We start from the raw sequence: 113078 nt of genomic DNA, 5'->3' as shown, positions 1-113078 counted from the left end.
TAGCGCTCATCATGCGCCGACTGGTCGCGCGCCTCGTGCAGGAAACGCCAGCCATAGCCGCGCTTGCGCTCGACCATGTCGAGATCGGCGAGCCGCGCCATCAAGCGCTGCACCTCGGGGCGGCCAAGCTCGTAGCGCCGCATCAGTTCGAGCTCGGAGATCTCGTCGGGCAGGCGCCCGCCATGCCGGTCCTGCGCCACCTTGACCATGGCGAGCTCGGTCGCGTCGACGCTTGCACCGGGATCGGCAGGCGGCTCCGGCGCGCTCAGCAACTCGACGCCTTTGTTCGGATGCCGACGCACCAGACCCTGCCGCGCCAGATGGTCGATCGCGGCGCGAACCGGCGTGCGCGAGACGTTGAGGCGGCGCGCCGCACTGTTCTCGTTGAGCCAGGCGCCGGCCACAAGGCCGTCATCCCGGACCATCTGGAGGAGGCGTTCGGCGATCTCCTGCTGCAGCCGTGTCGGAGATGTCATCGAAAGGCTCTTGATTGTCTTAGTTTGAAATGAAATACATTATGGATCGAGATAGCGCCAGCGCGAACCGCGGAGATCCGGTCATGGTCGAGCCCTTTCCCTTCGTCGATGTCTCGGGCACGCCCTATGAACGCGGCCGCCAGCATGGTGCGGCGGTCCCCAGGCGCGTCAAGCGTTCGATCGAACTCTATGGCGGTCAGCTCGGTGATCTCGGCTATGACACTGCCGGCAAATCGCGCCTGATCGGCGAATTCGCCCGCGAGATCGAGACCTTTGGCGCGCATTACATCGAGGAGATGCGCGGCATCGCCGACGGCGCGGGCGTCACGCTCGAAGACGTCATCATGATCAATGCCCGCACCGAGGTGATCGCCAAGGCCAAGCTGGAGAAAAGCAAGCCGATCGCAGCCGAAGAGGAGCTCGACGATGGCTGCACCGGCGCGATCATCCTGCCCGAGCGCAGTGCCTCGGGCGAACTGATCCACGGCCAGAACTGGGACTGGAAGGCCGAATGCGCCGAGACGGCGATCGTGCTGCGCGTGCGCCGCGAGGACGGCCCTGATTTCCTGACCTTCGTCGAGGCCGGCGGCCTCGCCCGCTGCGGCATGAACGCGGCCGGCATCTCGATCACCGCCAATTATCTCGAAAGCGAGCGCGACTTCACGCAGGTCGGCGTGCCGCTGGCCCTGATCCGCCGCAAGGTGCTGGAGCAGGAGCATTTCGCCTTCGCGATCAAGGCGGTCGCGACCACGCCGAAGGCCTGCTCGAACAACATGATGCTCTCGACGGTCGCCGGCTTCGGCATCGACTTCGAGTGCGCGCCCGATGCCGCCTTCCCGCTCTATCCCGAGGATGGGCTGATCGTTCACGCCAACCACTGGGTCGGCCAGATCGCGCTGACCAAGATCACCGATACCGGCATTCCGCGCGTGCCCGAGAGCTTCTATCGCGACTGGCGCGTCAGGAAGCTGCTCAACGAGGCCGGCCGCAAGCTCACCGTCGACGACCTGAAGCAGGCCTTCTTCGACGATTTCCTCACTCCGCATTCGGTCTGCCGGCCGCCGCGGCCGAACGATACCGGCAATCTCTCGGCCACCGTCTCGATGGTGATCATGCAGCCGGCCAAGGGCACGATGGAGGTCGCGCCACTGCCCGCCCTCAACCGCATCTTCACCCGCTACAGCCTCACCGATGAACCAATGACGCTGGCCCAAGCCGCCGAATAAGGCGGCCAAGATAGCTTTCAAGCCAAAATCATAAGACAAGGGGAACCCGCCGATGCACAGCCGACGCCGCCTTTCCCTCGCCCTCGCCGGATTGGGCCTCGCGACCGCAGCCATAGTGCCAGCCGCGGCCGCCGCATTGCGGGTGCACCTCAATGCCGACATCCGCAGCATCAATCCGGGCGTCAACCGCGACGACAACACCGACTCGGTCGTCCTGCACATCGTCGAGGGCCTCGTCGCCTATGGCGAGGACTCCGAGGTCAAGCCGCTTCTGGCTGAGAAGGTCGCGGTCTCGCCGGATGGGCTGAGCTACACATTCACCCTGCGCAAGGGTGTGAAGTTCCACAACGGCGCCGAGCTCACCTCCGCCGACGTGGTCTGGAGCTGGAACCGCTATATCGACCCGAAGATCGACTGGCGCTGCCTGTCGGAGTTCGACGGCCGCGGCCGCGCCAAGGTCGAGGAGGTCACTGCGCCTGATCCGGCGACTGTCGTCTTCAAGCTCGACAAGCCGAGCTCGCTCTTCCTCGCCAACATCGCCCGCACCGACTGCGCGATGACCGCGATCCTGCATAAGGATTCGCTGAAAGCCGACGGCTCCTTCGACAAGCCGATCGGCACCGGCCCCTACAAGCTCACCGAATGGAAGCGCGGCGAGTTCGTCCGCCTGACGCGCAACGAGGCCTATGCCAGCCTGCCCGGCGCGCCGGACGGCTATACCGGCGGCAAGCGCCCACTCGTCGACGAAGTTCGCTTCATGGTCATCCCGGACGGCGCGACCGCCAAGGCGGCGCTGCTGCGCGGCGATATCGACATCGTCCCCGACGTCGCCAATGCCGAGGTCAAGGAGCTCAAGAAGGATAAGCGCGTCGAGCTTTCGATCACGCAGAACATGGGCCTCGTCGGCATTCTGCTGCAGACCCGCGATCCGCTCCTCGCCAACGTCAAGCTGCGCCAGGCGATCGCAGCGGCGATCGACACCGAGGAACTGGTCGCCCAGGTCACCGATGGGCTCGGCAAGCGCAACAATTCGATCGTGCCGGCGCTGTCGTCCTATTACGATGCGGTCCAGGCCAAGGGTTACAAACACGACCTCGCCGCCGCCAAGAAGCTACTCCAGGAAGCCGGCTACAAGGGCGAACCCCTGGTGATGCTGGCGAACAAGCGCTACCCGCAGAGCTTCGACGCCGCCGTGGTCTCGCAACAGATGCTGCAGGCCGCCGGCATCAACGTCCAGATCGAGGTGCTCGAATGGGCGACGCAGCTCGACCGCTACTCCAAGGGCAATTACCAGCTCCAGGCCTTCCCCTATTCGGCAAGGCTCGATCCGGCGCTCTCCTTCGAATCCGTGACCGGCCCGAAGGCGACCCAGCCCCGCAAGGTCTGGGATAATCCCGAAGCGCAGGCGCTGCTCGACAAGTCGATGGTCGTCTCGGACAAGGCCGAACGCCAAAAGCTGTTCGACGAGTTGCACCAGCGCTTCATCGCCGAGGTGCCGATGGTGATGCTCTATAACGGCATCGACGCTGGCGCCTATGGCAAGCGGATCAAGGGCTACAAATCCTCGATCCTGTCGAAGCCGCGGCTCTGGGAGGTCACCGTCGCGGATTAGAGCATTGCTTTATCGCATTTTCTTCACGCGAACCGGTGTCCACTTCGCTCGAAAATGCTCTAAACCGCGCCGTTGACCTCGATCAGGTCCTTGATGATGTGATGGCTGGTGAGTGCGGCGAGGCGCTCGCCATCTCCGGCGCGGATCGCAGCCACCATGGCATGGTGGTCGGCGTCACTGGCGAGCAGGGCCTGGTGCGAGGCCCAGACCGTGACCGCCGAACCGCGCGAGCGGTCGCGCAGGCTCCAGATCGTCTCCACCAGCACCGGATTGCCGCAATGGGCATAGATCAGGCTATGGAAGGCGCGGTTGATCTCGCTCTGGTCGACGCGCGTACCGTTCTGCACGGCGCGGCGGAACTCGTGGGCGAGCGCATCGAGCCTGGCGATCGTCTCGTCGTCCATCCTGCCGATCACGAGGCGAGAAGCGGCACTCTCGAGGATGATGCGGGTGTCGCGGATCGCGCGATAGGTATCGAGGTCGATCTCGGTAACGCGGTAGCCGCGATTGGGCACATGCTCGATCGTCTTGCGCACAGCGAGCTCGTCGAGCGCGGCGCGGACGTCGAAGCGCGTCGCCTGGAAGGCCTCTTCGAGATCGATCTGCCGCAACCATTCGCCCGGCCGATAGGCGCGGATATGGATCGTCCGGGCGATCTCGTTGGCGAGTTCACCCTTGGCGCGCTGGCGAGTTTTTGGACGGGTGGCCATGACGGGTCTCTAGAGCATTTCAGCAACGCTTGTGAACTGGTTCACCCGCGTCGCGCACAGCCGGCACAAGATCTGTCGAATCCGGCTTGCAGGGCCAATCATATCATGCAACAAAATTGGCGCCAATCTTATAACCAATCAGGAAACGCGCATGACCGCTCCCGTCGCAAGCCAGGCCAAGCAGGACGATGCGGCAGCGATCGGCCGCGCGCTCTACGATTTCGGCCCGACCCCTGTCATCGCCTGCAAGGCCGATCCACGCTTCAGCTACTGCCTTTATATGCCGAAGAACCTCGGCAAAGGCGGTCAGGCCCCTGAGCTGATTGTCACCATGCATGGCACCGGCCGCGGCTTCATCGGCTACCGCGACGCCTTCGAGGCTTTCGGCCGCTGGAACAATTGCGTCATCCTCGCCCCGCTCTTCCCGATCGGGGTGATGGGCGACGGCAACCGCAACGGCTTCAAGTACATGCAAGAGGGCGCGGTCCGCTACGATCACATCCTCCTTTCCATGGTCGAGGAAGTCGCCCAAGCCTATGGCTTGCGCTTCGACCGCTTCGCTTTGTTCGGCTATTCCGGTGGCGGCCATTTCACCCACCGCTTCCTGATGCTGCAGCCCAAAAAGCTCTGGGCCGCCTCGATCGGCGCGCCGGGCTCGGTGACGCTGCTCGATCCGATGCGCGACTGGTGGGTCGGCACCCGCAACATGGGCGAACTCTTCGGCGCAACGCCCGACATCGAGGCGATGCGCCGGGTGGCAGTGCAGATGATCGTCGGCGCCGCCGATCTCGAGACCTGGGAGATCACCCACCAGCCTGGCAACGCCAGCTGGATGCCGGACGCCAACCATGCCGGCGCCAATCGCCCGGAACGGCTCGATACCTTACGCCGAAATTTCGAGGAGCACGGCATCACGGTGCGTTTCGACCTGGTGCCGAACATGCCGCATGACGGGCTGAAAGCCGTCTCGCGTGTCGAGGACTTCTTCGCCGAGGTGCTCGCCAAACGCCGCGCCGGCGCGGCCAAGGCGGCCTGAGATCAGAAATCGCAAGCACAACGACAAAACAAAGAGGGGAATTGCCGATGAACCGCCTGCTTGTCTCCGCTTTCGCCTTGCTGGGGTTCGCCAGCCCCACCATGGCCCAATCCATCACGGTCGCGGTCGCCGCCGACATCCGCAGCAACAATCCCGGCGTCAACCGCGACGACAACACCGACGATTTCGCGCTGCAATTGGTCGAGGGCCTCGTCGGCTACAATGAGGGCGGCGTCGCGACGCCGCTGCTCGCCGAGAAGGTCGATCTCTCCGCCGACGGCAAGACCTACACGTTCACGCTGCGCCAGGGCGTCAGGTTCCACAACGGCGCAGAGCTCTCCTCGGCCGACGTGCTGTGGAACTGGACCCGCTACATGGACGCCAAGACCGACTGGCGCTGCACCTCGGAATTCGACGGCCGCTCCGGCCTGAAGGTCGAGTCCGTGACGGCGCCGGATGCCCGCACCGTGGTGATGCAGATCGACAAGCCGAACGCGCTCTTCCTTGATACACTCGCCCGCACCGACTGCGCGATGACCGCGATCCTGCACAAGGATTCGGTCAAGGCCGACGGGTCCTGGGACAAGCCGATCGGCACCGGCCCCTACCAGTTCGGCGAATGGAAGCGCGGCGAGTATTTCACCATGACCGCCTTCGAGGGCTACAAGTCGCCAGCGGGCGGGCAGCGTGACGGCTATGTCGGCTCCAAGCGGCCGCTGCTCAAGGACGTGAAGTTCCTGATCGTCAAGGATCCGGCGACGGTCAAGGCCGGCCTGGTCTCAGGCGCGCTGGACATGGCCGATATCCTGCCGAGTGACGCCGTCGAGTTGCGGAAGCACCCGAAACTCGCCGTCGCGGTCGAGCCGAACGCTGTCCGCCATGTCTTCCTGATCCAGACCAAGGATGCGGTGATGGGCAACCAGAAGGTCCGCCAGGCGATCGCCGCTTCGCTCGACATGGATGAGATCGTCGCGTCCTTCTACAACGACCTCGGCAAGCCCAACACCTCGCCGATCTATTCCGGCTCGAGCTATTTCGGCGAGGTCGAGAAGAAGGGCCACACCTACGATCCGGCCCGCGCCAAGAAGCTGCTGCAGGAGGCCGGCTACAAGGGCGAGAAGATCATCATCCTCGCCAACAAGCGCCCGGTCGTGCCGAGCTTCCCGGCTGCGGTGGTGGCGCAGCAGATGCTGCAGGCCGTCGGCGTCAACGCCGAGATCGAGGTGCTCGACTGGGCGACCCAGCTCGACCGCTTCAACAAGGGCAACTACCAGATGCAGTCCTTCTCCTTCTCGGCCCGCTTCGACCCGGCGATCGCCTTCGAGCAGTTCTCGGGACCGAAGGACAAGCAGCCGCGCAAGACCTGGGACAACCCGGAGGCGCAAAAGCAGATCGACAAGCTCTACGTCACCTCCGACCGGGCCGAGCGGCAGAAGCTCGTCGACGAGCTGCACAAGCGCGTCATCGACGAAGTCCCCATGATCTTCGCCTTCAACGGCCTCGACATCATCGCCCATGCCAAGCGCGTCCAGGGCTTCAAGCCGTGGCAGTCGAAGCTGCGCATGTGGGAAGTGACGCTGGCGAACTGATCCCGCCCGTACCGTCCGCACACCGGGAGGAAGCCGATGCTGCGCTTTGCGCTGACGCGCATTCTGATGTCCGTGCCGACACTGTTGATCGTGTCGGTCTCGGTCTTCGGGTTGATCCGTCTGATTCCGGGCGATCCAGCCTCGCTGATGCTAGGGGATCTGGCGACGCCGGCCTCGATCGCCGACCTGCAGGCGCGGCTCGGCCTCGACCAGAGCGTGCCGGTCCAGTTCGGCATCTGGTTCGGCAATCTGCTCAAGGGCGATCTCGGCCAGTCGATCAACTCGCAGCAGGCGGTGCTGCCGCTGATCCTGCAGCGCTTCTGGATCTCGGCGCAGATCGTTCTGGTCGCGGTGCTGCTGGCGAGCCTTGTCGCCGTGCCGGCCGGCGTACTCGCCGCCTGGAAGCAGGATACCTCGCTCGATCTGTCGCTGGTCGCGGTGGCGACACTCCTGCTCTCGATCCCGACCTTCTGGCTCGGCCTGCTGCTGCTGCTCTTCTTCGGGCTGAAGCTGGAATGGCTGCCGGTGGTCGGCTACGTCTCGATCGCCGAGAACCCGTTGGCTGGCATCCTCTATTTGGTCATGCCGATCATGACGCTGTTCCTGCACGAGATCGGCGTGATCCTGCGCATGGCGCGCGCCTCGACGCTGGAGGTGCTTCGGCTCGACTATATCACCCATGCCCGCGCCAAGGGTCTGACCGAGAGTGCGGTGCTCTGGAACCACGCCTTCAAGAACGCCTTCGGGCCGACCTGGACGCTGATCGGCCTCGTCCTCGGCAACCTCTTGGGCGGCATCGCCGTGGTCGAGACCGTCTTCACCATCCCCGGCCTCGGCCGCCTGCTGGTCGATTCGATCTTCGCCCGCGACTATCCGGTGATCCAGGGCTGCATGCTCTTCGTCGCCTTCACCTATGTGCTGGTCAATCTCGTGATCGACCTCTGCTATCCGATCTTCGATCCGAGGGTGACGGCGCAATGAAATTGCCAGCTCCCAACGCTCTGGTCGGCGGCGCGCTGATCGGCTTCCTCGCCATCGTCGCTTCGGTCAGCGCGGTCTGGACGCCCTATGACCCGTTGCGGCTCTCCTTCCGCGCCAAGCTCGCCGCGCCCTCCGCCATGCACTGGCTCGGCACCGACGAGTTCGGCCGCGACGTGCTCTCGCGGCTGATGGCGGGCGCCGCCACATCAGTCTGGATCAGCCTGCTGACGGTGGCGCTCGCCGTTTCGCTCGGCACGGTCATCGGCCTGTTCTCGGGCTATGTCCGCGGCTGGGTCGACCGCACCATCATGGCCTTCAACGACGCGCTGCTCGCCTTCCCGGGTATCCTCCTGGCGCTTGGCCTGCTCGCCGTGGTCGGCGCCAACAAATACGGCATCATCCTGGCGCTCGGCATCGCCTATGCGCCCTCGGTCGCCCGCATCGTGCGCGGCACCGTGCTCTCGCTGCGCGAGCGCGAGTTCATCTCGGCCTCGCGGGTGATGGGCAACTCGGAAGCCTTCACCATGCTGCGCCACATCCTGCCGAACTGCATCGCGCCGCTGACCGTGCTCGCGACCTCGATGTTCGGCTGGGTGCTGCTGGCCGAGAGCTCGCTCTCCTTCCTCGGGCTCGGTGTGCCGCCGCCGGCCCCGACTTGGGGCAACATGCTGGCGGGGTCGCGGCCCTATATCGGCCAGGCCGTCTGGCTCGGCGTCTTCCCGGGCCTGTGCATCTCATTGACGCTGCTCGGCATCAACCTGCTCGGCGATGCGCTCCGCGACAAGCTCGACCCGCGCATGCGAGGTGCACGATGACCTCCACCAAGCCATTGCTCGAGGTCGACGGCCTCACGCTCAGGATCGGTGCGAGCGGCCGCACCGTCGTCAACGATGTCAGCTTCTCCGTCTCGCCCGGCGAGATCGTCGGCATCGTCGGCGAATCCGGCTCGGGCAAGACGCTCGCCGCCCGCGCCGTGATGGGCTTCATCCCGCCGGCGGTTCGCCTGATCTCGGGCTCGATCCGCTTCGACGGCGAGGAGGTCACGACCATGGCCCCCAAGCGCCTGCGGGCGATCCGCGGCGCCAGGGTCGGCATGGTCTTCCAGGAGCCGATGACCTCGCTCAACCCCTCCATGCTGATCGGCCGACAGCTCGAGGAGGGCCTCGCGCTGCATCGCAAGCTCGATGCCAACGGCAGGCGCGAGCTGATCCTCGACATGCTCCGGCGCGTCGGCATCCGCGATCCCGAAGGCGCCTTCAACGCCTATCCGCACCAGTATTCCGGCGGCATGCGCCAGCGCATCATGCTGGCCTCGGTGATGTTGCTGAAGCCGGCGCTGCTGCTCGCCGACGAGCCGACCACAGCGCTAGACGCCGTCGTCCAGCGCGACGTCATGGAGCTGATGGTCGACCTGACCAAGGAGAACGGCACCGCCGTGCTCTTGATCTCGCACGATCTCGGCATGGTTGCACGCTATTGCAGCCGCATCGTCGTGATGTGCCAGGGCGACGTCGTCGAACATGGAAAAAGCGAGGATATCCTCGCCCGCCCGCAGCACCCCTATACCCGCAAGCTGCTGGCGGCGATGCCGCATCGCGAGCCGGCGCGCGAGGTGCCGGAGGCAGGAACGCCACTCGTCGCGGTCAACGACCTGGTCGTCGACTATGGCGGCCGCCAGGGCTTCTTCCGCAAGGAGCAGCCCAAGCGCGCTTTGCATGGCATCAGCCTCTCGGTGAAGCCCGGCGAGGTCGTCTCGGTGGTCGGCGGCTCGGGCTCGGGCAAGACCACGCTCGGCCACGCCATCGCCGGCCTCATCAAGCCGAGCGAAGGCGCGATCCTGTTCAACGGCAAGCCGATCGACAAGAGTGAGACGGCCTACTGGGACTACCGGCTGAACTGCCAGATGGTCTTCCAGGACCCGTATTCCTCGCTCGATCCGCGCATGACCATCGGCGAGCTCGTCGGCGAACCCTTGCGGCTGGTGAAGGGCATGAGCGCCGCCGACAGGAAGGCGCGCCTGGCCGAAGTTCTGGGCGAGGTCGGGCTCGGCGACGGTTTTGCCGAGCGCTATCCGCACGAGCTCTCCGGCGGCCAGCGCCAGCGCGTCGCCATCGCCCGCGCCATCATCCGCCGGCCGAGCTTCGTCATCGCCGACGAGCCCGTCTCGGCGCTCGACGTCACCGTGCGGGCTCAAGTGCTGGAGCTCTTCGCCGAACTGCAGAAGAAGCACGGCTTCTCCTGCTTGTTCATCAGCCATGACCTCGGCGTCGTCGAGCAGGTCTCGGATCGCGTCATCGTCATGCATGAAGGCCGCATCGTCGAGGAAGGCACCCGCGACCAGATCTTCGACGCCCCCCAGCACGACTACACCCGCAGGCTGCTCTCGGCGGTTCCCGGGCTGGAGAGCATGGCGGATGGCGGTGTCCGCCTGTTCTGGCGGCTCGGCGAGCCGGTGTGATCTTCAGACAACTTTGCCCGGAACCACACCGTCATCCCGGACGCAGCGAAGCGGAGCTCCGGGATCCATCGTAGAGCGCGACGCCCTTCGATGGATCCCGGAGCGGCGCGGCTACGCCGCTTGTCCGGGATGACGGCGCGGTTCTGGACCATGCCTTGAGAGGAAGGCCCTTGCCCATGAAGAACGGAATGATCGTCGCCCCGCAGCCGGAAGCGGTGGAAGCCGGCGCGGTCGTGCTGGAGCGCGGCGGCAATGCGATCGACGCGGCGATCGCCTGCGCCTTCATGCAAGGGGTGGTCGATCCGCTGATGTCGGGCATCGGCGGCTTCGGCTCGATGCAGCTCTACATGCCCGGCAAGGGCGTCCATGAGATCGTCGAGTTCTACGCCCGCGCCTCCTATTCGGCGAAGCCGGACATGTGGCAGGACAAGCTGCGTGGCCAATCGCGCGACGGCTTCGCCTTCCTGCTCGAGGGCGGCATTAACGAGTTCGGCCATCTCGCCGTCTGCACGCCCGGCAGCGTCAAGGGCTATGACTATGTGCTCTCGCGCTTCGGCACGATGGATTGGGCCGACGTCATGGCGCCGGCGATCAGACAGGCGCGCGAAGGTGTGCTGGTGCGCCCGCACATGCACTGGTTCTGGTCGCAGGATCAGAGCGGCTCCGGCCAGGTCAACACCTCAGACAAATTGCGCTACAGCGAGACCGGCAAGCGCCTCTATTTCCGCCCCGACGGCAGCGCAAAGCGCCCGGGCGACCTGATCGTCAACACCGACATGGCCAACACGCTGGAGCGGCTCGCCAAAGGCGGCGCCGACCTGTTCTATCATGGCGAGCTCGCCGAAGAGATCGCCGCCGACTTCGCAGGACATGGCGGGCTGATCTCGCGCGAGGACCTTGCCCGCTATCAGCTCTCCGTCGCCGAGCCGATCTGGGGCTCCTATCGCGGCCATCGCATCTCGACCTCGCCGCCGCCGGCGAGCGGCATGTCGATGCTGCAGATCCTCAACATGCTCGAGCCCTTCGACATCGGCGCTCTGCCCCATGGCAGCGCCGAGCATATCCGCCTGCTCGCCGAGGCGATGAAGCGCATGACCATCGACAAGGACGAGTTCATGGGCGACCCCGCCTATGTCGATGTGCCGGTCGAACGCCTGATCTCGAAGGCACATGCCGCGACACAGGCCGACAGCATCCGCCGCGGCGAGCGCGCCGACGTCAAGCGGCTGGAGCGTTCCTCCTCGCGTGAGACCACCCATGTCACCGTAGTCGACCGCCATGGGAACGCGGTCGCGCTGACCCATACGCTCGGCAGCCCTTCGGGCGCGATCACCGAAGGGCTCGGCTTCATCTACAACGGCACGATGAGCCGCTTCGATCCGCGCCCCGGCCGCGCCGGCTCGATCGCGCCCGGCAAGCGCCGCTCCTCCTCGGCGGCGCCGACCATCGTCTTCAAGGACGACAAGCCCTTCATCGTCATGGGCGCACCGGGCGGCAGCTACATCGCCCCGGCGATGGCGCAAGGCATCATGAACGTCATCGACTTCGAGATGTCGATGCTGGAGGCGGTCGCGGCGCCGCGCGTCATGGGCGTCTCGAACTCGATCGATATCAGCAACCGCATCCGCCGCAGCGTGGAGGCGCAGCTCAAGGCCGAGGGCTACGACGTCAAGCGCTCGGCCCAGAGCTATCCCTTCGCCGCGCTCCACGGCGTCAAGATCGAGGACGGGCTCGCCACCGGCGGCGCCGACCCGCAGCGCGACGGCATGGCGATCTCGGTGCCGGCGTGAATCTGCTCACACCGGCGCGATCTGCAGCGGGTCGACCGAGATCGCCCGCTTCAGCGCGCGCAGGCCGAACGTCGTGCGCGACTGCCGCATCCCCGGCAGGCGGTAGATCTTCTCGCGCAGGAAGCGCTCATAGTGCTCGGTGCCGCTGACCACGGCCTTGACCAGGTAGTCGTAGTCGCCGGTGACCAGATAGGCCTCGACTACCTCCGGAATCCGCGCCAGCGCCTCGCCGAAGCGGTCGAGCAGCTTGTCGTCATGCTTGTCGAGCGTGATCTCGATGAAGACGACATTATCGAGCCCGAGCGCCCGGTGGTTCAGCACCGCGACGTATTTCTCGATCGCGCCGCTCTCCTCCAGCCGCTTCACCCGCGTCCAGCATGGCGAGGGCGAGAGTCCGACCTTCTCGGCCAGCGCATTGATCGTCAGCCGGCCATCCTCGTTCAGCGCCGAGAGGATGCGCCGATCGATCTGGTCCAGCTCCTCGCTACGCCGCGCCTTGATCGCCATCGGGTGAATTTTCCGCACTCTGCCAGGATGCCAGAATAATCATCTGATCAGAGGCGAATCTCAAGGCCATTTCGGCAAGAAATCGATGTGCCACCACCCTAACATGCCCGAATAATCAGGGCGTCTCGACCGACGTCCCGCAGACACGCCTTGCAGACGCCTTCGCATGGCGAAATGCTGGGTCGGACTAGAGCCTAGGGAGCGTGGACATGACAGACCCCTCACCGCTGCGGTTCCATGTTCCAGTCCCCGCAAGTCGCCCCGGCGAAAAGCCCGACTTCTCGCATGTCGTGATCCCCAAGGCCGGCTCGGTTCAACGCCCGCCGATCGATGTCGACCCCCGCGAGATCCGCGACCTCGCCTATTCGATCATCCGCGTGCTCGACCGTGAGGGCGAGGCGGTCGGCCCCTGGGTGCCCGATCTTTCCAAGGACGACCTGATCCGGGGTCTGCGCCACATGCTGACCCTGCGCGCCTTCGATGCGCGCATGCAGATGGCGCAGCGCCAGGGCAAGACCTCGTTCTACATGCAGCACACCGGCGAGGAGGCGGTGAGCTGCGCCTTCCGCATCGCGCTCGGCAAGGGCGACATGAACTTCCCGACCTATCGCCAGGCCGGGCTGCTGATCGCGCATGACTACCCGCTCGTCGAGATGATGTGCCAGATCTACTCGAACGAGCGCGACCCGATGAAGGGCCGGCAGCTGCCGGTGATGTACTCTTCGAAGGAGAACGGCTTCTTCTCGATCTCGGGCAACCTCACCACCCAATACATCCAGGCCGTCGGCTGGGCGATGGCCTCGGCGATCAAGGGCGACAACAAGATCGCCGCCGCCTGGGTCGGCGACGGCTCGACGGCGGAATCCGATTTCCACGCCGCGCTCGTCTTCGCCTCGACCTACAAGGCCCCCGTCGTCCTCAACGTCGTCAACAACCAGTGGGCGATCTCGACCTTCCAGGGCATTGCGCGGGGCGGCTCGGGCACCTTCGCCGCCCGCGGCCTCGGTTTCGGCATCCCGGCCCTGCGCGTCGACGGCAACGACTACCTCGCGACCTATGCCGTGGCGCAATGGGCGATCGAGCGCGCCCGCCGCAATCTCGGACCGACGCTGGTCGAATACGTCACCTACCGCGCCGGCGCGCATTCGACCTCGGATGACCCTTCCGCCTATCGGCCCAAGCACGAATCCGACGATTGGCCGCTCGGCGACCCTATCGTCCGGCTGAAGCAGCACCTGATCGCGATCGGCGCCTGGACCGAGGAGCGCCACAAACAGGCCGAGGCCGAGATCCTGGCGACCGTGATTGCCGCGCAGAAGGAAGCCGAGAGCTTCGGCACACTGCATGCCGGCGGCAAGCCCTCCTCGCGCGACATGTTCGAGGACGTCTATGCCGAGCTGCCGCCGCATCTGCGCCGCCAGCGCCAGCAGATCGGAGTCTGAAGCATGGCCCGCATGACCATGATCGAGGCGATCCGCTCGGCCCTCGACGTCTCGATGGGCCGCGACGACAATGTCGTCGTCTACGGCGAGGATGTCGGCTTCTTCGGGGGCGTCTTCCGCTGCACCCACGGCCTCCAGCAGAAATACGGCGTCAACCGCTGCTTCGATGCCCCGATCAGCGAGCTCGGCATCGTCGGCACAGCGGTCGGCATGGCGGCTTACGGCCTTCGCCCCTGCGTCGAGATCCAGTTCGCCGACTACATGTACCCGGCCTATGACCAGATCGTCTCCGAAGCGGCGCGCCTGCGTTACCGCTCAGCCGGGGACTTCACCTGCCCGCTGGTGATCCGCATGCCGACCGGCGGCGGCATCTTCGGCGGCCAGACCCATAGCCAGAGCCCTGAGGCGCTTTTCACCCATGTGGCGGGCCTGAAGACCGTGGTGCCGTCCAATCCGCGCGACGCCAAAGGCCTGCTGATCGCTGCGATCGAGGATCCCGATCCGGTGATCTTCCTCGAGCCGAAGCGGCTCTATAACGGGCCCTTCGACGGCCATCACGACCGCCCGGTCACGCCTTGGTCGAAGCACGAGCTCGGCGAGGTCGACGAGGGACATTACACCATCCCGCTCGGCAAGGCCGCGATCCGCCGCGAGGGCTCGGCCGTCACCATCGTCACCTACGGCACCATGGTCCATGTCGCGCAGGCGGCCACCGAGGAGACCGGGATCGACGCCGAGATCATCGACCTGCGCACCCTGGTGCCGCTCGATCTCGACGCGATCATTGCCTCGGTCTCGAAGACCGGGCGCTGCATCGTCCTGCACGAGGCGACGCTGACCTCAGGGTTCGGTGCGGAGCTGGCGGCGCTCGTGCAGGAGCACTGTTTCTATCATCTGGAGGCGCCGGTCGTGCGCGTCACCGGCTGGGACACGCCTTATCCGCACGCCCAGGAATGGGCCTATTTCCCCGGCCCCGGCCGCGTCGGCGCCGCGCTGCGCGAGATCATGGAGAGCCGCTGATGGCCGAGCGCATCATCAAGCTGCCCGATGTCGGCGAGGGCATCGCCGAGGCGGAGCTGGTCGAGTGGCACGTCAAGGTCGGCGACATCGTCCGCGAGGATGATCTCATCGCTGCCGTGATGACCGACAAGGCGACCGTCGAGATCCCCTCACCGGTCGAAGGCGAGGTCACTTGGGTCGGCGCCGAGATCGGCGACACCGTCGCGATCGGCTCGGCGCTGGTCAAGCTCAAGGTTGCCGGTAGCAGCGCTGCCGCCGAGGAACCGGCGGAGATCGAGACACCGGCCGAAGCACCGAAGGCAAAGCCGGCTGTTGCGGCAACGCCAGAGCTCGCGCCCATATCGGAGCCTGCTCCCAAGGCCATGCCGACGCCGAAGCCGGCTGCGGCTCCCGCTCGCCCGGCACTGATCGTGACCACGCCCGGCCCGCGCCGCCCCGTGGGCGAGAAGCCGCTGGCATCGCCCGCCGTCCGCCTGAAGGCGCGCGAGGCCGGCATCGACTTGCGCCAGGTCCAGGGCTCAGGCCCAGCCGGCCGCGTCAGCCATGAGGACATCGACGCCTTCATCCAGCGCGGGCCGGAAGCCCCGGTCGCGGGCAGGCTCGCGCCGAAGACCGCGGTGACCGACGTCAAGGTCGTCGGCCTGCGCCGACGCATCGCCGAGAAGATGGCGCTGTCGAAGTCGCGCATCCCGCATATCACCATCGTCGAGGAGGTCGACGTCTCGGCGCTGGAAGATCTGCGCGCCGCGCTCAACAAGAAGCCGACGGCCGAGCGGCCGAAGCTGACGCTGCTGCCCTTCCTGATGCGGGCCATGGTCAAGGCGCTCGGCGAGCAGCCCAGCCTCAACGCGCTCTATGACGACGAGGCCGGTATCGTCCACCAGCATGCCGGCATCCATATCGGCATCGCGACGCAGGCTCCCTCCGGCCTGATGGTCCCGGTCGTCAAGCATGCCGAGGCGCGCGACCTTTGGGGCTGCGCCATCGAACTTTCGCGCCTCGCCGAACGCGCCCGCGACGGCAGTGCGACCCGCGACGAGCTCACCGGCTCGACCATCACCATCACTTCGCTCGGCGCACTCGGCGGCATCGCCACCACCCCGGTGATCAACCACCCCGAGGTTGCGATCGTCGGCGTCAACAAGATGGCGGTCAGACCCGTCTGGGACGGCACCACCTTCGTACCGCGCAAGATGATGAACCTCTCCTCCAGCTTCGACCACCGCGTCATCGACGGCTGGGACGCCGCCGTCTTCGTGCAGCGGCTCAAAAAGCTGCTGGAGACGCCGGCGACGCTGTTCGTGGATATGTGAGCGGCGGGAGAAAGCCATGACCGAGATCACCTGCAAGCTGCTCGTCATCGGCGCCGGCCCCGGCGGCTATGTCTGCGCCATCCGCGCCGGCCAGCTCGGCATCGACACCGTCATCGTCGAGAGCGGCAAGCTCGGCGGCAGCTGCCTCAATGTCGGCTGCATCCCCTCCAAGGCGATGATCCATGTCGCCGAGGAGTTCGAGAAGGCCGCCCACGCCGCCGCCGGCAAGACGCCCTTCGGCCTGACCGCCGCCGAGCCGAAGCTCGACCTGAAGCAGGCCGTCGCCTGGAAGGACGGCATCGTCCAGCGCCTCAACAACGGCGTCGCCGGCCTGCTGCGCAAGGCCAAGGTCAAGATCGTCCACGGCCAGGCCCGCTTCCGCGACGGCAAGACCGTCGCGGTCGAAACCGAAACCGGCCCGAAGATCATCAAGGCCGAGACGATCGTGATCGCGACGGGCTCTCATCCCGTCGAGCTGTCCTTCCTGCCCTTCGGTGGCAACGTCATCTCCTCGACCGGCGCGCTGGCGCTGACCGAATTGCCGAAGCGCCTCGTCGTGGTCGGCGGCGGCTATATCGGGCTCGAGCTCGGCACCGCCTTCGCCAAGCTCGGTAGCAAAGTCACCGTGGTCGAGGCGCAGGACAAGATCCTGCCGCTCTATGATGCCGAATTGACCGCGCCCGTCGCCAAGAGCCTGTCGGCGCTCGGCGTCGAGGTCCTGCTCGGTGCGAAGGCGCTCGGACCAACGGCCAAGGGCGATGGCCTGCGCATCGAGACTGCCGACGGCAAGGAGCGCGAACTGCTGGCGGACAGGGTCCTGGTCACGGTCGGCCGCGCGCCTGCAACGAGCAAGCTCGGCCTCGACGAGCTCGTGCTCGACATGGACGGCCGCTTCATCCGCATCGGCGAGCGCTGCGAGACCTCGATGCGCGGCATCTACGCCATCGGCGACGTCACCGGCGAGCCGATGCTGGCCCATCGCGCCATGGCGCAGGGCGAAATGGTCGCCGAGATCGTCGCCGGCGAGCCGCGCCTCTGGGATAAGGCCGGGATCGCGGCGATCTGCTTCACCGATCCCGAGATCGTCTCGGCCGGCCTCTCCCCGGCGGAGGCCAAAAACGCCGGCTTCGAGACCAAGATCGGCCAGTTCCCTTTCCAAGCCAATGGCCGCGCCATGACCCGCCATGGCGAGGCCGGCTTCATACGCATCGTCGCCCGGGTCGATAATCATCTCGTCCTCGGCATCCAGGCCGTCGGGCAAGGCGTCTCGGAGCTCTCCGCCGCCTTCGGCCTCGCCATCGAGATGGGCGCAAGGCTGGAGGATGTCGCCGGCACGATCCACGCCCATCCGACGCTGGGCGAGGCTTTCCAGGAATCGGCGCTGAAGGCGCTCGGCCACGCGCTGCACATCTGAGGCGAACGCAGGCCGGGGTTCAACCCGGCGAGGGTTGACGCAGCGGCTGAGGCCGCTTCGACTGGCTGGACGGGTCACGACGAACCCGCCCTGACTGCCGGAGCCTTCAGCCGTGACCGAACCCTGCGACCTTAATGCCGTCACCGCCCGCCGCCTGATCGGCGAGAAGAAGCTCTCTGCGACGGAGCTGCTCGAAAGCTGCCTCGCCCGGATCGACGCGGTCGATCCCGCCGTCAACGCCATGGTCGCGCGCGATGATGAACGCGCCCATGCCGCGGCGAAGGCGGCAGATGCGGCCACCGTGCGCGGCGACACGCTGCAGGCGCTGCACGGCCTGCCGATCGGCATCAAGGATCTCGAGGACGTCGCGGGCCTGCGCACCACCTATGGCAGCCCGCTCTTCGCCGACCATGTGCCGACAAAGGACCAGGGCATCGTCGCCTCGGTGCGCAAGGCCGGCGCCGTCATCGTCGGCAAGACCAACACGCCGGAATGGGGCGCCGGCGCCAACACCCGCAATGCTGTCTACGGCGTCACCGGCAACCCGTTCGATCCCTCGCGCTCCGCCGCTGGCTCATCCGGCGGCTCCGGGGTCGCGCTGGCGACCAATATGGTACCGATCGCCACCGGCTCGGACACCGGCGGCTCGCTGCGCAATCCCGCCGCCTTCAACGGCATCGTCGGATTCCGGCCGTCGCCGGGGCTGGTGCCCAGCGACAAGCGCGCGCTCGGCTGGAATCCGCTGTCGGTGCTCGGCCCGATGGCGCGCACAGTGCCCGATCTCTGTCTGCTGCTCGGGGCCATGGTGAGCGACGACGCCTGCGACCCGCTGGCGACCACGATCCATGGCAAGCAGGTCAGGCGGCCCGAGGACCTCGCCCGGCCGGACTACTGCGATCTCGCTTCGCTCAAGGTGGCGCTCACCCCGGATTTCGGCTTCGCCCCGACTGAGAAGCACATTCGCGAGGTCTTTGCCGACAAGGTCGGCCGCTTCAGCACGGTCTTCGGTCGGGCGGATGAGGCGACACCCGATTGCAGCGGGACCGATGAGAGCTTCGAGGTCCTGCGCGCCGTCAACTTCCTCGCCGGGCAATATGAGCGGGTGCGCGACACGCCGGACCAGGTCGGCCCCAATGTCCGCGCCAATGTCGAGGAGGGTCTGCGCTATGGCGCCCTCGACATCACCCGGGCGCTGAAGCAGCAGACGGTGCTTTATCATGAGTGGCAGCGCTTCTTCGACCGCTACGACGTCATCCTGAGCCCGGCGATGACGCTGAGCCCGCGGCCCTGGTCGGAGCTCTATCCCGCCGAGATCGACGGCAAGCCGACGCGGACCTATTTCCACTGGCTCGCCATGGCCTACGCGGTGACGATCGTCGGCCATCCCGCGATCTCGCTGCCGGTCGGGCTCGACCGAAACGGCCTGCCCTTCGGCCTGCAGATCGTCGGCCCGCGCGGCGGCGACGCCAAGGTGCTTGCTGTTGCCGCCGCGCTCGAGTCACTCTTGGCGGGCGATCCACTGACGGCGCGCCCCGTGCCGGATATCGCCGGGCTCAAGAAAGCCCCGAAGCTCAAGGACAGCCCGAATTTCCTCGGCTTCGACTAGCCGGAACATGCAATTTTCCAAGCCACGACAGCAGGACGAGCAGAGTTTGTAGCCGCACGATCCAATCATAAAAGGGGAGAGACCATATGAAGCGTCGTCAGTTCCTGCAGGGCACGGCAGCCGTCGCCCTGTTCGCTCCAACGCTGGCCCGCGAGGCCTTGGCGCAAGCGCCGAGCCCAACCGTGCTCAGAATGGCGCCACAGGCGAATCTCACCTCGCTCGATCCGATCTGGACGACGGCGACCGTGACCAATAATCACGGCTATTACGTCTATGACACGCTCTATGGCGGCGATCTCGACCTGAAGCCGCAGCCGCAAATGGCTGAGGGCCACGAGATCTCGGCCGACGGCAAGACCTGGAAGATCAAGCTGCGCGAGGGCCTGGCCTTCCATGACGGCCAGCCGGTCCGCTCGGCCGATTGCATCGAGAGCCTGAAGCGCTGGTGCCAGCGCGACCCTTACGGCCAGCTCCTGATCAAGGCGGTCGAAGCCTGGGGCGCCCCGGATGAGCGCACCATCGAGATCAAGCTGACCCGGCCCTTCCCGATGATGCTCGACTGCATGGCCAAGGCCGACAATCCGCCCTTCATCATGCCGGAACGCCTGGCCAAGACCGATGCGACCAAGCAGGTGACGGAGATGGTCGGCTCCGGTCCGTACAAGTTCGTGGCCAGCGAATATGTCTCCGGCAGCCGCGTCGTCTATGAGAAGAACGAGACCTACAAGCCGCGCAGCGAACCGCCGAGCCGCAATGCCGGCGGCAAGGTCGCCCATTTCAAGCGCATCGAATGGCCGATCCTGCCCGATCCGGCGACCGCCGCCGCCGCGCTGACCAAGGGCGAGATCGACTGGTGGGAGCGCCCGCTCGCCGACCTCCAGCCCTTGCTCGCGAAGAGCCCCGACATCACCCGTGAGGTCATCGACAAGAACGGCCGCGGCTCGATCATGCGGCTGAACCACCTCCAGCCGCCCTTCAACAATCCGAAGGTGCGCGCCGCAGTCCGCCTCGCGGTCAACCAGGAAGACTATATGCGCGCCTCCCAGGGCGACGACACCACCACCTGGCAGATCTGCCGGAACCTGTGGTGGCGGGGCACGCCCTATTACACCGGCGAGCTCGAGGACCTGATGCCGCAGAGCGTCGACAAGGCCAAGGCGGCGCTGAAGGAGTCCGGCTACAAGGGCGAGAAGGTCGTCATCATCAACCCGACCGACTTCCCCGATATCGGCCCGCTCGGCGACGTCACCTACGAGTTGCTCAAATCAATCGGCATGAATGTCGAGATGATGGCGAGCGACTGGGGCACGGTGATCCAGCGCCGCAACAGCCGCGAGCCGGTCGAGAAGGGTGGCTGGAGCATCTTCCACACCACCGGCGCGGCGGTCGGCTGGGGCAACCCCGCTCTGTCCAATATCGTGCGCGGCCCGGGCGAGAAGGGCTGGTTCGGCTGGTGGACCAACGCCAAGGCGGAGGAGCTGGCGGAAGAGTGGCTCTATGCACCGGACGAGGCCAAACAGAAGCAGGCGGCGGTGACGCTCGGCCGGCTGGCGCTGGAGGAATGCGCCACGATCCCGCTCGGTCAGTTCGTGATCAAGACGGCCTATCGCAAGGGCCTGACCGGCATGCTGCCGGGCTCGGCGCCCTATCCCTGGGGGCTGAAGCGGGGGTGAGTCCCGGACTCGGACCGAAACGGAAGAACCGCGGGGAACCCTCTCCTGTAAGGAGAGGGCAGGGTGAGGTGTAGGCCCTCTGACCAGTTCCGCGAGGCCTGACAGCGCGGTCGGGTTCAGGCTGACGTTTGCAGTCCGAACACCTCACCCCTGCCCCTCTCCTTCCAGGAGAGGGGTTTCGCGTCGTGGTTCTCGCGCCTACGACGCCGCCACGGCCGCCGACCAGGGCGAGGCGGCGTCGCTGATGCCTTCCTGCCCGTCCTGCCCGGTCCGCACCATGTTGGGGCAGGCGAAATTGAGCGGCAGCACGCCATGCTCGACCACCGTCAGCGGCCCCGCAGCCGCCAGCGCATCGAGCGTGCCGTCGGGCAGGCGCGCATCGGCGCTGGTGCCATCCGGCCCGGAGACGTCGATGCGCGGCTGGTGCGCGGCATCCTCGAGGCTCATGCCGCTGTCGAGGGTGAAGGCCAGCATCTGGTAGACGCTGGCGAGGATGCGCCGCCCGCCCGAGGCGCCGGCGCCATAACGTGGGAAGCCGCCATCGGCCGGCGTCACCACCACCGGGCACATATTGCAGAGCGGGCGCGCTCCGGGCGCGATCGCATTGGCGCTGCCCGGGCGTGGGTCGAACCACATCATGCCGTTGTTCATCAGCACGCCGGTCTCAGGCAGGACGAGCCGGCTGCCCATCGAGGAGAGCAGCGTCGTCGTCAGCGAAACGATCGTGCCCTCGCCATCGACCACTGTCAGATGCGTGGTGCAGGTCTCGGCCGGCTCCTTTGCAGCTTGCGCCGCGCCCAGCCCTTCGAGGCGGCTGGCATAGGCCTCGCGCATCACCTGCGAGAGCCGCGCAAACCACGCCGAGTCCGGTCCTCCGTCCGGCGGCGGACTTGCAGCCATGCGCTCGACCACCGCCTGCAGGGTCGGCGCCGCCGTCAAACCACCCGCCGTGTGGATACGGTGCGTGCCGCGCCAGTCGATCACCGGCGCCTCGCGCACGGTCGCATGACAGCCGGCCAAATCTTGCGCATCGACCACGCCACCGGCAGCGGCAATGTCGGCAGCCAGCTGCTTGGCGAGATCGCCGCGATAGAAGTCGTCGAGTCCGGCCCTGGCGAGATGCTCCAGCGTCGCGCCAAGATTGCCGAGTTTCCTGAAACCCGGCACGCCCTGATAGGGCGGCACCGGCGGCAAACCGTCAGGCAGGTAGATCCGCGCACTCTCCTCATAGAGCCTGAGCACCGAGGCGGAGGAGGCGATCTTCAGCGTCGTGTACCAGTCCTGCGCCAGACCGCGCCGGGCCAATGCGATTGCAGGCGCGAGCAGTTCGGCGACCGGCATGCTGGTCCCGAATGCCTCTTTCAGCTTGGCATAACCGGCAACGGAGGATGGAACGCAGAAGGAGAGCGGACCGTGGATATTGCGATCGTCGACCACACCCGGCCAAGCGAACAGATCGAGCTTCATCTCGCCGGTCAGCGGATAATCGGCCGGGTCGGCCCGGCGCGGCGCGACCGGGCCGAAGTCGACGACCTCAGCCCGGCTCTCGCCGGCCTTGAGCACGACGCCGAAGCCGATGCCGCCAAGCCCGCTGTTCCAGGGCTCGACCGCAGCCAGCGCAAAGGCCACCGCGACCGCGGCATCGGCAGCGTTACCGCCGGCTTCGAGGATCGCCGCCCCGGCCGCCGCAGCCTCGTGGTTCTGCGAGACGACAACGCCATTGCGCCCCCGCGCCGATGGCTTGGCCAGGCTCCAGTTCTGGGTGCGGTAGGCGCGGTGCGACGCAGTCGTCATAGGCAGGATCCGTCTCGGCATGATCGGCCATCGTGGCACAGCGCAGCCGGGGCGTCATTGGCGCGTAGCTGGGGACAGCCCGCGACCAGCGCCGGTTCAATGCGCCTGGCGGTCCTCGCCCGGCAGGTGCACCACCGCCTTGATCGGCAGGTGGTCGGAGGCCAGCCGCGACAATGCGGTGTCGTGCAATTCCACCTGCGTGATGGTCTCGGCCGGGTAGGCGACGATGCGGTCGAGCGCCCAGATCGGGAAACGCGAGGGAAAGCTCGGGATCGCGGCCTGCAGCGGCCCGAATTTCGGCGCCAGCCCGTGCAGGCTCGACTTCTTGCCGATCCGCCACTCGTTCAGGTCGCCCATCAGGAAGATCGGCCGTCCATCCGTCGGCTTCGAGGCGGCGATCAGCGTCTCGACCTGGCGCGAGCGCGAATGGCGCAGCAGCCCGAGATGGGCGGCGACCACCCGGATCGGCGCGCGGGAGATGGTCAGATCGGCGATCAGCGCGCCGCGCGGCTCGACGCCGGGCAGGACGAGCTGCCGCGTCGCGGTGACCGCCCCGTCGCGGAAGAGCACGACATTGCCGTGCCAGCCATGGCCCTGCCAGGCGCTCTGCACCGGCACCGGCTTCAGGCCCGTGCGGCGTTCGAGGCGGGCAAGATCGAGCAGCCCGGAGCGCTCGCCGAAACGCTGGTCGGCCTCCTGCAGCGCCACCACATCGGCATCGATCTGCCGGAGCACCTCGATGATCCGGTCCGGATCGAAACGGCGATCCCGCCCCACCGCCTTGTGGATGTTGTAGGAGGCGATCCGCAATTCCGCAGCCGGTGGTGCGCTAGCAAGCGCCTGCTGTCCGACGGTCTCGCGCGTCCAGCTCGACATCTGCGGCGGGCGCAGCGCCCGGATCCGGCGCAGGCCGCGCCCTTCGAACTCTAGCATCGAGCCGGCATCTCCAATCGTTCGCCCTGGCTCGTTAGCAAGAGCCTTGCCAAGATCAATCCCCGAAAGGCGCGACGGTTCGATCGGTCCCGGGCAAACGACTCGCCTGACTGAGCGTTAGCGGAAAAACCAGGCCGACGCAGCCCGCGGCTCGTCACGTCTGTGACATCGCGGTCGCCGGTTATGACGCGGCGGCGCTATTTGGTGCGGCAGGCGGGGCCGGCTCGGCCATTGCGGCGTTCCGCACCAGCCGCGGAGCGATCGCATCGAGCAAGGGCAGCGCCGCAGCCCCGAGCGCCGCGGTGAGCTGACCGGTCGTGCCGCGTTGGAGGCGGGGCGTGGCGCGACCATCGCGACGGGCGACGGACAGTGGCAACGGCTCGACTGCCGCGATCAGGGCATCGATGACGCTGTCCGGCAGCCCACCCCCCAGGATAATCGTTTCCGGGTCGAACAGGTTCTCCAGCATGGCGAGCACCGGTGCGAGCAGTGGTCCGGCCTGAGCGATCCAGCCCAGCACGGCCGGATGCCGTTCGGCGTGGAGCCCGGCGATAGCAGTCGCATCGACCTGGGTGATACCCGCCTGGCGCAGCGTCTCCTGCAGGGCCGAGGGCGAGACATAGCTTTCAAGGCAGCCCTGCCGGCCGCAAATGCAGGGCAGCCCCTGCGGCACCACTGGAACGTGGCCGAGCTCGCCGGCATTGCCGAAGGCGCCGCGATAGGGCTCGCCGCCCAGCATCAGCCCGAGGCCGAGCCCGAGCCCGAAATAGACCAGGCAGAAATGCCGGAGGTTGCGGCCGATGCCATAGAGGTGCTCGCCGACGGCCGCTGCCGTCGCATCGTTCTCGACCGTCACGGAGGTCGCCAGCGCGGCACTCATCAGCGCCGTCACGTCGCGTCCCGTCCAGCCGGGCAGCGCCGTCGAACCGACGGTGATCGTCCCTTCGAAATCGAACGGGCCTGGCATCACCACGCCGCAGCCGAGCAGGCGTTCCGGCAGGCCTCTCGTCGCCCGCGCCCGCCTGAGCTCTGCCGCCGCCAGTGCCTGCACCGCCTCGACCGAAATATCCGGCAACGGCACGACGCGCTGCGCCCTGATCTCGCCGGTGAGGTCGACCAGCACGGTGGTGATGTGGTCGGCGGCGATTTCCATGCCGGCGCTCACGCCGCCATCGGCATTGAGTGCGAACTCGACCGGCGGCTGGCCGCGCGCCGTGCGCCGGCGCCCGAGCTCGATGAGAAAGCCCTCTTCCAGCAATTCGGCGACGATGTTCGAGACCGCCTGCGCCGTCAGCCGCGACAGATTGGCGATGTCGGAGCGGCCGAGCCGGCCATGCTGCCGCAGCGTCTCGAGTACGACGCGCCGGTTATGGTGGCGCGCCCGTTCGGGATTGGCCCCGAGGGCGACGCTCTGCGCGGCTGGAGGCTTGCGGTGCGGCATGGTGGGTCGGCCCGTCCTGTCTGCACAAGCTGCGACGGCCATTAATCAAACTCAAGTGAATTAATCTATTGACAGTCAAGAGGCGGCGGGAAAGCATATGGCCCGAACGTCCAGCAGCCGGGAGCGAGCATGCGGGCGGACGTCGCAACGAGATGGGGAGGGCAGATCATGCGCGGCTTTCGCGGACTGGTTCTGGGTGTGTTGATGTCGGTCGGCGCCATTGCCGGCGCCCGCGCCCAGGCGGTCGAGATCGAGTACTGGCAATATGTGTTCGACGCCCGCATCAAGGCGATGAACGAGCTGATCAAACGCTTCGAGGCCGCAAATCCCGGCATCAAGGTCAAGCACACGACCTTCCCCTATGCCGACTACCAGACCAAGATCGCCGCCGCCGTTCCCGCCGGCCAGGGGCCGGACATGGTCCAGCTCTATTATGGCTGGCTCGATAATTTCGTCGGCGCCAAGTTCATCCAGCCGCTACCGCGCGACGCCTTCCCGCACGACGTGATCGAGAAGGAATTCTACCCGATCGTCCAGACGATGAAGCGCGACGGCGAGTATTACGGCCTGCCGACCGCGGTGCGCACGCTCGCCCTGTTCTACAACAAGAAGCTGTTCCAGGAGGCCGGGCTCGACCCGAACAAGCCGCCGCAGACGCTCGACGAGTATCTCGAAGCCGCCAAGAAGACCGTGAAGCGCGATGCCGCCGGCAACATGCTCTCGGCCGGCGCCGTGATCGACATGCCGGGCCAGGACCTGCACTGGTGGCGCGAGGTGCTGCTGCGCCAGATGGGCGGCAAGCCCTATTCCGACGACAGCAAGTCCGTCGCCTATGACAGCGAAGCCGGCGCCAAGGCGCTGAACTGGTACGCCGACCTGCAGCGCGTCCACAAGGTCGGCCAGGCCGGCTTCATGGATGAGGGCCAGGCCGCCTTCCGCGCCGGCCGCGCCGCGATGACGGTCGACGGCTCCTTCCGCCTCGGCGCCTTCGGCGGCATCAAGAACTTCGAATGGGGTGTCACCGAACTGCCGGCGAGCGCCGACGGCAAGCGCTCGAACTTCGCCAGCTACTGGGTCAACGCCATCACCGGCAAGCCGACCGGCGCCAAGCTCGAAGCCGCCAAGAAGTTCATGGCCTTCACCACCTCGCCGGAAGCGATGCAGGTCTGGCTCGACATGGTCGGTGAGCTCCCCGCCCGCAAGGCCGCGGCCGAAACCGAGAAGAACCTCAGCCACCCGATCTACGGCCCGTTCCTAAAGGCGTTGAACTATTCGCAGGCGACGGTCTTCGTCGACGAACTGGCGCAGCGCCAGGTCGGGCTCGACATGGCCAACCGGGTGTTCATCCAGAACCAGGATGCCAAGGCCTCGCTGGCAGAAGCCGCCAAGGCCGAGCAGGCGATCCTCGACCGCTTCTATAAGAAGTGATCGCGACGGCCTGAAGCCCCAGCACGGCAGGACGCGCCATGACCGCCAATACCCAAGTCGCCCGCTCCGGCGGGCGCCTCTGGCAGGGCCTCACCTTGCAGCAGAAGCAGGTGGTCTGGGCCTGGGGCTTCCTTGCCGTGCCGATCCTGTTCTATGGGCTGATCCGCTTCTACCCGACGGTCGAGGCCTTCGTGATCTCGACCACGAACTGGAACCTGATGAATTCGCCGTCCTTCGTCGGGCTGGCGAACTTCAAGCGGCTGATGGCCGATCCGGTGTTCTGGCAGGTGTTCCGCAACACCTTCCTCTACCTGATCATCGGCACGCCGGTCAGCCTCGTCCTCGCCTTCACCATCGCCTACCATCTCGACCGCGTCCGCTTCATGCACGGCTTCATCCGGGCGCTGTATTTCCTGCCTTTCCTGACCACGGCGACGGCGATGGCCTGGGTCTGGCGCTGGTTCTACCAGCCGGTGCCGATCGGCCTGATCAACGACGTCATCTCCTCCCTCGGCTTTTCCCAGCAGCCCTTCCTGCGCTCGACCACGCAGGCGCTGCCGGCGGTGCTGGCGCCGGCGATCTGGGCCGGGCTCGGCTTCCAGGTGGTGATCTTCCTCGCCGGCCTGCGCGCCATTCCGACGACCTATTACGAGGCGGCGCGGATCGACGGCGTCTCCGACTTCGCCATCCTGCGCAAGATCACGCTGCCCTTGCTCAAGCCGACGATCATCTTCCTCGTCGTCTTCTCCTCGATCGGCTTCCTGCGCATCTTCGACCAGGTCTACAACATGACCAGCGGCGATCCCGGCGGCCCGCTCAACGCGACCAAGCCGCTGGTGCTGATGATCTATCAGACCGCGTTCTCCTCCTTCGACATGGGCTATGCGGCGGCACAAACCGTCGTGCTCTTCCTCGTCCTGCTCTGCGTCTCGCTGCTGCAATTGCGCCTGCTGAGGGATCGCTGATGACCGGCTCCTCGCTCATGCACAGCTTCGCGCCCGGCCGCGTCCTCGTCTGGCTGTTGCTGCTCGCCGGCGGCCTGCTCATGCTGACGCCGTTGCTCTTCATGTTCTCGACCTCGCTGAAGGATTCGGCCGATATCTACGATCTCAGGCTGATCCCGGCGGCACCGACGCTCGACAACTACAAGACCGTGCTCTCGGACGGGCGCTTCCTGCGCTGGTTCTGGAACTCGCTGGCGATCGCGACGATCGTCACCCTGTCGAACGTCTTCTTCGACAGCCTGGTCGGCTACACCCTGGCGAAGTTCCAGTTCCGCGGCCGCTATCTCGTCTTCCTGGCAATCCTCTCGACGCTGATGATCCCAACCGAGATGCTGGTCATCCCCTGGTACGTGATGGCCAAGAATTTCGGCTGGCTCGACAGCTATTGGGGCATCATGTTCCCGGGCATGATGACGGCCTTCGGCACCTTCCTGATGAAGCAGTTCTTCGAGACGGTGCCGAACGATTTCCTCGAGGCGGCGCGTGTCGACGGGCTCAACGAGTTCGCGATCTTCTGGCGCATCGCTTTGCCGCTGGTGACGCCGGCGCTGTCGGCACTGGCGATCTTCACCTTCCTCAGCAACTGGACGGCCTTCATCTGGCCGCTGATCGTCACCACCAGCAAGGAACTCTACACGCTCCCGGTCGGGCTCGCCTCCTTCGCGGTCGAATCGCAGATCCAGTGGGAGCTGATCATGACCGGCGCAGCCCTGGCGACGATCCCGACGCTCGCCGTCTTCCTGCTGCTCCAGCGCTACATCGTCCGCGGCGTCGTGCTCGCCGGGCTCAAGGGATAGTTGCGATGACCGCCCATACCGATCCGCGCACCAGCGACAGCTCCGTCTTCCCCGATCCGGTCTACAAGGAGACGGTGCTGCGCCCGCTCTTCGACGCGGTTAGGACCCATCATGTCGAGGGCTTCCGCGCGGTAGATCGCGCCCATCTCGTCATGCTGGCCGAGACCGGCATCCTGTCGCGCGAGACGGCGTCCGGCATTGCCCGCGCCCTGATCGAGATCGAGCGCGAGATCGATCCGGCAGCTCTGACCTATACCGGCGAGGTCGAGGATTATTTCTTCCTGGTCGAGGCCGAGCTGCGCAAGCGCCTGAAAGCCGACGACAATGGCCGCCTGCACACCGGCCGCTCGCGCAACGATATCGAGCACAGCCTGTTCAAGCTGGCGCTGAAGCCCCGGCTCGACAAGCTCGCAGCCCAGCTGCGCGCGCTGATCGCCGCCGCATTGACGCTGGCAGAGCGCGAGAAGGCGACATTGATCGTCGCCTATACCCATGGCCAGCCGGCCCAGCCTTCGACGCTCGGCCATTACCTCTCGGCCGCCATCGAGGTGATGCTGCGCGACCATCAGCGCCTGGTGCAGGCGCGCGAATTGCTCGATCTCTGTCCGTTGGGGGCCGCCGCGATCACCACCTCGGGCTTCCCGCTCGATCGCCACCGCACAGCGCATCTGCTCGGCTTCAAGGCGCCCTTGCAGAATTCCTATGGCTGCATCGCCGCGGTCGACTACGTCACCGGCGTCTTCAGCGCGGTCGAGCTGGTCTTCCTGCATCTCGGCCGACTAATCCAGGACCTGCAGTTCTGGACCGCCTTCGAGGTCGGCCAGATCTATGTGCCGAACGCCTTCGTGCAGATCTCCTCGATCATGCCGCAGAAGCGCAATCCGGTGCCGATCGAGCATCTGCGCCATCTCGCCTCGCAGACGGTGAGCCGCGCCCGCCTGGTTCGCGACGTCGTCCACAACACGCCCTTCACCGACATGAACGACTCAGAGGGCGAGACCCAGGAAGCCGGCTACCAGAGCTTCGAGAGCGGCGGGCGCGTGCTCGACCTGCTCGCGGCGCTGCTGCCGGCGCTGTCGGTCGACAGTCGCCGCGTCGCAGAGACCATCCGCCGCTCCTGCATCACCATCACCGAGCTCGCCGACACGCTGGTACGCAAGGAGAACCTCTCCTTCCGTGCCGCCCACGAAGTCGCCTCGGCCGTGGCGCGTGCCGTTGTCGCCAGGGATGGCGACCTGCCTCGCGACGGCTACGAGCCGTTCGCCGAAGCCTTCCGCCATGCCGCCGGCCGTGAACCAGGTCTCAGCCGCGAGGACTTCGCCACTGCGGTCTCGCCCGAGAATTTCGTCGCGTTGCGCGAGCGCTTCGGCGGACCGGGACCGAAGGTGTTGGGCGAAGCGCTCGCCGGCTACCGCACCGAGCTCGCCGCAGCCGAAGATGCCGCCACCGCAACGGCGAAGCGCGAGCAGGCCGCCCGCCGCGAGCTCGACGCCGCCTTCACCGCGCTTGCAGGAGCCGCCTGATGGCCGGAATCGCGATCGACAAGCTGGTCAAGCGCTATGGCGCGACGCAGGTCGTGCACGGCATCGACCTGACGATCGAGGACGGCGAGTTCGTCGTCTTCGTCGGCCCCTCCGGCTGCGGCAAGTCGACGACCTTGCGCATGATCGCCGGGCTCGAGGACATCAACGACGGCACGATCTCGATCGGCGGCCAGGTCGTCAACCGGCTCGAGCCGAAAGAGCGGAACATCGCCATGGTGTTCCAGAACTACGCGATCTACCCGCATATGAGCGTCGCCGAGAACATTGCGTTCGGCCTCTACACCTCCGGGCTCGACAAGGCCCAGAAGCGCAAGCGCGTCGAGGAGGTCGCCGAGGTGCTCGGCCTGACGAAGCTGCTGGAGCGCCGCCCGTCCGCGCTGTCGGGCGGACAGCGCCAGCGCGTCGCCATCGGCCGCGCCATGGTGCGCGACCCCGCCGTCTTCCTGTTCGACGAGCCGCTCTCCAATCTCGACGCGCAATTGCGCGCGCAGATGCGGCTCGAGATCAAGCGCCTGCACCAGCGGCTCGGCACCACCATCGTCTTCGTCACCCACGACCAGGTCGAGGCGATGACGCTGGCCGACCGGATCGTGGTGATGCGCGACGGCCATATCCTCCAGGTCGGTGCGCCGATGGAGCTCTACGAGAAGCCCGCGGATGTCTTCACCGCCCGCTTCATCGGCTCGCCGACGATGAACGTCGTGCCGGCGAAAGCGACCGCGGACGCTGGGCGCAGTACGCTGCAGCTCGGTGAAACCCCGCTCGCCTGGTCCGGCCTGCTCCCGCCAGAAGTTCTCGTCGGCGTCCGGCCGCAGGAGCTGCGCGTGCTGGAGCAGGGCGAGAGCGCCGACCTCGTCCTCTCCGGCACGGTCGTGGTCGTCGAACCCCTCGGCCCGGAGACCTTCGTGCATGTCGAGGCTGAAGGCGGGCTGCTGCTCGCCTCGGCCTCGGCCAAGCATCCGCCTATCGTCGGCAGCGCCGTCAGGCTCGGCGCCTCGGCCTCAGGCTTGCGCCTGTTCGACGCCAAGAGCGAGCGCGCCTTGTGACGTCCCGGCTACCTCGGCCGGACGGCCTCGTCCTGAGCACCGGCCGGCTCTATTGCGATCTCGTTTTCCGCGGGCTGGACGCGATGCCGCGCCTCGGCGAGGAGCGCTTCGCCGATGAGGTCGCGGTCGTGCCGGGTGGCGGCGGCTTCATCACGGCCGCACATCTTGTCGGGCTCGGCCGTGCTGCCGCTTTGCTGGCGCGCCTTGGCGAAGACCCGTTCTCGCAATCGCTCCTGCCGGCGCTCGAAGGCAGCGGCATCGATCTCGCCTTCCTGGAGCGCGCGGCCGATGCCGGCCCGCAGCTCACCGTCGCGATGGTACAGGATAGCGAACGTGCCTTTCTATCGCGGCGTGCCGGTGCGGCTCGACCGGCGACGCTTCCCGCCGCGCTCGGCGACGTCCGCGCCTGCCACCTCCATATCGCCGAATTCGCGACGCTGGCCGAGATCCCGCCTCTGGTGACCGATGCCAGGCATCATGGCCTCACCGTCTCGCTCGATCCGAGCTGGGACGACACGCTGATCCGCTCGCCCGATCTCGTCGCGCGCTGTACCGGCGTCGATGTCTTCCTGCCGAATGCCTCCGAAGCCCGCGCGATCGCGGCCTGTGACGATCTCGACGAAGCAGGACGGCGGCTCGCCCGACATTTTTCGCTCGTGGCGATCAAGGATGGCGGCGCCGGCGCCCGCCTCTATCAGGGCAATGAGCACCTTACGCTTCCCGCCGCGCCGTGCCAGGCCGTGCTCGACACCACCGGCGCGGGTGACGCCTTCAATGCCGGCTTCCTCGCCGCCTGGCTCGCCGGGAGGACGCCCGAGCGCGCGCTCGCCGAAGGCATCGCCTGTGGCACGCTCTCGGTCCAGAGCGTTGGTGGTGCCGGCCGCAAGCTGGACCCGCGCCAGGTCGCCCGCATCGCCGATCAATTGCTCGAAACCCCGTTGCGTCGCCATGGCTAAGACTCTGCTCACCAGCGAGGCGGCCGAGGCCGCCGCCGTCGCGCGCCGGCAGCTTGCCGAGAACACTGCGGTCATCGCCGACCTCGTCCAGCGCCTGCGCATCAAGCGGCCGGCCTTCGTCGCGACCTGCGCCCGGGGCTCCTCCGATCACGCCGCGACCTATGGCAAATACCTGATCGAGCGCGCGCTCGGCTTGCCCGTCGCGTCGTTGGGCCCGAGCCTCGCCTCGGTCTATGGCGGCGAGCTCGACCTCTCCCGCGCTCTGTTCATCGCCGTCTCGCAGTCCGGCCGCAGTCCCGATGCGCTGCTGCTGACCGAGGCGGCCAAGCGCGCCGGTGCACTCGTCATCGGCTTCGTCAACGACGAGACCTCACCCCTCGCCGGCATGGTCGACATGCTCGTGCCGCTGCGGGCGGGGCCCGAACGCAGCGTCGCCGCGACCAAGAGCTTCCTCGCCACCTGCCTCGCCTTCTTGCATCTCGCGGCGGAATGGGCACGGGATGAAACCCTGTCCGCTGCCCTGACGCAGGCACCCGAGGCTCTCGACGCCGCCGGGCGCTGCGACTGGACACCGGCCCTGCTGTCATGGCGCGAGGCCAGGAGCCTCTATGTGATCGGCCGTGGTCTCTCCTTCGGCATCGCCCAGGAGATCGCGCTCAAGTTCAAGGAGACCTGCCGCATCCATGCCGAGGCCTTCAGCGCCGCTGAGGTGCTGCACGGTCCGCTGGCGCTGGTCGGGCCCGGCTTTCCGGCGCTGGCGCTCGACCCGGGCGACGAAGGCAGCGAGAGCGTCTGCGCCGCAGCTACGGCCTTCACAGGCCTCGGAGCCGATCTGCGCTATGCCGGTGGCGGCACCGGCCCTGGAGAAAACCTGCCGCTACCGCCCGGACTACCCGCCGCCTTGCTGCCGTTGGCGCAGGTTCGCGCCTTCTACGGCGCGCTCGCAGCGCTGGCCGAAAGCCGCGGCCTCGACCCCGACCGTCCGCTCCACCTCTCCAAGGTGACGCGGACGATCTGAGGCAGGCTTACTTCCCAAGCACGAGGTTAGGCAGCCAAGTGGTCAACGGCGGCCATAGCGTGATTGCGGCCAGCACCGCGAGCAGCGGGATCAGCCAGGGCACGATCGCCCGCGACATCGCCTCGAACGAGATCTTGGCGATCTTCGCGGTGACGAAGAGCACGACCCCGACCGGCGGCGTGATCGTGCCGATCATCAGGTTGAGCACGAAGATCAGGCCGAACTGGATCGGGTCGATGCCGAACTGCGCCGCCGCCGGCGTCAGGATCGGGATCAGGATCAGCATCGCCGCCAGCGCTTCCATGAAGCAGCCGACGAAGAGCAGCAGCAGGTTGACGATCAAAAGGAACATCAGCGGATTGCCGGCGAGGTCGACCAGCATCGGCCCGACCGTCTGCGGGATGCGCGAGATCGACAGGCACCAGCCGAGCGCCGCCGCCGCCATCACCAGCGCCAGCACGACGCCGGTCGTCTCGACGGTCTGCACCACGAGTTCGGGCAGGTCGTCGAGCGAGAAGCTCCGGTAGACGAAGAGCCCGAGCACGATCGCATAGGCTGTCGCGACCGCCGCGGCTTCCGTCGGCGTGAAGATGCCGGCCATCATCCCGCCGAACAGGATCACCGGCGTCATCAGCGCCCAATGCGCTTCCTTGTAGGCGACCCAGAGCTGAGCGCCGCCCGGGAAAGGATGGCGCGGCAGGTCGCGCTTTTTGGCGATATAGACCACCATCGCCATCAACGCGCCGGCCATCAGCAGGCCCGGGATGACGCCAGCGAGAAAGAGCCCGCCGATCGAGACGTCGGCGCTGACGCCGTAGATCACCATTGGCAGCGAAGGCGGGATGATCGGCCCGATCGTCGCGGAGGCGGCCGTGATCGCGGCGGCCGTCTCGGCGTCATAGCCCTCGTCCTGCATCGCCTTGATCTCGAGCGTGCCGACGCCGCCGGCATCGGCCACGGCCGAGCCCGACATGCCGGCGAAGATCACGCTGGCGAGGATGTTGGCGTGGCAGAGCCCGCCGCGCAGCCAGCCGACGCAGGCCGTGGCGAAGGCGAAGATCCGGTCGGTGATCCCGGCCGAATTCATGATGTTGCCCATCAGGATGAAGAGCGGCGCCGCCAGCAGCGGGAAGGAATTGGCCGATTGCGCGATCTTCTGCGGCACGATCCCGAGCGGGAAGCCGCCGAAGAAGGCGAAGGCGACCGCCGCCAGGCCCATCGAGACGAAGAGCGGTACGCCCATCAGCAGCGCGATGAACCAGACCGGCAGAATCTGCAGCATCAGCGTCGTCATAGCGGTTGCGTCCCCGGCTCGGCGGTCTCGATCTTGCGGCCGGCGAGGACGTCGCCGATCTCGGCCAGCGCCTGCAGGATCAGTGCGAGGCCGGCGAGCGGCATCACCACATAGAGCGCCGCGCTGCTGACCGGCAGCGCGATCGATTCAACGTCCCAGGTCCGCTCGATCAGGCCGAAGGAGTAGCGGATCAGGATCGCGGCGAAGACGATGATCGCGACTTGCGTCACGATCTCGAGCAGGCGCCCCGCCAGCTTCGGCAGCAAGTCGGCGAAGACGGTGATCCGGATATGCGAGCGCCGCCGCGCCGCGATGATCCAGCCGACAAAACCAGTCCAGACGAGGAGGTATTGCGCGAGTTCGTCCGTCCAGGCGAGCGGAGCGTTGAGCTGGCGCGAGGCGACACCGAGCAGCACGGCGACGAGCAACGCCAGCAGCAGGGCGACTGCGGCGGCGCGCACTAGGCGATCGGAGAGAGCGACGAGGGATTTCACGGAACGGCGGTCCCTGATGTCAGATGATCGGAATTCCGGGTACTGTCGTCATGCTCGCCCTTGTGGCGAGCATCCACGTCTTGAACACCACGCTCGATCAGCGAGGCGAAGACGTGGATGGTCGGGACAAGCCCGACCATGACGGGCAGAATGGAAGCGCCTCACAGCGCCGCGAGCGCGTCCCAGGTGCCCTTGCCCCATTTGCTCTCGAACTGCTTCGGCAGAGTGGCGAGCACCGGCTTGCTGAAGCTTTCCAGGTCCGGTTCCGTGACGGTCATGCCGGCGGCCTTCAACGTTGCGACGAGGCTGCCCTCCTGGCTCGAAAGCTCGGCATCCTGCCAGGCGACGCCATTGGCGATGGCAGCCTCGACGATCGTCCGATCGGCGTCCTTCAGCCCCTTCCAGAAGTCCTGGTTGATGACGATCAGGCGCGGCGTGATGATGTGACCGGTCAGGATCAGGTGCTTCTGCACCTCCTGCAATTTGGCGCTGTGGATGGTCGGCAGCGGGTTTTCCTGGCCGTCGACCGCGCCCTGGCTCAGCGCCAGGTAGAGTTCGTTGAAGTTGACCGGCGTCGCCTTGGCGCCCCAGGCCTCGACCATGGCGCGGAAGGTGTCGACCGGCGGCACGCGCAGCTTTAGGCCAGCAACGTCGGCGGCGCTTTTCACCACTTTTGAGCCCGTGGTCAGGTGGCGCTTGCCGTAATAGGTCACCGCCGCCATGCGCATGCCACGCTTCTTGATGAGCTCCTCGTTCATCTGGGTGAAGACCGGTGCCTTGGCGACCTTGCTCATATGAGCCGGGTCGCGCCAGAGATAGGGCGCCTCGACCACCGAGAGCTGCGGCAGGAACGAGCCGAGCGCAGCCGCCCCGTCCGTCGTCATGGTCAGCGCACCCGAAGCGACCGATTCCATCATGTCCTTGCCGGAGCCGAGCTGGCCGGCCGGGAAGGATTGGATGTCGACGCGGCCCGAAGTCTTCTCCTTCACCTCCTTGGCGATGCGATCGACCATCTGCACCTGCGGATGGGTGATCGGCAGCATCTCGCCCCAGCGCATCACCGTCGCCTGGGCGCGTAGCACGGTCGGCATCGCGATCATGGCGCCGCCGGCGGCAGAGCCAGCAAGAAAGGCGCGTTTCGTCAATCTGGTCATCGTCGTTCTCCTCCCTGTGCGGCCGGTTTTTCCAGCTCGCTCTTCCAGCGCCTTTGTCTCGATCGGCGCCTGATCGCTAGTCAGTAGCTCATCGCCCTCGTCCGGGCGTTGTTGATGTGCTCGCTCATCGCGGCTGCGGCCGCCTCCGCATCGCGCGCTTCGATCGCAGCGATGATCTTGAGATGGTCCTGCATCACCGGGATCAGGATGTGGTTCTGGATGCGCGTCTCGTATTGCCGGATCAGCCTGATCTTCAGCCAGGTGACGCGGAAGGCCTGGCTGACGATATCGTTGTCGAGATGATCGATGATCATCTCGTGCATCAGCCGGTCGACATCCTCGGCGTCCTCGATCAGCGTCTCGTCGCCGCCGGCCTCGGCGCGGCGGATGATCGCCTCGTGCCGTTCGCGCTGCTCGGCGATCTCGGCATCGGTCGCGTTCTTGGTATAGGCGGCGGTCGCCTCCTTTTCGAGGAAGAGGCGGAACTGGAAGGCGTTGCGGATCAGGTTGAGGTCGACATGGGCGACCTGCATGCCCCGCTGCGGCACGGTCTTGATCAACCCCTCCGCCTCGAGCCGCGGGATCAGCTCGCGGATCGCGCCGAGCGGGAAGCCCGTCATGGCGACGAGCTCGCGCTGGGTGACGAACTGGCCCGGCCGGATCTCGCGTGCGAGCAGCCGCTCGGTGAAGCTGGCATAGGCCCGCTCCCTGAGCTTCAGCGGCTCGCCCTCGCGGTCCGGATCGGGCTGGCTCATCGCGTCCTCCTTAGGCAGCTTTCGCTCGGGTGATCCGGTCGAAGGCGGCGAACAGCGCCTTGCGCTGGCCCTCGTCGAGCGCGGTCAGCGGCGCCCGCATCGGGCCGTAGCCGCCATCGCCATGGAGATGGCCGACCAATGCCTTCACCGCCGGCAGCACCGGATAGGAGCAGATCTCGTCGACCAGCTCGTTCACCGTGGCGTTCTCGGCGCCTTCGTAGACGATCGGACGCAGAAGATGCGGCACGAGGTTGGCGACGCCGCAGATCGAGCCCTGGGCGCCGGCCCGCACCGCCCGGCCGAGCAGGCGCTCGTCGCCGACCAGGATGGCGAGCTCGCCATGCGCCTTCAGGAAGGCCTCGGTCGTCGGGTAGTCGCAGGAGGAATCCTTGACGCCGGTGACGACGCCCGGAAACGCCTTCTTCAGCCGCTCGACCAGGCCGACCGATATCTCGACCGCCGTGACCGAGGGGATGTGGTAGAGGATGGTGTTGCGGGCGGAAGACCCGAGCTTCTCGAAGAACTGCGAGAACCAGGCGTATAGCCCCTCGTCGCCGACGCCCTTGAAGTAGAAGGGCGGCGCGACCAGGAGACCCTTGGCACCGACATTGAGCGCCGTCTGCGCCTGGTCGACCGCCTCGTGCAGCGAGGCGGCGGCGACGCCGGCATAGATCTGCGTCGCCGGGTCGATGCCGGCGCCGACCAAAGCGCCGAGCATCGCCGTGCGGGCCGGGGCGCCTAGCGCTGCGCCCTCGCCGGTCGTGCCGAACAGCGTGACAGAGTCGCAGCCATTGGCGAGGACGTGGCGGGCATGATGGACGAGCCGCGGCAGGTCGACGGCGCCGCCTTCCCGCATCGGCGTGGTGATGGCGCAGGAGAGGCCGAAGCGGTTGGGGTTCAGAGCCATTGCGAAGCGTCTTTCCGTGAGATGTCCAGTTAAGGCGTTGGGAAGGTCAGGCGCGCAGCAAGATCAGCGCCAGCGATGTCAGCCATCCTTGAGCCCTCCGGCGGAGAGGCCAGCGACGATCTCGCGCTGGGCGAGGACGGTCAGCAGCAGGACGGGCAAGGTGACGAGCAGGGCGGCCGCGGCGAGCGGGCCCCAGGAGATCTGCTCGAAGGTCAGCGAATTGTAGACGGCGGACGGCAGCGTCCGGCTCGCCTTGCCGCCGAGCACCACCGAGAAGATGAAGTTGTTCCAGGAGAAGATGAAGGCGAGGATGCCGCCGACGACGATGCCGGGCCGTGCCAGCGGCAGCGCGACATGGCGGAAGGCCTGCCAGGTCGTGGCGCCGTCGATGCGCGCGGCGTCCTCGAGCTCCATCGGCACGTTCTCGAAATACCCGATCATGATCCAGACGATGATCGGGATGGTGATGACGAGATGGGTGATCACCAGCGCGGTCACCGTGCCGACCAGGCCGGTGATCTGGAACAGCAGGAAGAGCGGGATCAGATAGGACAGCGCCGGCGTCATGCGCGCGACCAGAATGAGGATCGCGAACTTATGCGCCTTGCCGCGCGCGATGCCGTAGCCCGCCGGCACGCCGACAGCGAGGCCGATCAGCACCGCCCCGCCCGTGACCAGGATCGAATTCCAGAGATAGAGCGCGAAATTGTTCTTGGCGAAGACGTCGACATAGTTCGCCAGCGTCGGCGGGCTCGGGATGAACACCGGCGGAAAGGCGGTGTTGTCGAGCTCGTTCTTGAACGAGAGCGAGATCATCCAGAGGAAGACCAGCACCGCCGGCGAGACCAGCACGAAGACGGAGGCGTAGAAGCCGAGCTTGGTGGCGAGGCGCTTCATCACGCGTTCCACTTCGACTTCTGGCGCGCATAGAGCAGCAGCAGCGACAGCATGATGATGATGACGAAGAAGATCACCACAACGGCGGAGGCGTAGCCGATCTTGTAGAACTGGAAGGCCTGCAGATAGAGGAAGATGTTGAGCGTCTCCGACGCCGTCCCCGGCCCGCCCTGGGTGATCACGAAGATCGTGTCGAAGGCCTTCAGCGCATCGATGGTGCGGATGACGATCGCGACCATGATGAACGGCCAGACCAGCGGCAGCGTGATGTGGCGGAACATGTGCCAGGCATTGGCGCCGTCGATCAGCGCGGATTCATAGGGTTCGCGCGGCAGGCCGGCGAGGCCGCCGAGCACGATCAGCATGACCAGGGGGGTCCAGTGCCAGACCTCGACCAGGATCAGCGTCGGGATCACGGTGTTGGGCGAATAGACCCAGGCCTGCGGGCCGATGCCGACCAGCGAGAGCAGGTAGTTCAGCACGCCGAGCTGGGGGTGGAACATCATCGTCCAGACCAGCGCGACCGCGACCGGCGTCGCCATCATCGGCATGACGAAGATCGTGCGCAGCAGGCCGCGGAACGGGAATTCGCGATGGAAGACCAAGGCCGCCGCGGTTCCGAACAGGATCGGCAGCACGACGGCGAGCACGGTGAAGTAGAAGGTGTGCCCCATCGATTCGATGAAGCGTGCGTCGCGGAAGAGCTCGGCGAAGTTCTGCAGGCCGACGAATTCCGGCCCGCCGCCGATCTTCCAGTCCTGGCTCGACATGTAGAGCGTGAACAGCCAGGGGAAGACGATCACGCCGGCGATGATCAGCACCGCCGGCAGGGAGAACAGCCAATAGCGCGGCGTGAAATCCGCCGAGCCCGCCGCAGGGATCTGCACGGGGCTCGCGAGGCTGGTGGCTGGCAGGGTGGTGCTGGTCATGGTGCCTGTTCGTTCAAAGCCCGCCGCATTCGATGCGGGCACTTTCCCTCCCCCTTGTGGGGAGGGGAGAGGGGTGGGGGTGGTGCCGCTTGGTGATCGCGAGCCCGACGAGGCGGAAGACCTGCTTTGCCGAACAGGCCCGTGAAACCCTGTCGAACTCCGGCTTTGCGACCCCCACCCCTGCCCCTCCCCACAAGGGGGAGGGGTTCTCCGCGCGTATCCCTCAGCCCTGCTCGCTCTTGACCAGCACCGGCGCGAAGGCCTCCGTCGCCTTCTTCAATTCGGCCGCGACGTCGGCACCACCGATCGCATTGGTCAGCGCCACGCCGAAGACATCGCGGAACTCGGTGACCGGGACGATCTGCGGCAGCGCGGCGCGGGCGATCTTGGCCGAGTTCAGCAGGCAGTCGAAATACTGCTTGCCGAACTTCGACGCCTCGATCGTCGCCTTGTCGAGATAAGCCGAGGAGCGCGCCGGCGCGCCGGCGCCCGCCTTCAGCATCGCGAGCTGCTGCGCCTTGTTGGTCATGAACTGGATGTAGAGCCAGGCCGCCTCCTTCTTCGAGGAGCCGCGCGAGATGCCGATGCCGTCGCCGAACATGCCGGCATGGTGCGCCTTCGGCCCGGGCGGGGTGACGCCGTAGCCGACCTTGCCGACGATGCGCGACTTGCTGGGGTCCTCGAGCGGGGTCGCAAAACCGATGCCGTCGAGCCACATCGCGGCGCGGCCCTGCATGAAGGTAGTCTGGCACTCGTTCCAGTTGAAGCCGACCTGCCCGACCGGGCCGGTATCCTTGTTGAGCTTCTTGTAGAGCTCGCCGGCCCAGACCGCCTCCGGCGTGTCGGTCAGGAGCTTGCCCTCGGCCGAAGTGGTTTCGATGCCCTGGCCGAGCACCAGGCAGGCCCAGACCGGGACGTTGGCGTTCTTCAGACCGCGCGAGACGAAGCCGGCGACACCCTTGGCGGGATCGTGCAGCTTGGCGGCAGCGACCGCCATCTCGTCCATGGTCTTCGGGAAGGCGACGCCCTTCGCGTCGAAGAGTTCCTTGTTGTAGTAGACCATCCAGTAATCGACGAAGAAGGGCAGCGTATCGAGCGCCCCGTCGCTCTGGCGGGCATAGGCCACGGCGCCGGCGCCGAAATCGTCGAAGTTGAAGTCCGGCGAGGTCAGCGAGGCATCCTTGATGAAGGGCGTCAGGTCCGCGAACCACTTACCCTTGGCAGCCATGCGCTTCTGCACATGCAGCGAGATGCCGCTAACGTCGAAGCTCGGCTTGCCCGAGGCGAATTCGATCACTGCCTTCTGGCGCTGCTGCTGCTCCGGCACCTGCTCGGCCGAGACCTTGATGCCGGTGAGCTCGGTGAACTCCTTCTCGGCCGCCTGCATCAGGTCGGAGCGCGGGTTCTTGACCAGGAGCACGTCGATCGACTGGCCGGAGAAGCGTTTCCAGTTGAAGGCGGCCTGGGCGCGCGCCTCGCGCAGCACCAGCGGCGAGGTGATCGCGCCGGTCGCGCCGAGCGCAGCGGCTCCGCGCAGCAGGCCACGCCGCGTCGGCTTGAGAATATCGGTCATGGACGTCCTCCCTGGACTGATGCGGCCATTGCCGGCCGTCTTGATCCCGTTCCGGCAAGCAGGCTCTCCATTGCCAAGCCGCGGGAATAGAGCGCACGCTAGTGCGGATCGAAGACGGTTGCAAGCTGACATGTTGGCGTGCACATAGTGATGCAACACGACCGAGTACCCAGCCCCGATGACGACTTCCACGCTCGCTTCCCGCCCCCTCGGCCGCTCCGGTCTCAAGGTCACCACGCTCGGCTTCGGTGGTGCACCGCTCGGCGATCTCTTCGCCCGTCTCGACGAGACGACTGCGATCGCCACCGTCGAGGCAGCGCTTGCGGCCGGCATCAACCTCATCGACACCTCGCCGCTCTATGGTCACGGCCTCTCTGAACACCGCATCGGAGCGGCATTGCGCCGCTCGGGGCGCAAGGACGTGGTTATCTCGACCAAAGTCGGCCGGGTCGCCGAACCATTCGCCGGCCGCGGCGACGGCTCGGGCTATCTCGGCGGCCTGCCGCACGGGCTTCGCTTCGATTATTCCTATGATGGCACCATGCGCTCGCTGGAGCAGTCGGCGCTGCGCCTCGGCGTCGACCATATCGACGTCGTCCTGATCCACGACGTCGACATCTGGACCCACGGGCCCGACCAGATCGAGAAGCGCTTCGTCGAGGCCATGGACGGCGCCTATCGCGCCCTCGACGAACTGCGCGCCGCCGGCACGGTCAAGGCGATCGGCGTCGGCGTCAACGAAGCCGAGATGTGCGAGCGCTTCGCGCATGCCGGCGATTTCGACACCATGCTGCTCGCCGGACGCTATTCCCTGCTGGAACAGCCCGGTCTCGCCTGCTTCATGCCGCTAGCGCAGGAGAAGGGCATCGGCCTGATGCTCGGCGGCGTCTTCAACTCCGGCATCCTCGCCACCGGGCCGGTCGCCGGCGCCAGGTACAACTACCAGCCGGCGCCGCCCGATATCCTCGCCCGCGTCGCGGCGATCGAGGCGGTTTGCACCCGCAATGGCGTGCCGCTGCGCCGTGCGGCCCTTCAGTTCCCGCTCGGCCACCCGTCCGTGGCAAGCCTGGTGATGGGCGCCGTCAAGCCCGAAGAGGTCGAGGATCAGGCTGCCGAGCTCGCGGCCAAGGTTCCGGCCGCGCTCTGGACGGAACTGAGAAGCGAGGGTCTCCTGGGCGCCGATGTCCCGGTCCCGGAATGACGCCATGCGCATTGACGCCCATCAGCATTTCTGGAGCCTCGCGCGCGCCGATTATGGCTGGCTGACGCCGGCACTGGGCGTAATCCATCACGATTTCGGCCCTGCCGATCTCGCGCCGCTCCTTGCCGAGCATGGCATAGAGCGCACCATCCTGGTCCAGGCGGCGCCGACCGAGGCCGAGACAACTTTCCTGCTCGAGATCGCCGCAAGCACCCCCTTCGTCGCCGGCGTCGTCGGCTGGACCGATTTCGACGCACCCGATGCGGCGGAACGGATCGCAGATCTGGCCGGTAATCCGCGGCTCCTTGGGCTGCGGCCGATGGTGCAGGACATCGTGGACGACGACTGGCTGGCCCGACCTGAGCTGGGCTCGGCCTTCACCGCGATGGCGGCGCACCACCTCGTCTTCGATGCGCTGCTGAAGCCGCGCCACATCGCGCCGATGCTGACGGTGCTGGAGCGCCACTCGGACCTCGCCTGTGTGATCGACCATGGCGCCAAGCCTGATCTCATCGCCGACGATCTCGCCGGCTGGCGGGCCGGCATCGCGGCGCTCGCCGCCCATCCGACCCTGTTCTGCAAGCTCTCCGGCCTCGTCACCGAAGCAGGCCCGGACTGGACGCCGGAGACGCTTCGGCCGGTCGTCGAGCACCTCCTAGCCACCTTCGGTCCCGATCGGTTGATCTTCGGCAGCGACTGGCCTGTGGTGACGCTGCGCGCCTCCTATGCACAATGGCTCAAGGCTGCCGAAATTCTCCTCGCCGGCCTCACAGAGGCGCAGCGCGCTGCCATCTTCGGCGGCAATGCCGCAAAACTCTACCTCTCGCAGCGCGGACGCGGCTGATGCTGACCGTCATTGCGAGTAGCGAAGCGACGAAGCAATCCAGGGGCAGCAGAGCTCTACGTCCCCCTGGATTGCTTCGCTGCGCTCGCAATGACGGCGGGGCACATCAATGGTGACATCGACATGCTGAAAGACATCGACCCCGTCCTGTCCGCCGACCTGCTCTGGGTGCTCGCCGCCATGGGCCATGGCGACGACCTCGCATTGGTCGACGCCAACCACCCGGCCGAGAAGATCGCGCGCGCCACCACGAGCGGCCGGCTGGTGCGCCTGCCGGGCCTAAGCATGCCACGTGCAGCCCGAGCCATCCTCTCCGTGCTGCCGATCGACGAATTCGAGCTTCAGCCAGCCCGGCGCATGCTGGTGGTCGGCGATGCCGCCGCGATCCCGGATGTCCAGCGCCAGGTTCAGACCGAACTCGACCGCGCGCTCGGCCGCATCGAGCCGCTCGCCGGCATCGAGCGCTTTGCCTTCTACGAGGCCGCAAAGCAGGCCTTCGCGGTGGTACAGGTCGGCGATCCCCGCCCCTATGGCTGCTTCCTGTTCCGCAAGGGCGTGATCGCGGGCGAGCCGGACTGAATCGCTCAGCCCTGACCGATCAGGGCCAGGAACCCGCCGGCGATCGCAAGATTGGCGACGAAGCCGTTGATGCGGTTGGCCCGGTCCAGCCCCTGATGGTCCCAGAAATTGTTGAACATCGGCGTCGCCGCCAAGAGGAAGGCGAGCAGCGTGCCGGCCGCCAGCGCTATCTGAATGCCGCACAGGATCATGGTGCCGGCGACGAGTTGCCAGGCAATCCCCAGCCACAATGTCGCGGCCGGCAGCGGCACGCCGCGCGCCTGGATAAGGCTCGTCAGCAAATTCCTGTTGATGATGTTGCGCAGGCCGGCGAAGGCAAAGCTCCCGCCCAGGAGCAGCCGCCCGGCGACACCCGCAGCATCAGCCAAAAAGTTCTCCGGTCCCATAATTCACCCTCGTCTGGCGGCACGCGCTCTCCAGGGCGACATTGCCGCTGAAGCACTTTCCACAAGGACGAGGCAGCTGGGCTTGTTGTGACATGCCAGCAGAACTTTTTGTGAAATGGACCGGACCCGCGATAGCCGACACCGGCAAGCGCTACGGCTTCGCAGCAGCCCCCGGCATCGAGATCACCTTGCCGTCGGGCAGGATGATGTCACCCGGCTTCTGACCAGGCCCGCAATCGCCGACCCGCTTGGCCTCGACCACGAGCTTGCGCTCGACCGGCCCCGGCTGTCCGGGCATGCCGGTGAGCTTGGTGGTGCCTTCGGTACGCACGGTCGCCTGGAAATCGCCGGTGACGACGCTGCTGCCGACCGCGGTGATCTGGCCTATCGTGCACTCTGTGGCGACGGCATAGCCGGTCGCGGTCTTCTTGACCTCGATCTTCGCACAGGCGCCGCCGGTCATGCCGCCCAGCATGGCGCGGTCGGTTCCAGGACCGACACATTGCTTGGCGACGGTCTCGCCCTCGGCACCCTTCGATCTGGTCTCCCACAGTCCGGCTTTGCGTTGCGGAAGCTCTTCGGCGAATGCCGGAACGGATCCGAGAATGCCGGCCGCGATGATGACGGCGTGTGCCCTCATGTTTTGTCTCCTCACTGCCGGAAAGGACCGACTCATGAGGCAAGACAGAGCGAGGGCGGACGGCGATTTTAGGGCGGCCGACCAGCAACGTTGAAGGAGCGTCCCGGCACCTTGGCGGCCACGCAAAGGCGACGATGCCTCACGCCCCCTGTTGACGCTTTTTGTGGCACATGTCTTGCTGCCGCCCCTGACGAAGAAAAAAGAGGCGAAGGCCTCGTTCGGATCAGACTGATCGATATCAGCAGAGGGGATCACCGATGGATGAACACAAGTTGCGTGAGCTGGTTGCGGGCGTGAAGGATGGTGCTGTTTCGCGGCGCGCCTTCATTCAGCGATTGGCTGCCGTCGGCATCACCGCGCCGATCGCATCGCAGATTCTGGCCTGGAACGACGTCGCGATGGCGCAGGCCTCGCTCGCCTACAAGCCGACCAAGGCCGGCGGCGGCGGGCCGCTCAAGATCCTGCTCTGGCAGGCGCCGACGTTGCTCAACCCGCATTTCGCCAGCGGCACGAAGGACCAGATCGCCGGCCGCATCTTCTTCGAGCCGCTCGCCGGCTGGGACAAGGACGGCAACCTCACGCCTCAGCTCGCAGCCGAGGTTCCGACCCGGGCCAATGGCGGGCTCTCCGAGGACGGCAAGGTGGTGACCTGGAAGCTGAAGCAGGGCGTCAAATGGCATGACGGCAAGCCCTTCACCGCCGACGACGTCGTCTTCACCTGGGAATACGCCGCCGACCCGGCGACCGCCGCCTACACCACCGGCTCCTACACCAACATCAAGGTCGAGAAAGTCGACGACCACACCGTCAAGGTCATCTTCAAGGAAGCGACACCGTTCTGGGCCGATCCCTTCGTCGGCGTCGTCGGCCAGATCATCCCCAAGCATCATTTCGGCGAGTACAAGGGCGCCAAGTCGCGCGAGGCGCCGGCCAACCTCAAGCCGGTCGGCACCGGCCCGTACAAGTTCGCCGACTTCAAGCCGGGCGACATCCTCACCGGCACGCGCAACGAGGACTATCACGTCAAGAACCAGCCGCATTTCGACACGATCGAGGTCAAGGGCGGTGGCGACGCGGTCTCGGCGGCCCGTGCCGTGTTGCAGACCGGCGAATTCGACTATGCCTGGAACCTCCAGGTCGAGGACGAGGTCTTGAAGCGCATGGAGACCGGCGGCCGCGGCAAGGTCAGCGCGGTCGCCTCGGGCGACATCGAGTTCATCATCCTCAACACCACCGACCCGTGGACCGAGGTCGACGGCGAGCGTTCCAGCATCAAGACCAAGCATCCGACCCTGTCGGATCCCAAGGTGCGCGAGGCGATCAACCTCCTGATCGACCGCGACTCGATCCAGAAGTTCATCTACGGCCGCGGCGGCACCGCGACGGCGAGCTTCGTCAACGAGCCCAAGCAGTTCAAGTCGCAGAAGCTCAAATACGAGTTCAACGTCGACAAGGCCAACAAGATCCTCGACGACGCCGGCTACAAGAAGGGCTCGGACGGCATCCGCGAGAAGGACGGCAAGAAGCTCAAATACGTCTACCAGACCTCGATCAACGCTCCGCGCCAGAAGACGCAGGCGATCATCAAGCAGGCCTGCCAGAAGGTCGGTATCGACCTTGAGCTGAAGTCGGTCACGGCGTCGGTGTTCTTCTCCTCCGACGTGGCGAACCCCGACACCTACACCAAGCTCTATGTCGACATGGAGATGTACACCACCACGCAGCCGCAGCCCGATCCGGAGCGCTTCCTCAACCAGTTCGTCTCATGGGAGATCGCCACCAAGGAGAACAAATGGCTGGGCCGGAACGTCTCGCGCTATTCCGACCCGGCGGCCGATGAGGCCTACAAAGCTGCGCAGAAGGAACTCGACCCGGTCAAGCGCGCCGCGCTGCTGATCAAGGTCAACGAGATCTTCTGCGAGGCCAATGTGATCCTGCCGCTGCTCTCGCGCACCCGCGTCGCCGCCTCGGTGACCAACCTGATGCACGATCACAGCGGCTGGGACGTCGACACCTGGAACGTGGCCGCCTGGTATCGCAGCTGACGCCGGCTAAACCGCTCGCGGACGATCGATACCGTCCGCGAGCGGCCCTCTGCCGCTTCCGCTCGAGCCGACCGGCCCGGTGGTGTCTCATCGCCATCGGCCCGCGTGGCTTGCTCCAGCGACACCCCGCTTCACGGGAATCCTAGATGGCGACCTATCTTCTGCGGCGATTGCTGATCGCCATTCCGAGCCTGCTCGGCATCAGCCTGATCCTGTTCACTGTCCTGGCGCTGGCCCCGGGCGATCCGTTCTCGGAGATGGCGACGAACCCCAACGTCCCGCCCGAGGTGCGCGAGGCTCTGCGCGCCAGCTTCGGCCTCAACGACCCGGTCATGGTGCGCTATCTGCGCTGGCTGTCGGCGATGGCGCAGGGCGATTGGGGCTTCTCCTTCGCCAGCCGCATCAATGTCGACGACCTCATTCTGCAGCGTGTGCCGACCACCCTCTTCGTCGTCGGCACCTCGCAGATCCTGGCGCTGTGCATAGCGCTGCCGGTCGGGATCTACGCGGCGACGCGGCCTTATTCGGTCTTCGACCAGATCGCCAACACGCTCGCCTTCGTCGGCTTCTCGCTGCCGACCTTCTTCACCGGCCTGCTGCTGATCCTGCTGTTCTCGATCAAGCTCGACTGGTTCCCCTTCGTCTACCGCTCCGACCTCGCCGCCACCGGCTGGCGCTGGTATTGGGAGATGTTCCGCCAGGCGATCATGCCGATCACCGTGCTCGGCCTGTTCCAGGCAGCGTCCTATACCCGCTACGTTCGCTCGGCCGTGCTCGACGTGATCCGGCTCGATTACGTCACCACGGCGCGCGCCAAGGGACTCGGCGAGAAGACCGTCACACTGCGGCACATCACCCGTAATGCGCTGATCCCGGTGGTGACCCTGGTCGCCCTGCAGATGCCGGCGGTATTCGGCGGCGCCATCGTCACCGAGCAGATCTTCCGGATTCCTGGCATCGGCTCGCTGCTGATCGATGCGATCCTCGCCAACGACACGCCCGTGATCATGGCCGTCACCTTCGTCTTCGCCTGCCTGGTCGTCCTCTTCAACCTCATTGCGGATTTGCTCTATGGCTGGCTCGACCCTCGCATCTCCTTCCGTTGATCCGGCTGCGGCCGTGATCGCGGCAAGCGTATCGGTCTCGCCCGGCCGCGAAACCTGGCGGCGCTTCCGCCGCCATCGACTCGCCATGGCCAGCGCGGTCATCCTCGCTATGCTGATCTTCGGCGTCGTCGTCGGCCCCTGGCTGTGGCCGGTGCCGATCAACGACATCGACTTCTCGGCGCAGCTGCAGGGCCCGTCCTGGGCGCACCCCCTGGGCACCGACGATCTCGGTCAGGATATCCTGGCGCGGATGATGTATGGCGGGCGCATCTCGCTCGCCGTCGGCCTCGCCGCGATGGTGGTCGCGACCATTGTCGGCGTCGTGATCGGCGCCTCGGCCGGCATGTCACGCAAGTTCGCCGACCCGGCGCTGATGTGGGTGACGGACCTGTTCCTGTCGCTGCCGCAACTGCCGCTCCTGCTGCTGATCATCTACCTGTTCCGCGAGCAGCTGAAGGCGGTCTTCGGCGTCGAGGGCGGCGTCTTCATCCTGATCGTCGTCGTCATCGGCGGCCTGCGCTGGATGCCGGTCGCCCGGCTGGTGCGGGCGCAGTTCCTGTCGTTGCGCGAGAAGGAATTCGTCGAGGCCGCCAAGGCCCAGGGTGCCACCAAACTCCGCCAGATGACGCGCCATATCCTACCCAACGCGGTCGGCCCGGTCATCGTCGCCTCGACGATCGAGGTCTCCTCGGCAATCATCGCGGAATCGACACTGTCCTTCCTCGGCCTCGGCTTCCCGCCGGATATCCCGACCTGGGGGCGCCTGCTCTTCGACGCCAAGGACCATCTCGATACCGCGCCGCACTGGGCGCTCTTCCCGGGCGCTGCGATCTTCCTGACCGTGCTGTCGATCAACTTCATCGGCGACGGCCTGCGCGATGCGCTCGACCCGCGTCGCGTGATCTGAAGGGGCGGGACAGCGATTATGCCGGGCCCACGGCCCGGCATTGCACAGCTCTGCTGCGTCGGAATCTGCCTTGAGACCGGCAGCACTTGCCGCGCATCGATGAAAAGGGGTTCTGGAAGGTCGAATACCCAAATGGGACCGGGCGTGGGCGGCTTGGCCGCCAGCCGCATGAGGTGCCCGTGGCCGGAATCGAAAATAATGAGTGAACAGCTGCGGCTAACGCCTCTCGCTTCGCTTGTGGCGGCCAGTCGGGCGTAATGGCACGCCCGTTGCTAGCTCCCCATCGATCCGCGCGAACCAACGCCGGGCCTCGAGGGGAGCACCGTCATGTCGTCCAAATCCATCACGCGCGCCGTCATGCTGGCGCTCGCCTTCTCAACCACGCTCGCGGGCGCCTCTCTCGCACAGGAGAAAGTACTGCGCATCGGCATGACGGCCGCGGATATCCCGCGCACCCATGGCCAGCCCGACCAAGGCTTCGAGGGCAATCGCTTCACCGGCATCCCGATGTATGACGGGCTGACGAACTGGGATCTGTCCTCCGCCGAGAAGGCGAGCGTGGTCATTCCCGGGCTGGCCACCGAATGGGCGGTCGACGCCGCCGACAAGACGAAATGGGTGTTCAAGCTGCGGCCCGGCGTGAAATTCCAGGATGGCTCGGCCTTCGATGCCGCCGCCGTCGTCTGGAATGTCGACAAGGTGCTCAATAAAGAGGCAGTTCAGTTCGCGCCCGACCAGATCGGCGTCACCGTCTCGCGCATGCCGACCCTCAGGGCGGCCAAGGCCGTCGATCCGTTGACGGTCGAGCTGACGACCTCCGAGCCGGACGCCTTCCTGCCGATCAACCTGACCAACCTGTTCATGGCGTCGCCGGCGCATTGGGCCGCCAAGCTGGCGGCGGTGCCGGCCTCGGTCACCGAACCGGCCGAGCGCGCCAAGCAGGCCTGGGCCGCTTTCGCCGGCGATCCCTCCGGCACGGGGCCGTTCAAGGGCGTCAAGCTCTCGCCGCGCGAGCGCTTCGAGATGGTCGCCAACAAGAGTTACTGGGACCCCAAGCGGGTGCCGAAGATCGACCGCGTCGTGCTTTTGCCGCTGCCGGAGGCGAATGCCCGCACCGCCGCACTGCTCTCCGGCCAGGTCGACTGGATCGAATCGCCGGCGCCCGACGCCGTGCCGCAGATCAAGAGCCGGGGCTTTTCCGTCTACACCAACGCCCAGCCGCATGTCTGGCCCTGGCAACTCTCCTTCGCCGAAGGCTCGGTCTGGCTCGACAAGAAGGTGCGCCACGCCGCCAATCTCTGCGTCAACCGCGAGGAGCTGAAGACCCTGCTCGGCGGGCTGATGGAGGTGCCGAAGGGCACGGTGCCGCCCGGCCATCCCTGGTGGGGCAATCCCAAGTTCGAAATCAAATACGACCTCGACGCCGCCAAGAAGCTGATGAGCGAAGCCGGCTTCTCGGCGTCCAAGCCGGCGAAGGTCAAGGTGCTGACCTCGGCCTCGGGCTCGGGCCAGATGCAGCCGCTGCCGATGAACGAGTTCATGCAGCAGGCGCTGAAGGACTGCTATTTCGACGTCGCGCTCGAGGTCGGCGAATGGAACGCGGTCTTCACCAACTGGCGCGAGGGCGCCAAGCACGCCAATGCCCGCGGCGCGAACGCGACCAACGTTACCTATGCGGCGATGGACCCGTTCTTCGCCATGGTCCGCTTCGTCTCGACCAAGACCTTCCCGCCGGTCTCCAACAACTGGGGCTATTTCGGCAATGACGAGTTCGACAAGCTGATCGCCGACGCCCGCACCTCCTTCGACGGCACCGCCCGCGACGCGGCGCTGGCCAAGCTCCATGCGCGCATCGTCGAGGAGGCACCCTTCGTCTGGGTGGCGCATGATGTCGGGCCGCGCGCGCTCTCGGCCAAGGTCAAGGGCGTGGTCCAGCCGAAGAGCTGGTTCATCGACCTCGCGCCGATGTCGATGGAGTGACGACAGCGGTCTCCGCGCCGAACCGAGCCATTGTCGTCATGGTCGGGCTCGTCCCGACCATCCACGTCCGTCCTGCTCAAGGGCGGCGTTCAAGACGTGGATGCTCGCCACGAGGGCGAGCATGACGGCGCGGCTCCGGCGCCCTCAACCATATGGCACGGCGCTTGCTCAGCCGATTTCAGAACACGTCCAGATCAAAGGTCGCCGATGATCCGCTCCGCTCTCGCTTTGTCGCTCGCCGCCAGCGTCGCGCTGTTTTCGCAGCAGGTTTTTGCCCAGGGCATCTTGCGCATCGGCATGACGGCGTCAGACATCCCGCTGACCACCGGCCAGACCGACCAGGGCGGCGAGGGCATGCGCTTCATGGGCTATACGGTCTATGACGCGCTGATCAACTGGGACTTGAGCAAGGCCGACAAGGCTTCCGACCTGATGCCAGGCCTTGCCACCAGCTGGGCGGTCGACGCTGCCGACAAGACGAAATGGACGTTTGTCCTGCGCGAGGGCGTGAAGTTCCATGACGGTTCGGAATTCACCGCCGAGGCCGTGGTCTGGAACCTCGACAAGCTGCTCAAGACCGAGGCGGCCCAGTTCGACCAGCGTCAGGCGGCGCAAGGCCGCTCGCGCATTCCGGCCGTCGCCGGCTACAAGGTGATCGACAAATACAAGGTCGAGATCACCACGAAGGCGCCCGACGCGACGCTGCCTTACCAGCTCGCCTGGGTGATGATGTCGTCGCCGGCGCAATGGGAGAAGCTCGGCAAGAGCTGGGAGGCCTTCGCCAAGACTCCGTCCGGCACCGGGCCCTGGCAGCTCACCGCCTTCCAGCCGCGCGAGCGGGCCGAGCTCTCGCCGTTCAAGGATTACTGGGACAAGGCGCGCGTGCCGAAGCTCGACAAGCTCGTGCTGCTGCCGCTGCCGGAGGCCAACGCCCGCGCCGCGGCGCTGCGGGGCGGACAGGTCGACTGGATCGAGGCACCGTCACCGGACCTGATCCCCTCGTTGAAGGGCGCCGGCTTCAAGATCATCACCAACGCCTACCCACATAACTGGACCTGGCATCTGTCGCGGGCCGAAGGCTCGCCCTGGAACGACATCCGCGTGCGCAAGGCGGCCAATCTCGCCGTCGACCGCGAGGGGCTGAAGGAGCTGCTCGGCGGCATGATGATCCCGGCCGAGGGCTTCTATCCGCCCGGTCATCAATGGTTCGGCAACCCGAAATTCAAGCTCAAGCTCGACCAGGCCGAGGCCAAGAAGCTGCTCGCCGAGGCCGGCTACTCACCGGCAAAGCCGCTGCAAACCCGCATCCTGATCGCACCCTCGGGCTCGGGCCAGATGCAGCCGCTGCCGATGAACGAGTTCGTGCAGCAGAACCTCGCCGAGGTCGGCATCAAGGTCGATTTCGAAGTGGTCGAGTGGAACACGCTGATCAATATCTGGCGCGCCGGCGCCAACCATGAATCCTCGCGCAAGGCGACGGGGATGAACTACACCTACTTCATCCAGGACCCCTTCACCGGGCTGATCCGGCACCTGCAATGCGATCTGAAGCCGCCGGCGGGCACCAATTGGGGCCTGTATTGCGATCCGGAGATGGACGCGCTCTTCACGCAGATCCGCACCACCTTCGACTCGGCCGAGCAGCTGAAGATCCTGCAGAAGACGCATGAGAAATACGTCGACGACGCGCTCTTCCTGATGGTGACGCACGACGTCAACCCGCGGGCGCTCTCGCCCAAGGTCAAGGGCTTCGTCCAGGCGCAGAACTGGTTCCAGGACTTCTCGCCGATCTCGATGGACAAGTGAGGGCTGGCATGGCTGCGCCCGAAACCGCCGTCATTCTCGGGCGAAGCGCAGCGCAGACCCGAGAATCTCTTTCAGGAGATGCTCGGGTCAAGCCCGAGCATGACGTGGAGCGCGTCAGGGTACCGCAATGCTGATCTATCTCGCCAAGCGCATCCTCTATGTGCTCCCGGTCGCGCTCGGCGTCAGCGTGTTCTGCTTCCTGCTCGTCCATATCGCGCCGGGCGACCCGCTGACCTCGGTGCTGCCGCCCGACGCGTCGCAGCAGATGCAGGATGAGCTGCGCAAGATCTACGGTTTCGACCGGCCGCTGCCGGTGCAGTTCGGGCTCTGGCTGTGGAAGGCGGTGCAGGGCGATCTCGGGACCTCGATCGCGACCGGGCGGCCGGTCGCCGCCGAGGTCTGGCGCGCCGTCGGCAACACCTTGCTGATCGCCTGCCTCGCCACCGTGATCGGCTTCGTGCTCGGCTGCTTCTTCGGCTTCGTCGCCGGCTATTTCCGCGGCTCCTTCCTCGACAAGTTCGCCTCGATGCTGGCGGTGCTCGGCGTCAGCGTGCCGCATTATTGGCTCGGCATGGTGCTGGTCATCGTCTTCTCGGTGCAGCTCGGCTGGCTGCCGCCGGGTGGCGCCGGGCCCGGCGGCTCGGCCGCCTGGAAATGGGATTGGGAGCATGTCAGCCACATGATCCTGCCGGCGGTCACCATGTCGGTGATCCCGATGGGCATCATCTCGCGCACCGTGCGCGCCCTCGTCGCCGACATTTTGAACCAGGAATTCGTCCCGGCGCTACGCGCCAAGGGGCTGATGGATTTCGGCGTGTTCAGGCATGTCGTCAAGAACGCGGCGCCGACCGCGCTCGCCGTGATGGGCCTGCAGCTCGGCTATCTGCTTGGCGGCTCGATCCTGATCGAGACGGTGTTCTCGTGGCCGGGTACCGGCTTCCTGCTCGGCAACGCCATCTTCCAGCGCGACCTGCCCTTGCTGCAAGGCACGATCCTGGTGCTGGCGATGTTCTTCGTCGGGCTCAACGTGCTGGTCGACATCGTCCAGGGGTTGCTCGATCCCCGTGTCCGGAGGCGCTGAGATGAGCGCGGTCACCACCGATGCGGTCCCGGTTGCGATCACGCAGCCGCTGCGCTCGCCGGGCTACTGGGCCGGCGTCTTCAAACGCTTCAAGCGCGACAAGGTCGCGGTCGGCGCCGGCCTCGTCGTGCTGGCGATCATCCTGATGGCGGTCTTCGCCGACTATATCGCCCCGGCCGATCCGACCCGTTCCTCGATGCTCCGGCGCCTGCGGCCGATCGGCACGCCCGGCTATCCGCTCGGCGCCGACGAGCTCGGCCGCGACATGCTCTCGCGCCTGATCCACGGCGCCCGGCTGTCGCTGTTCATGGGCGTGGTGCCGGTGTTCATCGCCTTTGCCGTCGGCTCGGTGATCGGCGTCTCGGCCGGCTTCTTCGGCGGCAAGTACAACACCATCACGATGCGCACGGTCGACATCTTCTACGCCTTCCCCTCGGTGCTGCTGGCGATCGCCCTGTCGGGCGCGCTCGGCGCCGGCGTCTTCAACTCGCTGCTGTCGCTCACCATCGTCTTCATCCCGCCGATCGCGCGCATCGCCGAGAGCGTGACGACGCAGGTGCGCTCGATGGACTATGTCGAGGCCGCGCGGGCCAGCGGCGCGGGGCCGGGCACGATCATCCGCGTCCATGTCCTCGGCAATGTGCTGGGGCCGATCTTCGTTTACGCCACCAGCCTGATCTCGGTCTCGATGATCCTGGCCTCTGGCCTGTCCTTCCTCGGCCTCGGCACCAAGCCGCCGACGCCGGAATGGGGGCTGATGCTGAACACGCTGCGCACCGCGATCTATGTCCAGCCCTGGGTCGCGGCGCTGCCCGGCGTTGCGATCTTCATCACCTCGATCTCGTTCAACCTGCTCTCGGACGGGCTGCGCTCGGCCATGGATGTGAAGGGCTGACCGGCATGTCGCTTGAAACCTCGCAGGAAATGCCGACTCATGAGCGCGACCGCGGCGGGGCCGGCACGCCGCTGCTCGAGGCGCGCACGCTGACCAAGCATTTCCCGCTCGGGCGCGGCGCGGTGGTGCGCGCCGTCGATGGCGTCGACTTCCAGGTGCTGAAGGGCGAGACGCTCGGCGTCGTCGGCGAATCCGGCTGCGGCAAGTCGACGACGGCGCGCGTCGTCATGCAGCTCATCCTGCAGGACAAGGGCGAGATGCTGTTCGACGGCGAGGCGGTCGGCAGCGCGGCGCTGTCGCTGAAGGAATACCGCCGCCAGGCGCAGATGGTTTTCCAGGACAGCTATGCTTCGCTCAATCCGCGGCTGACCATCGAGGATTCGATCGCCTTCGGTCCCACCGTGCACGGTGTCCCGAAATCCGGGGCGATCCTGCGCGCCCGCGACCTGCTTGCCCGCGTCGGGCTCGATCCGGCCCGTTTCGCGGCGCGCTATCCGCACGAGCTTTCGGGCGGACAGCGCCAGCGCGTCAATATCGCCCGCGCGCTCGCGCTCGGCCCGCGGCTGGTGATCCTCGACGAAGCTGTCTCGGCGCTCGACAAATCGGTCGAGGCGCAGGTGCTCAACCTGCTGATGGACCTGCGCGAGGAATTCGGGCTGACCTACATCTTCATCTCGCACGACCTCAACGTCGTCCGCTTCATCAGCGACCGCGTCATGGTGATGTATCTCGGCGAGGTCGTGGAGATCGGCCCGGTCGACGAGCTCTATGACGATCCGCGCCATCCCTATACGCGGGCGCTACTCTCGGCGATGCCGTCGATGGATCCGGACAACCGGACGATGGAAGCCCCGCTCGCCGGCGATCCGCCGAACCCGATCAACCCGCCCGAGGGCTGCCGCTTCCACCCGCGCTGCCCGCAGGCGCAGACCGTCTGCGCCAAGGTCAAGCCGGCGCTGACCCGGACCGGTGCCGGAGCGCGGCTCGCCGCCTGCCATATGGAAATCGCCGGCTCGGGCCATAGCCGGGCACTGGGCCTGGAGGACGCCGCATGAATCCGGCATCGACCAGCCCGCCGCTCGTCGCGATGGAGAACGTCACCGTGCGCTTCCGCGGCGCGCAGAATGTTCATGCCGTCAACGGCGTCTCGCTGGCGCTGGAGCATGGCAAGGTGCTCGGCATCCTCGGCGAGTCCGGCTCCGGCAAGAGCGTGACGCTGAAGACGCTGCTCAGGCTGCTGCCCGAGAGCCGCACCGATATCGGCGGCACGGTCATGGTCGACGGCCGGGACGTGCTGGCGCTCGGGCCGCAGGAGCTCGCCGATTATCGCGGCCGCGTCACCTCGATGATCTTCCAGGACCCGATGCTGGCGCTCGATCCGGTCTACACCGTCGGCGAGCAGATCGCCGAGGCGATCGTGCGGCACGAGAAGACCAGCCGGAAGGCTGCGATGCAGCGCGCGCTCGAACTGCTCCAGCTCGTGCGCATCCCGTCGCCGGAGCGGCGGCTGAAGGCCTATCCGCACGAAATGTCGGGCGGCATGCGCCAGCGCGCCATGATCGCGCTGGCGCTGGCGGCGCGGCCCAAGCTCCTGCTCGCCGACGAGCCGACGACCGCGCTCGACGCCACCGTGCAGATCCAGATCCTGCTGCTGCTGCGCCAGCTCCAGCGCGATCTCGGCATGGGCGTGATCTTCGTCACCCACGACATCGGCGTCGCCGTCGAGGTCTCGGATCGGCTGGCGGTGATGTATGCCGGCCAGATCGTCGAGACCGGCACCGTGCGCGAGCTGATCAGCGATCCGCAGCATCCCTACACGAAGGGGTTGCTCGCGGCGAACCTGCACGGCGCCAAAAAGGGCGAGCGGCTCGAGGCCATCCCCGGCGCGCCGCCGGCGCTGAACGAGCCGCCATCCTCCTGCTCCTTCGCGCCGCGCTGCAAGCATGTCGAGGACCGCTGCCGCATGGGCTTGCCGCCGGCGATCGTGCTGGGCGAAGGCCGGATCGTGCGTTGCACCCGGGCGGAAGCCGCGCTCGCTCCGGCCTGACATCGGAAACTCCGCACGCCCTCGAGGTCAAGCTCGCGTATGCTCATCCGTGGCCCGAGCACAGGAAGGCGCGATGTTTCTTTTTGACGGTCCCGACCAGGCCAGAATGACCATCCTGCTGGCTCACGGAGCCGGAGCCCCAATGGACTCGCCGTCCATGACCGCGGCCGCCAAGGCTCTGGGCGAAACCGGCTTTCGCGTCGCACGGTTCGAATTCGGCTATATGGCGGGCAGGCGGACGGGCGCGAGCCGCGTGCCGCCGCCACGCGCCGAAAAGCTGAATCCGGAATACCTCGCCGCCATTGATGCGCTCGACACCAGGGGACCCCTCATCATCGGCGGCAAGTCGATGGGCGGCCGCGTTGCGAGCATGGTAGCCGACGAACTCCTCGCTGCTGGTCGGATCCGTGGTCTTCTATGCCTCGGCTATCCCTTCCATCCGCCTGCCAAACCAGAGCAGCCGCGAACACAGCATCTTGCCGACCTGAAGACGCCAACCCTCATTGTGCAGGGGACACGGGACGAGTTCGGCACCCGGGATGACGTAGCAACCTACAAGCTTTCACCGCTCATCGAGCTTTTATGGCTCGAGGACGGCGATCACGATTTGAAGCCCCGAAAAAGCATCTCCGGCTTTTCGACGGCCGACCATCTCAGGACCATGGCTGAGGGAATTTCGAGCTGGGCTGAGCGCGTGACGGGCGAGGTCGGCTGACGGCAAATTGAAGCAGCTGTGCATCACTTGCCTACGTTCGCCCGAAGCGAACGGCTCAAGACCTCAGCAAAGATTGACGGCCGCGGGCAGGTCACCCTTGTTTCTGGGATTGATGGGACTGCAGCACGGCAGGCTAAACCCATCCGCCATCGACGATGTAATGCTGAGCCGTGCAGGCCGAAGCCTCGTCCGACGCCAGGAAAACGGTAAAGCGCGCGACCTCGTCGGGGTCCAGACGGCGCTTCAGGCATTGCCGCCGCATCAGTTCCTCTTCGCCCTCGGGCGTTAGCCATTTCTCGATCTGCCGTTCCGTCATGATCCAGCCGGGCGCGATCGCGTTGACGCGGATGTTGTCGGCGCCGTAATCGCGCGCCAACGACCGCGTCAAGCCGATCACGCCCGATTTGCTGGCGGTGTAGGCCGCCATGCCCCCTTGGCCAGCCAACCATGACGTGGAGCCGAAATTGATGATGACACCGGCCTTGGCGGCCCTCATGCCGGGCAGCACCGCCTGCGCCGCAAAGAACTGGTGCTTCAGATTGACCGCGATCCGCTGATCCCAATACTCGGGGGTCACCGTCTCGGTCTGATGGCGCTCGTCATGTGCGGCATTGCTGACGAGGACATCGATCCGGCCGTGGGTAGAGCACGCGTGCTCGATCCCGGCTCGCAATGCCGGGATGTCTGTCAGGTCGACATGCTGAAAATGGGCCGAGAGGCCAGCCTTGGTCAGCTCCTGTGCCAGCGCCTCGCCGGTATCGCGCAGTAGATCGAACAGGATCACGGTGGAGCCCTGGCGGGCGAAATGGCGTGAAATCGCCGCCCCGATCCCCGACGCGCCGCCAGTGACCAGAACGACCTTTCCGGCAAGGTCGGAATAGATGGCAGCCATGATCGACTCCAGAGAGGCCAAAACGACGCCGCGCTCCGACGTGACGCTCGCCGCCAAACATATAACTCAGATTTTGAGTTGCGCACCTCAGATTTTGAGCTACGCTACCCTCAACTCGATAAAAATTCGAGATTGGGAGGACGAGAGATGAGTTTCCTGAGGACGCTTGCATTCGCCGCCGCCGTTTCGACCCTCGCCGCAGGCGCCGCCGCGGCCCAGACGACAGTCAAATGGCTCCATCTCGAGCAGAATCCGGCCCAGGTGAAGATCTGGGACGAGGTCGTTCGCCGCTTCGAGGCGAAGAATCCCGGCGTCAAGGTCGAGATGCAATTCCTCGAGAACGAGGCCTACAAGGCCAAGCTGCCGACCATCCTGCAGTCGAAAGACCGGCCGCATATCCTCTATTCCTGGGCCGGCGGCGTGCTCAAGGCGCAGGTCGAGGCCGGAGTGCTCGAGGACATCACCGCCGCCGTCGCCGGCTACAAGGACAATCTTTCCGCCGGCGCGGTCGAGGCCTTCACGATCGACGGCAAGATCTACGGCCTGCCGCACAATGTTTCGCAGGTCGGGTTCATGTACAACCGGGACCTGTTCGCCAAGGCCGGCGTCGACGGCGGCACGATCAAGACCTGGGACGAGTTTCTCGACGCGGTGAAGAAGCTGAAGGCGGCCGGCATCACGCCGATCTCGGTCGGCGGACAGGACAAGTGGCCGCTGCACTTCTACTGGACGCACCTCGCCGTGCGCCTCGGCGGCAAGCCGGCTTTCGAGGCCGCGTTCAAGGGCCAGAACGGCGGTTTCGAGGGCGAGACGTTCCAGAAAGCCGGCGAGCTGATGAAGCAGCTCGTCGACCTCGAGCCGTTCCAGACCGGCTTCCTCGGCTTCAAGAACCCGCAGGCGCTCGGCTTCTTCGCCGACGGCAAGGCGGCGATGAATCTCGCCATCTCGCATCATTCGGCGACGCAGCGCGCGCTCGCCGCCGACAAGAAGGGCATTCCCGAGGACAAGCTCGGCTGGGTCAACTTCCCGATGCCGGCCGGTGCCAAGGGCCAGCCCTCGGACACGCTCGGCGGGGTCAATGGCTGGCTGTTTACCAAGGGCTCTCCGAAGCAGGCGCTCGAATTCGTCAAGTTCTTCATCTCTGACGAGGTCCAGCGCGAACTCGCCAAGAACAACTTCATCATCCCGACCTTCAAAGGATCGGAAGCGGCGCTCGGCGCCGTCTTCATGCAGAACGTCGCGAAGAACATCGCCGCTTCGAATTACCATCAGAACTTCTACGATCAGGATCTCGGCCCCTCGGTCGGCCGGGTGGTGAACGACGCGGTCGCCGAGATTGCCGGCGGCTCGATGACGCCCAAACAGGCCGCCAAGGCGATCCAGGACGCCTTCAAGCAGGGCAACTGAAGCGACGGGCAGCAAGGCCGGAACCGGGATCGACGGATGAGCCAACGCAGCGACGCAATCGCGATGCGGCAGGAGGCGCACGCGCCTGTGGCCAGGGCCAGGCGCAGCACGATCGATACGCGCCTCGCCACGCTCCTGCTGTTCCTGCCGCCGGCGCTGATGCTGTTCACGCTGTTCGTCGTGCTGCCGATCGGCGAAGCCGCCTGGTATTCCGGCTTCAACTGGAACGGCTTCGGCAAGCCGACGCGCTGGATCGGGCTCGACAATTACCGCTTCGTCTTCGATTCGCGCGGCTTCGGCACGGCGTTCAAGAACAACCTCTTGATCATCGTCGTGTCCTTGACGATCCAGCTGCCGCTGGCGATGGCGCTGGCGCTGATCCTGGCAGAACGATTTCGCGGCGCGGTGGCACTCCGGATGCTGTTCTTCCTGCCCTATGTGCTCGCCGAGATCGCGACCGGCCTGATCTTCAGCTTCATCTATGACGGGAATTACGGGCTGCTCGCCTCGATCTACCGTGCCTTCGGAGCCGAGGCGCCGCACCTCCTCGCCAGCACGCAGACCTCGATGCTGGCGATCCTGATCGTCGTCGTATGGAAGTATTTCGGCTTCCACATGATGCTGTTCATCGCGGCCCTGCAGGGCATGGACCGCAACCTGGTCGAGGCGGCCCGCATCGACGGCGCCTCGCGCTGGCAGGTGCTGCGCCATGTCGTGATCCCGCTGCTCTATCCGACAATCAAGCTCTCGATTTTCTTCGCCGTCGTCGGCTCGCTGCAGCTCTTCGACCTGGTGATGCCGCTGACGCGCGGGGGGCCGGCGGATTCCTCCAACACCATGGTGAGCTTTCTCTACAATCACGGCGTCTCGCGCATGCGCGTCGGCTATGGCAGCGCCATCGGCGTCATCCTGTTCGTGATCTGCGTCACCTTCGCCTTCAGCTACAAGCGCTGGTTCATGCGCAATGAGTGACGCCCTCGCCCCGCGCCGGCCGCTCGATCTGGTGCCGCTCTACAAGGCTGTTTTCCTCGGCTTGGTTGCCCTGGTGGTGATCGTGCCGCTGCTGGCGACGGTGCTCGGCGGCTTCAAGTCGCTCGGCGAGCTGCGCACCAACCCGTTCGGGTTGCCGGAAACCTGGGAGTGGGAGAACTACACCGGGATCCTGCTCTCGCAGCGCTACTGGCAGCTCCTCTGGAACTCGCTGGTGATCGCGGCCCTGACGGTCGTGCTGACGCTGATCGTCGCCTCGATGGCAGCTTTCGTCTTCGCCCATATCCACTTCTTCGGCAGTTCGATGCTGCTGAGCTATCTGACCATGGGGCTGCTGTTCCCGGCCGCGACCGCAATCCTGCCGCTGTTCATCAAGGTGCGCGATCTCGGCCTGCTCGACAGCTATCTCGGCGTCGCGCTGCCGCAGGTCGCCTTCAGCCTCGCCATGAGCATCCTGCTCCTGCGCCGCTTCTTCAGGGATCTGCCGCACGAACTGCTCGAGGCGGCGCTGGTCGACGGCTGCAGTTACATCGATTTCTTCCGCCATGTGACGCTGCCCTTGTCGCGGCCGATCCTCGCCACTGTGGGCACGATCACCTTCGTGCATAGCTGGAACAGCTACCTGCTGCCGCTGGTGATGCTGAACTCGGATTCCATGTACCCGTGGCCGCTCGGCATCATGATCTATCAAGGCGAATTCTCGGCGGAATGGCACCTGATCCTGGCGTTCATCACGCTGACGATCCTGCCGACCTTCCTGCTCTTCACCCTCGCGCAAAAGCACATCGTCGCCGGGCTCACCGCCGGCGCGGTCAAGGGCTAGGCCGCGGGCGCTGCTCAAGTCGAAACTGGAGAACGGGAATGCGGAAGGTCGGAATCGGTGTCGTCGGCTGCGGCAACATCAGCACGAAATATCTCGAGGCGATGCGCCGCTTCCCGATGCTGGAGTTGAAGGCCGTGGCCGATATGCGCAGCGCCGCAGCCGAAAAGCGCGGCGCCGAGTTCGGCGTGCCGGGCCTGCGCGTCGGGGAACTCCTGAAGCGCGACGATGTCGAGATCGTCGTCAATCTGACCGTGCCGCTGGCCCATACCGATGTCAGCCTGGCGGTGCTCAATGCCGGCAAGCATGTCCATTCCGAAAAACCGCTCGGCATCAACACGCAGGAAGCTCGCAAGGTCATGGATCTGGCGGCCCAGAAGAACCTGCGCGTCGGTTGTGCGCCCGACACCTTCCTCGGCGGCGGCCACCAGACGGCGCGAAAGCTGATCGACGACGGGGCGATCGGCAAGCCGGTCGGCGGCAGTGCCTTCTTCGGCTGCCCGGGCCATGAAAGCTGGCACCCGGCGCCCGGCTTCTACTATCTGCGCGGCGGCGGCCCGATGCTCGACATGGGCCCCTATTACCTCACCGATCTCGTGCAATTGCTCGGACCGGTCGCCAGCGTGATGGGCTCGACCGCGCGGCCCTACCTGGAGCGGCTCGTCACCAGCCAGCCCATGAATGGCGCGCTGATCCCGGTCGAGGTTTCGACCCATGTCGCGGGCACGGTCGAGTTCGAGAACGGCGCTATCGTCTCGATCACGATGAGCTTCGACGTGCCCCAGCACGCTCATGCGCCGATCGAGATCTATGGCGACAAGGCCAGTCTTCTGGTGCCGGACCCCAACAAGTTCGGCGGCGAGGTCAAGTTGGCGAAGCCCCGCGGCGCCTGGGAGGCGGTCGCACTCACGCATGGCCATGCCGACGGCGAATTTCGCTCGATCGGCGTCGCCGACATGGCGGCCGCGATCCTCGCCGATCGCCCCCACCGCGCCAGCGGCGCGCTCGCCTTCCATGTGCTGGAGGTGATGGAGGCGTTCCAGAAATCGGCGGACGAGGGGCGCAGGATAACCATCGAAAGCCGCGTCGAGAGGCCGGCGGCGCTGCCCGCTGGACGCGATGTCGGGCAGATCGATTGAGCGAGGGAATAGCGACGATGCGCAAGGCGATGATCGTATGGGGCGGCTGGGCTGGGCATGACCCCGACCTGTGCGCCTCGATGATGCGGGGCTGGCTCAGGGCGGAGGGCTTCGATGTCCGGATCGAGACCTCGACCTCGGTTTTCTCCGATCCGGCGATCCGCGATCTCTCCCTGATCGTGCCGATCTACACCATGTCGAAGATCGAGAAGGAGGATGCGCTGGCGCTCTGCGCGGCCGTGCGCGGCGGGGTCGGCCTCGCTGGCCATCACGGTGGCATGTGCGATGCTTTCCGGGAGTCTGTGGACTACCAGTTCATGTGCGGCGGGCAATGGGTTGCCCACCCCGGCAACATCATCGACTACAAGGTCGACATCACCCGGCCTGACGACCCGATCATGGCCGGGATCGACAGTTTCGAACACCGATCGGAGCAGTACTACATGCATGTCGACCCGGCCATCGAAGTGCTCGCGACCACGACCTTCGGTGGCGAGCACTCGCCATGGATCGAGGGCACGGTGATGCCTGTCACCTGGAAGAAGCGATATGGCGACGGGCGCGTGTTCTATTGCTCGCTCGGCCACCGCGCCTATGAACTCGACGTGCCGGAAATCAGGACGATGCTGACGCGCGGGATGCTCTGGGCGGCGCGCTGATGGCGGATACGGGCACAGCAGCGGGGGGCGGCAGGGCGACGCTCGAGGATGTCGCACGCGCCGCCGGCGTCTCGGTCGCAACCGTCGACCGGGTCGTCAACCGCCGCGACGGCGTTCGCGACAAGACGATAGCGCGGGTCGAGGCCGCCGTCTCGCGGCTAGGCTATCGGCCGGACCCGGCGGCGGCCCGCCTCGCCCGAAACCAGAGCTTCCGCTTCCTGTTCATTCTGCCGTCCGGGGCCAACAGCTTCATGACCCTGCTCGCCGAGCAGGTCGCCCGTACCGCCGACTGGCTCGCCAGCCAGCGCGCCGTCATAGACGTGCAGCATGTCGACGTGTTCGAGCCGGACGCGCTGGCAAAGGCGCTGGAGACGGTCCTTCCCGGCTATGCCGGCGTCGCCACCATCGCACTGGACCACCCGCGGGTGCGCGCCGCCATCGACGATCTGGCCGAACGCGGCGTTCCGGTCGTCACACTTGTGTCGGACGTGCCGAGCGCCAGGCGCCTGCACTATGTTGGCATCGACAATCCCGCCGCCGGGCGCACGGCCGCGACGCTGATGGGGCGTTTCCTACACGGCAGGTCCGGGGCTGTCGGCGTGATTGCCGGATCGTTGGCACTGCGCGACCATGCCGAGCGCCAATTCGGCTTCAATCAGGTTCTGACGGTCGAGTATCCGCAACTCACCGTGTTCCCAGCGGTCGAGGGCCAGGACGACAACGAGCTCACTTACCGCGCCACCGTATCGCTACTGCGCGAGAAGCCCGACCTCATCGGAATCTACAATGTCGGCGCCGGCAATCGCGGTATCGCCGCAGCGCTGGACGAAGCGGGCCGCAGCAGCGCCATCGTCTGGATCGCCCATGAACTCACCGCACACACCCGTCGCTTCCTGGTGCGCGGCGAGGTCGACGCGATCATCAGCCAGAACCCCGGGCACGAGGCGCGTTCGGCCGCACGCGTGCTCCTCGCCTATTGCTCCGGTGATCCGCTGTTTCCGGATCAGGAGCGCATCGGCATCGATATTTTCCTGCGGGACAATCTCCCCTGATCAACAGGCTTTGGAATACCCGTTTGCCGAAACAGGGCATCAAGAAAAAGCAATAAAAATCAGTGCGATAAGCACTTCATATCTAACCTTCTGATATGGATCACATCCGTCGTTGCCCCGATTTTGGGCGACGCCTAAGCTCCCGATCATGAAGGGCGAGAAACGCCCCGTTCAGGGAGGTGACGATGACGCGTTTACGCGCCTGGCTGCTTGCCGCTGCGCTCTTGGCCGCGACAATGCCGCTCTCGTCCGCGCCGGCCGCGGCACAGGGCATTCCACAGAATATTCCCCGCAATGAGCTCCTGATCCTCGAAAATCCAGAAGGGACGATCAAGAACGCCGGCTGGTTCAACATCTGGGCGATCAACGCCGGCAGCCAGTCGAACGGGCTGCAGCAGGCTGCACTCGACACCCTCTGGTACATCGACCCCGAGAAAGGCCTCGACGGCCCCTGGTATAATTCGCTCGCCACCGACAAGCCGGTCTACAATGCCGACTTCACCGAGATGCAGGTCAAGCTCCGGCGCGGCCTCTTCTGGAGCGACGGCGTGGAGTTCAGCTCCGCCGACGTCAAAGCCACCGTCGACATCCAGGTCAAGAACGCGAACATGCGCTTCTCCGCGGTGCTGGCGAACAACGTCGCCTCCGTCGAGGCGCCCGATGCGGAAACGGTGATCTTCAAGCTGAAGAAGCCGAATTCCCGCTTCCACACCAATTTCACGGTGCGCTGGGGCGCGATCTGGATCCTGCCGAAGCACGTCTTCGACAAGGTCGAGGATCCCCTGAAGTTCGACTTCAACAAGCCGGTCACGCTCGGTGCCTATACGCTGCAATCCTTCGACCCCGACGGAAAGTGGTACATCTGGCAGCTGCGTGAGGACTGGCAGCGCACCTCGCTCGGCAGCCTCGGCAAACCCGGGCCGAAATACCTCGCCTATGTCGATCCCGGCCCACCCGACAAGCGCGTCATCGCCCAGCTCAACCATGAGCTCGACGTGATCCATGACATCGCGCCCGAGGGCATGTTCACGCTGGCAAAGCAGGACAAGGGCACGCGCGCCTGGTTCAAGGGCTTTCCCTATGGCCATCCGGACCCGACCCTGCCGGCGGTCATCTTCAACACCCAGAACGAGAACCTCAAGAACCGAGACGTGCGCTGGGCGCTGGCGCTGATGATCGACGTCAAGGCGGTGTCGATGGCGGCCTATCGCGGCGCCGCGACCATCTCGGCGATCGCCGTGCCGCCGACCGGCATCCATCCGGAGGCCTACCACAAGCCGATGGAGGCCTGGCTCAAGGATTTCGAGATCGACACCGGTACAAGCAAGATCAAGCCTTACGACCCGACGGTCGGAAAGCAGATCGCCGACATGCTGCGTCCGTCCATGGGCGACCAGATCCCCGCCGATCCGACGGTGATAGGCAAATCCTTCGGCCTCGGCTGGTGGAAGACCAATGTCGCTGCCGCCGGTGAATTGCTGACGCGAGCCGGTTTCCGCAAGCAGGGCAACCAGTGGCTGACGCCCGATGGCAAACCGTTCGTGGTCAGGCTCATGGTCGAGGGCGATCTGCGACCGGTCATGACGCGTGCCGGCACGATGATCGTACAGCAATGGAAGCAGGCCGGCATCGACGCGCGCATCGACGTCGCTCAGGGCACGCTGCTGACGCGGCGCGCGGCCGGCGACTTCGACAGCTTCATCGGCTGGAGCGTCGAAACCTGGGGCGGGCACCAGGATCTGTCCTACTTCATGGACAGCTGGCACTCGCAGTTCGTCGCCCAGCCCGGCCAGCCGCAGCCCTTGCGCAACTGGCAGCGCTGGACGCATCCCGAACTCGACAAGATCATCGAGGACATCCGCAGGATCGGCTTCGACGATCCCAAAGGTGTCGAGCTCGGGCGCGACTACGTCAAGCTGATGACGCGCGAAATGCCGATCATCCCGTTGATGGCCTACAACGTCTTCACCGCGATGGATCAGACCTACTGGACCGGCTACCCGACCTCCGACGACCCTTATGCCAACCCGGTCACGAATTGGGGTAACTCCCGCTACATGTTCGTGCGGCTGAAGCCGACCAAGTGATCCGACAGGGGCCGCGCCTCGAGGGGCGGCCCCACCTCCTTCCCAGGACAATCGCCAGCCGGCGCGCGGCCCTTCGCCGCCGGCCAGGTGGAGCTTTCGGGATCGCATGAACGCCTACATCGCCTATCTCGCGAAACGCTTGGTCCAGTTCGTCGTGGTCGTCTTCATCGGCGTCAACCTGGCCTTCGTGATCACCCATGCCTCCCCGATCGACCCGGTCGAGCAGTCGATCTCGGCCGTGACCTCCTTCGGCAGCACCTCGCCCGATGCGATCGCGGCGATGCGGGCCTCGCTTCAGGAGCTCTATGGCCTGAAGGGAACGCTGGCCGAGCAATACGTCACGTTCTGGAGCCGGGTGCTGCGCGGCGATTTCGGTCCCTCGCTCTCCGCTTTTCCGACCCCGGTCTCGACCCTGATCGCCCGGGCCCTGCCGTGGACGGCGGGCCTACTGATCGTCTCGACGCTGATCACCTGGGTGCTCGGCAACCTGCTCGGCGGGCTCGCCGGCTACTATCAGCGCAACCGCACGCTGAAGCTGATGGGCGTGGTGGCAATGGGGGTGCATCCGATCCCCTACTACATCGTCGCGCTGCTCCTGCTCATCATCTTCGGCTTCCTCTGGCCGGTGCTGCCGATCACCGGCGGGTCGGCGATGAACCTGCAGCAGGGCTGGAACTGGCCTTTCATCTCGAGTGTCGCCCGGCATTCGATCCTGCCGGCGCTCTCGCTGATCCTGATAGGTCTCGGCAGCTGGTTCCTCGGCATGCGCTCGCTGGTCTCGAACATCGTGACCGAGGACTATGTCGTCTATGCCGAGATCGCCGGGCTCGACAGTCGCCGGGTGCTCGGCTCCTACGTCATGCGCAATGCGCTGGCGCCGCAGGTGACCGGGCTCGCCATGTCGCTCGGCGGCATCTTCAACGGCGCCGTGATCACCGAGAAGGTCTTCGGCTACCCCGGGGTCGGCACGCTCCTCGTCGACGCGGTCTATGCCGGGGATTACGGGCTCGTTCTTGGCGTCACGACCGTCTCGATCATCGCCGTTTCCATCGGCGTGCTCATCATCGACCTGCTTTATCCGCTGATCGATCCGCGTGTGGAGCTGCGTTGATGCTGACCATCCTGCGCGACCTCCTCCGCTACAACATCGAATTCCGGATCGGCCTCGTGCTCGTGTCGGTCGTGCTGGTGATGGCGGCGCTGTCCTTCGTCGCGCCCTATCCGCCGGGCGAGGTCTATCTCGTGCCGCCCGATCTGCCGCCCTCGTCCGTGCACTGGCTCGGCACGACCTCGCGCGGACAGGACGTGTTCTGGCACCTGACCTTCGCGATCCGCAACACGCTGAGCTTCGGCATCATGGTGGCGCTACTGTCGCGGGTCATCGCCCTCGTGGTCGGGCTGCTCGCCGGCTACAGCGGCGGCTGGATCGACCGGGTGCTGATGTCGATCAACGACACCTTCATCATCATCCCGCTCTTCCCGATCCTGATCCTGTTCTACTTCGTGCTGCGCGACACGATGTCGACGCCGCTGCTCGCCACCATCATGGCCTGCCTCGGCTGGGCCTATGACGCCCGCCTGATCCGCTCGGTCGCGCTCAGCCTGAAAACCCGCGAATTCACCCAGACGAGCATCTTCTCGGGCATGAAGACGCACGAGATCCTGGCGCGCGAGCATCTGCCCTATGTGATGCCGATCGTGTTCTCGACCACGATGAACAACATGAACTGGTCGATCGGCATCGAGGTCACCCTCGCTGTTCTCGGTTTCACGGACATCAACACCCCGACCATCGGCGGCATGATCTACTGGGCGAACCAGCACACAGCGCTGGTCGCCGGCATCTGGTGGTGGATCGCCTTCCCGGTCGGGCTGGTGGTGATGACCTTCGTTGGCCTTTTTCTGCTCGCGGTCTCGATGAACGAATACATCGACCCGCGCAGCCGCCTGGCCAGGATGGGGGGCAGCCGATGAGCGGCGCGGCCGATCAGGCGCCGGTGCTGGAGGTCCGCGACCTCCAGGCGCATTTCCGCACCCGCTATTTCGGCGTCAATCGCGAGGTTAGGGCGGTCGATGGCGTCAGCTTCGATGTTCGCCGCAACGAGATCTACGGGCTCGCCGGCGAATCCAGCTCCGGCAAGACGACGCTGGTCAAGACGATCGCAGGGCTGCTGAAGCCGCCGCTCGAAATGGTTGGCGGGTCGGCCCGCTTCTCTTTCCTGCCGGAATGGGATGCGATCGGCCGGGCCCCGCAGGAGGTCGTGCGTCGTATCCGCTGGCGGCACCTGTCCTACATCATGCAGGGCTCGATGAACGTGCTGAATCCGCTCAGGCGGATCAGATACAGCTTCCGCGATTTCGCCTGGCGCCATCTCGGCGGCGGCAAGGCCGAGTTCGACGCCAGGGCGGCGGCGCATCTCGAGCGCGTCAAGCTCGACCCTTCCGTGCTCGCCGCCTATCCGCACGAGCTCTCCGGCGGCATGCGCCAGCGGGTCACAATCGCGCTCGCGACGATCTGCAAGCCGGAGTTCATCATCGCCGACGAGCCCACGACAGCGCTCGACGTCGTCGTGCAGAAAGACGTGCTGGGGATGATCCGTACGATCCAGCGCGAGATGGGTTCGAGCATGCTGTTCATCACGCACGATATGGGCGTGCATGCGGCGCTGACCGACCGGCTCGGCATCATGTATGCGGGGCGGCTGGTCGAGGATGGCGAGACGGCCGAGATATTCGCTGAGCCGCTGCACCCCTATACGCGGCATCTGATCGCGAGCCTGCCGCGCATCGGCGACATCAAGCAGCGCGAGGGGCTCGAGGGCACCCCGCCCAGCCTCGCTGCCCCACCACCGGGCTGCCGCTTCCACCCGCGCTGTCCGCTCGCCATGCCCGTCTGCGCGACGACCGTGCCGGCGATGATCGCGACCATGCCTGGCCATCGCGTCGCCTGCCATGCGGTCAATCCGGGGATCGCGGCATGAGTGCGCTGCTCGAACTCGACAGGATCAGCAAGAGCTTCTCGCGCGGGGGGCTGCTGTCGACGCAGCGCATCGACGCCGTGAAGGAGGTCAGCTTCGCGCTGCAGGTCGACAAGCCCGAGATATTCACCGTGATAGGCGAGTCCGGCTCGGGAAAATCGACGCTGGCCCGCATGATCCTCGGCATCCATGCGCCGAGTTCCGGCCAGATCAGGCTCGCAGGGCGCGATGTCGCAGCCTATGAGCGCCAAGCCTTCATGGCCGAGGTGCAGCCGATCTTCCAGAACCCGTTCGAGGCGTTCAACCCGCTGAAGCAGCTCGACCGCTATCTGTTCATGACGGCGGAGCGCTTCGGCGGCGCTTCCGGCCGGCAAGCCGCCGAGACGCAGACGGACGAGGCGCTCAGGCAGGTCGGGCTGTCCCTGGCCGAGATCGCGGGGCGCTTCCCGCACGAACTGTCCGGCGGCCAGCTCCAGCGCGTCGCGATCGCCCGCGCGCTCGTCGCCAAGCCCCGGCTGATCGTCGCCGACGAGCCGGTCTCGATGGTCGACGCCTCGCTGCGCATGTCGATCGTCAACCTGTTCGGCCGGCTGCGCGACGATCTCGGCCTGTCGATCGTCTACATCACCCACGACCTCGCCACCGCCTACTACATCAGCGACCGACTGGTCATCATGCAGAAGGGCGTCGTGGTCGAGGAAGGACCGGCCCGCGCCGTGCTCTCCACCCCCACCCATCCCTATTCCCGCCAGCTCCGCGACGCCGTGCTCACGCCCGACAGCGCGGGAGCCTTCCGTGTCACCCATTCCGCGAAAGCCATTGCAACACCCGGAGCCAGCTCATGAGACAAGCCAGCATCACCTTCGACCGCGCCTTCGCCATCGGCGAGACCGATCCCCGGTTGTTCGGCGCCTTCATCGAGCATCTCGGCCGCTGCGTGTACGGCGGCATCTACGAGCCCGGTCATCCCACCGCCGACAAACGCGGCTTCCGCAAGGACGTGCTCGACCTCGTCAAGGAGCTCGGGCCGACGATCATGCGCTATCCCGGTGGCAACTTCGTCTCGGGCTATAATTGGGAGGACGGCGTCGGCCCGATCAAGGACCGGCCCGCCCGGCTCGATCTCGCCTGGTTCACCACCGAGCCGAACAGCTTCGGCACCAACGAATTCGTGGACTGGTGCCGGGCGGCGAAGATCGAGCCCATGCTCGCGGTCAATCTCGGCACGCGCGACGGCGACGCTGCCCGCAATCTCGTCGAGTACTGCAACCATCCCGGCGGGACCGCCTGGTCGGATCTTCGCATCAAGCACGGCTGGAAGAAGCCGCACAACGTGAAGTTCTGGTGCCTCGGCAACGAGGTCGACGGCCCCTGGCAGATGGAGCACAAGACGGCGACCGAATATGGCCGTGTCGCACATGAAGCGGCGAAGATGATGCGCTGGATCGACCCGTCGATCGAACTCGCCGCCTGCGGCTCGTCGGGTCGCAACATGCCGACCTATGGCCGCTGGGAGGACGAGGTGTTGGAGCACACCTTCGACCAGGTCGAGTTCATCTCACTGCACACCTACTTCAACAACTATGCCGGCGACACCAAGGCGTTCCTGGCCAGTCCTGACCTGATGGACAACTTCATCGAGGAGGTAGTCGCGATCTCGGACGCGGTCGCGGCACGGCGGCGCTCGGACAAGCGCATCATGCTGAGCTTCGACGAATGGAACGTCTGGTACCGCACACGCCGCGTCCGGGCCGATCGCGTCAAGGAGGGCTGGCCGGTGGCCCCGCCCATTCTCGAGGAGATCTATTCCATGGAGGACGCCCTGGTCTTCGGCGGCGCCTGCATCTCGCTCCTCAACCATGCTGACCGGGTCAAGGCCGCCTGCCTGGCGCAACTCGTCAACGTCATCGCGCCGATCATGACCGAAACCGGCGGCCCGGCCTGGCGTCAGACGATCTTCTGGCCCTTCGCGCAGATGAGCCGTCTCGGGCGCGGCACTGTGCTCAAGGCCATCGTCAAATCCGAGAACTACCAGGCCAACTACTTCGACCCGCGCGGCAAGCAGGACCTCTTCTATCCGATCGACGCGCCCTATCTGAAAGCATCGGTGGTGAGCGACGACAAGGGCGTCTCGCTCTTCCTGCTGAACCGCGACCTGGAACAGAGCATCGACGTCGCGATCGATGCACGGGGTTTCGGCAAGCTCAAGGTCACGGAAGCGACGGAGCTGCGCCACAGCGATCTGAAGGCAGTCAACAGCAAGAAGGAGCCGCTCAAGGTCAAACCGGCGACGCTCAAGGGGGTATCCACGAAGTCGGACAGGATCACTTTGGAATTGCAGCCGGCCTCGTGGAATGTGATCAGGCTCGAGAGCTGACAGAACGGCGCCCGCAAAGATGGACCAGAGCCCGACAGCCTCAACTCGCGGCGGCCGCCGCCGCAACGGCGGCGGCGCTACATCACGGGCCGAGGGTCGGCAGGGCCAGGGCTTCCTCGTGGTCGATGCGGGGCGGCAGTATCAGGTGCTGCACGGTCTGGCCTCCCCGGTCAGGCTCCGCATCCTGAAGCTGCTCAACCGGCACGGTCCCAAGAACATCAACCAGATCGCCGAGGCGCTGGGCCTGCCGCAGTCGACGATCGCGACCAATGTCCAGGTTCTGGAAGAGGCCGAGTTGATCTCAACCTCGCTCGGCAAGGCGGCCAAGGGCCAGCAGAAGATCTGTGCCGCGCGCTATTCCGAGATCGTCGTCAATCTCGATCCGGACGACCCGAGCCGCGAGAACAACATCGTCGAGGTCGAAATGCCGCTCGGGCTCTATACGAGCTCGAACGTCTCGGCGCCTTGCGGCCTCTGCTCGACCCAGCGGATCCTCGGCGTGCTCGACGTTCCCGAGCTCTTCCTCGATCCGCGGCGGGTGCAGGCGGCGCTGATCTGGTTTGGCCGCGGCTATGTCGAATACAAATTTCCGAACAACGCGAAGGTGCTGAACCGGGCGATCGCCGCGCTCGAATTCGATATGGAGATGTCGTCGGAGGTGCCGGGTACCAATGCCGACTGGCCGTCAGACATCAGCCTTTGGGTCAACGGACACAAGGTCGGCACGTGGACTTGCCCTGGCGATTATGGCGATCGGCGCGGGACCTACACCCCGCCCTGGTGGAAGCTCGAAGGCTCCCAATACGGCATTCTGACGACCTGGCGCATCACGTCCGAGGGCACCTTCCTCGGCGAGCGTCGGCTGGGCGACGTCGTCCTGGCAGATCTCGATCTCGATCGCCATCACTCGATCCGACTCCGTATCGGCATCGATGAAAAGGAAGGTCGGCCGGGAGGTATCAATATTTTCGGCCGCGGCTTTGGAAACCACAACCAAGACATCAAGATGCGGCTGCATCTGAATGGGGTGAACGCCTTGCCTCATGTTGCAACTTAGCACTTCTCAACACAAGACCTCTGCCGAACTCCGGAGCAGCCAAGTGCGATGGTTCTAATTTTGGGTAAATCAATTGAACGGCGCTGCGTAGCTCCCGTGCGAGCTACTCTAGACTAACTCCGGTGACAATAGTTACAAAGCTGAGCTTTATCATCGCGGAGCAGGGTTTTATCTTCCTCCCGCCTTGCACGCGCAGTACGCAGGGCGATTGCAGGATAGGGGGCCGATCGCGAGCTTTTCTATTTGCCGTCGGATCAGCAGGCAAGCCGCCAGAGCTTGGCGCCTTTAGGCTCTACCCCAATTGCAAGCCGCCGCCGTCGGAGAACTACACGGTACGCTCTCTGGGCTTGGCGTTCCTGATGGCGACATCCGCGAGCTGGGCTGCACCCAATGACCTGTTGGCCCATGGATGGCGGAAGGCCAACAAATTCCGCGGCTATCAACAAAGACCGATGAAAGCCAGTGAAACGAAAAGCCGCTGAAACCCGGATTTTGCGGGACTTTTCGGTTGCCTGGGATTGCCGGCGAAATCCATTTTGGTGCCCCTGGCCGGAATCGAACCAGCACTCCTTGCGGAACTCGATTTTGAGTCGAGCGCGTCTACCAATTCCGCCACAGGGGCCCAAGAGCCGGATGCTTCATTATGAAGGTGCTTTGCACTTCATAATGAAACTGAATCCGTCTCCCACTTTAGACAGAGCAGGATTGGCGCGAAAAACCGGTATCCACTTTTTCGCATCCTGCTCTGGCGGGCGCGGCGGACTATAGCGATCGGCGAGGGCCGGTCAATCTCGCGTGAACACTCGTTGATGTAACGTCCGCCCCATGGACGGGCGCACGCGCGCCCGCTAAGGGGCGGCGATGTTCGAACGACTTTATCTCTGGACGCTCTCGCTCGCCGCGCGCCGCAGTGCGCAGGCCTGGCTCGCCGTCGTCGCTTTCATCGAGAGCTCCTTCTTCCTGATTCCAGCCGATGTGCTGTTCGTGCCGATGGCGCTGGCCAAGCCCGAGCGAGCCTACCGCCTTGCCTTGATCGCGACCGCCTTCTCGACCCTCGGCGGCATTGCCGGCTACGCGCTCGGCTATTATGCCTTCGATGCACTGGCGCGGCCGGTGCTCGCCTTCTACGGCAAGCTCGACGCTTTCGAGCAATTGCGCGCCTGTGCCGGCCCCGACACGACGCTGATCCTGTTGACCACCTCCGGCCTGGCGCATCTGCCGCCGATCAAGGTGGTGACCATCCTGGCCGGCGCCGTCCATATTGGGCTCGGCTTCTTCGTGCTCTCCTGCGTGCTCGCGCGCGGCGCCCGTTTCTTCGCGCTCGCCTTCCTACTGCGCCGCTATGGCGAGACGATCCGGCATTTCATCGAGAAGCGGCTGAAGCTGATCGCGCTCGGCGGCGCGGCCCTCCTGATCCTGCTCTATTTCGGCCTCAAGCTGCTGACAGGCTCGGGCCAGCTCCTCTCCTGCTGAGTACCGCCATGACCGGCTTTGTCCCGCGCCTCCTCGCCGATCCCCGCCGCCTGATCGGGCTGATCGGGCTCGCAAGCCTCGCTCTGATCGCCGGCGCCTGGTTCTTCGAGCTGGTTCTGCACCTGCGGCCCTGCAAGCTCTGCCTCGAGCAGCGAGCGCCGCACTACGCCGCGATCGGACTTGCCGCGTTCGCTCTGGTCTTCGCCCGCTCGCACCGGCTGCAGATCGCCGCGCTGATCGGCCTGGCGCTGCTGATGGCCTGGAGCACCGGGCTCGGTGTCTATCACTCCGGCGTCGAATGGGGCGTCTTCGCCGGTCCCAATGATTGCGGCGGAACGCCGGCTCCGGCGGCAGCCGGCGTCCAGGATTTGATGAAGCAGCTCCAGACGACCCGGATCGTTTCCTGCACGGAAGCCGCCTGGCGCTTCCTCGGCCTCTCCCTCGCCGGCTGGAACGCCCTGGCCTCGCTGGGCCTGCTGCTGGCGGCGCTGTTTGGACTTAAGAGCGCGCTGAGAGTGACTGGCGGTTCGCCAGCGTGAGTCGATTGGCGTGATCGCCGAGAACCGGCGCGCAGCGGACTAATGTCCGTGAGCACCGGAAGCGCAGGCGGTCGCGTCAAGCGGCCGCGCTGGTAGAACCGAGAGCCGCTCTCAGGGCTCGAGCTCGGAATCCCAGTAGAGATAATCGAGCCAGCTCTCGTGCAGATAGTTCGGCGGGAACAGCTTGCCGTTGCGATGCAGGTCGTTGATCGACGGCGCGAACGGCTTTTGCGTCGGGATCATCCCGACCGCGGCCGGCATCTTGTCACCCTTCATCAGATTGCAGGGCGAGCAGGCCGCGACGACGTTTTCCCAGGTGGTGAGCCCGCCCTTGGAGCGCGGCACGACATGGTCGAAGGTCAGTTCCTCGCGCGTGCCGCAATACTGGCAGGCGAATCGGTCGCGCAGGAAGACGTTGAAGCGGGTGAAGGCCGGGGTGCGCGACGGCTTGATGTAGGTCTTGAGCGAGACGACCGAGGGCAGCTTCATGTTGAAGCTCGGGCTGTGCACTACGGTGTCGTATTCGGAGACGATGTTGACGCGGTCCATGAAGACCGCCTTGATCGCGTCCTGCCAGCTCCACAGCGAAAGCGGATAGTAGCTCAGCGGCCTGAAATCGGCGTTGAGCACCAGCGCCGGACAACCGTCCGGCGAGGCCATCGGATGCATAACATGCGCCGTCACCCGTATCGCGCCTCCGCCTGCTGGGCCGCACGAATCCCGTAACGCATCAATGTAAGCGCGAGACGACAGGAATGTGAAGCCGCGATGATGCGGACGATGAGTGGGCGTCAGCCGTCATTCCCGGGCGCAGCGAAGCGCAGCCCCAGGAATCTCGTGCAGAAAAAGGAACTGGATTCCGGGATGCTCGGCTCAAAGCCGAGCATGACGTGCGGATATCAACGCGTCGGAACGGGCTTCTCGCCGCGATAATCGTAGAAGCCGCGCCCGGCCTTGCGGCCGAGCCAACCGGCCTCGACATATTTCACCAGCAGCGGGCAGGGCCGGTATTTCGAATCGGCCAGCCCGTCATGCAGCACCTGCATCACCGACAGGCAGGTGTCGAGACCGATGAAATCGGCGAGCTGGAGCGGACCCATCGGGTGATTCGCGCCGAGCTTCATCGCCGTGTCGATCGCCTCGACCGAGCCGACGCCCTCATAGAGCGTGTAGACGGCCTCGTTGATCATCGGCAGCAGGATGCGGTTGACGATGAAGGCCGGAAAGTCCTCCGAAACCGACGCCGTCTTGTGCAGCTTGGCGACGAAGTCCTTGGCGAGCTCGAAGGTGTGGTCGTCGGTGGCGATGCCGCGGATCAGCTCGACGAGCTGCATCAGCGGCACCGGGTTCATGAAATGGATACCGATGAAGCGCTCGGGCCGGTCAGTCGCCGCGGCGAGCCGCGTGATCGAGATCGAGGAGGTGTTCGAAGCGAGGAGGGCGTCGGGCCGCAGATAGGGGCAGACGGCGGTGAAGATCTTGCGCTTGACCTCCTCGCTCTCGGTCGCGGCCTCGATCACGAGGTCGCAAGCGCCCAATCCCTCCAAAGTCGGCGCCGCAGTGATCCGGCTCATCGCCGCGCGACGCTCCTCGTCGGCGATCGCGCCCTTCGACACCTGGCGGGCCATGTTGCCGTCGATCGTCGCCAGCGCCGCATTGATGCGCTCCTCGGCAACGTCGTGCAGCTTGATGTTGAAGCCCGCGACCGACGCGACATGGGCGATGCCGTTGCCCATCTGCCCGGCGCCGATGATGCCGACGGTCCTGATCTGTTGGTCCATGTGACGCTTCTGTTCCCGAGGGGAGCTGGCTCGGGCGGCCTCATGGCCGCCCGCAGCGCGACTTGCCTACTTGCCGGCCTTTTCGAGCTCTTTCTCGAGCTCGGGCATGATGGTGAAGAGGTCGCCGACGAGGCCGTAATCGGCGATCTGGAAGATCGGCGCCTCCTCGTCCTTGTTGATGGCGACGATGACCTTGGAGTCCTTCATGCCGGCAAGGTGCTGGATCGCGCCGGAAATGCCAACCGCGACATAGAGGTCCGGCGCCACGACCTTGCCGGTCTGGCCGACCTGCCAGTCGTTCGGGGCGTAGCCGGCGTCGACCGCGGCGCGCGAGGCGCCCATAGCCGCGCCCAACCGGTCCGCCACCGGCTCGATCACCTTGGCGAAGTTCTCGGAAGACGCGAGCGCGCGCCCGCCCGAGACGATGATCTTGGCCGAGGCCAGCTCAGGCCGGTCGGACTTGGCGACCTCCTCGCCCTTGAAGGACGAGCTGCCGGGGTTCTCTGCCGCAGCGATCGTCTCGATCGAGGCAGATGCCGCCCCGTCGCCGGTCGCCTGGAAGGAAGCGCCGCGCACGGTGATGACCTTCTTGGCATCGCCCGACTGCACCGTCTGGATGGCGTTGCCGGCATAGATCGGCCGCTCGAAGGTGTCGGCCGAGATGATCTTGGTGACTTCCGAGACCTGCATCACGTCGAGCAGCGCGGCGACGCGCGGCATCACGTTCTTGCCGGTGGTGGTGCCGGGCGCGACCAGCGCGTCATAGCCGGGCGCGAGCGAGACGATCAGCGCCGCCAGCGGCTCGGCCAGACGATGCTCATAGGCGCCGTCATCGGCGAGCAGCACCTTCTCGACACCGTCGAGCTTGGCGGCCGCTTCGGCGACCGCCTTGGCACCATGGCCGGCGACCAGCACATGCACGGGCGCGCCGAGCTGCTTGGCCGCGGTCAGAGCCTTGCGGGTGGCCTCGTTGAGGCTCTTGTTGTCGTGCTTGGCGAGCAGCAGCGTGGCCATCAGATCACCCCGGCGGTCTTGAGCTTGGAGACGAGTTCGGCGGCGCTTGCGACCTTGACACCGGCCGAGCGGCCAGCCGGCTCGGTGGTCTTCAACACCTTGAGGCGCGGCGCGATATCGACGCCGAGCGTCTCGGGCGTGGTCTCGTCGAGCGGCTTCTTCTTCGCCTTCATGATGTTGGGCAGCGAGGCATAGCGCGGCTCGTTGAGGCGCAGATCCGTGGTCACGATCGCCGGCAGCTTCAACGACACAGTCTGCAGGCCGCCATCGACCTCTCGGGTGACGTCAGCCGAACCGTCGCCGATCACGACCTTCGAGGCGAAGGTGCCCTGCGGCCAGCCGAGCAACGCCGCCAGCATCTGGCCGGTCTGGTTGCTGTCGTCGTCGATCGCCTGCTTGCCGAGGATGACGAGCTCCGGCGTCTCCTGCTCGACGATCTTCTTGAGCAGCTTGGCCACCGCCAGCGGCTCGACGGGAGCGTCGGTCTTCACCAGGATGCCGCGATCGGCGCCCATGGCGAGGCCGGTCCGGATCGTCTCGGCCGCCTGCTGGGGGCCGACCGACACGACGATCACCTCGGTCGCCTTGCCCGCTTCCTTGAGCCGCAGTGCCTCTTCGACCGCGATCTCGTCGAACGGGTTCATCGACATCTTCACATTGGCCAGCTCGACGCCTGACCCGTCACCCTTCACGCGGATCTTCACATTGAAATCGACTACCCGCTTGACGGGGACAAGAATCTTCATGGGCGCTTCACCGGTTACGGAGAGATGGATGCCGGGCCGCCCGAGACGGCGATGGTCGGCATCGCGGCTCTCGGCTGAAATGCGGACGGACCGTAGCGATGGGGATTTGGGCTTGTCAACGCCATGAAAGTCACGGCTTGCCCCGCACGACGCGGCCAAACAGACGCAGCTCGCGCCGGATCAGCAGCGGCGTCAGTGCCGCTCCGGCGCCGAGCCCGCCGAGATGTGCCCACCAGCCGACAGCGCCTTGCTGGTCGAACAGTGCCGAGAGCAGCTGGAACAGGATCCAGGCGCCGAGCGCATACATCGCCGGGATATGCAGCGGGATCCATTTGAAGGCGAGACCCCAGATCCGCACACGCGGATAGAGCATCAGATAGGAGGCGATCACGCCGGAGATCGCGCCGGATGCGCCGATCAGCGGCTGCTCCGATTCGGGGTTCATCAGCGCGTGCAACAATGCCCCGGCCATGCCGCAGAGCAGAAAGAAGACGAGGAAGCGCAGATGCCCCATCGCATCCTCGACATTGTCGCCGAAGACCCAGAGAAACAGCATGTTGCCGATCAGATGGGCGAAACTGGCGTGCAGCATGATGCCGGTCATGAGTGTCAGCCAGGGCGGCGCCCTGAGCAGCTCCGGCGGCAGTTGCGCCTCGCCGAACAGCACCGCGGGAATCGTGCCGAAGCCGGCCATGACCGCGATCTCGCTCGCCTCGCTGGTCCAGTGCATCAACATGAGCCGCAGCACGATGCAGATCGCGATCAGCGCATAGGTGACATAGGCGACGCGGATGAAGCGCATCGGCACGCCGTCATGCAGAGGCACGAACATCGGATCAGCGGTTCTGGCCGGGCGTCCAGAGCACGTCACCCCCTGCCCTGGCATTGAGGTGGCGCGAGGCGACGAAAAGGAAATCCGAGAGTCGGTTGATGAACTTCAGCGCCGGCTGGGCGACATTCTCGCCCTCGCCCTGCGACAATTCGACCATCAGCCGCTCCGCCCGGCGGCTGACCGTGCGGGCGAGATGCAAATGCGCCGCGCCGGGCGTGCCGCCCGGCAGCACGAAGGAGCGCAGCGTCCCGAGCGGCCGGTTGAGCTGGTCGATCTCGGCCTCCAGCCGGTCGACCTGCGCCTGCACGATCCTGAGCGGCTCGAAGGCAGGCTTCTCGCCGGTATCGGGCGAGGCGAGCTCGGCGCCGAGATCGAAGAGATCGTTCTGGATGCGCCCGAGCATCGCATCGAGCTCCGGGTCCTCGCTGGCACAATGCAGTCGCGCCAGGCCGATGCAGGCATTGGTCTCGTCGACCGTGCCATAGGCGGAGACGCGCAGGTCGAACTTGGCCCGGCGCGCGCCAGAAGCGAGCGCCGTGGTGCCGTCGTCGCCGGTGCGGGTGTAGATGCGATTGAGAACGACCATGCGGCAGTTATAACGTGCCGCCGCGCCGGCGGAAGGGGCATCCTCACACCATCGCCAAGGGCAAGAGTCCCGGCTCCTTCAGCGTCTCCAGCGCGATCTCCGAGCGCACCCGCGCGACGCTCTCATGTGGCAGCAGCACCTCGTTGACGAGGCGCGCCAGCTCCTTGAGGTCGCCGACCGCGACTTTCAGCATGTAGTCGGCCTCGCCGGTCAGGGCATGCGCCTCGAGCACGGCCGGCGTCAGCTTCACCAGATCGCGAAAGCGCCGGGCGTTGTCGCGCGAATGGGTGTTGAGCGCGACATGGATGAAGACGGTGACGGAGAGCCCGATCGCTTCCGGATCGATCAGCGCGCGATAGCCGCGGATGGTGCCGACGCTTTCCAGCGCCTGCCGCCGTCGCGAGACCTGGCTGGCGGAGAGGCCGACGCGCTCGGCGAGGGCGCCATTGGTCAGCGAGGCATCCTGCTGCAGGGCTTCGAGCAGGCGCCAGTCGAAAGCGTCGAGCTGCGGCATTCCGTGAGCTTTCCTGCGCTTGTGTGCACGATCTGTGCAAATTCAATCCGAGAGCACAAGATTTTGCAAACCTTTCGCCTTGCCGATGCGCGAGGATCGGTCAACCAGGCATTCTCAGGAGGACACCGCATGGGACCGTTCCCGCATGATTCAGCCCCGCCGGCCATTTCCGACGCCAACCCGATGGGCACCGACGGCTTCGAATTCGTCGAATACGCCCATCCCGAGCCCGAGAAGCTCGGCGAGCTGTTCGAGACGATGGGCTTCACCAAGGTCGCCAGGCACCGCTCCAAGAAGGTGACGCTCTATCGCCAGGGCGACGTCAATTTCATCGTCAATGCCGAGCCGGCTTCCTTCGCGCAGGGTTTCGCCGCCGAGCATGGCCCCTGCGCCTGCGCCATGGCGTTCCGCGTCGTTGATGCCAAGCACGCCTTCGAGCGCGCCGTCTCGCTCGGCGCCGAGCCCTATGAGAGCAAAGTCGGCCCCGGCGAATTGCAGATCCCGGCGGTCAAGGGCATCGGCGGCTCGCTGCTCTATTTTGTCGATCGCTATGGCGAGAAGGGCTCGATCTACGACGTCGATTTCGAATGGCTCGGCGAAACGGACCCGCACCCCGAGCAGGCCGGGATGTATTATCTCGACCACCTCACCCATAACGTCCAGCGCGGTCGCATGGACCATTGGGCCGGCTGGTATGGCGAGCTCTTCAACTTCCGCGAGATCCGCTTCTTCAACATCGAGGGCAAGCTCACCGGCTTGATCTCGCGGGCGCTGACCTCGCCCTGCGGCAAAATCCGCATCCCGATCAACGAATCCCTCGACGACAAGAGCCAGATCGAGGAGTACCTGCGCCAGTACAAGGGCGAGGGCATCCAGCATGTCGCGCTCGGCGCCCGCGACATCTACTCAAGCGTCGAGCAGCTCCGGCACAACGGCCTGCCCTTCATGCCCTCGCCGCCCGAGACCTATTACGAGAAGGTCGACGGCCGCGTGCCGAACCACGGCGAGCCGGTGCCGCGCCTGAAGGCCAATGGCATCCTGATCGACGGCGAGGGCGCGGTCGCGCTCGGCGAGAAGGCCGGGCGGATGAGCAAGGTTCTCCTCCAGATTTTCTCCGCCACCGTGGTCGGGCCGATCTTCTTCGAGTTCATTCAGCGCAAGGGTGATGACGGCTTCGGCGAGGGCAATTTCCGCGCTCTGTTCGAGTCGATCGAGGAAGATCAGATCCGCCGCGGCGTGCTGAAGCCGCAGGCGGCGGAGTAGGGTTGTTCGTCATTCCGGGGCAGCGCGAAGCGCTGAGCCCGGAATCCGTGAACACGACGGCAGCCAGGAAAGCGCCCGTCGTCGTGGCTCGTTCGGCAGCAAGAGCGGATATGGATTCCGGGCGCGCCGCTGCGCGGCGTCCCGGAAAGACGGCGGGCCCTCAAGCCGCCAGCCGCGGCCCCGCCATCGCCTCGCGCAGAGCCTGCGCGAAATGACGCGCCGCGACGCCGGCCTGCGGCGCGATCACCAGTGCGACCGAGAGCTCGAACAGCGAGGGCAGATTCTCGGACGGCTCGAGCCGGCGCAGGGACGCCGGCGCGGCGCTCTCGGTGATCGCGGTGACACACAGGCCCGCCTCCACGGCCGAGAGCAAGCCCGCCATGTGCGATGACGAGAACACCAGCCGGTGCGCTCGCTCCGCCGCCTGCAACGCATTCAGGATGCGCGGACGGGCCCGGCAACCCTCGTTGAACAGGCCGAGCGGCAGCACTTCGCTGAGCTCGGGTCGGTGGCCACGGGCCGCAACCCAGACCAGCGGCTCGCGCCTGAGGCGCTCGCCCTTCGGCCGGCCGGGGTCCTGCGTGATCACAGCAAGGTCGAGCTCGCCTGCCGCCACCGCCGGCTCGATCCGTTTCGAGAGCTCGCAATGCACCTCGATCTCGACGCGCGGATGCTCCTCGGCGAAGCGCACGATCAGCGGGCGCAGATAAGCATCGACATAGTCGTCCGGCAGGCCGATCCGCAGGCGGCCAACGGCCTTGTCGCCCTCGAGCTCGGCCCGCGCCTCGCGTTCGATCGCAAGCAGGCGGCGGGCCTGGGCGAGCAATCGCTCGCCCGCCTCGGTCGGCGTGACACCGCGGCGCGAGCGTTCCAGCAGCTGCTTGCCGAGCGTGGCCTCCAGATCCTGGATGCGGCCCGACACCGCCGACTGCGTGCGTCCGAGCTTTTGGCCAGCCGCCGTGAAGCCGCCGGTCTCGGCGACGGCAACGAGCATGGCGAGTGCATCCAGATCGAGATGGGTCGACATCACCGCTCCAACGGAAATAGTGATAGATAAATCAAAATAATCCGTTTTTCCGATTACCGGAAGGGCTCTATGCTCAAGGCAATCGAACAGCCCTCATCCTGAGGAGCGATCGCAGATCGCGCCTCCTCAGGATGAGGGCTGTGGAATTCACGCCCGAAAGCCCAATCCATGTCCGCCTCGAGCCTTGCCGTGCCAGATCGTCCCACCACGCCAGCGCTCGCCATGTTCCTGGCGCTGCTGCTCGGCGCAACCTGCATCGGCTTCTCCGGCATCTTCGTGCGCTTCGCCGATGTCGGCCCGGCCGCGGCCGGCTTCTGGCGCATGGCCTTCGCCCTGCCGGTGCTCGCTGCCTGGATGGCGCTGGAGGATCGCGGCGGCAACGCGGATGGCGTCCGGTCCGGCGCCATGCTGCCGATCGCGCTTGCCGGCCTCGCCTTCGGCGTCGATGTCGTTCTCTACAATGCCTCGATCGGCTTCACCTCGATTGCCAATGCCTCGCTGCTCGGCAACCTCTCGCCGGTCGGCGTCATCCTCGGCGGCTGGCTGCTGTTCCGCGAAAAGCCGACGCGGCGCATCCTCGGCGCGCTGCTGCTCGCCGTCGGCGGCGCCGGCCTGCTGGTGCTGCCGAAACTGTCGGGAAGCGCAGTGACGCCGCTCTCGGGCGGCGGCCTGTTCGGGGACGGTCTCGCCATCGGCGCCGCCTTCTCCTACGCGGCCTACATCCTCGCCGTGCGCCGTGCCCGCAACCGCGCTGCCGCCGGCCGCATCAGCCTGATTTCCAGCGCGATCTGCGCCGTGTTCTGCCTCGTTGCCGCGCTCGGCCTTGGCGAAACCATCCTGCCGCAGAGCCTGACCGGCTGGCTCGCCGTCGCCGCGCTCGGGCTGGTCTCGCATGCCATGGGCCAGGGCCTGATCACGCTGGCGCTCGGCCACTACGGGGCGAACGCCGCCTCGCTGGTCATGGTCTGGCCGGCGCTGGTCTCGGTGCTGGCCGCCTGGGCGATCTTCGCCGAGCAGCCCTCGCCCGCCCAGGCGTTCGGCGGTGTCGCGATCCTGGCGGCAGTGCTGATGGTGCGGAAGGGGTAACCAAGAGCGCTATTCCATTAACTTATACCAATCTCTTATCGCGAGCTTAAGGCGAATAGCCTCTTCCTCCGGTAAGAGATTGCAATGAGCGATAGGACCGCGAACAAGATTCAGTCTATTGATAAGACGTAAAACACGATTCCTCGTCGCATTCGAAAACATACCTGAAAAAATTTCCCAATTTTCTTTAACTATTTCTCCTAATTCTCCAAAAGTTGAATAATCAATCATTCGATCAGATCTCGGTGGAAGACCCTCAGCGGCCTCTCGATCATAATTCTTTTGAACGTTGTCACGAACGAATTGAGGAACAGCGACTCCCCACCAATCATCTCCAAAACTTTCTATCAGCGTCGACTCAATAAGGTCACGAATATCGTTCTCAAGGGCGTAGAAGAGCATATAGAATTCACTCATCCGCTTCGCATTTACTAAAACCTTAAAATCGACCTGCTTGAGATAATCAGAGACAAGGGAATCGGCCTGCGCTTCAAGCGCACCTCTAGAATTTCCAATATTCTCTGCGTTGAATATCTGCCGTAAGCTGCGTGTCATCGCAGCGTTTTTCAGAACGAAAAGTTCTATATCTCGCTCTTCCGTCATCGCAAGAGATTTTCCCGAAGGCTTTTAAAAATCGCATTAAAAACAGAAATATTATCTGTTTCTGGTAGAACAATATTTATCTGATAGGACAGACCTATACTCTTAAATGAACTAGATTCTATTTTCTGATCCACCTGCCCCACATCAACTTGATCATCTGACTCGGTCCTAAGATTGTTAGGCGCGGTCGCAGAGACATCGCCAGATACAAACCCGCGAACGGCCTCAAAAGTTGCATACATCAATCGAACGATATTATCATTCTTTTTGAGGCCCGTTATTTCAACGATTACATCCTTTACTGCAGCTTCTTCTGCTTTATAAATATATTCATTTCGCCGAAACAATTCACCAAAAGAGTTCTTTAAGCCCTCATACGCGGCTTGAGAACGGCCTCCATCAGTCTTAAATTTTGAATACAGAAGAGTCGGAGCTGCATCCGATCCGATAAATTGCATTTTCTTAAGAAAAGGAGGAACCTCTCTCGCAGATCCTCCTGTTAGTTTTAAGACAGTTGCCATATAGTTAGCACTAAATTTATCTGGCCGCTCAGCTTGAACAATGATTTCGAGCGCTTTCTTCAGAACTCCAGGAGATGTTACGTATGGTATACCTCCCTTGATCTCGCGACGGCCAGGTTTATCTTTTATTTCTTTCGTCGACGGAGCAATCTCTCCGCTGCTCACTCCCGCAGCTTTGCCAGCTTCCTCAACCATGAAGCGTCCTCCCCCAACCTAAAGTAGCTGATACCTCTGGAGACACAAGTAGGCAGCACGTTTTTGGAAGGCACAGAGACGCAGCGTGATCCCAAAATATTATTCAGATGATAGTTTTCGAGTATGTATAGAACCAAATAATCGGGCAATTGATTTTCGAAGAAATCTTATCTGTGAGAGTCGATCAGAGCTCATAGCGGTTATCAACTCCTCATATTGTAGCGCAGGATCACCGTTCCGTTCTTGAGCGGGCGGCTCTCCAGCAGATCGAGCCTCTGGCGCTCGCCATCGGCCTTGAAGAACGGCGTGCCCGCGCCGAGCCGAACCGGCACCACCGCGAGCATCAACTCGTCGATCTGCCTCTCCCTCAGCAGCGTATCGATCAGCTCGGCGCTGCCGAAGACCAGGACGTCCTTGCCCGGAGCAGCCCGCAGCCTGGCGATCTCGGCTGTGATGTCGGCGGTGACGCGGGTGTTGTTCCAGTCCGAGCTCTGAACGCTGCGCGAGGCGACCAGCTTGGGCAGCGCGTTCATGTAGCGCGTGACCTCGCCGTCCTCGGCGGTGGCGCCGGTCCAGTACGCCTTCATCCCGTCATGAGTGACACGGCCGAAGACAAGGCATTGGGCGCGCTGGCCGAACTCCTTGCTGAGCGCGTCGAGCTCGTCGCCCCAGGCTTCGTTGTGGAACGAGAGATCCCACTTCTCCGTGCCCTCGAAGTAGCCGTCGAGAGTCACGAGGTTCCAGGCGATCACCTTGGCCATCACATCCTCCATGCAGCGCCACTTCGACGCCGTCAAAACCGCTTGCGATTTGCAAGCAGTTGGCTTCTAGCGAAACCGATTGTAGAATGCAAGCGGTTTTGGAGATGCACATGCGAGAGACCGGCCGCTCGGGCTGCCCGATCAATCTGACCCTGGAAATCCTCGGGGATCGCTGGAGCCTGATCGTCCTGCGCGACATGATGTTCGGCAATCGCCGACATTTTCGCGAATTACTGGCAAAATCGGACGAGGGCATCGCCTCGAACATCCTCGCCGACCGACTGAAGCGACTGCTCGAGAACGGCCTGATCTCGCGCCGTGACGACGCCAGCCATAAGCAGAAGGGCATCTACAGCCTGACCGAGATGGGGATCTCGCTGGTGCCGGTCTTCGCGGCCATGGCCGACTGGGGCCGGCGTTTCCTGCCGGTGACGCCGGAGATGTCGATCCGCGCCGAGATCCTCGCCGAGGGCGGGCCAGTGCTCTGGCAGAAGTTCATGTCGGAGCTGCGCTTTCTCCATCTCGACGCGCCGCGGCCGGTGCACTCCGTGCTCGACGAGCTGACTGCGGCCTATCGCGATGCCGTGGAGCGCAAGCACGCGGCCGAAAGCGAGCCGGCCGGCGTGTGAAGGCTCCAGCCCCGGCGAAGCCATCCTTATTTTCTGCCGCGATCGATCAAAACCGCTCCTGAGACGTTTAGCCGGCAGGAGGGACGATCATGACAGGACATCACCTGGCGAAGGCGCTCGCCGCGGCGGCGCTCCTGATCCTGGCGCAGCCGGGAGCCGCCGAGCAGGAGGCCGATAGCGGCGAAGCGGGCTTCCTCAGCTCGCTGGAAGGCCGCTTCAGCGGCAATGGCACGCTCCAGAACGCCGGCGGCAGCAGCCGTTCGCTGAAGTGTGAGTTCAATGGCGACCAGGAAGGCTCGCGCCTGAGCCTCGACGGCAGCTGCACCACCGCGGCCATCCTCAGCGCCACCATCAAGATCGAGCTGCGCCACGATCCGAAGACCGGCCGCTATGCCGGCACCTTCAAGGAGAGCACCGGCACAGTCGCGAACCTCGCCGGCACGCGGCAGGGCCAGCGGCTGACGCTCGCCTTCAACGAGACGGCAGAAAGCGTCCGCCCAAATCCGCCCGCGACCCTGACGATCTCCCGCCAGCAGGATGGTGTGGCGCTGACCCTGCGTGGCAGCCAGCCAGGCCAGGGACAGAACCTCGATCTGTCACTGCGGGAGAATTGACCGCCAATTAAAAAGGGCCTGCCCTGAGGCAGACCCTTGGTTCTCACTCCGCCGCCAGTCTCGGCGGCGGCAGCTTGCCGGCCATCGCCTTGGCGGCGGCCTCGCCCGGCGTCTCCTCCTCGCGGATCGCTTCCCACTGGCTCTCATCCTCGGCCTTGCCGAGGAAGCGGCCAAAAATCCAGCCAGTGAGCCGGCCGAGATCGTCCATCACCACATAGAAGGACGGTACGAAGACGAGGGAGAGCACGGTCGAGACGAGCAGCCCGCCGATCACCGCGATCGCCATCGGCGCGCGGAACTCGCCGCCATCGCCGACGCCATAGGCGGACGGGAGCATGCCGGCGGCCATGGCGATCGTGGTCATCACGATCGGCCGCGCCCGCTTGTGCCCTGCCTCCAGCAGCGCCGTCAGCCGGTCCTTCCCGCGCGCGACCTCCTCGACCGCGAAGTCGACGAGCATGATCGCGTTCTTGGTGACGATGCCCATCAGCATCAGCAGGCCGATATAGACCGGCATCGAGACCGGGTTGTGCGTGGCGAGCAGCGCGATGACCACGCCGCCAAAGGAGAGCGGCAGCGAGAGCAGGATGGTGATCGGCTGGAAGACCGAGCCGAACAGCAGGATCAGCACGGCGAGCACCAGCATCAGGCCGGTGGTCATCGCGGTGATGAAGCCCTCGACCACCTCGCCCTGGATCTCGGCGTCGCCGGTGGCGGCGATGCGCACGCCCTCGGGCAGGCCGACCTCCTTGACGATCTCCTGGAATTTCTCCTGCGCCGTGCCAAGCTCGAAGCCGCGCTTCAGGTCGGCGCCGATGGCGGCGCGGCGGACGCGGTCATAGCGGTCGATCGAGGACGGGCCCTCGCCGAAGCCGATCTCGGCGACGGCGGTAAGCGGGATCGAGACGCCAGCGGTATTGGTCACGCGCAACGCCGCGATGTTGCGGATATCGGTGCGGGCCTGCTCGTCGAGCTGGACGCGGATCGGCACCAGCCGGTCGCCGGCGTTGAACTTGGCGAGGTTGGGGCCGATGTCACCGATGGTGGCAACCCGCAGCGCCTCCGAGATCGCCTCGGGCGTGACGCCGAGATTGGCGGCCTGCTCCAGCTTCGGCGTGACGCGCATCTCCGGCCGGCTCAGCGAACCGGCGGTTGCGACGTTGAGATAGCCGTCGACCTGGCGCATGCGCGCCTCGATCTTCGCCACGGTCTCGTCGAGCGCATCGCCGTCCTTGGACAGGATCGAGAACGCCATCTCGCGCTCGCCGCGCTCGTTGACGTACCAGGCGCGGACATCGGGCACACCAGCCAGCTTCTCGGCGATGGTGACCTTGAGCTCCTTCTGCGGGATGTCGCGCTCGGCCTTCGGCGTCAGCAGGATGAAGACGGAGGCGCGGCGGACCTCGCGCTGGCCGGTCGGCGAGGCGCCACCGAGCACGAAGACGTTCGTCACCTGCGGGATCTCGCGCAGCTTGTCGACGATCTTGTCGGTGGCGACGGTGGTGTCCTCCAGCGTCGCGCCGGGCGGCAATTCGACCGAGGCGACGATGCGGGCGGTATCCTCCTCCGGGAAGAAGCCGGTCGGCAGCAGTGCCGTCGCCTGGATCGAGATGAACAGGAAGCCGAAGCCGGCAATCAGCGTGAGATAGGCCGTATTGAACGGCAGCCTCCGCCATGTCCGCGAGCCGTCGAAGCGCGGCAAGACCGGGATACGGCGCTTCCTGAGCGAGGCTTCAAGCAGCCAGCTGTAGGCGCGCATCACGAAGCCGTCTTTGGCATCCTGGTGCTTCACCGGCTTGAACAGATAGGCCGCCATCATCGGCGTGATCAGGCGCGCCACAAGCAGGGAGAACAGCACCGCGATCGCGACCGTCAGGCCGAACTGGCGGAAATACTGGCCGGCGATGCCGCCCATGAACGAGACCGGCGCGAAGATCGCGACGATGGTCAGCGTGATCGCGATGACCGCGAGGCCAATCTCGTCGGCCGCCTCCATCGCGGCGCGATAGGGCGATTTGCCCATCTTCATGTGCCGGACGATGTTCTCGATCTCGACGATCGCGTCGTCGACGAGGATGCCGGTCACCAGGGTGATGCCGAGCAGGCTGACGAGGTTGAGCGAGAAGCCGAGGAGCTCCATCGCCCAGAAGGTCGGGATCGCCGAGAGCGGCAGCGCGATCGCGGTGATCAGCGTCGCGCGCCAGTTGCGCAGGAAGATGAAGACGACGAGCACGGCGAGCGCCGCGCCCTCCAGCAGCGTCTCCATCGCCGCCTTGTAGTTGCCATGGGTGTAGGCGACGGCGTCGTCGATCGATTTGATCGCGATCGTCGGATAGCGCTTGTTGAGATCGTCGAGCTTGGCCGCGACGACGTCCTTGACCGAGAGCTCGCTCGAGCCCTTCGAGCGGAACACGGCGAAGGAAACGACCGGCTGCTTGTTCAGCCGGCCGAAGGCACGCGGCTCGGAACTGGAATCCTCGACCCGGCCGAGCTCCTTCAGGCGCACCTCGCGTCCGCCGGTGAGCTGGATCTTGCTGTCGGCGAGCTCCGCGACAGTCTTCGCGCTGGCAAGCGTGCGGATCGCCTGCTCCTGGCCACCAACCTCGCCGCGCCCGCCGGCAAGGTCGACATTGGTGGCGCGGATCTGGCGATTGACCTCGCCGGCCGTGGTGCCAAGCGCGAGCAGCCGGTCGGGATCGAGCGAGATTCGGATCTCGCGGTCGACGCCGCCATAGCGTTCGACCCGGCCGACGCCTTTCAGCCCCTGCAATTCGCGCGAGACGACATCGTCGACATGCCAGGAAATCTGCTCCAGCGTCATGCCGGGCGAGGAGGCGCCGTAGGTCAGGATCGACTGGCCCTCGACGTCGATGCGCTGGATCACCGGTTCGTCGATGGTGCGGGGCAGCTCAGCCCTGATCTTGGCGATCGCGTCCTTGACGTCATTGACGGCACGGTCGGTGTTGGTTTCGAGCCTGAACTCGACCAGCGTCACCGAGGAGCCGTCGGTCAGCGTCGACATCACATGCTTAACGCCGGTGATGTTGGCGACCGCATCCTCGACGCGCTTCGAAACCTGGCTCTCGAGCTCCGCCGGGGCAGCGCCGGACTGGGTCACCGTCACCGAGACGAAGGGCACGTCGATGTTCGGGAAGCGCGTTACCGGCAGCTTCGAGAACGAGAGCAGCCCGAGCACGCAGAGCACGACGAAGAGCAGGATCGCCGGAACCGGCTTCCGGATCGACCAGGCGGAGAAATTGACGTTCACGCGAGGCTCCGTCAGTTCGTCGCGATCGGCGTGATCATGTCGCCGTCACGCACGAAGGTGCCGGCGCGCGCCACCACGCTTTCGCCCTCGGCGAGGCCGGACGCGATCTCGGCGCGCCCGCCGCCAATCAGGCCGAGCGTCACCTTCTTCGTCGTCACCCGGCCGTCCTTGACGGACTGCACCATCGCGCCGCCGCGTGAATAGGTGATCGCCGAAAGCGGCAGGAGGATGCTGGTCTTGCGGCCGGTCTCGATCACGCCGCGCGCGAAGGAGCCGATGGCGACCGGCGGGTTGTCGATGAGCGAGATACGCAGCCGCCCAAGCCGCGAGGCCTTGTCGACCTCGGGCGAGATCAGCCGGATCTGGCCGGTCAGCGGCTTGTCAGCGCCTGCCGGCGTGACCGCGACCGCCTGCCCGATCTTGAGATTGGGCAGCTCGACCTCGGCGACATCAGCCTCGAGCTCTATCGCGCCGTCGGCGATGATCCTGAACAGCGGCTCAGTGGCCGCCATCGTCGCCATCGCGCCGAGCCGGGCATTGCGGCGGCTGACGATGCCGGCCTTCGGCGCCTTGATCTCGGTTCGCGCCAGCTTGACCTCGATGTCGCGCCCTTGCGCCTGGGCCAGCGCCAGATCGGCCGTGGTGATCGCAAGCGCCTGCTTCATCGAGTTCAATCGCGCTTGCCCGCCCCGGGCTGCGGCGGCGCGCTGATCGAAGGTCTCGAGACTCGCATTGCCATTGTCACGCAAAGCCTTGGTCCGGTCGAAGGCATTGTTGGCCTGAACGAGATTGGCCTCGGCCTCGACGATTTGCGCCTTGGCCTGGTCGACTGCTGCCTCCGCACGCTTGATCTGCGCCTCGTTCTGGGAGCGCTGCACTTCGAGCGTGGTGCGCGACAGCCGCGCCAACACCTGGCCGGCGGCGACACGGTCGCCCTCCTCGGCGAGCAGCTCGGTGATGACGACGCCGTCGATCTCGGGCGCAACCATGATCTCGTCGCGCGCGATCATCGAGCCGGAGACGACGACGCTCTGCACGATCTCGTCGCGCTTGGCCGATGTCACCGTGATTGCAGGTCCGGCGGACGGCTGCTGGGTTGTGGCGGCGGAGGCCGGCGCCTGGGCGAAGGTCGCGCCGGGCGCGCATGCGAGCGCGATGAGCGGCAGCAGGATCAGGTTTTTGGTCGAGATGGGCATGGTCGGCCTTCTTACGAGGTCTGGCCGTCGGCGGGCGGCAGCAGCATGGTCTGCGCCAATCCCCGCATCGCGGCGAACAGGGCTTCGGCGCCGGCAGCGGCGTCGAAATCGGGATCGACGGCGCGCCGGCAGAAGAAGCCGTCCGCCATCATGAACAACGCCAGCAGGAAACGCGCTTGATCGAGATTGCTCGGCAATTCGCCGCTCGCCTTGGCAGCCTCGACGGCGGCGCCGAGCCCCTGCTCGACCGTTTCGTCGAAGCCGGCACAGATCTTCGCCATCTCGGGGGTGCGCGAGGCTTCCGCCCAGATTTGCAGCGCGATGATCGCCTTCTCGCGCGGCTTGCGCACCATGTGCTGACGGCCGAGCTCATCGAGCTGGTCGAGCAACCGGCCCTTGCTTGGATCGAGCCCGGCGAAATCGGCCGCGATCTCCATGCGGTCGCGTTCGCTCATACCGGCGATGATCGCGTCCTTCGAGGAGAAATAGCGGTAGAGATTGCCCGGGCTCATCCCGGCCTCTGCGGCGATGTCATTCATCGTCGCCGCATGGAAGCCGGCGCGCGCGAAGACGCGTTCGGCCGCATCGAGGATGCGGACATGGCGTTCCGAAAGGCCGCGCTCGGCCGGGAATGAGTCGACAACCTGCGACATGCTTCTTCTGAGTGATGAGAATGAACGTTCATTCTCATGCCCAAACCTAGCTCGAAAGTCAACCGGCATCGTCACTGGAGGTTGCATTGCCAGAAGACTATTGACGGAAGATTGCACGAAGCATGCACGGCGCTGGCCTCCGTCATGCCTGCCATGGCGCATAATTTGCTTGCCGCGAGGGTCGGCAAACCGCATTTTAAGGCGATCCGGCGCGGAGAATCCGGTCTCGGGAGCGCAATCGAACGTCGCGATGAACGATCAGTCCTATCGCTTCGAAGCCCGTCGCCGGCTCCGCACCCGCCTCGACGCCCTGCCACCGCGCAAACCGGTGCTGATCGTGCTCCATCAGGAGCATTCGACGCCCGGCCGTGTCGGCCGCCTCATCGCCGAGCGTGGCCATGCCCTTGATATCCGCAGGCCCCGTTTCGGCGATCCGCTGCCGCAGACCATGCAGGGCCATGCCGGCGCGGTGATCTTCGGCGGGCCGATGAGCGCCAACGACCCCGATGATTTCGTCAAGGCGGAGATCGACTGGATCGGCGTCTGCCTGAAAGAGGACGCGCCCTTCCTCGGCCTTTGCCTCGGCGCACAGATGCTGGCCCGCCATCTCGGCGCGGCCGTCTACACCCATGCAGAGGGACGGGCCGAGATCGGCTACTACCCACTAAGCCTGACGGAAGCCGGCCATGCCGACGCTGCCACGACCAGCAGCATCTGGCCTGGAACGGTCTATCAATGGCATCGCGAGGGCTTCGACTGCCCGACCGGCGCTGAATGCCTGGCGACCGGCGGCGATTTCCCGGTCCAGGCGGTCCGCGTCGGCCGCAAGGCCTATGGCCTGCAGTTCCACCCCGAGGTGACGCTGGCGATGATGTGCCGCTGGTCGGTGCGCGCACATGAGCGCACGCTGATGCCGGGCGCACAATTGCGCCACCAGCACCTCGCCGGCTGGTACCAGTACGATCCGGCGGTGCGTGCCTGGCTCGACGGCTTCCTCGATCACTGGCTCGCCGAGCCCGCCCTCTCCCCGGACCTGTCCAAGTGAACCGCAGCGTCATTGTTATCGGCGCCGGCATGGTCGGCGTCTCCTGTGCGCTCGCCCTGCAGAAGCGCGGCCTCAAGGTGACGCTGATCGATCGCCGCGAACCCGGCCGCGAGACCTCCTACGGCAATGCCGGCGTGATCAGCCGCTCCTCGATCATGCCGCTCAACAATCCCGGCCTGTGGAAGAATCTGCCGAAATACCTCGGCAACCGGCACGCAGCTGTGCGCTATCGGCTCGGCCATCTCCTGGCCAATCCCGGCTGGATCCTCGGCTTCCTCGCCGAGGCCAAGCCGAACCGGCTTAGCCACCGCGTCGCCGCGCTGGAAAGCCTGGTCACGCCCTCCCTGCCCCTGCACAAGCGCCTGATGACCGAAGCCGGCATCGCCTGGCGCCTGCGCGATACCGGTTTCCTCGAGCTCTGGCGCAGCGAGGCCGGCCAGGCTGCCGCCGAAGCACGCCGGGCCTTCCTCGAGGATCATGGCGTGCGCGTCGAGGCGCTCGACCGCCAGGCGCTCTCGGCGCTGGAGCCGAGCCTCAACCCGATCTTCTCGGCCGCCCTGCATCACAAGGACAGCGCCTCGGTCGATTGGCCGGGCGCGGTGGTCGAGGCCTATGCGGCTCTGTTCGCCGCCCGCGGCGGCACTATCCTGCGCGACGAGGTAACCACGCTGTCGAAGCAGGGCGAAGGCTGGCGCGCGATCGGCAAGGGTGCACATCACGACGCCGATCTTGCGGTCGTCGCACTCGGTCCCTGGAGCGGCGATCTGCTGCGGCCGCTCGGGCTCAAAGTCCCGCTCAATGTCGAGCGCGGCTATCACCGCCACTACAAGCCGGCACAGGGGCGTTTCCTGAACCGCCCGATCTACGATGTCGAGGCCGCCTATATGCTGGCGCCGATGGAACTCGGCCTGCGCCTGACCAGCGGCGTCGAGCTCGCCCATCGCGACGCACCCGACAACCATGCCCAGATCGACCAGGTGCTGCCGCGAGCCCGCGAGGCCTTCCCGCTGACCGAACCGGCGGAGGAGACGACATGGCGCGGCTCGCGCCCGACCCTGCCGGATTCGCTGCCGATGATCGGAGAGGCGCCGCGCAATCCCGGCCTCTGGCTCGCCTTCGGCAACCAGCATATCGGCTTCTCGACCGGACCCGTGACGGGGGAGATCCTCGCCGCGCTGGTCTGCGGCGAGCAGGCTCCCGCCGACCCGGCGCCTTTCGCGCCGGGTCGTTACCTGTCCTAGGCGTCATACCGGCGCAGTCGGCCGCGCCGGATCGCTGGTGACACTCTTGGCCACGCTGTCACCGAGGCCGGACCAGTTGACCCTGGCCGTCGCCAGCATCAGCGTCGCCAGCGCGACGAAGGCGCCGATCGCCCCGGCGAGCAGGGCGAAATCCTCGGATTTCAGCAGTGCGTAGACCAGCCCGTAGCCGATGGCGAGGATCAGTCCCAGCACGGCGCCGCGCGCGAAACTGCGCAGGACGAGGCCGATATAGAGTGCGATCAGCGCCGTCGTCGCAGCTGCCGCTGTGAGATAGGCGGTCAGGAAGCCGAGATGCTCGGCCAGCGACAGCAAGAGCACATAGAACAGCACCAGCGCGAAGCCGACGAGCGTGTACTGGACGGCGTGGAGGTTGCCACGCGCCACCAGTTCCAGCCCGAACACAGCGAGAAAGACCGCCCCGACGAACAGGATCGCGTATTTGATGGCGCGATCGACCAGCTGGTAGAGATCGACCGGCTGGTAGAAGCGGGCACCGACGCCGCCGGAGAGAAAGGTCGCATCGGTGCGCCGGTTGTCATGGTTGAAGGCGAGCGGAAGGTTGCGCGCCAGATGCGAGACGCGCCAGGAGGCCGAGAAGCCGTTCGCATCGATCACCCGATCATCCGGCAGATGCGCGCCGGAGAAGCTCGGATGCTCCCAGTTCGAGCTCATCCGGATCGCGCTGTTCTTGGCCAGCGGCACGATCGACAGGCTGCGCGAGCCGTTGAGATCGAGCGCCACCTGGACCGAGAGTGGCCTGGTCAGGTCGACATCGCGCAAGATGGCATGGATGCCGTTGCCCTCGCGGATGCCGGCGCCAAATGTCGGCTCGAACTCGATCGCCGCGCCGTCGCGGATCTGAGCTGTGGCGCGGTTCTTCAGGCCGCGGACATCGGCGACGCCGACGGCGAGCACCGCTTCGTTCCAGAGCGGCTGTACCGTATCCGAGGTGATCGCCTTGAAGTCCGGCGGCAGGAAGCGTGCGTTCAACGCAACCTTGCTGCGATAGACCGGCACGTCGAAGATCGAGCGCCGCCGAATCTCGGTCTGCGCCTCCGAGCTCGCCTGGAGATCATCCGGCAGGAAGACCGCCACCTCGCGCGTCGGCGCGGCATTGGCGATCTTGGGCGGCACCAGATAGGGCACCATCAGCACCGGCCCGCCGACGACCTGCTCGCGGCCCCAGGCCTCGCCGATCTCGCGCGACGCCTGACTGGCGGTTGCCGAGCGCTCGCTGCGCAGCCCGGAGACGAACATCAACGGGATCAGCAGCAGCAGTGCCAGAAAGCCGATGACGAAGAATTTCAGGCCGGGACTGCGCCCGAACCGCCTTGGGTTGATGCCGGCGGGAAAGGCCGGAGGTTCAGGCTTGCTCTCGTTCTGGTGCTCTTGCTCTTGCGACATGATTCGCCCTCATGCAGTGACTTAGCGTCACCAGGAGAGCGCGGCGTCTTGTCGCGGGCATGATCGATTGAGGGCCGAAAACGGCGGAATCGGCGGCGGAATTAGGGTGAAGCTTCAAGCCTCACCGAGGTTCGTGCGTCATTCTCGGGCGAAGCGTAGCGCAGACCCGAGAATCTCATGACGAGAAGGCGCTATGGAGTCTCCTCCGGCCTGAGATGCTCGGGTCAAGCCCGAGCATGACGCGCTAGCATTCCAGCGCGCTGGCGGAGCCGCCTCAGACCTGGCGGGTCACCATCATCTTCTTCACTTCCGCAATCGCCTTGGCCGGGTTGAGGCCCTTCGGGCAGGCGTTGGCGCAGTTCATGATGGTGTGGCAGCGATAGAGCCGGAACGGGTCTTCAAGATCATCAAGGCGCTCGCCGGTGGCTTCGTCGCGGCTGTCGATCAGCCAGCGATAGGCCTGCAGCAGCGCGGCCGGACCGAGATAGCGGTCACCGTTCCACCAATAGCTCGGGCACGAGGTCGAGCAGCAGGCGCACAGGATGCACTCATAGAGCCCGTCGAGCTTCTCGCGGTCGTCCTTGGCCTGCTTCCATTCCTTTTCGGGCGCTGGCGTCGTCGTCTTGAGCCAGGGCTCGATCGAGGCATGCTGGGCGTAGAAGCGGGTCAGGTCCGGAACCAGGTCCTTGACCACCGGCATATGCGGCAGCGGGTAGATCGCGACCCTGCCCTTGGCGCCGCACTCGTCGATGCCGGTGGTGCAGGCGAGCCCGTTCTTGCCATCCATGTTCATGGCGCAGGAGCCGCAAATGCCCTCGCGGCAGGAGCGCCGGAAGGTCAGCGTCGGGTCGACCTTGTTCTTGATCCAGATCAGCGCGTCGAGCACCATCGGCCCGCAATCCTCGCGGTCGACATAATAGGTGTCGGTGCGCGGATTAGCGGTGTCGTCAGGATTCCAGCGATAGATCTTGAACTCTGTGACCTTCTTGGCAGCGGCCGGCTTCGGCCAGGCCTTGCCTTCGGTCAGGCGGGAGTTCTGCGGGAGAGTGAATTCGGCCATCTGTCAGATCGTCCTCAGTACACCCGCGCCTTAGGCTTGATGTATTCGATGTCGTTCGAGAGCGTGTAGGTGTGCACCGGACGGTCATCGAGCGTGACCGTGCGCTTCTCGTCATCGATCCAGGCGAGCGTGTGCTTCATCCAGTCCTTGTCGTCGCGGTCCGGATAATCCTCGCGGGCATGGGCGCCGCGGCTCTCCGGGCGCTGCAGCGCCGAATCCATGGTGACGACCGCCTGGGTGATCAGGTTCTCGAACTCCAGCGTCTCGATCAGGTCCGAGTTCCAGATCAGCGAGCGATCCGTCGTGCCGATGTCGGTGATGCCACCCCAAACCTCGTGGATGAGCTTGTGGCCCTCCTCCAGCGTCTCGCCGGTGCGGTAGACGGCGCAGTTGGCTTGCATGATCCGCTGCATCTTGTCGCGCAGCACCGCCGTCGGCGTGCCGCCCTTGGCGTTGCGGTACTTGTCGAGGCGGGTGAGCGAGAGATCGGCCGAGTTCGCCGGCAGCTCCGGCTGCTTCTCGCCGGCCCTGACGGTCTCGGCGCAGCGCAGGCCCGCTGCCCGGCCGAAGACGACGAGGTCGATCAGCGAGTTCGAGCCGAGGCGGTTGGCGCCGTGGACCGAGACGCAGGCCGCTTCGCCGATCGCCATCAGGCCCGGCACGACCCGGTCGGGATCACCGTCGACCTTGGTCAGCACCTCGCCGTGGAAGTTCGTCGGGATGCCGCCCATGTTGTAGTGCACAGTCGGGATCACCGGGATCGGCTCGCGGGTGACGTCGACGCCGGCGAAGATCTTGGCGCTTTCCGAGATGCCGGGCAGGCGCTCGTGCAGGATCTTCGGGTCGAGATGGTCGAGATGCAGGTAGATGTGGTCCTTGTCCTTGCCGACGCCGCGGCCGGCCCGGATCTCCATCGTCATCGAGCGTGAGACGACGTCGCGCGAGGCAAGGTCCTTGGCCGAAGGGGCATAGCGCTCCATGAAGCGCTCGCCCTCGGAATTGGTGAGGTAGCCGCCCTCGCCGCGCGCGCCCTCGGTGATCAGGCAGCCCGAGCCGTAGATGCCGGTCGGGTGGAACTGCACGAACTCCATGTCCTGCATCGGCAGGCCGGCGCGCAGCACCATGCCGCCGCCGTCGCCGGTGCAGGTATGGGCCGAGGTCGCCGAGAAATAGGCGCGGCCATAGCCGCCGGTCGCCAGGATCGTCTGCTGCGAGCGGAAGCGGTGCAGCGTGCCGTCGTCGAGCTTGAGCGCGAGCACGCCGCGGCAATGGCCGTCCTCGTCCATGATCAGGTCGATGGCGAAGTATTCGATGAAGAACTCGGTATTGTAGCGCAGCGCCTGGCCATAGAGCGTGTGCAGCATGGCGTGGCCGGTGCGGTCGGCAGCGGCGCAGGTGCGCTGCGCCGGCGGACCGTTGCCGAAATCGGTGGTCATGCCGCCGAAGGGGCGCTGGTAGATCTTGCCGCTCTCGGTGCGCGAGAACGGCACGCCCCAATGCTCGAGCTCGTAGACGGCGGCCGGCGCATTGCGGACGAGGTATTCGATCGCATCCTGGTCGCCGAGCCAGTCCGACCCCTTCACGGTGTCGTACATGTGCCATTGCCAGGTGTCCTTGCCCATGTTGCCGAGCGAGGCGGCGACGCCGCCCTGGGCCGCGACGGTGTGCGAGCGGGTCGGGAACACCTTGGAGATGCAGGCGGTGCGCAGGCCGGCCTGCGAGCAGCCGACCGTGGCGCGCAAGCCCGCGCCGCCGGCGCCGACGACGACGACGTCGAAGGTGTGGTCGGTGATGGCGTAGGCCTGGCCGGTATAGGCCGGGGTGGCGCGGGCGCGGGTGATCGCCATGATCAGCCTCCGAACGAGATCTTCAGGAGCGCGAAGGCGCAGGCAGCGCCGACCGCGATCGCAAAGAAGGTGTTGGCCATCACGGCGAGAATTTTGATGCCCTCGTGATGGATATAGTCCTCGATGATGACCTGCATGCCGAGGCGCATATGGACCGCGCCGGACACGACGAAGAGCAGCATCAGGATGGCGACGATCGGGTTCGACAGCGTCGCGATGGCGGCGCCATAGGGCTTGCCGATCAGCGAGATGACGACACAGAGGAAAGCGAGCGTCAGGATGACGTTGGCGACGCCCGTGATGCGCTGCAGCCAGAAATGGCCTGTGCCGGACTTCGCCGAGCCGAGACCGCGGACGCGGCCGAGTGGGGTGCGCATCGAGGAGTTGGAGAGCATCTTCGTGTTCCTCAGCGCGTCAGGACGACGAGCCAGACCAGCACAGTGAGCACGCCGGAGGCGACGAGGTTGTACTTGGCCAGGTTCATACGGGTCTGCGGGTCGAAGCCGTAGCCGAGATCCCAGACGAAATGGCGGAGCCCGCCGACCATATGATGCAGCAGCACGAAGGTGTAACCGAACAGAACGAGGCGGCCGAGGATCGAGCCCGCGATCCACTGCGCAGTTTCGTAGGCGGCTGGGCCGGACGCGGCCGCGATCAGCCAGAGCGCGATCAGCAGGGTGCCGCCATAGAGCGCCACGCCGGTGGCGCGGTGGGCGATCGACGCCGCCATGGTCCAGGACCAGCGGTAGATCTGCAGATGCGGGGAAAGCGGGCGCGCCGCCGGTCTGGACTCGGCCAAGTCTTGAACTCCCGACCCTTCAAGCTCACGAAGCGAAGATCGCTTGGTATCGTTCTAGAGTGAATGGCTGTCTAACGAAACCACTCTCGTGCTGCAATGCGGCAAGCGAATGGTCGGTTACAGAAAACCAAATCTGTAACTTTACCTGATCCCCCACCAGCCCGGAGGCCTGCCGGCGAAAAGCATCTAAAGCCGGACAAGCGCAGCTCGCCACCTTCCTCAGGACCGTATCGCACAGGGCGAGGACCATCCATGAAACTGGGTATGAGCCTTTCACAGTTCGAGGCCGAACTGAACACCGACTGCTGCGACCCTTACAACAATGCCGAGCTGACCTTGACGCTGAAGCTCGGCTTCCGACAGATCAACCCGGCCGCGGGCGCGGCCGAAGGCACCTATCACGACTATAACCGTGCCACCGCGCCGACCCGCAAGATCGTCAAATGGACCACGGGCAGCTGGAATCTCTGGAAGCAGAATTTCGTGGCTTCGGCGACCCGGTTCTGGAACGGCAAGTTCTGGCTTTCAAACAACTTTCCCGTCTATGAGCTCGATAAGAACGGCACGAAATACCGTCCCAACATCTGGTGCCTGCTGAAGATCGAGGATCGCGGCATCACGCTCGGCGGCCACCATCACGTCATCGACGTGGTCCGGCTGCACAAGAGCGAGACCTGGTTCGGCTCGCATGCCAAGCTCTATGACAGCCTCGACACCAATTCGGTGCATAAGGGTACCGACAGCAAGGGCAAGGCGATCATGCAGCGCGCTCATGTCCACGAGGTCGGCCACCTGCTCGGGCTGGGCCATGTCGACATCGGCAAGGCGCATTGCCCGCCAGGTGGCGATACCAACGCCTCGAACTGCTACGGCGTCGCCGATGTCGACAAGTATTCCGTCATGGGCCAGGGCATGCAGCTGCGCCTGAGCCACGCCATGCCCTGGCGCAAGGCGATGGTCGCACTCTCCGGCAAGGGCAACGCGCTGACGGCGACCGACTGGGAGGCCAAGACGCAGCGCATCTATCCGCGCATCCCGGCCGAGGTCGCCAGCAACGCCATGCTCACGCACCGGCCCTTGCGCAAGTAAGCTTACTCAACCCGGCTGGACCGCCATGCCACGAACCATCTCACGAAACCTTTCGATGCTCATTCTCGTTCTGAGCGGAATGGCCGGCCTGCTCGGCCCCGCCCACGCCACAGGAAAGCGCTGCCAGATGAACGCGATCGAACGCTCCAAATGCATCATCGAGGCGATTCTCGCCGATATCAGCCGCACCTATAAGCAGGTCGGCGGCGGCGGGATCAGCGCGATCAAGCAGAACTCGACGACCTCCTTCACCGTCTCGATCTCGCAGGAGGAGCGCATCGACCTGCTGACTTACGAAGCGACAGTCGACGGCAAGGGCAAGGTCAGCGTCAAGAAGACAGGCGAAGGCACTCAGTAAGGTTCCCCTCGGGGTCAGCGCGGCAGCAGGGCCCAGTAGTCGAAGTCGAGGATCACGCCGTCGGCGTATTGGTCAGCGTGCTTCAGCGGGTATTCGTTGCAGGGCAGGTTCTTGGTCGCGACGAGGCGCAGGCGCAGCGCCCCGACATCCTCGCGCCCCGGCAGCTCGGCCGCCTCGAGCACCTCGCTCCAAGCAAAGACGGTATCACCGGCGAACAGCGGCGAGATATGGCGGCCGGCATTGATCGCGGCGATGTGGAAGGCGTTGCCGAGACCATTGAAGGAGAGCGCCCGTGCCAGGCTGATGACGTGGCCACCATAGATCAGGCGCTTGCCGAAACGGGTCTCACGGGCGCCATAGGCGTCGAAATGCACCTTGGCGGTGTTCTGGTAGAGCCGGGTGGCGATCTGGTGCTCGGCCTCTTCAACGGTCATGCCGTCGACATGGTCGATGCGCTCGCCCGCCTGATAGTCGCCCCAGCGGAAGGGCGAACCGGCGAGCGCGTCGTCATAGGCCGCCAGATGCAGCGGCGGGCAGCCCTCCCCCAGGGCTTCCGGCGCGACGCTCTTCGGCAGCTCCGGCACTTGCTCGAACGCCGCCGGTGTGCCGGGTTGGCGCTTGCGCACCAGCACCCAGCGGGCATAGCTCAGCACGATCTCGGCGTTCTGGTTGCGGCCGATCGAGCGGACATAGACGATGCCGGCATCGCCGCCCGAGGTCTGCTTGAGGCCGATCACCTCGGAAGTGGTCGAGAGCGTGTCGCCGGGGAAGACCGGCTTGAGGAAGCGGCCATCGGCATAGCCGAGATTGGCGACCGCATTGAGCGAGATATCCGGCACCGTCTTGCCGAAGACGATGTGGAAGACGAGCAAATCGTCGACCGGCGCGGCGGGATAGCCGATCGCCTTGGCGAAGGCATCGGAGGACTGCACCACGAAGCGCGGCCCGTAGAGTGCGGTGTAGAGCGAGACGTCGCCGGCGGTCACCGTGCGCGGCGTCGCGTGCGGAATCGTCTCGCCCAGCCGGAAATCCTCGAAGAAGCGGCCAGGATTGGTCTTGCTGGGCGTGTCGGACATCGGCTTGGCCTCATGGCGGGGCATCATTGTGCGCTGCGGCGAGGGCTGGCGTAAAGCTCGCCCGATGTCGAAGGGTCAGCGGAAGTCGCGCGGCCGAAGGCCCGCATGGAACCAGGTGATCATCGAATAGATGTCGTAAACCGGCAGGCCTGTCGCCGCCTGCACCGCAGCCGCATAGGGCGGCATATTGGTGCATTCGAGCACGATGGCGCCGACCTCGGGATGTTCCGCGACCAGCCGCAGCGCCGCCTCGACCACGTCCTGCTCGGCGAGATCGATGTCCATCTCTTCCTTCTCGGCCTTGATCAGCACGCGGAAGAATTCGCGCCCGTTCTCGGTGCCGGTCACCGGCGTGTCGGCGGGAACGCCGACCGCCGTGAGATGCTGCGGCGTCAGCGTCGCGGCCGAGACGGTAACGAGGCCGACGCGCTTGCCCGGCGGCAAGGTCGCCTGCACCCAGGGCACCTGCATCAACGATGAGGTCGCGACCGGGACGCTTATGGCAGCCGCCAATTCACGCTGAAACAATGAGAGGAAGCCGCAATTGGTGGTGATCGCCTCGGCGCCGAGGCGAACCAGCTCCTGCGCCGCCGCGATGAAGTCGGGCAGCAGCCCGGCCGCCCCCTTCAGCACCACCCTCTCGGGGCTTGCGCCCGAGACGACCTTGTAGAGCACCGGGAAGGGCCAGGTCGCGGCATTGCCCATGTCGCCGAGAATGCGCGGGAAGCGCGCCTCCAGCATCAGCACGCCGAGCGGCGCGCCATAGACCGCCTTGCCGCCCTTGGCGATGCCGCGCTTGCTCATGCGGTGATCTCGGCGAGCTTGTTGAGGTCGATATTCGCCCCGCAGACGAGCACGCCGAGCCGCTCGCCCGGTTTCGGCTTGTAGGCGCCGCTGATCAGCGCGCCGAGCGCCGCAGCACCACCGGGCTCGACCGCCAGGCGGAAATCGCGCCAGAGGACGGCTTGAGCCTCGGTGATCGCCGCGTCCGGGACGAGGGCGACATGATCGACCGCACCTTCACAGACATCGTAGACGAGCTGCCCGACATTGCGGGCGCCGAGTGAATCCGCCGCAACCGAGGCGACGGTCACCGTCACCGGCCCCTTGGCCTCCAAGGCGGCCTGCAGCGCCCGCGAGCCTTCCGGCTCGACGCCGACGACCTTGACGCTCGTGCCGGCAAACCAGGCGGCGATGCCGGAGATCAGCCCACCACCACCGACCGCGACGAGCACGGTGTCGAGGTCAGGCTCCTGGCTTTGCCACTCGCGGCCGAGCGTGCCCTGGCCGGCAACCGTCTCCTTGGCAGAGAAGGGGTGGATCTTCAGCGCGCCGGTCTCGGCCACGAATTTGTCGCAGGCCGCCTGCGCGTCGTCGTACTGCGCGCCGCCGATCCGAACTTCGGCGCCGAAGCGGCGGATCGCCTCGACCTTCGCCGCCGGCGAGATCTCGGGCACGAAGATCGTCGCCTTCACACCCCGCTTGCCGGCGGCATAGGCGACGGCGGCGCCATGGTTGCCGCCCGAAGCCGCGGCCACGCCGGCAGCGGGAACGTCGAGCGAGAGCAGGTTGTTGAAGGCGCCGCGCGTCTTGAACGAGCCGGCATGCTGCAGGCATTCGAGCTTGAGCGAGACGTCGGCGCGCGAGCCGAAGGCGCCGGTGCCGAGGCGCATCACCGGGGTGGTGCGGGCATGGCCGGCAATGCGATCAGCCGCGGCCTCGATCATCGGGCGCGGCACGGGCTTCTCTGTCATGGCGGGATCCTGGACGAGGGAGCGATCCGTGACATAGGTCCAGATCGCGATAGGTAGACCGTGGCTATCGCGTCCCGGTGGATCGGGAAAGGGCTTCCCGCGCCCGGCGGCAATGTGCCGGGCGACGACCAGCGCCGCGAGGGCATCGAGGGCATCGTCGGCAGCAGCGCCGCGCGGCGGTTTCGCCTGGACGATTCCCTCCGGCAGTCCCGCCGCCAGCAGCAGGACGCGGCGCTCGGCCATTCCCGCCGGGTTGACCACGCCCTTGATCTTCTTGGGATGCACGAGCGGCGCGCCGCGCATGGTCCGGAAGGCCAGCTCCGGATGCGTTTCGAAGATGCGCTCGCGCCATTCCGGTTCGGCCCGCAGCAACGCATCGATCTCGCGGATGCGCGGGAAGAGGTGAAAGCCCTGCTTCGAGACCTTGCGCGGCGGCTCGGAGGTTGCCAACGCCAGGCGGCAGACCTCGCCATAGTCTTCCGCCTGGACCGCGCCCCGCGAAGGTATCGAGAACACCGATGATTGCCGCTCGCCGAGCAGCGCTCGCACTGCCTGCTCCGGCCCGCGCCCCGAACCGGTGATCCGGTCGGGCAGGCCGATCGGCATGTCGACCGCAACCAGTGCCGGTATGGGAGAGCCGGCGAGCAAATCATTCCAGCGCGCGAAAGCGCGAAAGAACGGCGCTTCCTGCCCCGACATGTCGAGGAAGGCCGCGATCCAACCTGCCTTGCAGCCGTCGACACCCGCAATCCAGCCCTTCACCGGCCTGTCATCCATCTTTTGCAGAACTGACATTGCATTGCGGCGCAATCTACTGTGCACTGCAGCGAACCCGGCGACCCTCAATCCGGAGAAACACTATGACCGACATCCGCCCGCGCCGCAGCGTCCTCTATATGCCAGGCTCCAATGCCCGCGCGCTGGAGAAGGCCCGCGAGATCGCCGCCGACGCGCTGATCCTCGACCTGGAGGACGCGGTCGCCCCGGACGCCAAGGAACTGGCGCGGAGCCAAGTCTGCGCTGCGGTGAAGGCCGGCGGCTATGGCCGGCGCGAGCTCGTCATCCGTACCAACGGCATCGACACGCCCTGGTTCGACGCTGACCTCGCCGCCGCGACCGAAGCGGCGCCCGACGCGATCCTGATCCCGAAGGTCTCTTCGCCCGAGACGCTGGTCGAGATCGGCCACCGCCTGACCGGGCTCTGGGCCAAGCCGGAAACGCAGATCTGGGCGATGGTCGAGACGCCGCTCGCCATCCTCAACTGCGAAAAGATCGCGCGCGCCGCTCGCGATCCCGCGACCCGCCTCGCCTGCTTCGTGCTCGGCACCAACGACCTCGCCAAGGAGACGCGGGCCCGCTTCGTGCCCGGGCGCGCGCCAATGCTGCCCTGGCTAACCACGGCGATCCTCGCCGCTCGCGCCCATGGCGTCGACGTCATCGACGGCGTTTACAACGACCTCAAGGACGAGGCCGGCTTCCGCGCCGAATGCGAGCAGGGGCGCGATCTTGGCTTCGACGGCAAGACCTTGATCCATCCGAACCAGGTCGTGCTGGCGAACACCGTCTTCGCGCCGGAAGAGAACGAGCTCGCCCGTGCCCGGGCCATCATCTCGGCCTTCTCCGAGCCCGAGAACGCGGACAAGGGTGCGATTCAGCTCGATGGCCGCATGGTCGAGCGCCTGCATGCCGAAATGGCCAAGCGGGTCGTCGCGCTGGCCGATGCGATCGCGGCCTGACCGACCCGACAGAGCGCAGATACAAAAAAGGGCCGGGAGGAAGCTCCCGGCCCTTTCCAATTCTTCCGATGCGACAGGCGGCTCAGGCGGCCTTGCGCTGCTCGAACACGCCCTTGAACTCGCGCAGCTGCACGAGCTGATCGTGCAGGCGCTTCTTCTCGGCCTCGTCATGCGAACCGGCATGGCGGGTCTCGGCAGTCAGAATTTCCTGATCGAGCACGGCGTTGTCGACGTCCTCGATGAAGCGGGCCTGTTCGGCCAGGATGGTGACGCTCGTCGCGTTGACCTCGGCGAGGCCGCCCGAGACGAAGAATTCCTTGCCGTTGCTGGCGCCGGTCTGGACCAGGACGATGCCCGGCTTCAGCACGGCGACGACCGGGGCATGGCCGGCGAGCACGGTCATCTCGCCCTCGACCGACGGCACGATGACGCTAACGGCATCGCCCGAGAACAGGATGCGCTCCGGCGAGACGAGTTCGAACTTGAAGGTGGCCATCTTGCTATCTCTCCGCCGTCATTCCGGCCGACACAAAGCGTCGCGCCGGAATCCATCCTAGAATGCAACGCCCTTCGATGGATCCCGGATCAGCGCCGCTACGCGGCTTGTCCGGGATGACGGGCGTGTATGTTGGACCTTACGCCGCTTCGGCAGCCAGGCGCTGGGCCTTCTCGACCGCTTCGTCGATCGAACCGACCATGTAGAACGCGGCTTCCGGCAGGTGGTCATACTTGCCCTCGACCAGGCCCTTGAAGCCCTTGATCGTGTCTTCGAGCGCGACGAGCTTGCCCGGCGACCCCGTGAAGACTTCGGCGACGAAGAAGGGCTGCGACAGGAAGCGCTCGATCTTGCGGGCGCGGGCGACCGAGATCTTGTCCTCTTCCGAGAGCTCGTCCATGCCCAGGATCGCGATGATGTCCTGCAGCGCCTTGTAGCGCTGGAGGATCTGCTGGACCTGGCGGGCGATGTTGTAGTGCTCGTCACCGACGATGGCGGCCGAGAGCATGCGCGAGGTCGAGTCGAGCGGGTCGACCGCCGGGTAGATGCCCTTTTCCGCGATCGAGCGCGAAAGCACCGTCGTGGCGTCAAGGTGGGCGAAGGAGGTCGCGGGCGCCGGGTCGGTCAGGTCGTCCGCCGGCACATAGATCGCCTGCACCGAGGTGATCGAGCCCTTGTTGGTGGTGGTGATGCGCTCCTGCAGGTTGCCCATGTCAGTCGCGAGCGTCGGCTGATAGCCCACCGCCGAAGGAATGCGGCCGAGCAGCGCCGACACTTCCGAGCCGGCCTGCGTGAAGCGGAAGATGTTGTCGACGAAGAACAGCACGTCCTGGCCGCGGTCGCGGAAATCTTCCGCGACAGTCAGGCCGGAGAGAGCGACGCGCATGCGGGCGCCCGGGGGCTCGTTCATCTGGCCGTAGACGAGGGCGCACTTGGAGCCTTCGCCGCCGCCCTTCTTGTTCACGCCTGACTCGATCATCTCGTGATAGAGGTCGTTGCCCTCGCGGGTGCGCTCGCCGACACCGGCGAACACCGAGTAGCCGCCATGGGCCTTCGCGACGTTGTTGATCAGCTCCATGATCAGCACGGTCTTGCCGACGCCGGCGCCGCCGAACAGGCCGATCTTGCCGCCCTTGGCGTAGGGCGCCAGGAGGTCGACGACTTTGATGCCGGTGACCAGGATCTGCGCTTCCGTCGCCTGCTCGGCATAGGAGGGCGCCGGCTGGTGGATGCCGCGGGTATTAGTGGTCAGGATCGGGCCGGCCTCGTCGACCGGCTCGCCGATGACGTTCATGATGCGCCCGAGGCATTCATCGCCGACCGGAACCGCGATCGGCGCGCCGGTGTCGGTCACCGACTGGCCGCGGACCAGGCCTTCACTGGCGTCCATCGCGATGCAGCGCACGGTGTTCTCACCGAGATGCTGGGCGACCTCAAGCACCAGGCGGTTGCCGAGATTCTGCGTCTCCAGCGCGTTCAGGATCTCCGGCAGCGCGCCGTCGAACTGCACGTCGACGACGGCACCGATGACCTGCGTGACGCGGCCGGTGCCGGTGTTGGCGGGCTTGTCGGCGGTCTTGGTCTTGGTAGCGGCTTTGGCCATGGTTCGAACCTCGGATTCGCGTTCAGCGTGTCGGGCGGCCGGCACGCCGGCCCAAAGTTAGGCGGTTAGAGCATGATGCCGAAAAGTGGGAACCGGTTTTCGGCCGACATCATGCGCTCTTTCAAAAACTACAGCGCTTCCGCGCCGGAGATGATCTCGATCAGTTCCTTGGTGATCATCGCCTGGCGCGAGCGGTTGTAGAGCTGCGTCTGCTTCTTGATCATCTCGCCGGCGTTGCGCGTGGCGGAGTCCATCGCCGACATGCGCGCGCCCTGCTCGGAGGCGGCGTTCTCCAGGATCGCCCGCAGCACCTGCACCGTGAGGTTGCGCGGCAGCAGGGTCTCGAGGATCTCGCTCTCTTCCGGCTCGTAGTCGTAGACCGCGTCGGTCGTCTTGGCGCCGGCCGGGATCTCGGCCGGAATGATCTGCTGCGCGGTCGGGATCTGCGAGATCACCGACTTGAACTTCGAGAAGAACAGCGTCGCTACATCGAACTCGCTGGCAGCGAAGCGCGTCAGGATGTTCTGGGCGATCGCCTCGGCATTGGCGAAGCCGAGCTGCTTGAAGGCGCGTAGGTCGACGACTTCGATGATGTCGGCGGCGAACTGCCGGCGCAGGATGTCGAAGCCCTTCTTGCCGACGCAGATGATCTTGACCGTCTTGCCCTCAGCCTTCAGCGCGTTCGCCTTGTCACGGGCGAGACGGGCGATCGATGAGTTGAAGGCGCCGCACAGGCCGCGCTCGGCCGTGCAGACCACGAGCAGCTGGACCTTGTCCGAGCCCGTGCCGGCGATCAGGCGCGGCGCGCTGCCATTGGCGAGGCCGCCGGCGAGGTTGGCCAGCACCGCCTCCATGCGCTCGGCATAGGGACGCGCGGCCTCGGCGGCCGACTGCGCGCGGCGCAGCTTTGCCGCCGCGACCATCTGCATGGCCTTGGTGATCTTCTGCGTCGCCTTCACCGAGGCGATGCGGTTTCTAAGGTCCTTCAGGGAGGGCATTCGATCTCTATCCCCTACCCGTCATTGCGAGAAGCGCAGCGACGAAGCAATCCAGACGACTGGCGGAGCGAGGCTGGATTGCTTCGCTCCGCTCGCAATGATCAGGCGAACGACTTGGCGTAGCCCTCGACGATGCTCTTCAGCTTCGCCGCGTTCGCGTCCGAAAGATCCTTCGACGAGCCGATCTCGTTCAGCAGGTCGGCATGCTTGCCGCGCACCAGCGAGAGCAGGCCGTCCTCGAAGGCACGGACCTTGTTGACCGGCAGCGGGTCGAGATAGCCGTTGACGCCGGCGTAGATCACGACCGTCTGCTCTTCCATCTTCAGCGGCGAGAACTGGCCCTGCTTCAGGAGCTCGGTCAGGCGGGCGCCGCGGTTGAGCAGGCGCTGCGTGACGGCATCGAGGTCGGAGCCGAACTGGGCGAAGGCCGCCATCTCGCGATACTGGGCGAGCTCGCCCTTGATCTTGCCCGCGACTTTCTTGGTCGCCTTGGTCTGGGCGGCCGAGCCCACGCGCGACACCGAAAGGCCGACGTTCACCGCCGGGCGGATGCCCTGGTAGAACAGGTCGGTCTCCAGGAAGATCTGGCCGTCGGTGATCGAGATCACGTTGGTCGGGATGTAGGCCGAGACGTCGTTGGCCTGGGTCTCGATGACCGGCAGCGCCGTCAGCGAGCCGTTGCCGGCGGCGTCGCCCATCTTGGCGGCGCGCTCGAGCAGGCGGGAGTGGAGATAGAACACGTCGCCCGGATAGGCTTCGCGGCCCGGCGGGCGGCGCAGCAGCAGCGACATCTGGCGGTAAGCGACGGCCTGCTTCGAGAGGTCGTCATAGATGATCACGGCGTGCATGCCGTTGTCGCGGAAATACTCGCCCATGGCGCAACCGGCGAAGGGCGCCAGGAACTGCATCGGGGCGGCATCCGAGGCGGTGGCCGCGACGATGATCGAATACTCGAGCGCGCCACGCTCTTCGAGCACCTTCACGAACTGGGCGACTGTCGAACGCTTCTGGCCGATCGCGACGTAGACGCAATAGAGCTTCTGGCTCTCGTCCGTGCCTTCGTTGATCGCCTTCTGGTTCAGGATTGTGTCGAGCGCCACGGCGGTCTTGCCGGTCTGGCGGTCGCCGATGATCAGCTCGCGCTGGCCGCGGCCGATCGGGATCAGGGCGTCGATCGCCTTGAGGCCGGTCGCCATCGGCTCGTGCACCGACTTGCGCGGGATGATGCCGGGCGCCTTCACGTCGACGCGCGAACGGGTCTTGGTCTTGATCGGGCCCTTGCCGTCGATCGGGTTGCCGAGCGCGTCGACGACGCGGCCGAGCATCTCCTTGCCGACCGGCACGTCGACGATGGCGCCGGTGCGCTTGACCGTCTGGCCTTCCTTGATCTCGCGGTCGGAGCCGAAGATCACGACGCCGACATTGTCGCTCTCGAGGTTGAGGGCCATGCCGCGCACACCCGACTCGAACTCGACCATCTCACCGGCCTGGACCTTGTCGAGGCCGTAGACGCGGGCGATGCCGTCGCCGACGGAGAGAACCTGACCGACCTCGGTAACCGAGGCTTCCGAGCCGAAGTTCGAGATCTGCGACTTCAGGATAGCGGAGATTTCAGCGGCGCGGATGTCCATCAGCCGACCTCTTTCATGGCAAGACGAATAGAATTGAGCTTGGTTTTCAGGGACGCATCGACCATCCGCGAGCCCATCTTGACGATGAGGCCGCCGATGATGGCCGGGTCGACCTTCACGGAAACGTCGACATCCTTGCCGGCGACATCCTTGAGGGTCGCGGCGATGTCCTTGAGCTGGGTGGCCGAGGGCTGCTCGGCGAGCGTGACCTCGGCGCTGACCACACCCTTGGCCTCGGCGACCTTGGCGCGGAAGGCGCGGATCATGCCCGGCAGCGCGAACAGGCGGCGCTTGCTGGCGACGAAGCCGATGAAGTTGGCGGCGCTGCCGGAGATGCCGGCCTTGGCGGTGAGCGCGGCGACGGCCGAAACCTGGTCCTGGGTGGAGAAGGCGGGGCTTCCGATCAGGCGCTTGAGATCGTCGCTCTCGGCGATCATCGCGCTGAAGGTGTCGAGATCCTTGGCGACAGCGTCGACGCTCCTGGCCTCGCTGGCCAGTTCGAACAGAGCCGTCGCATAGCGCTCGGCCACGCCCGAGACAGGGGATTGTTCCTGCGATCCGCCCTCGGCCACGCTCTCGCTCTCTCTTCCAGGGGACTGCTCCGGCGACCTTCTGACGAAGGTGGAGTGCATATCCCCGACATTGCGGTGATCAAGCGCACGACGAACCTGTTCCAGGGCTTTCGGCGCTTGGATTGCGGCGGTGCGATAGCATGGGGTTTCGGGGGGCGCAACCGACGAAGTACCCGCCTCTCATGCTTTGGATGCGGTCGAAAGAAGCAGCCGGCGCAGGTTACGACGGCCTGCACGGCTGCGCAGTACGAATCCGGCTAAAGGAAGCTCTGCGGATCGACGTCGACCGCGACCCTGACCGAACCTTTCGGTTTTGGCGCGCGCTTGATCCAGGCGCGCAGGTAATCCTGGAGGTTGATCTCGCGTGACGTCCGGACGATCAGGCGCATGCGGTGGCGCCCACGCAGGATCGCGAGCGGCGCCTCGGCCGGCCCGAGCACGGCGACTCCAACCGGCGCCTCGGCGCAGCGCGCCAGCGCCCGCGCATGCGTCTCGGCCTCCCCTTGCGAATTGGCCGAGACGATCAGACCCGCGAGCCGGCCGAAAGGAGGCAGGCCGGCGGCCTCCCGCGACGCCGTCTCGGCGGCATAGAAGCGTTCGGGGTCGCCCGAGATCAGTGCTTTCAGCACCGGATGGCCCGGATCGTGCGTCTGCAGCAGCGCCCGCCCCGGCTTCTCGCCGCGCCCGGCCCGGCCGGTGACCTGCCTCAAGACCTGGAAGGTTCGCTCGGCGGCACGCGGATCGCCCGAGGTCAGGCCGAGATCGGCGTCGATCACACCGACCAGCGTCATTCCCGGGAAATTATGGCCCTTGGCGACGAGCTGCGTGCCGATGACGATGTCGAACTCGCCCTCCGCGACCGCCATCAGTTCCTGCTTCAGACGCTCGGTGCCACCCGGAAAATCGCTCGACAGCACGATCGAGCGCGCCTGCGGGAACAGCGTCGCGACCTCCTCGGCAAGGCGCTCGACGCCCGGCCCGCAGGCGACGAGGCTTTCGGGCTGATGGCAGGCCGGGCACTCATGCGGCCTTCGCTCGACATGGCCGCAATGATGGCAGACCAGCGCCCGCCGGAAGCGATGATCGACCAGCCAGGCCGAACAGTTCTTGCATTGGAAGCGGTGGCCGCAATCGCGGCAGAGCGTCAGCGGCGCATAGCCGCGCCGGTTGAGGAAGAGCAGCGACTGCTCCTTCGCCTCCAGATTGGCCTCGACCGCCTTGACCAGGCCTGAAGAGAGCCAGCGCCCGCGCTCCGGTTTGTCCTTGCGCAGGTCGACCAGGCCGAGTGTCGGCAGCTCGCGCCCGCCATAGCGCTCCGGCAGCTTGAGATGGACGTAGCGGCCGCGTTCGGCATTGACGCGGGTTTCCAGCGAAGGCGTCGCCGAAGCCAGCACCACCGGCGCGTTCTCGATCTTGCCGCGCACCACCGCCATGTCGCGGGCATGATAGGCGACGCCGTCCTCCTGCTTGTAGGCGGCCTCGTGCTCCTCATCGACAATGATCAGGCCGAGATCGCGATAGGGCAGGAACAGCGCCGAGCGCGCACCGGCGACCACCAGCGCCTCGCCCTTGGCGATCGCCGCCTGCAGGCGCTCGCGCCTTCGCCCGCTCACGCCTGAGTGCCACAGGCCCGGACGGACGCCGAAGCGCGCCTCGAAACGGTCGATGAACTGCGCGGTCAGCGCGATCTCCGGCATCAGGATCACGCTCTGCCGCCCGAGCCGGATCGCCTCGGCCACCGCCTCGAAATAGACCTCCGTTTTTCCAGAGCCGGTAACGCCCTCCAGCAGCGCGACCTGCCAGGCCTGCTTGCGCACGAGCTCCGCCAGCGCATCGCCGACCGCCTGCTGATCCTCGGAGAGCTGCGGTTTGGCATGATCGGGGTCGGGCCGCGCCGCGATCGCCTCCTGCGGCAGTGCCTCGACACTGAAGGTGCCGGCGTCGACGAGCGAATCGATCACCGCCGTGCTGACGGATGCCATCTCGGCCAGCGCCGACTTGCCGATCAGCAGTCCGCCCTCGGCAGCGGCGATGGTGCGCGCCCGGCCCGGCGTCATCCGCGCCGGTGGAGCCCCAATGAGCCTGACACCGAGCTTCGGCCGCTCCGGCGTGTCGTCCGGTGGGCGCCGCAGGGCGAGCGCCAGCACCGAGCCCTTGGCGGCGAGTGTGTACCAGGCAACCCAGTCGACCAGCTTGCGCAAGGCCGGATCGAGCGGCGGCATGTCGAGCTTGCCGGTGACCTTCTTCAGGTTGCCGCCACGGCCGGAGCCAGCCTCCCAGACGACGCCGACCGTCTCACGCGGCCCGAGCGGCACCTGCACGACATCGCCTGGCGCGAGCGTGAGCCCGGGCGGCACGGCGTAGCTATAGGCCTGGTCGAGGCCGAGCGGGATCAGCACCTCGACCGTGCCGCCGCCCTGCCCCTCGTCGAGCGCATCGTCCATGCGCCCGTCTCTAGCACTGATTCGGCATCATGGCCGGCAGTAGAAACCCGCCGGCTTTGCCCCCGCTCCACCTCTCCCCCGTTCCGGATGCAAGGC

Annotated in this window: 103 protein-coding genes and 1 tRNA gene (1 of these 104 running past the window's edge); 58 read left to right on the top strand and 46 right to left on the bottom strand. The window is 65.8% G+C overall.

Annotation, left to right across the window (positions count from 1 at the left end; all coding sequences use genetic code 11):
- On the bottom strand, positions 1-476 hold the 5' portion of the coding sequence (locus B6S44_RS13360; RefSeq protein WP_129157384.1) for a GntR family transcriptional regulator. It extends 406 nt beyond the left edge of the window; the window shows 476 of its 882 coding nt (coding positions 1-476); its start codon is at positions 474-476; the stop codon falls past the left edge of the window.
- A gap of 83 nt (positions 477-559) precedes the next feature.
- On the opposite strand from B6S44_RS13360, the gene B6S44_RS13355 reads away from it, so the two are divergent.
- Entirely contained in the window at positions 560-1702 is a 1143-nt protein-coding gene (locus tag B6S44_RS13355; protein ID WP_129157383.1) for a C45 family autoproteolytic acyltransferase/hydolase, read from the top strand.
- A gap of 52 nt (positions 1703-1754) precedes the next feature.
- The gene (locus B6S44_RS13350; RefSeq protein WP_129157382.1) at positions 1755-3314 is read left to right on the top strand and encodes an ABC transporter substrate-binding protein; all 1560 of its coding nucleotides are present in this window, start codon (positions 1755-1757) and stop codon (positions 3312-3314) included.
- A gap of 59 nt (positions 3315-3373) precedes the next feature.
- On the opposite strand, the gene B6S44_RS13345 is transcribed toward B6S44_RS13350, so the two are convergent.
- A complete protein-coding gene (locus B6S44_RS13345) occupies positions 3374-4024 on the bottom strand; it encodes a GntR family transcriptional regulator (protein WP_129157381.1) in 651 nt (216 codons plus the stop codon).
- Positions 4025-4175: 151 nt separating this feature from the next.
- Between B6S44_RS13345 and B6S44_RS13340 the strand changes: the two genes are divergently transcribed.
- From B6S44_RS13340 to ggt, 6 genes are all read left to right on the top strand, one after another.
- The gene (locus B6S44_RS13340) at positions 4176-5060 is read left to right on the top strand and encodes an alpha/beta hydrolase (RefSeq protein ID WP_129157380.1); all 885 of its coding nucleotides are present in this window, start codon (positions 4176-4178) and stop codon (positions 5058-5060) included.
- A gap of 47 nt (positions 5061-5107) precedes the next feature.
- Positions 5108-6649 (top strand): ABC transporter substrate-binding protein, encoded by a 1542-nt coding sequence (locus tag B6S44_RS13335; protein ID WP_129157379.1) that lies wholly within the window; start codon positions 5108-5110, stop codon positions 6647-6649.
- 36 nt (positions 6650-6685) lie between these two features.
- The gene (locus B6S44_RS13330) at positions 6686-7630 is read left to right on the top strand and encodes an ABC transporter permease (RefSeq protein WP_129157378.1); all 945 of its coding nucleotides are present in this window, start codon (positions 6686-6688) and stop codon (positions 7628-7630) included.
- Positions 7627-8445, top strand: a complete 819-nt coding sequence (locus tag B6S44_RS13325; RefSeq protein WP_129157377.1) for an ABC transporter permease — start codon at positions 7627-7629, stop codon at positions 8443-8445. The genes B6S44_RS13330 and B6S44_RS13325 overlap by 4 nt, the downstream gene beginning before the upstream one ends.
- On the top strand, positions 8442-10088 hold the full coding sequence (locus tag B6S44_RS13320; RefSeq protein WP_129157376.1) for an ABC transporter ATP-binding protein: 1647 nt from the start codon (positions 8442-8444) through the stop codon (positions 10086-10088). Before B6S44_RS13325 ends, B6S44_RS13320 begins: the two co-directional genes overlap by 4 nt.
- Positions 10089-10264: 176 nt before the next feature.
- Positions 10265-11878 carry a gamma-glutamyltransferase gene (ggt, locus tag B6S44_RS13315; protein ID WP_129157375.1) on the top strand — a complete coding sequence of 538 codons (1614 nt, stop codon included), beginning with the start codon at positions 10265-10267 and terminating at the stop codon, positions 11876-11878.
- Positions 11879-11884: 6 nt separating this feature from the next.
- Here the strand turns inward: ggt and B6S44_RS13310 are convergent, their stop codons facing one another.
- Positions 11885-12385, bottom strand: a complete 501-nt coding sequence (locus B6S44_RS13310; RefSeq protein ID WP_129157374.1) for an Lrp/AsnC family transcriptional regulator — start codon at positions 12383-12385, stop codon at positions 11885-11887.
- A gap of 209 nt (positions 12386-12594) precedes the next feature.
- On the opposite strand from B6S44_RS13310, the gene B6S44_RS13305 reads away from it, so the two are divergent.
- The 6 genes from B6S44_RS13305 to B6S44_RS13280 all read left to right on the top strand — a co-directional run bounded on the left by B6S44_RS13305 (position 12595) and on the right by B6S44_RS13280 (position 20853).
- Positions 12595-13827, top strand: a complete 1233-nt coding sequence (locus tag B6S44_RS13305; protein WP_129157373.1) for a 3-methyl-2-oxobutanoate dehydrogenase (2-methylpropanoyl-transferring) subunit alpha — start codon at positions 12595-12597, stop codon at positions 13825-13827.
- 3 nt (positions 13828-13830) lie between these two features.
- Positions 13831-14847, top strand: a complete 1017-nt coding sequence (locus B6S44_RS13300; RefSeq protein WP_129157372.1) for an alpha-ketoacid dehydrogenase subunit beta — start codon at positions 13831-13833, stop codon at positions 14845-14847.
- Positions 14847-16160, top strand: coding sequence for a dihydrolipoamide acetyltransferase family protein (locus B6S44_RS13295; protein WP_129157371.1), 1314 nt, complete (start codon positions 14847-14849; stop codon positions 16158-16160). The genes B6S44_RS13300 and B6S44_RS13295 overlap by 1 nt, the downstream gene beginning before the upstream one ends.
- 16 nt (positions 16161-16176) lie before the next feature.
- A complete protein-coding gene (gene lpdA / locus B6S44_RS13290; RefSeq protein WP_129157370.1) occupies positions 16177-17574 on the top strand; it encodes a dihydrolipoyl dehydrogenase in 1398 nt (465 codons plus the stop codon).
- Between the two features lie 112 nt (positions 17575-17686).
- A complete protein-coding gene (locus B6S44_RS13285; protein ID WP_129157369.1) occupies positions 17687-19180 on the top strand; it encodes an amidase in 1494 nt (497 codons plus the stop codon).
- A gap of 86 nt (positions 19181-19266) precedes the next feature.
- On the top strand, positions 19267-20853 hold the full coding sequence (locus B6S44_RS13280) for an ABC transporter substrate-binding protein (protein ID WP_129157368.1): 1587 nt from the start codon (positions 19267-19269) through the stop codon (positions 20851-20853).
- 198 nt (positions 20854-21051) lie between these two features.
- Here the strand turns inward: B6S44_RS13280 and B6S44_RS13275 are convergent, their stop codons facing one another.
- The 3 genes from B6S44_RS13275 to B6S44_RS13265 all read right to left on the bottom strand — a co-directional run bounded on the left by B6S44_RS13275 (position 21052) and on the right by B6S44_RS13265 (position 25021).
- Positions 21052-22647, bottom strand: coding sequence for a gamma-glutamyltransferase (locus tag B6S44_RS13275; RefSeq protein ID WP_206735151.1), 1596 nt, complete (start codon positions 22645-22647; stop codon positions 21052-21054).
- Between the two features lie 96 nt (positions 22648-22743).
- Entirely contained in the window at positions 22744-23580 is an 837-nt protein-coding gene (locus tag B6S44_RS13270; protein ID WP_248309580.1) for an endonuclease/exonuclease/phosphatase family protein, read from the bottom strand.
- A gap of 181 nt (positions 23581-23761) precedes the next feature.
- Positions 23762-25021, bottom strand: coding sequence for an ROK family transcriptional regulator (locus B6S44_RS13265; protein ID WP_129157366.1), 1260 nt, complete (start codon positions 25019-25021; stop codon positions 23762-23764).
- A gap of 168 nt (positions 25022-25189) precedes the next feature.
- On the opposite strand from B6S44_RS13265, the gene B6S44_RS13260 reads away from it, so the two are divergent.
- Genes B6S44_RS13260 through B6S44_RS13230 form a run of 7 tightly spaced genes read left to right on the top strand, consistent with a single transcriptional unit; the run spans position 25190 to position 32814 of the window.
- On the top strand, positions 25190-26449 hold the full coding sequence (locus B6S44_RS13260) for an extracellular solute-binding protein (protein ID WP_129157365.1): 1260 nt from the start codon (positions 25190-25192) through the stop codon (positions 26447-26449).
- Between the two features lie 38 nt (positions 26450-26487).
- Positions 26488-27414 (top strand): carbohydrate ABC transporter permease, encoded by a 927-nt coding sequence (locus B6S44_RS13255; protein ID WP_129157364.1) that lies wholly within the window; start codon positions 26488-26490, stop codon positions 27412-27414.
- Entirely contained in the window at positions 27414-28250 is an 837-nt protein-coding gene (locus B6S44_RS13250; RefSeq protein ID WP_129157363.1) for a carbohydrate ABC transporter permease, read from the top strand. The genes B6S44_RS13255 and B6S44_RS13250 overlap by 1 nt, the downstream gene beginning before the upstream one ends.
- 5 nt (positions 28251-28255) lie before the next feature.
- Complete coding sequence (locus B6S44_RS13245; RefSeq protein WP_129157362.1) at positions 28256-29773, top strand: argininosuccinate lyase; 1518 nt, start codon at positions 28256-28258, stop codon at positions 29771-29773.
- Positions 29773-30840 carry an ABC transporter ATP-binding protein gene (locus B6S44_RS13240; protein ID WP_129157361.1) on the top strand — a complete coding sequence of 356 codons (1068 nt, stop codon included), beginning with the start codon at positions 29773-29775 and terminating at the stop codon, positions 30838-30840. The genes B6S44_RS13245 and B6S44_RS13240 overlap by 1 nt, the downstream gene beginning before the upstream one ends.
- The gene (locus B6S44_RS13235) at positions 30837-31796 is read left to right on the top strand and encodes a carbohydrate kinase family protein (protein ID WP_248309579.1); all 960 of its coding nucleotides are present in this window, start codon (positions 30837-30839) and stop codon (positions 31794-31796) included. The genes B6S44_RS13240 and B6S44_RS13235 overlap by 4 nt, the downstream gene beginning before the upstream one ends.
- Positions 31789-32814 carry an SIS domain-containing protein gene (locus B6S44_RS13230; protein ID WP_129157360.1) on the top strand — a complete coding sequence of 342 codons (1026 nt, stop codon included), beginning with the start codon at positions 31789-31791 and terminating at the stop codon, positions 32812-32814. The genes B6S44_RS13235 and B6S44_RS13230 overlap by 8 nt, the downstream gene beginning before the upstream one ends.
- Positions 32815-32821: 7 nt before the next feature.
- Here the strand turns inward: B6S44_RS13230 and B6S44_RS13225 are convergent, their stop codons facing one another.
- From B6S44_RS13225 to B6S44_RS13190, 8 genes are all read right to left on the bottom strand, one after another.
- A complete protein-coding gene (locus tag B6S44_RS13225; RefSeq protein ID WP_129157359.1) occupies positions 32822-34108 on the bottom strand; it encodes a TRAP transporter large permease in 1287 nt (428 codons plus the stop codon).
- Entirely contained in the window at positions 34105-34602 is a 498-nt protein-coding gene (locus B6S44_RS13220) for a TRAP transporter small permease (protein WP_129157358.1), read from the bottom strand. The genes B6S44_RS13225 and B6S44_RS13220 overlap by 4 nt, the downstream gene beginning before the upstream one ends.
- Positions 34603-34763: 161 nt before the next feature.
- Positions 34764-35756 carry a sialic acid TRAP transporter substrate-binding protein SiaP gene (locus B6S44_RS13215; RefSeq protein WP_129157357.1) on the bottom strand — a complete coding sequence of 331 codons (993 nt, stop codon included), beginning with the start codon at positions 35754-35756 and terminating at the stop codon, positions 34764-34766.
- An 80-nt stretch (positions 35757-35836) separates the two neighbouring features.
- Positions 35837-36511, bottom strand: a complete 675-nt coding sequence (locus B6S44_RS13210; protein WP_129157356.1) for a GntR family transcriptional regulator — start codon at positions 36509-36511, stop codon at positions 35837-35839.
- A gap of 10 nt (positions 36512-36521) precedes the next feature.
- Entirely contained in the window at positions 36522-37418 is an 897-nt protein-coding gene (locus B6S44_RS13205) for a dihydrodipicolinate synthase family protein (protein ID WP_129157355.1), read from the bottom strand.
- A gap of 78 nt (positions 37419-37496) precedes the next feature.
- Complete coding sequence (locus B6S44_RS13200; protein ID WP_129157354.1) at positions 37497-38315, bottom strand: carbohydrate ABC transporter permease; 819 nt, start codon at positions 38313-38315, stop codon at positions 37497-37499.
- Positions 38315-39244 (bottom strand): carbohydrate ABC transporter permease, encoded by a 930-nt coding sequence (locus B6S44_RS13195; protein WP_129157353.1) that lies wholly within the window; start codon positions 39242-39244, stop codon positions 38315-38317. The genes B6S44_RS13200 and B6S44_RS13195 overlap by 1 nt, the downstream gene beginning before the upstream one ends.
- 223 nt (positions 39245-39467) lie before the next feature.
- Positions 39468-40817 carry an ABC transporter substrate-binding protein gene (locus B6S44_RS13190; RefSeq protein ID WP_129157352.1) on the bottom strand — a complete coding sequence of 450 codons (1350 nt, stop codon included), beginning with the start codon at positions 40815-40817 and terminating at the stop codon, positions 39468-39470.
- A 178-nt stretch (positions 40818-40995) separates the two neighbouring features.
- Between B6S44_RS13190 and B6S44_RS13185 the strand changes: the two genes are divergently transcribed.
- From B6S44_RS13185 to B6S44_RS13175, 3 genes are all read left to right on the top strand, one after another.
- On the top strand, positions 40996-42018 hold the full coding sequence (locus B6S44_RS13185; protein WP_129157351.1) for an aldo/keto reductase: 1023 nt from the start codon (positions 40996-40998) through the stop codon (positions 42016-42018).
- A gap of 4 nt (positions 42019-42022) precedes the next feature.
- The gene (locus tag B6S44_RS13180; protein ID WP_129157350.1) at positions 42023-42862 is read left to right on the top strand and encodes an amidohydrolase family protein; all 840 of its coding nucleotides are present in this window, start codon (positions 42023-42025) and stop codon (positions 42860-42862) included.
- 123 nt (positions 42863-42985) lie between these two features.
- On the top strand, positions 42986-43441 hold the full coding sequence (locus tag B6S44_RS13175) for an RbsD/FucU family protein (RefSeq protein WP_129157349.1): 456 nt from the start codon (positions 42986-42988) through the stop codon (positions 43439-43441).
- Between the two features lie 5 nt (positions 43442-43446).
- Here the strand turns inward: B6S44_RS13175 and B6S44_RS13170 are convergent, their stop codons facing one another.
- Together B6S44_RS13170 and B6S44_RS13165 are read right to left on the bottom strand one after the other, a co-directional pair.
- Positions 43447-43809, bottom strand: coding sequence for a DoxX family protein (locus tag B6S44_RS13170; protein WP_349236370.1), 363 nt, complete (start codon positions 43807-43809; stop codon positions 43447-43449).
- A gap of 169 nt (positions 43810-43978) precedes the next feature.
- Positions 43979-44467 carry a DUF3617 domain-containing protein gene (locus B6S44_RS13165; protein WP_129157347.1) on the bottom strand — a complete coding sequence of 163 codons (489 nt, stop codon included), beginning with the start codon at positions 44465-44467 and terminating at the stop codon, positions 43979-43981.
- A gap of 257 nt (positions 44468-44724) precedes the next feature.
- Between B6S44_RS13165 and B6S44_RS13160 the strand changes: the two genes are divergently transcribed.
- The 10 genes from B6S44_RS13160 to B6S44_RS13115 all read left to right on the top strand — a co-directional run bounded on the left by B6S44_RS13160 (position 44725) and on the right by B6S44_RS13115 (position 57049).
- Positions 44725-46512 carry a peptide ABC transporter substrate-binding protein gene (locus B6S44_RS13160; protein ID WP_129157346.1) on the top strand — a complete coding sequence of 596 codons (1788 nt, stop codon included), beginning with the start codon at positions 44725-44727 and terminating at the stop codon, positions 46510-46512.
- A 146-nt stretch (positions 46513-46658) separates the two neighbouring features.
- Positions 46659-47618, top strand: a complete 960-nt coding sequence (locus B6S44_RS13155) for an ABC transporter permease (RefSeq protein ID WP_129157345.1) — start codon at positions 46659-46661, stop codon at positions 47616-47618.
- A complete protein-coding gene (locus tag B6S44_RS13150) occupies positions 47584-48525 on the top strand; it encodes an ABC transporter permease (protein WP_129157344.1) in 942 nt (313 codons plus the stop codon). The genes B6S44_RS13155 and B6S44_RS13150 overlap by 35 nt, the downstream gene beginning before the upstream one ends.
- Positions 48526-48852: 327 nt before the next feature.
- Complete coding sequence (locus B6S44_RS13145) at positions 48853-50505, top strand: ABC transporter substrate-binding protein (RefSeq protein WP_129157343.1); 1653 nt, start codon at positions 48853-48855, stop codon at positions 50503-50505.
- A gap of 207 nt (positions 50506-50712) precedes the next feature.
- Positions 50713-52311: an ABC transporter substrate-binding protein gene (locus B6S44_RS13140; protein WP_129157342.1), complete on the top strand. Its 1599-nt coding sequence runs from the start codon at positions 50713-50715 to the stop codon at positions 52309-52311.
- Positions 52312-52438: 127 nt separating this feature from the next.
- Positions 52439-53392, top strand: a complete 954-nt coding sequence (locus B6S44_RS13135) for an ABC transporter permease (protein ID WP_129157341.1) — start codon at positions 52439-52441, stop codon at positions 53390-53392.
- Between the two features lies 1 nt (position 53393).
- Positions 53394-54287: an ABC transporter permease gene (locus B6S44_RS13130; protein ID WP_129157340.1), complete on the top strand. Its 894-nt coding sequence runs from the start codon at positions 53394-53396 to the stop codon at positions 54285-54287.
- 5 nt (positions 54288-54292) lie between these two features.
- Positions 54293-55342 carry an ABC transporter ATP-binding protein gene (locus B6S44_RS13125; RefSeq protein ID WP_206735149.1) on the top strand — a complete coding sequence of 350 codons (1050 nt, stop codon included), beginning with the start codon at positions 54293-54295 and terminating at the stop codon, positions 55340-55342.
- Positions 55339-56334, top strand: a complete 996-nt coding sequence (locus B6S44_RS13120; RefSeq protein ID WP_129157339.1) for an ABC transporter ATP-binding protein — start codon at positions 55339-55341, stop codon at positions 56332-56334. Before B6S44_RS13125 ends, B6S44_RS13120 begins: the two co-directional genes overlap by 4 nt.
- Positions 56335-56407: 73 nt before the next feature.
- Positions 56408-57049 carry an alpha/beta hydrolase family protein gene (locus B6S44_RS13115; RefSeq protein ID WP_129157338.1) on the top strand — a complete coding sequence of 214 codons (642 nt, stop codon included), beginning with the start codon at positions 56408-56410 and terminating at the stop codon, positions 57047-57049.
- 133 nt (positions 57050-57182) lie between these two features.
- Here B6S44_RS13115 and B6S44_RS13110 read toward each other — a convergent pair whose 3' ends face one another.
- On the bottom strand, positions 57183-57941 hold the full coding sequence (locus B6S44_RS13110) for an SDR family NAD(P)-dependent oxidoreductase (protein ID WP_129157675.1): 759 nt from the start codon (positions 57939-57941) through the stop codon (positions 57183-57185).
- Between the two features lie 147 nt (positions 57942-58088).
- Between B6S44_RS13110 and B6S44_RS13105 the strand changes: the two genes are divergently transcribed.
- From B6S44_RS13105 to B6S44_RS13045, 13 genes are all read left to right on the top strand, one after another.
- Positions 58089-59348, top strand: coding sequence for an extracellular solute-binding protein (locus B6S44_RS13105; protein WP_129157337.1), 1260 nt, complete (start codon positions 58089-58091; stop codon positions 59346-59348).
- Between the two features lie 36 nt (positions 59349-59384).
- Positions 59385-60320 carry a carbohydrate ABC transporter permease gene (locus B6S44_RS13100; protein WP_129157336.1) on the top strand — a complete coding sequence of 312 codons (936 nt, stop codon included), beginning with the start codon at positions 59385-59387 and terminating at the stop codon, positions 60318-60320.
- Positions 60313-61161, top strand: a complete 849-nt coding sequence (locus B6S44_RS13095) for a carbohydrate ABC transporter permease (protein ID WP_129157335.1) — start codon at positions 60313-60315, stop codon at positions 61159-61161. The genes B6S44_RS13100 and B6S44_RS13095 overlap by 8 nt, the downstream gene beginning before the upstream one ends.
- A gap of 38 nt (positions 61162-61199) precedes the next feature.
- Complete coding sequence (locus tag B6S44_RS13090) at positions 61200-62297, top strand: Gfo/Idh/MocA family protein (RefSeq protein WP_129157334.1); 1098 nt, start codon at positions 61200-61202, stop codon at positions 62295-62297.
- 17 nt (positions 62298-62314) lie between these two features.
- A complete protein-coding gene (locus tag B6S44_RS13085; protein WP_129157333.1) occupies positions 62315-62956 on the top strand; it encodes a ThuA domain-containing protein in 642 nt (213 codons plus the stop codon).
- Positions 62953-64008: a LacI family DNA-binding transcriptional regulator gene (locus tag B6S44_RS13080; RefSeq protein WP_465246113.1), complete on the top strand. Its 1056-nt coding sequence runs from the start codon at positions 62953-62955 to the stop codon at positions 64006-64008. The genes B6S44_RS13085 and B6S44_RS13080 overlap by 4 nt, the downstream gene beginning before the upstream one ends.
- A gap of 185 nt (positions 64009-64193) precedes the next feature.
- Positions 64194-66095 (top strand): ABC transporter substrate-binding protein, encoded by a 1902-nt coding sequence (locus B6S44_RS13075; protein ID WP_465246110.1) that lies wholly within the window; start codon positions 64194-64196, stop codon positions 66093-66095.
- Between the two features lie 106 nt (positions 66096-66201).
- Positions 66202-67206 (top strand): ABC transporter permease, encoded by a 1005-nt coding sequence (locus B6S44_RS13070; RefSeq protein WP_129157331.1) that lies wholly within the window; start codon positions 66202-66204, stop codon positions 67204-67206.
- Entirely contained in the window at positions 67206-68069 is an 864-nt protein-coding gene (locus B6S44_RS13065) for an ABC transporter permease (RefSeq protein ID WP_129157330.1), read from the top strand. The genes B6S44_RS13070 and B6S44_RS13065 overlap by 1 nt, the downstream gene beginning before the upstream one ends.
- Positions 68066-69076, top strand: a complete 1011-nt coding sequence (locus B6S44_RS13060; RefSeq protein ID WP_129157329.1) for an ABC transporter ATP-binding protein — start codon at positions 68066-68068, stop codon at positions 69074-69076. The genes B6S44_RS13065 and B6S44_RS13060 overlap by 4 nt, the downstream gene beginning before the upstream one ends.
- The gene (locus tag B6S44_RS13055; RefSeq protein ID WP_129157328.1) at positions 69073-69918 is read left to right on the top strand and encodes an ABC transporter ATP-binding protein; all 846 of its coding nucleotides are present in this window, start codon (positions 69073-69075) and stop codon (positions 69916-69918) included. The genes B6S44_RS13060 and B6S44_RS13055 overlap by 4 nt, the downstream gene beginning before the upstream one ends.
- A complete protein-coding gene (arfA, locus tag B6S44_RS13050; protein WP_129157327.1) occupies positions 69915-71450 on the top strand; it encodes an arabinosylfuranosidase ArfA in 1536 nt (511 codons plus the stop codon). Before B6S44_RS13055 ends, arfA begins: the two co-directional genes overlap by 4 nt.
- Positions 71451-71469: 19 nt before the next feature.
- Positions 71470-72507, top strand: coding sequence for an ArsR/SmtB family transcription factor (locus B6S44_RS13045; RefSeq protein WP_129157326.1), 1038 nt, complete (start codon positions 71470-71472; stop codon positions 72505-72507).
- 537 nt (positions 72508-73044) lie between these two features.
- Here the strand turns inward: B6S44_RS13045 and B6S44_RS13040 are convergent.
- Positions 73045-73129, bottom strand: a tRNA-Leu gene (locus tag B6S44_RS13040).
- A gap of 239 nt (positions 73130-73368) precedes the next feature.
- On the opposite strand from B6S44_RS13040, the gene B6S44_RS13035 reads away from it, so the two are divergent.
- Entirely contained in the window at positions 73369-73980 is a 612-nt protein-coding gene (locus B6S44_RS13035; RefSeq protein ID WP_129157325.1) for a YqaA family protein, read from the top strand.
- An 8-nt stretch (positions 73981-73988) separates the two neighbouring features.
- Entirely contained in the window at positions 73989-74519 is a 531-nt protein-coding gene (locus B6S44_RS13030; protein WP_129157324.1) for a disulfide bond formation protein B, read from the top strand.
- Positions 74520-74630: 111 nt separating this feature from the next.
- Here the strand turns inward: B6S44_RS13030 and B6S44_RS13025 are convergent, their stop codons facing one another.
- The 7 genes from B6S44_RS13025 to B6S44_RS12995 form a co-directional block, all read right to left on the bottom strand.
- Positions 74631-75188: an HNH endonuclease gene (locus tag B6S44_RS13025; protein ID WP_126116305.1), complete on the bottom strand. Its 558-nt coding sequence runs from the start codon at positions 75186-75188 to the stop codon at positions 74631-74633.
- Positions 75189-75418: 230 nt separating this feature from the next.
- Complete coding sequence (locus B6S44_RS13020; protein WP_129157323.1) at positions 75419-76300, bottom strand: 3-hydroxybutyryl-CoA dehydrogenase; 882 nt, start codon at positions 76298-76300, stop codon at positions 75419-75421.
- 66 nt (positions 76301-76366) lie between these two features.
- Positions 76367-77314 (bottom strand): electron transfer flavoprotein subunit alpha/FixB family protein, encoded by a 948-nt coding sequence (locus B6S44_RS13015; protein WP_129157322.1) that lies wholly within the window; start codon positions 77312-77314, stop codon positions 76367-76369.
- Entirely contained in the window at positions 77314-78060 is a 747-nt protein-coding gene (locus B6S44_RS13010; RefSeq protein WP_129157321.1) for an electron transfer flavoprotein subunit beta/FixA family protein, read from the bottom strand. Before B6S44_RS13010 ends, B6S44_RS13015 begins: the two co-directional genes overlap by 1 nt.
- Before the next feature lie 130 nt (positions 78061-78190).
- A complete protein-coding gene (locus tag B6S44_RS13005; RefSeq protein WP_129157320.1) occupies positions 78191-78892 on the bottom strand; it encodes a rhomboid family intramembrane serine protease in 702 nt (233 codons plus the stop codon).
- A 4-nt stretch (positions 78893-78896) separates the two neighbouring features.
- Positions 78897-79478, bottom strand: coding sequence for a cob(I)yrinic acid a,c-diamide adenosyltransferase (locus B6S44_RS13000; RefSeq protein ID WP_129157319.1), 582 nt, complete (start codon positions 79476-79478; stop codon positions 78897-78899).
- Positions 79479-79521: 43 nt separating this feature from the next.
- Positions 79522-79992, bottom strand: coding sequence for an Lrp/AsnC family transcriptional regulator (locus B6S44_RS12995; RefSeq protein WP_129157318.1), 471 nt, complete (start codon positions 79990-79992; stop codon positions 79522-79524).
- Between the two features lie 129 nt (positions 79993-80121).
- Between B6S44_RS12995 and hppD the strand changes: the two genes are divergently transcribed.
- Positions 80122-81255, top strand: a complete 1134-nt coding sequence (gene hppD, locus B6S44_RS12990; RefSeq protein ID WP_129157317.1) for a 4-hydroxyphenylpyruvate dioxygenase — start codon at positions 80122-80124, stop codon at positions 81253-81255.
- 160 nt (positions 81256-81415) lie between these two features.
- On the opposite strand, the gene B6S44_RS12985 is transcribed toward hppD, so the two are convergent.
- On the bottom strand, positions 81416-82282 hold the full coding sequence (locus tag B6S44_RS12985) for a LysR family transcriptional regulator (protein WP_129157316.1): 867 nt from the start codon (positions 82280-82282) through the stop codon (positions 81416-81418).
- Positions 82283-82471: 189 nt separating this feature from the next.
- Between B6S44_RS12985 and B6S44_RS12980 the strand changes: the two genes are divergently transcribed.
- The gene (locus tag B6S44_RS12980) at positions 82472-83368 is read left to right on the top strand and encodes a DMT family transporter (protein WP_164985814.1); all 897 of its coding nucleotides are present in this window, start codon (positions 82472-82474) and stop codon (positions 83366-83368) included.
- Between the two features lie 9 nt (positions 83369-83377).
- On the opposite strand, the gene B6S44_RS12975 is transcribed toward B6S44_RS12980, so the two are convergent.
- The 3 genes from B6S44_RS12975 to B6S44_RS12965 all read right to left on the bottom strand — a co-directional run bounded on the left by B6S44_RS12975 (position 83378) and on the right by B6S44_RS12965 (position 85448).
- Complete coding sequence (locus B6S44_RS12975) at positions 83378-83971, bottom strand: Swt1 family HEPN domain-containing protein (protein ID WP_129157314.1); 594 nt, start codon at positions 83969-83971, stop codon at positions 83378-83380.
- Complete coding sequence (locus tag B6S44_RS12970; protein WP_129157313.1) at positions 83968-84687, bottom strand: DUF5343 domain-containing protein; 720 nt, start codon at positions 84685-84687, stop codon at positions 83968-83970. The genes B6S44_RS12975 and B6S44_RS12970 overlap by 4 nt, the downstream gene beginning before the upstream one ends.
- A gap of 203 nt (positions 84688-84890) precedes the next feature.
- The gene (locus B6S44_RS12965; protein WP_129157312.1) at positions 84891-85448 is read right to left on the bottom strand and encodes a dihydrofolate reductase family protein; all 558 of its coding nucleotides are present in this window, start codon (positions 85446-85448) and stop codon (positions 84891-84893) included.
- A 110-nt stretch (positions 85449-85558) separates the two neighbouring features.
- Here B6S44_RS12965 and B6S44_RS12960 point away from each other — a divergent pair, with 110 nt between their 5' ends.
- On the top strand, positions 85559-86077 hold the full coding sequence (locus B6S44_RS12960; RefSeq protein ID WP_129157311.1) for a winged helix-turn-helix transcriptional regulator: 519 nt from the start codon (positions 85559-85561) through the stop codon (positions 86075-86077).
- An 89-nt stretch (positions 86078-86166) separates the two neighbouring features.
- Positions 86167-86691, top strand: a complete 525-nt coding sequence (locus tag B6S44_RS12955) for a hypothetical protein (RefSeq protein WP_129157310.1) — start codon at positions 86167-86169, stop codon at positions 86689-86691.
- 43 nt (positions 86692-86734) lie between these two features.
- Here B6S44_RS12955 and B6S44_RS12950 read toward each other — a convergent pair whose 3' ends face one another.
- Genes B6S44_RS12950 through B6S44_RS12940 form a run of 3 tightly spaced genes read right to left on the bottom strand, consistent with a single transcriptional unit; the run spans position 86735 to position 91808 of the window.
- Positions 86735-89959, bottom strand: coding sequence for an efflux RND transporter permease subunit (locus B6S44_RS12950; protein WP_129157309.1), 3225 nt, complete (start codon positions 89957-89959; stop codon positions 86735-86737).
- Positions 89960-89970: 11 nt separating this feature from the next.
- The gene (locus tag B6S44_RS12945; RefSeq protein ID WP_129157308.1) at positions 89971-91155 is read right to left on the bottom strand and encodes an efflux RND transporter periplasmic adaptor subunit; all 1185 of its coding nucleotides are present in this window, start codon (positions 91153-91155) and stop codon (positions 89971-89973) included.
- 11 nt (positions 91156-91166) lie between these two features.
- The gene (locus B6S44_RS12940; protein ID WP_164985813.1) at positions 91167-91808 is read right to left on the bottom strand and encodes a TetR/AcrR family transcriptional regulator; all 642 of its coding nucleotides are present in this window, start codon (positions 91806-91808) and stop codon (positions 91167-91169) included.
- 250 nt (positions 91809-92058) lie between these two features.
- Between B6S44_RS12940 and B6S44_RS12935 the strand changes: the two genes are divergently transcribed.
- Positions 92059-92853, top strand: coding sequence for a glutamine amidotransferase (locus B6S44_RS12935; protein ID WP_129157306.1), 795 nt, complete (start codon positions 92059-92061; stop codon positions 92851-92853).
- Positions 92850-94094, top strand: coding sequence for an NAD(P)/FAD-dependent oxidoreductase (locus B6S44_RS12930; protein ID WP_129157305.1), 1245 nt, complete (start codon positions 92850-92852; stop codon positions 94092-94094). Before B6S44_RS12935 ends, B6S44_RS12930 begins: the two co-directional genes overlap by 4 nt.
- Before the next feature lie 3 nt (positions 94095-94097).
- Here the strand turns inward: B6S44_RS12930 and creD are convergent, their stop codons facing one another.
- The 5 genes from creD to sdhC all read right to left on the bottom strand — a co-directional run bounded on the left by creD (position 94098) and on the right by sdhC (position 99225).
- Positions 94098-95519 (bottom strand): cell envelope integrity protein CreD, encoded by a 1422-nt coding sequence (gene creD, locus B6S44_RS12925; protein WP_129157304.1) that lies wholly within the window; start codon positions 95517-95519, stop codon positions 94098-94100.
- Positions 95520-95793: 274 nt separating this feature from the next.
- Positions 95794-96579: a succinate dehydrogenase iron-sulfur subunit gene (locus tag B6S44_RS12920; protein ID WP_129157303.1), complete on the bottom strand. Its 786-nt coding sequence runs from the start codon at positions 96577-96579 to the stop codon at positions 95794-95796.
- Between the two features lie 14 nt (positions 96580-96593).
- Positions 96594-98426, bottom strand: a complete 1833-nt coding sequence (sdhA, locus tag B6S44_RS12915) for a succinate dehydrogenase flavoprotein subunit (protein ID WP_129157302.1) — start codon at positions 98424-98426, stop codon at positions 96594-96596.
- Positions 98427-98428: 2 nt separating this feature from the next.
- On the bottom strand, positions 98429-98821 hold the full coding sequence (gene sdhD, locus B6S44_RS12910) for a succinate dehydrogenase, hydrophobic membrane anchor protein (protein ID WP_248309578.1): 393 nt from the start codon (positions 98819-98821) through the stop codon (positions 98429-98431).
- A gap of 11 nt (positions 98822-98832) precedes the next feature.
- The gene (gene sdhC, locus B6S44_RS12905) at positions 98833-99225 is read right to left on the bottom strand and encodes a succinate dehydrogenase, cytochrome b556 subunit (RefSeq protein WP_126114902.1); all 393 of its coding nucleotides are present in this window, start codon (positions 99223-99225) and stop codon (positions 98833-98835) included.
- A 264-nt stretch (positions 99226-99489) separates the two neighbouring features.
- Here sdhC and B6S44_RS12900 point away from each other — a divergent pair, with 264 nt between their 5' ends.
- Both B6S44_RS12900 and B6S44_RS12895 read left to right on the top strand, forming a co-directional pair.
- Positions 99490-100314: a zinc metalloprotease gene (locus B6S44_RS12900; protein ID WP_206735148.1), complete on the top strand. Its 825-nt coding sequence runs from the start codon at positions 99490-99492 to the stop codon at positions 100312-100314.
- 55 nt (positions 100315-100369) lie between these two features.
- Entirely contained in the window at positions 100370-100672 is a 303-nt protein-coding gene (locus B6S44_RS12895) for a hypothetical protein (protein WP_126114900.1), read from the top strand.
- Between the two features lie 14 nt (positions 100673-100686).
- Here B6S44_RS12895 and B6S44_RS12890 read toward each other — a convergent pair whose 3' ends face one another.
- From B6S44_RS12890 to B6S44_RS30130, 3 genes are all read right to left on the bottom strand, one after another.
- Positions 100687-101748 carry a MaoC family dehydratase gene (locus tag B6S44_RS12890; protein WP_129157300.1) on the bottom strand — a complete coding sequence of 354 codons (1062 nt, stop codon included), beginning with the start codon at positions 101746-101748 and terminating at the stop codon, positions 100687-100689.
- 75 nt (positions 101749-101823) lie between these two features.
- Positions 101824-102552, bottom strand: coding sequence for an aspartate/glutamate racemase family protein (locus tag B6S44_RS12885; protein ID WP_129157299.1), 729 nt, complete (start codon positions 102550-102552; stop codon positions 101824-101826).
- Complete coding sequence (locus B6S44_RS30130; protein ID WP_349236369.1) at positions 102549-104264, bottom strand: serine/threonine dehydratase; 1716 nt, start codon at positions 104262-104264, stop codon at positions 102549-102551. Before B6S44_RS30130 ends, B6S44_RS12885 begins: the two co-directional genes overlap by 4 nt.
- A gap of 98 nt (positions 104265-104362) precedes the next feature.
- Here B6S44_RS30130 and B6S44_RS12875 point away from each other — a divergent pair, with 98 nt between their 5' ends.
- Positions 104363-105238: an HpcH/HpaI aldolase/citrate lyase family protein gene (locus tag B6S44_RS12875; protein ID WP_129157297.1), complete on the top strand. Its 876-nt coding sequence runs from the start codon at positions 104363-104365 to the stop codon at positions 105236-105238.
- 82 nt (positions 105239-105320) lie between these two features.
- Here B6S44_RS12875 and B6S44_RS12870 read toward each other — a convergent pair whose 3' ends face one another.
- The 6 genes from B6S44_RS12870 to B6S44_RS12845 all read right to left on the bottom strand — a co-directional run bounded on the left by B6S44_RS12870 (position 105321) and on the right by B6S44_RS12845 (position 112982).
- Positions 105321-105734, bottom strand: a complete 414-nt coding sequence (locus tag B6S44_RS12870; RefSeq protein WP_129157296.1) for a F0F1 ATP synthase subunit epsilon — start codon at positions 105732-105734, stop codon at positions 105321-105323.
- Between the two features lie 139 nt (positions 105735-105873).
- Complete coding sequence (atpD, locus tag B6S44_RS12865) at positions 105874-107337, bottom strand: F0F1 ATP synthase subunit beta (protein ID WP_129157295.1); 1464 nt, start codon at positions 107335-107337, stop codon at positions 105874-105876.
- Between the two features lie 128 nt (positions 107338-107465).
- A complete protein-coding gene (locus B6S44_RS12860; RefSeq protein ID WP_129157294.1) occupies positions 107466-108335 on the bottom strand; it encodes a F0F1 ATP synthase subunit gamma in 870 nt (289 codons plus the stop codon).
- A 101-nt stretch (positions 108336-108436) separates the two neighbouring features.
- Entirely contained in the window at positions 108437-109966 is a 1530-nt protein-coding gene (atpA, locus tag B6S44_RS12855; protein ID WP_129157293.1) for a F0F1 ATP synthase subunit alpha, read from the bottom strand.
- A complete protein-coding gene (locus B6S44_RS12850; RefSeq protein WP_129157292.1) occupies positions 109966-110538 on the bottom strand; it encodes a F0F1 ATP synthase subunit delta in 573 nt (190 codons plus the stop codon). Before B6S44_RS12850 ends, atpA begins: the two co-directional genes overlap by 1 nt.
- 257 nt (positions 110539-110795) lie before the next feature.
- Positions 110796-112982, bottom strand: coding sequence for a primosomal protein N' (locus B6S44_RS12845; RefSeq protein WP_129157291.1), 2187 nt, complete (start codon positions 112980-112982; stop codon positions 110796-110798).
- Positions 112983-113078 lie beyond the last annotated feature (96 nt).

It is taken from the genome of Allobosea sp. Tri-44 (assembly GCF_004123845.1).
Taxonomy (GTDB): Bacteria; Pseudomonadota; Alphaproteobacteria; order Rhizobiales; family Beijerinckiaceae; genus Allobosea.
The sequence above is the reverse complement of the archived record's forward strand: the minus strand, read 5'-3'. Positions and strand labels throughout refer to the sequence as shown.

Coding starts and splice junctions, on each gene's coding strand:
- B6S44_RS13355 (WP_129157383.1), top strand. CDS start 560: ATGGTCGAGCCCTTTCCCTTCGTCGATGTCTCGGGCACGCCCTATGAA.
- B6S44_RS13350 (WP_129157382.1), top strand. CDS start 1,755: ATGCACAGCCGACGCCGCCTTTCCCTCGCCCTCGCCGGATTGGGCCTC.
- B6S44_RS13345 (WP_129157381.1), bottom strand. CDS start 4,024: ATGGCCACCCGTCCAAAAACTCGCCAGCGCGCCAAGGGTGAACTCGCC.
- B6S44_RS13340 (WP_129157380.1), top strand. CDS start 4,176: ATGACCGCTCCCGTCGCAAGCCAGGCCAAGCAGGACGATGCGGCAGCG.
- B6S44_RS13335 (WP_129157379.1), top strand. CDS start 5,108: ATGAACCGCCTGCTTGTCTCCGCTTTCGCCTTGCTGGGGTTCGCCAGC.
- B6S44_RS13330 (WP_129157378.1), top strand. CDS start 6,686: ATGCTGCGCTTTGCGCTGACGCGCATTCTGATGTCCGTGCCGACACTG.
- B6S44_RS13325 (WP_129157377.1), top strand. CDS start 7,627: ATGAAATTGCCAGCTCCCAACGCTCTGGTCGGCGGCGCGCTGATCGGC.
- B6S44_RS13320 (WP_129157376.1), top strand. CDS start 8,442: ATGACCTCCACCAAGCCATTGCTCGAGGTCGACGGCCTCACGCTCAGG.
- ggt (WP_129157375.1), top strand. CDS start 10,265: ATGAAGAACGGAATGATCGTCGCCCCGCAGCCGGAAGCGGTGGAAGCC.
- B6S44_RS13310 (WP_129157374.1), bottom strand. CDS start 12,385: ATGGCGATCAAGGCGCGGCGTAGCGAGGAGCTGGACCAGATCGATCGG.
- B6S44_RS13305 (WP_129157373.1), top strand. CDS start 12,595: ATGACAGACCCCTCACCGCTGCGGTTCCATGTTCCAGTCCCCGCAAGT.
- B6S44_RS13300 (WP_129157372.1), top strand. CDS start 13,831: ATGGCCCGCATGACCATGATCGAGGCGATCCGCTCGGCCCTCGACGTC.
- B6S44_RS13295 (WP_129157371.1), top strand. CDS start 14,847: ATGGCCGAGCGCATCATCAAGCTGCCCGATGTCGGCGAGGGCATCGCC.
- lpdA (WP_129157370.1), top strand. CDS start 16,177: ATGACCGAGATCACCTGCAAGCTGCTCGTCATCGGCGCCGGCCCCGGC.
- B6S44_RS13280 (WP_129157368.1), top strand. CDS start 19,267: ATGAAGCGTCGTCAGTTCCTGCAGGGCACGGCAGCCGTCGCCCTGTTC.
- B6S44_RS13275 (WP_206735151.1), bottom strand. CDS start 22,647: ATGACGACTGCGTCGCACCGCGCCTACCGCACCCAGAACTGGAGCCTG.
- B6S44_RS13270 (WP_248309580.1), bottom strand. CDS start 23,580: ATGCTAGAGTTCGAAGGGCGCGGCCTGCGCCGGATCCGGGCGCTGCGC.
- B6S44_RS13265 (WP_129157366.1), bottom strand. CDS start 25,021: ATGCCGCACCGCAAGCCTCCAGCCGCGCAGAGCGTCGCCCTCGGGGCC.
- B6S44_RS13260 (WP_129157365.1), top strand. CDS start 25,190: ATGCGCGGCTTTCGCGGACTGGTTCTGGGTGTGTTGATGTCGGTCGGC.
- B6S44_RS13255 (WP_129157364.1), top strand. CDS start 26,488: ATGACCGCCAATACCCAAGTCGCCCGCTCCGGCGGGCGCCTCTGGCAG.
- B6S44_RS13250 (WP_129157363.1), top strand. CDS start 27,414: ATGACCGGCTCCTCGCTCATGCACAGCTTCGCGCCCGGCCGCGTCCTC.
- B6S44_RS13245 (WP_129157362.1), top strand. CDS start 28,256: ATGACCGCCCATACCGATCCGCGCACCAGCGACAGCTCCGTCTTCCCC.
- B6S44_RS13240 (WP_129157361.1), top strand. CDS start 29,773: ATGGCCGGAATCGCGATCGACAAGCTGGTCAAGCGCTATGGCGCGACG.
- B6S44_RS13230 (WP_129157360.1), top strand. CDS start 31,789: ATGGCTAAGACTCTGCTCACCAGCGAGGCGGCCGAGGCCGCCGCCGTC.
- B6S44_RS13225 (WP_129157359.1), bottom strand. CDS start 34,108: ATGACGACGCTGATGCTGCAGATTCTGCCGGTCTGGTTCATCGCGCTG.
- B6S44_RS13215 (WP_129157357.1), bottom strand. CDS start 35,756: ATGACCAGATTGACGAAACGCGCCTTTCTTGCTGGCTCTGCCGCCGGC.
- B6S44_RS13210 (WP_129157356.1), bottom strand. CDS start 36,511: ATGAGCCAGCCCGATCCGGACCGCGAGGGCGAGCCGCTGAAGCTCAGG.
- B6S44_RS13205 (WP_129157355.1), bottom strand. CDS start 37,418: ATGGCTCTGAACCCCAACCGCTTCGGCCTCTCCTGCGCCATCACCACG.
- B6S44_RS13200 (WP_129157354.1), bottom strand. CDS start 38,315: ATGAAGCGCCTCGCCACCAAGCTCGGCTTCTACGCCTCCGTCTTCGTG.
- B6S44_RS13195 (WP_129157353.1), bottom strand. CDS start 39,244: ATGACCAGCACCACCCTGCCAGCCACCAGCCTCGCGAGCCCCGTGCAG.
- B6S44_RS13190 (WP_129157352.1), bottom strand. CDS start 40,817: ATGACCGATATTCTCAAGCCGACGCGGCGTGGCCTGCTGCGCGGAGCC.
- B6S44_RS13185 (WP_129157351.1), top strand. CDS start 40,996: ATGACGACTTCCACGCTCGCTTCCCGCCCCCTCGGCCGCTCCGGTCTC.
- B6S44_RS13180 (WP_129157350.1), top strand. CDS start 42,023: ATGCGCATTGACGCCCATCAGCATTTCTGGAGCCTCGCGCGCGCCGAT.
- B6S44_RS13175 (WP_129157349.1), top strand. CDS start 42,986: ATGCTGAAAGACATCGACCCCGTCCTGTCCGCCGACCTGCTCTGGGTG.
- B6S44_RS13165 (WP_129157347.1), bottom strand. CDS start 44,467: ATGAGGGCACACGCCGTCATCATCGCGGCCGGCATTCTCGGATCCGTT.
- B6S44_RS13160 (WP_129157346.1), top strand. CDS start 44,725: ATGGATGAACACAAGTTGCGTGAGCTGGTTGCGGGCGTGAAGGATGGT.
- B6S44_RS13155 (WP_129157345.1), top strand. CDS start 46,659: ATGGCGACCTATCTTCTGCGGCGATTGCTGATCGCCATTCCGAGCCTG.
- B6S44_RS13150 (WP_129157344.1), top strand. CDS start 47,584: ATGGCTGGCTCGACCCTCGCATCTCCTTCCGTTGATCCGGCTGCGGCC.
- B6S44_RS13145 (WP_129157343.1), top strand. CDS start 48,853: ATGTCGTCCAAATCCATCACGCGCGCCGTCATGCTGGCGCTCGCCTTC.
- B6S44_RS13140 (WP_129157342.1), top strand. CDS start 50,713: ATGATCCGCTCCGCTCTCGCTTTGTCGCTCGCCGCCAGCGTCGCGCTG.
- B6S44_RS13135 (WP_129157341.1), top strand. CDS start 52,439: ATGCTGATCTATCTCGCCAAGCGCATCCTCTATGTGCTCCCGGTCGCG.
- B6S44_RS13130 (WP_129157340.1), top strand. CDS start 53,394: ATGAGCGCGGTCACCACCGATGCGGTCCCGGTTGCGATCACGCAGCCG.
- B6S44_RS13125 (WP_206735149.1), top strand. CDS start 54,293: ATGTCGCTTGAAACCTCGCAGGAAATGCCGACTCATGAGCGCGACCGC.
- B6S44_RS13120 (WP_129157339.1), top strand. CDS start 55,339: ATGAATCCGGCATCGACCAGCCCGCCGCTCGTCGCGATGGAGAACGTC.
- B6S44_RS13115 (WP_129157338.1), top strand. CDS start 56,408: ATGTTTCTTTTTGACGGTCCCGACCAGGCCAGAATGACCATCCTGCTG.
- B6S44_RS13110 (WP_129157675.1), bottom strand. CDS start 57,941: ATGGCTGCCATCTATTCCGACCTTGCCGGAAAGGTCGTTCTGGTCACT.
- B6S44_RS13105 (WP_129157337.1), top strand. CDS start 58,089: ATGAGTTTCCTGAGGACGCTTGCATTCGCCGCCGCCGTTTCGACCCTC.
- B6S44_RS13100 (WP_129157336.1), top strand. CDS start 59,385: ATGAGCCAACGCAGCGACGCAATCGCGATGCGGCAGGAGGCGCACGCG.
- B6S44_RS13095 (WP_129157335.1), top strand. CDS start 60,313: ATGAGTGACGCCCTCGCCCCGCGCCGGCCGCTCGATCTGGTGCCGCTC.
- B6S44_RS13090 (WP_129157334.1), top strand. CDS start 61,200: ATGCGGAAGGTCGGAATCGGTGTCGTCGGCTGCGGCAACATCAGCACG.
- B6S44_RS13085 (WP_129157333.1), top strand. CDS start 62,315: ATGCGCAAGGCGATGATCGTATGGGGCGGCTGGGCTGGGCATGACCCC.
- B6S44_RS13075 (WP_465246110.1), top strand. CDS start 64,194: ATGACGCGTTTACGCGCCTGGCTGCTTGCCGCTGCGCTCTTGGCCGCG.
- B6S44_RS13070 (WP_129157331.1), top strand. CDS start 66,202: ATGAACGCCTACATCGCCTATCTCGCGAAACGCTTGGTCCAGTTCGTC.
- B6S44_RS13065 (WP_129157330.1), top strand. CDS start 67,206: ATGCTGACCATCCTGCGCGACCTCCTCCGCTACAACATCGAATTCCGG.
- B6S44_RS13060 (WP_129157329.1), top strand. CDS start 68,066: ATGAGCGGCGCGGCCGATCAGGCGCCGGTGCTGGAGGTCCGCGACCTC.
- B6S44_RS13055 (WP_129157328.1), top strand. CDS start 69,073: ATGAGTGCGCTGCTCGAACTCGACAGGATCAGCAAGAGCTTCTCGCGC.
- arfA (WP_129157327.1), top strand. CDS start 69,915: ATGAGACAAGCCAGCATCACCTTCGACCGCGCCTTCGCCATCGGCGAG.
- B6S44_RS13045 (WP_129157326.1), top strand. CDS start 71,470: ATGGACCAGAGCCCGACAGCCTCAACTCGCGGCGGCCGCCGCCGCAAC.
- B6S44_RS13035 (WP_129157325.1), top strand. CDS start 73,369: ATGTTCGAACGACTTTATCTCTGGACGCTCTCGCTCGCCGCGCGCCGC.
- B6S44_RS13030 (WP_129157324.1), top strand. CDS start 73,989: ATGACCGGCTTTGTCCCGCGCCTCCTCGCCGATCCCCGCCGCCTGATC.
- B6S44_RS13025 (WP_126116305.1), bottom strand. CDS start 75,188: ATGCATCCGATGGCCTCGCCGGACGGTTGTCCGGCGCTGGTGCTCAAC.
- B6S44_RS13020 (WP_129157323.1), bottom strand. CDS start 76,300: ATGGACCAACAGATCAGGACCGTCGGCATCATCGGCGCCGGGCAGATG.
- B6S44_RS13015 (WP_129157322.1), bottom strand. CDS start 77,314: ATGGCCACGCTGCTGCTCGCCAAGCACGACAACAAGAGCCTCAACGAG.
- B6S44_RS13010 (WP_129157321.1), bottom strand. CDS start 78,060: ATGAAGATTCTTGTCCCCGTCAAGCGGGTAGTCGATTTCAATGTGAAG.
- B6S44_RS13005 (WP_129157320.1), bottom strand. CDS start 78,892: ATGTTCGTGCCTCTGCATGACGGCGTGCCGATGCGCTTCATCCGCGTC.
- B6S44_RS13000 (WP_129157319.1), bottom strand. CDS start 79,478: ATGGTCGTTCTCAATCGCATCTACACCCGCACCGGCGACGACGGCACC.
- B6S44_RS12995 (WP_129157318.1), bottom strand. CDS start 79,992: ATGCCGCAGCTCGACGCTTTCGACTGGCGCCTGCTCGAAGCCCTGCAG.
- hppD (WP_129157317.1), top strand. CDS start 80,122: ATGGGACCGTTCCCGCATGATTCAGCCCCGCCGGCCATTTCCGACGCC.
- B6S44_RS12985 (WP_129157316.1), bottom strand. CDS start 82,282: ATGTCGACCCATCTCGATCTGGATGCACTCGCCATGCTCGTTGCCGTC.
- B6S44_RS12975 (WP_129157314.1), bottom strand. CDS start 83,971: ATGACGGAAGAGCGAGATATAGAACTTTTCGTTCTGAAAAACGCTGCG.
- B6S44_RS12970 (WP_129157313.1), bottom strand. CDS start 84,687: ATGGTTGAGGAAGCTGGCAAAGCTGCGGGAGTGAGCAGCGGAGAGATT.
- B6S44_RS12965 (WP_129157312.1), bottom strand. CDS start 85,448: ATGGCCAAGGTGATCGCCTGGAACCTCGTGACTCTCGACGGCTACTTC.
- B6S44_RS12960 (WP_129157311.1), top strand. CDS start 85,559: ATGCGAGAGACCGGCCGCTCGGGCTGCCCGATCAATCTGACCCTGGAA.
- B6S44_RS12955 (WP_129157310.1), top strand. CDS start 86,167: ATGACAGGACATCACCTGGCGAAGGCGCTCGCCGCGGCGGCGCTCCTG.
- B6S44_RS12945 (WP_129157308.1), bottom strand. CDS start 91,155: ATGCCCATCTCGACCAAAAACCTGATCCTGCTGCCGCTCATCGCGCTC.
- B6S44_RS12940 (WP_164985813.1), bottom strand. CDS start 91,808: ATGTCGCAGGTTGTCGACTCATTCCCGGCCGAGCGCGGCCTTTCGGAA.
- B6S44_RS12935 (WP_129157306.1), top strand. CDS start 92,059: ATGAACGATCAGTCCTATCGCTTCGAAGCCCGTCGCCGGCTCCGCACC.
- creD (WP_129157304.1), bottom strand. CDS start 95,519: ATGTCGCAAGAGCAAGAGCACCAGAACGAGAGCAAGCCTGAACCTCCG.
- B6S44_RS12920 (WP_129157303.1), bottom strand. CDS start 96,579: ATGGCCGAATTCACTCTCCCGCAGAACTCCCGCCTGACCGAAGGCAAG.
- sdhA (WP_129157302.1), bottom strand. CDS start 98,426: ATGGCGATCACCCGCGCCCGCGCCACCCCGGCCTATACCGGCCAGGCC.
- sdhD (WP_248309578.1), bottom strand. CDS start 98,821: ATGCTCTCCAACTCCTCGATGCGCACCCCACTCGGCCGCGTCCGCGGT.
- B6S44_RS12900 (WP_206735148.1), top strand. CDS start 99,490: ATGAGCCTTTCACAGTTCGAGGCCGAACTGAACACCGACTGCTGCGAC.
- B6S44_RS12895 (WP_126114900.1), top strand. CDS start 100,370: ATGCTCATTCTCGTTCTGAGCGGAATGGCCGGCCTGCTCGGCCCCGCC.
- B6S44_RS12890 (WP_129157300.1), bottom strand. CDS start 101,748: ATGTCCGACACGCCCAGCAAGACCAATCCTGGCCGCTTCTTCGAGGAT.
- B6S44_RS12885 (WP_129157299.1), bottom strand. CDS start 102,552: ATGAGCAAGCGCGGCATCGCCAAGGGCGGCAAGGCGGTCTATGGCGCG.
- B6S44_RS12875 (WP_129157297.1), top strand. CDS start 104,363: ATGACCGACATCCGCCCGCGCCGCAGCGTCCTCTATATGCCAGGCTCC.
- B6S44_RS12870 (WP_129157296.1), bottom strand. CDS start 105,734: ATGGCCACCTTCAAGTTCGAACTCGTCTCGCCGGAGCGCATCCTGTTC.
- atpD (WP_129157295.1), bottom strand. CDS start 107,337: ATGGCCAAAGCCGCTACCAAGACCAAGACCGCCGACAAGCCCGCCAAC.
- B6S44_RS12860 (WP_129157294.1), bottom strand. CDS start 108,335: ATGCCCTCCCTGAAGGACCTTAGAAACCGCATCGCCTCGGTGAAGGCG.
- atpA (WP_129157293.1), bottom strand. CDS start 109,966: ATGGACATCCGCGCCGCTGAAATCTCCGCTATCCTGAAGTCGCAGATC.
- B6S44_RS12845 (WP_129157291.1), bottom strand. CDS start 112,982: ATGGACGATGCGCTCGACGAGGGGCAGGGCGGCGGCACGGTCGAGGTG.